107 protein-coding genes, 1 tRNA gene and 2 riboswitches (1 of these 110 cut by a window edge) are annotated in these 114,081 nt (G+C 60.7%); of the genes, 54 read left to right on the top strand and 54 right to left on the bottom strand.

Annotated features, from left to right (window positions below):
- The 12 genes from ACZ5FP_RS03630 to ACZ5FP_RS03575 form a co-directional block, all read right to left on the bottom strand.
- On the bottom strand, positions 1-1,285 hold the 5' portion of the coding sequence (locus tag ACZ5FP_RS03630; RefSeq protein WP_464662197.1) for a GMC family oxidoreductase. 371 nt of this gene lie to the left of the window's left edge; 1,285 of the gene's 1,656 nt are visible here — the first part of the coding sequence; the start codon lies at positions 1,283-1,285; its stop codon lies off the left edge, out of view.
- A gap of 18 nt (positions 1,286-1,303) precedes the next feature.
- Positions 1,304-2,080, bottom strand: coding sequence for a 3-ketoacyl-ACP reductase (locus tag ACZ5FP_RS03625; RefSeq protein ID WP_464663162.1), 777 nt, complete (start codon positions 2,078-2,080; stop codon positions 1,304-1,306).
- Positions 2,080-3,603, bottom strand: a complete 1,524-nt coding sequence (locus ACZ5FP_RS03620) for a GMC oxidoreductase (RefSeq protein ID WP_464662195.1) — start codon at positions 3,601-3,603, stop codon at positions 2,080-2,082. Before ACZ5FP_RS03620 ends, ACZ5FP_RS03625 begins: the two co-directional genes overlap by 1 nt.
- 13 nt (positions 3,604-3,616) lie before the next feature.
- On the bottom strand, positions 3,617-4,735 hold the full coding sequence (locus tag ACZ5FP_RS03615; protein ID WP_223612345.1) for an ABC transporter ATP-binding protein: 1,119 nt from the start codon (positions 4,733-4,735) through the stop codon (positions 3,617-3,619).
- Positions 4,736-4,739: 4 nt separating this feature from the next.
- Positions 4,740-5,621, bottom strand: a complete 882-nt coding sequence (locus ACZ5FP_RS03610; protein WP_464662193.1) for a carbohydrate ABC transporter permease — start codon at positions 5,619-5,621, stop codon at positions 4,740-4,742.
- Entirely contained in the window at positions 5,618-6,496 is an 879-nt protein-coding gene (locus tag ACZ5FP_RS03605) for a carbohydrate ABC transporter permease (protein WP_105733954.1), read from the bottom strand. The genes ACZ5FP_RS03610 and ACZ5FP_RS03605 overlap by 4 nt, the downstream gene beginning before the upstream one ends.
- 94 nt (positions 6,497-6,590) lie before the next feature.
- Positions 6,591-7,838 carry an ABC transporter substrate-binding protein gene (locus ACZ5FP_RS03600; protein WP_346304993.1) on the bottom strand — a complete coding sequence of 416 codons (1,248 nt, stop codon included), beginning with the start codon at positions 7,836-7,838 and terminating at the stop codon, positions 6,591-6,593.
- 107 nt (positions 7,839-7,945) lie between these two features.
- Positions 7,946-9,454 (bottom strand): aldehyde dehydrogenase family protein, encoded by a 1,509-nt coding sequence (locus ACZ5FP_RS03595; protein ID WP_464662190.1) that lies wholly within the window; start codon positions 9,452-9,454, stop codon positions 7,946-7,948.
- Entirely contained in the window at positions 9,454-10,233 is a 780-nt protein-coding gene (locus ACZ5FP_RS03590) for an enoyl-CoA hydratase/isomerase family protein (protein ID WP_223612349.1), read from the bottom strand. The genes ACZ5FP_RS03595 and ACZ5FP_RS03590 overlap by 1 nt, the downstream gene beginning before the upstream one ends.
- A complete protein-coding gene (locus tag ACZ5FP_RS03585) occupies positions 10,226-11,827 on the bottom strand; it encodes an acyl CoA:acetate/3-ketoacid CoA transferase (protein WP_464662188.1) in 1,602 nt (533 codons plus the stop codon). The genes ACZ5FP_RS03590 and ACZ5FP_RS03585 overlap by 8 nt, the downstream gene beginning before the upstream one ends.
- A 17-nt stretch (positions 11,828-11,844) precedes the next feature.
- Positions 11,845-12,846: a Gfo/Idh/MocA family protein gene (locus ACZ5FP_RS03580; protein ID WP_464662186.1), complete on the bottom strand. Its 1,002-nt coding sequence runs from the start codon at positions 12,844-12,846 to the stop codon at positions 11,845-11,847.
- On the bottom strand, positions 12,843-13,886 hold the full coding sequence (locus tag ACZ5FP_RS03575) for a LacI family DNA-binding transcriptional regulator (RefSeq protein ID WP_464662184.1): 1,044 nt from the start codon (positions 13,884-13,886) through the stop codon (positions 12,843-12,845). The genes ACZ5FP_RS03580 and ACZ5FP_RS03575 overlap by 4 nt, the downstream gene beginning before the upstream one ends.
- Positions 13,887-14,138: 252 nt before the next feature.
- Here ACZ5FP_RS03575 and ACZ5FP_RS03570 point away from each other — a divergent pair, with 252 nt between their 5' ends.
- The 4 genes from ACZ5FP_RS03570 to ACZ5FP_RS03555 all read left to right on the top strand — a co-directional run bounded on the left by ACZ5FP_RS03570 (position 14,139) and on the right by ACZ5FP_RS03555 (position 17,132).
- Positions 14,139-15,302 carry a dihydrodipicolinate synthase family protein gene (locus tag ACZ5FP_RS03570; protein ID WP_464663161.1) on the top strand — a complete coding sequence of 388 codons (1,164 nt, stop codon included), beginning with the start codon at positions 14,139-14,141 and terminating at the stop codon, positions 15,300-15,302.
- A gap of 86 nt (positions 15,303-15,388) precedes the next feature.
- Complete coding sequence (locus ACZ5FP_RS03565; protein WP_464662182.1) at positions 15,389-15,760, top strand: glutathione S-transferase N-terminal domain-containing protein; 372 nt, start codon at positions 15,389-15,391, stop codon at positions 15,758-15,760.
- A 6-nt stretch (positions 15,761-15,766) separates the two neighbouring features.
- A complete protein-coding gene (locus ACZ5FP_RS03560; RefSeq protein ID WP_464662180.1) occupies positions 15,767-16,006 on the top strand; it encodes a glutathione S-transferase C-terminal domain-containing protein in 240 nt (79 codons plus the stop codon).
- Positions 16,007-16,099: 93 nt separating this feature from the next.
- A riboswitch (SAM riboswitch) is annotated at positions 16,100-16,177 on the top strand.
- Between the two features lie 31 nt (positions 16,178-16,208).
- Positions 16,209-17,132 carry a homoserine O-succinyltransferase gene (locus ACZ5FP_RS03555; RefSeq protein ID WP_464662178.1) on the top strand — a complete coding sequence of 308 codons (924 nt, stop codon included), beginning with the start codon at positions 16,209-16,211 and terminating at the stop codon, positions 17,130-17,132.
- 59 nt (positions 17,133-17,191) lie between these two features.
- Here ACZ5FP_RS03555 and glpD read toward each other — a convergent pair whose 3' ends face one another.
- Both glpD and ACZ5FP_RS03545 read right to left on the bottom strand, forming a co-directional pair.
- The gene (gene glpD, locus ACZ5FP_RS03550; RefSeq protein ID WP_464662177.1) at positions 17,192-18,721 is read right to left on the bottom strand and encodes a glycerol-3-phosphate dehydrogenase; all 1,530 of its coding nucleotides are present in this window, start codon (positions 18,719-18,721) and stop codon (positions 17,192-17,194) included.
- 122 nt (positions 18,722-18,843) lie between these two features.
- Entirely contained in the window at positions 18,844-19,608 is a 765-nt protein-coding gene (locus tag ACZ5FP_RS03545) for a DeoR/GlpR family DNA-binding transcription regulator (protein ID WP_223614114.1), read from the bottom strand.
- A gap of 265 nt (positions 19,609-19,873) precedes the next feature.
- Between ACZ5FP_RS03545 and ACZ5FP_RS03540 the strand changes: the two genes are divergently transcribed.
- Positions 19,874-20,305 (top strand): DoxX family protein, encoded by a 432-nt coding sequence (locus ACZ5FP_RS03540; RefSeq protein WP_464662175.1) that lies wholly within the window; start codon positions 19,874-19,876, stop codon positions 20,303-20,305.
- A 56-nt stretch (positions 20,306-20,361) separates the two neighbouring features.
- Here ACZ5FP_RS03540 and ACZ5FP_RS03535 read toward each other — a convergent pair whose 3' ends face one another.
- Positions 20,362-20,877 carry a DUF992 domain-containing protein gene (locus tag ACZ5FP_RS03535; RefSeq protein WP_464663160.1) on the bottom strand — a complete coding sequence of 172 codons (516 nt, stop codon included), beginning with the start codon at positions 20,875-20,877 and terminating at the stop codon, positions 20,362-20,364.
- Positions 20,878-21,090: 213 nt separating this feature from the next.
- Here ACZ5FP_RS03535 and ACZ5FP_RS03530 point away from each other — a divergent pair, with 213 nt between their 5' ends.
- Positions 21,091-21,489 (top strand): GNAT family N-acetyltransferase, encoded by a 399-nt coding sequence (locus tag ACZ5FP_RS03530; RefSeq protein ID WP_223614112.1) that lies wholly within the window; start codon positions 21,091-21,093, stop codon positions 21,487-21,489.
- Positions 21,490-21,546: 57 nt separating this feature from the next.
- On the opposite strand, the gene ACZ5FP_RS03525 is transcribed toward ACZ5FP_RS03530, so the two are convergent.
- A complete protein-coding gene (locus ACZ5FP_RS03525) occupies positions 21,547-22,620 on the bottom strand; it encodes an NAD(P)/FAD-dependent oxidoreductase (protein ID WP_464662173.1) in 1,074 nt (357 codons plus the stop codon).
- A 125-nt stretch (positions 22,621-22,745) separates the two neighbouring features.
- Between ACZ5FP_RS03525 and ACZ5FP_RS03520 the strand changes: the two genes are divergently transcribed.
- Both ACZ5FP_RS03520 and ACZ5FP_RS03515 read left to right on the top strand, forming a co-directional pair.
- Positions 22,746-23,555 (top strand): AraC family ligand binding domain-containing protein, encoded by an 810-nt coding sequence (locus tag ACZ5FP_RS03520; protein ID WP_464662171.1) that lies wholly within the window; start codon positions 22,746-22,748, stop codon positions 23,553-23,555.
- 80 nt (positions 23,556-23,635) lie between these two features.
- Positions 23,636-24,526, top strand: coding sequence for a DMT family transporter (locus tag ACZ5FP_RS03515; RefSeq protein ID WP_464662169.1), 891 nt, complete (start codon positions 23,636-23,638; stop codon positions 24,524-24,526).
- A gap of 30 nt (positions 24,527-24,556) precedes the next feature.
- Here ACZ5FP_RS03515 and ACZ5FP_RS03510 read toward each other — a convergent pair whose 3' ends face one another.
- Positions 24,557-25,582, bottom strand: a complete 1,026-nt coding sequence (locus ACZ5FP_RS03510) for a LacI family DNA-binding transcriptional regulator (protein WP_223614108.1) — start codon at positions 25,580-25,582, stop codon at positions 24,557-24,559.
- A 309-nt stretch (positions 25,583-25,891) separates the two neighbouring features.
- Here ACZ5FP_RS03510 and denD point away from each other — a divergent pair, with 309 nt between their 5' ends.
- The 10 genes from denD to ACZ5FP_RS03460 all read left to right on the top strand — a co-directional run bounded on the left by denD (position 25,892) and on the right by ACZ5FP_RS03460 (position 37,201).
- Positions 25,892-26,875, top strand: a complete 984-nt coding sequence (gene denD, locus ACZ5FP_RS03505) for a D-erythronate dehydrogenase (RefSeq protein WP_464662167.1) — start codon at positions 25,892-25,894, stop codon at positions 26,873-26,875.
- A complete protein-coding gene (locus ACZ5FP_RS03500) occupies positions 26,872-27,648 on the top strand; it encodes an SDR family oxidoreductase (protein ID WP_464662165.1) in 777 nt (258 codons plus the stop codon). The genes denD and ACZ5FP_RS03500 overlap by 4 nt, the downstream gene beginning before the upstream one ends.
- Positions 27,649-27,707: 59 nt before the next feature.
- Complete coding sequence (locus ACZ5FP_RS03495; protein ID WP_464662163.1) at positions 27,708-28,772, top strand: ABC transporter ATP-binding protein; 1,065 nt, start codon at positions 27,708-27,710, stop codon at positions 28,770-28,772.
- A gap of 121 nt (positions 28,773-28,893) precedes the next feature.
- Positions 28,894-30,207, top strand: coding sequence for an ABC transporter substrate-binding protein (locus ACZ5FP_RS03490; RefSeq protein ID WP_223614104.1), 1,314 nt, complete (start codon positions 28,894-28,896; stop codon positions 30,205-30,207).
- 237 nt (positions 30,208-30,444) lie between these two features.
- Positions 30,445-31,371 (top strand): carbohydrate ABC transporter permease, encoded by a 927-nt coding sequence (locus ACZ5FP_RS03485; RefSeq protein WP_223614103.1) that lies wholly within the window; start codon positions 30,445-30,447, stop codon positions 31,369-31,371.
- Positions 31,372-31,386: 15 nt separating this feature from the next.
- The gene (locus tag ACZ5FP_RS03480; RefSeq protein ID WP_464662160.1) at positions 31,387-32,286 is read left to right on the top strand and encodes a carbohydrate ABC transporter permease; all 900 of its coding nucleotides are present in this window, start codon (positions 31,387-31,389) and stop codon (positions 32,284-32,286) included.
- A 32-nt stretch (positions 32,287-32,318) separates the two neighbouring features.
- The gene (locus ACZ5FP_RS03475; protein ID WP_464662158.1) at positions 32,319-34,121 is read left to right on the top strand and encodes an IlvD/Edd family dehydratase; all 1,803 of its coding nucleotides are present in this window, start codon (positions 32,319-32,321) and stop codon (positions 34,119-34,121) included.
- Between the two features lie 22 nt (positions 34,122-34,143).
- Positions 34,144-34,896 carry an SDR family NAD(P)-dependent oxidoreductase gene (locus ACZ5FP_RS03470; protein WP_464662156.1) on the top strand — a complete coding sequence of 251 codons (753 nt, stop codon included), beginning with the start codon at positions 34,144-34,146 and terminating at the stop codon, positions 34,894-34,896.
- Between the two features lie 27 nt (positions 34,897-34,923).
- Positions 34,924-35,763 (top strand): fumarylacetoacetate hydrolase family protein, encoded by an 840-nt coding sequence (locus tag ACZ5FP_RS03465; RefSeq protein ID WP_464662154.1) that lies wholly within the window; start codon positions 34,924-34,926, stop codon positions 35,761-35,763.
- 100 nt (positions 35,764-35,863) lie between these two features.
- A complete protein-coding gene (locus tag ACZ5FP_RS03460; protein WP_464662152.1) occupies positions 35,864-37,201 on the top strand; it encodes an MFS transporter in 1,338 nt (445 codons plus the stop codon).
- A gap of 39 nt (positions 37,202-37,240) precedes the next feature.
- On the opposite strand, the gene ACZ5FP_RS03455 is transcribed toward ACZ5FP_RS03460, so the two are convergent.
- The 3 genes from ACZ5FP_RS03455 to ACZ5FP_RS03445 form a co-directional block, all read right to left on the bottom strand.
- Positions 37,241-41,845: a translocation/assembly module TamB domain-containing protein gene (locus tag ACZ5FP_RS03455; RefSeq protein WP_464662150.1), complete on the bottom strand. Its 4,605-nt coding sequence runs from the start codon at positions 41,843-41,845 to the stop codon at positions 37,241-37,243.
- On the bottom strand, positions 41,842-43,770 hold the full coding sequence (locus ACZ5FP_RS03450; protein WP_464662148.1) for an autotransporter assembly complex protein TamA: 1,929 nt from the start codon (positions 43,768-43,770) through the stop codon (positions 41,842-41,844). Before ACZ5FP_RS03450 ends, ACZ5FP_RS03455 begins: the two co-directional genes overlap by 4 nt.
- A 315-nt stretch (positions 43,771-44,085) precedes the next feature.
- The gene (locus ACZ5FP_RS03445) at positions 44,086-45,360 is read right to left on the bottom strand and encodes a D-amino acid dehydrogenase (protein WP_464662147.1); all 1,275 of its coding nucleotides are present in this window, start codon (positions 45,358-45,360) and stop codon (positions 44,086-44,088) included.
- 215 nt (positions 45,361-45,575) lie between these two features.
- A riboswitch (glycine riboswitch) is annotated at positions 45,576-45,662 on the bottom strand.
- A gap of 104 nt (positions 45,663-45,766) precedes the next feature.
- Between ACZ5FP_RS03445 and ACZ5FP_RS03440 the strand changes: the two genes are divergently transcribed.
- On the top strand, positions 45,767-46,003 hold the full coding sequence (locus tag ACZ5FP_RS03440; RefSeq protein WP_105733984.1) for an Lrp/AsnC ligand binding domain-containing protein: 237 nt from the start codon (positions 45,767-45,769) through the stop codon (positions 46,001-46,003).
- Positions 46,004-46,178: 175 nt separating this feature from the next.
- A complete protein-coding gene (gene ilvD / locus ACZ5FP_RS03435; protein WP_223614092.1) occupies positions 46,179-48,032 on the top strand; it encodes a dihydroxy-acid dehydratase in 1,854 nt (617 codons plus the stop codon).
- Between the two features lie 18 nt (positions 48,033-48,050).
- On the opposite strand, the gene ACZ5FP_RS03430 is transcribed toward ilvD, so the two are convergent.
- On the bottom strand, positions 48,051-49,682 hold the full coding sequence (locus tag ACZ5FP_RS03430; protein WP_346305268.1) for a Na+/H+ antiporter: 1,632 nt from the start codon (positions 49,680-49,682) through the stop codon (positions 48,051-48,053).
- Positions 49,683-50,262: 580 nt separating this feature from the next.
- Here ACZ5FP_RS03430 and ACZ5FP_RS03425 point away from each other — a divergent pair.
- A complete protein-coding gene (locus tag ACZ5FP_RS03425; RefSeq protein ID WP_464663159.1) occupies positions 50,263-52,041 on the top strand; it encodes a long-chain-fatty-acid--CoA ligase in 1,779 nt (592 codons plus the stop codon).
- 34 nt (positions 52,042-52,075) lie between these two features.
- Here ACZ5FP_RS03425 and ACZ5FP_RS03420 read toward each other — a convergent pair whose 3' ends face one another.
- The 6 genes from ACZ5FP_RS03420 to ACZ5FP_RS03395 form a co-directional block, all read right to left on the bottom strand.
- Entirely contained in the window at positions 52,076-52,711 is a 636-nt protein-coding gene (locus tag ACZ5FP_RS03420; protein WP_464662144.1) for a LysE family translocator, read from the bottom strand.
- 120 nt (positions 52,712-52,831) lie between these two features.
- Positions 52,832-53,209, bottom strand: a complete 378-nt coding sequence (locus tag ACZ5FP_RS03415; protein ID WP_464662142.1) for a glyoxalase superfamily protein — start codon at positions 53,207-53,209, stop codon at positions 52,832-52,834.
- A 297-nt stretch (positions 53,210-53,506) separates the two neighbouring features.
- The gene (locus ACZ5FP_RS03410; protein ID WP_464662140.1) at positions 53,507-54,247 is read right to left on the bottom strand and encodes an HAD family hydrolase; all 741 of its coding nucleotides are present in this window, start codon (positions 54,245-54,247) and stop codon (positions 53,507-53,509) included.
- On the bottom strand, positions 54,244-55,302 hold the full coding sequence (locus ACZ5FP_RS03405) for a M14 family metallopeptidase (protein ID WP_464662138.1): 1,059 nt from the start codon (positions 55,300-55,302) through the stop codon (positions 54,244-54,246). The genes ACZ5FP_RS03410 and ACZ5FP_RS03405 overlap by 4 nt, the downstream gene beginning before the upstream one ends.
- 80 nt (positions 55,303-55,382) lie before the next feature.
- Positions 55,383-57,011: a glucose-6-phosphate isomerase gene (pgi, locus tag ACZ5FP_RS03400; protein WP_464663158.1), complete on the bottom strand. Its 1,629-nt coding sequence runs from the start codon at positions 57,009-57,011 to the stop codon at positions 55,383-55,385.
- A gap of 173 nt (positions 57,012-57,184) precedes the next feature.
- Positions 57,185-57,454, bottom strand: a complete 270-nt coding sequence (locus tag ACZ5FP_RS03395) for a hypothetical protein (protein ID WP_223614085.1) — start codon at positions 57,452-57,454, stop codon at positions 57,185-57,187.
- Between the two features lie 254 nt (positions 57,455-57,708).
- Between ACZ5FP_RS03395 and ACZ5FP_RS03390 the strand changes: the two genes are divergently transcribed.
- The 4 genes from ACZ5FP_RS03390 to preA all read left to right on the top strand — a co-directional run bounded on the left by ACZ5FP_RS03390 (position 57,709) and on the right by preA (position 62,896).
- On the top strand, positions 57,709-58,152 hold the full coding sequence (locus ACZ5FP_RS03390; protein WP_464662136.1) for an SRPBCC family protein: 444 nt from the start codon (positions 57,709-57,711) through the stop codon (positions 58,150-58,152).
- Positions 58,153-58,276: 124 nt separating this feature from the next.
- Positions 58,277-59,890 (top strand): GMC family oxidoreductase, encoded by a 1,614-nt coding sequence (locus ACZ5FP_RS03385; RefSeq protein ID WP_464662135.1) that lies wholly within the window; start codon positions 58,277-58,279, stop codon positions 59,888-59,890.
- Between the two features lie 226 nt (positions 59,891-60,116).
- Entirely contained in the window at positions 60,117-61,574 is a 1,458-nt protein-coding gene (locus ACZ5FP_RS03380; protein WP_464662133.1) for an NAD(P)-dependent oxidoreductase, read from the top strand.
- Positions 61,575-61,585: 11 nt separating this feature from the next.
- Positions 61,586-62,896: an NAD-dependent dihydropyrimidine dehydrogenase subunit PreA gene (gene preA / locus ACZ5FP_RS03375; RefSeq protein ID WP_346305259.1), complete on the top strand. Its 1,311-nt coding sequence runs from the start codon at positions 61,586-61,588 to the stop codon at positions 62,894-62,896.
- Positions 62,897-63,088: 192 nt separating this feature from the next.
- Here preA and ACZ5FP_RS03370 read toward each other — a convergent pair whose 3' ends face one another.
- Together ACZ5FP_RS03370 and rutR are read right to left on the bottom strand one after the other, a co-directional pair.
- A complete protein-coding gene (locus ACZ5FP_RS03370; RefSeq protein ID WP_105733997.1) occupies positions 63,089-63,826 on the bottom strand; it encodes an acetoacetate decarboxylase in 738 nt (245 codons plus the stop codon).
- 292 nt (positions 63,827-64,118) lie between these two features.
- A complete protein-coding gene (gene rutR / locus ACZ5FP_RS03365; RefSeq protein WP_223614079.1) occupies positions 64,119-64,772 on the bottom strand; it encodes an HTH-type transcriptional regulator RutR in 654 nt (217 codons plus the stop codon).
- Positions 64,773-64,982: 210 nt separating this feature from the next.
- Here rutR and aptA point away from each other — a divergent pair, with 210 nt between their 5' ends.
- The 8 genes from aptA to ACZ5FP_RS03325 all read left to right on the top strand — a co-directional run bounded on the left by aptA (position 64,983) and on the right by ACZ5FP_RS03325 (position 73,387).
- Complete coding sequence (aptA, locus tag ACZ5FP_RS03360) at positions 64,983-66,314, top strand: omega-aminotransferase AptA (RefSeq protein ID WP_464662131.1); 1,332 nt, start codon at positions 64,983-64,985, stop codon at positions 66,312-66,314.
- 15 nt (positions 66,315-66,329) lie between these two features.
- Positions 66,330-67,577 (top strand): Zn-dependent hydrolase, encoded by a 1,248-nt coding sequence (locus tag ACZ5FP_RS03355; protein WP_464662129.1) that lies wholly within the window; start codon positions 66,330-66,332, stop codon positions 67,575-67,577.
- 62 nt (positions 67,578-67,639) lie between these two features.
- The gene (hydA, locus tag ACZ5FP_RS03350; RefSeq protein ID WP_464662127.1) at positions 67,640-69,094 is read left to right on the top strand and encodes a dihydropyrimidinase; all 1,455 of its coding nucleotides are present in this window, start codon (positions 67,640-67,642) and stop codon (positions 69,092-69,094) included.
- A gap of 35 nt (positions 69,095-69,129) precedes the next feature.
- Entirely contained in the window at positions 69,130-69,924 is a 795-nt protein-coding gene (locus tag ACZ5FP_RS03345; protein WP_464663157.1) for an ABC transporter ATP-binding protein, read from the top strand.
- Positions 69,925-69,933: 9 nt separating this feature from the next.
- On the top strand, positions 69,934-70,395 hold the full coding sequence (locus ACZ5FP_RS03340; protein ID WP_464662126.1) for an N-acetyltransferase family protein: 462 nt from the start codon (positions 69,934-69,936) through the stop codon (positions 70,393-70,395).
- A complete protein-coding gene (locus tag ACZ5FP_RS03335; RefSeq protein WP_464662124.1) occupies positions 70,392-71,267 on the top strand; it encodes an ABC transporter permease in 876 nt (291 codons plus the stop codon). The genes ACZ5FP_RS03340 and ACZ5FP_RS03335 overlap by 4 nt, the downstream gene beginning before the upstream one ends.
- Positions 71,264-72,373 carry an ABC transporter permease gene (locus ACZ5FP_RS03330; RefSeq protein WP_464662122.1) on the top strand — a complete coding sequence of 370 codons (1,110 nt, stop codon included), beginning with the start codon at positions 71,264-71,266 and terminating at the stop codon, positions 72,371-72,373. The genes ACZ5FP_RS03335 and ACZ5FP_RS03330 overlap by 4 nt, the downstream gene beginning before the upstream one ends.
- Before the next feature lie 27 nt (positions 72,374-72,400).
- Positions 72,401-73,387: an ABC transporter substrate-binding protein gene (locus ACZ5FP_RS03325; RefSeq protein WP_223614071.1), complete on the top strand. Its 987-nt coding sequence runs from the start codon at positions 72,401-72,403 to the stop codon at positions 73,385-73,387.
- A gap of 66 nt (positions 73,388-73,453) precedes the next feature.
- Here the strand turns inward: ACZ5FP_RS03325 and ACZ5FP_RS03320 are convergent, their stop codons facing one another.
- Entirely contained in the window at positions 73,454-76,591 is a 3,138-nt protein-coding gene (locus ACZ5FP_RS03320; protein WP_464662120.1) for an efflux RND transporter permease subunit, read from the bottom strand.
- A gap of 8 nt (positions 76,592-76,599) precedes the next feature.
- Positions 76,600-77,769: an efflux RND transporter periplasmic adaptor subunit gene (locus tag ACZ5FP_RS03315; protein WP_464662118.1), complete on the bottom strand. Its 1,170-nt coding sequence runs from the start codon at positions 77,767-77,769 to the stop codon at positions 76,600-76,602.
- 279 nt (positions 77,770-78,048) lie between these two features.
- On the opposite strand from ACZ5FP_RS03315, the gene pncB reads away from it, so the two are divergent.
- Entirely contained in the window at positions 78,049-79,356 is a 1,308-nt protein-coding gene (gene pncB, locus ACZ5FP_RS03310; RefSeq protein WP_288193704.1) for a nicotinate phosphoribosyltransferase, read from the top strand.
- 195 nt (positions 79,357-79,551) lie between these two features.
- Here pncB and ACZ5FP_RS03305 read toward each other — a convergent pair whose 3' ends face one another.
- On the bottom strand, positions 79,552-79,821 hold the full coding sequence (locus ACZ5FP_RS03305) for a BQ00720 family protein (protein ID WP_105734008.1): 270 nt from the start codon (positions 79,819-79,821) through the stop codon (positions 79,552-79,554).
- A 44-nt stretch (positions 79,822-79,865) separates the two neighbouring features.
- Complete coding sequence (locus ACZ5FP_RS03300; RefSeq protein WP_223614066.1) at positions 79,866-80,288, bottom strand: Hsp20 family protein; 423 nt, start codon at positions 80,286-80,288, stop codon at positions 79,866-79,868.
- Positions 80,289-80,400: 112 nt separating this feature from the next.
- Between ACZ5FP_RS03300 and ACZ5FP_RS03295 the strand changes: the two genes are divergently transcribed.
- Entirely contained in the window at positions 80,401-81,339 is a 939-nt protein-coding gene (locus ACZ5FP_RS03295) for a nucleoside hydrolase (RefSeq protein ID WP_346306162.1), read from the top strand.
- A 156-nt stretch (positions 81,340-81,495) separates the two neighbouring features.
- Complete coding sequence (locus tag ACZ5FP_RS03290; protein WP_464662115.1) at positions 81,496-82,056, top strand: L,D-transpeptidase; 561 nt, start codon at positions 81,496-81,498, stop codon at positions 82,054-82,056.
- A gap of 4 nt (positions 82,057-82,060) precedes the next feature.
- Here the strand turns inward: ACZ5FP_RS03290 and ACZ5FP_RS03285 are convergent, their stop codons facing one another.
- The 7 genes from ACZ5FP_RS03285 to ACZ5FP_RS03255 all read right to left on the bottom strand — a co-directional run bounded on the left by ACZ5FP_RS03285 (position 82,061) and on the right by ACZ5FP_RS03255 (position 88,336).
- Positions 82,061-82,594, bottom strand: a complete 534-nt coding sequence (locus ACZ5FP_RS03285) for a DUF934 domain-containing protein (RefSeq protein WP_464663156.1) — start codon at positions 82,592-82,594, stop codon at positions 82,061-82,063.
- Positions 82,595-82,599: 5 nt separating this feature from the next.
- Positions 82,600-83,352 (bottom strand): phosphoadenylyl-sulfate reductase, encoded by a 753-nt coding sequence (locus ACZ5FP_RS03280; RefSeq protein ID WP_464663155.1) that lies wholly within the window; start codon positions 83,350-83,352, stop codon positions 82,600-82,602.
- On the bottom strand, positions 83,345-85,015 hold the full coding sequence (locus ACZ5FP_RS03275; protein WP_464662113.1) for a nitrite/sulfite reductase: 1,671 nt from the start codon (positions 85,013-85,015) through the stop codon (positions 83,345-83,347). The genes ACZ5FP_RS03280 and ACZ5FP_RS03275 overlap by 8 nt, the downstream gene beginning before the upstream one ends.
- A 22-nt stretch (positions 85,016-85,037) precedes the next feature.
- Positions 85,038-85,352, bottom strand: coding sequence for a DUF2849 domain-containing protein (locus tag ACZ5FP_RS03270; RefSeq protein WP_223614062.1), 315 nt, complete (start codon positions 85,350-85,352; stop codon positions 85,038-85,040).
- Positions 85,353-85,370: 18 nt separating this feature from the next.
- Entirely contained in the window at positions 85,371-86,825 is a 1,455-nt protein-coding gene (gene cysG / locus ACZ5FP_RS03265) for a siroheme synthase CysG (RefSeq protein ID WP_464662111.1), read from the bottom strand.
- A gap of 294 nt (positions 86,826-87,119) precedes the next feature.
- On the bottom strand, positions 87,120-87,815 hold the full coding sequence (locus ACZ5FP_RS03260) for a methyltransferase family protein (protein ID WP_464662109.1): 696 nt from the start codon (positions 87,813-87,815) through the stop codon (positions 87,120-87,122).
- A 122-nt stretch (positions 87,816-87,937) separates the two neighbouring features.
- The gene (locus ACZ5FP_RS03255) at positions 87,938-88,336 is read right to left on the bottom strand and encodes a chlorophyllide reductase (RefSeq protein WP_464662108.1); all 399 of its coding nucleotides are present in this window, start codon (positions 88,334-88,336) and stop codon (positions 87,938-87,940) included.
- Between the two features lie 105 nt (positions 88,337-88,441).
- Here ACZ5FP_RS03255 and ACZ5FP_RS03250 point away from each other — a divergent pair, with 105 nt between their 5' ends.
- The gene (locus ACZ5FP_RS03250; protein WP_464662106.1) at positions 88,442-89,023 is read left to right on the top strand and encodes a DUF2975 domain-containing protein; all 582 of its coding nucleotides are present in this window, start codon (positions 88,442-88,444) and stop codon (positions 89,021-89,023) included.
- A 10-nt stretch (positions 89,024-89,033) separates the two neighbouring features.
- On the top strand, positions 89,034-89,246 hold the full coding sequence (locus ACZ5FP_RS03245) for a helix-turn-helix domain-containing protein (RefSeq protein WP_464662105.1): 213 nt from the start codon (positions 89,034-89,036) through the stop codon (positions 89,244-89,246).
- Here ACZ5FP_RS03245 and ACZ5FP_RS03240 read toward each other — a convergent pair.
- Genes ACZ5FP_RS03240 through rph form a run of 6 tightly spaced genes read right to left on the bottom strand, consistent with a single transcriptional unit; the run spans position 89,243 to position 93,463 of the window.
- Positions 89,243-89,608, bottom strand: coding sequence for a YraN family protein (locus tag ACZ5FP_RS03240; protein WP_464662103.1), 366 nt, complete (start codon positions 89,606-89,608; stop codon positions 89,243-89,245). The genes ACZ5FP_RS03245 and ACZ5FP_RS03240 overlap by 4 nt on opposite strands.
- Positions 89,605-90,504 carry a 16S rRNA (cytidine(1402)-2'-O)-methyltransferase gene (rsmI, locus tag ACZ5FP_RS03235; protein WP_346306154.1) on the bottom strand — a complete coding sequence of 300 codons (900 nt, stop codon included), beginning with the start codon at positions 90,502-90,504 and terminating at the stop codon, positions 89,605-89,607. The genes ACZ5FP_RS03240 and rsmI overlap by 4 nt, the downstream gene beginning before the upstream one ends.
- Before the next feature lie 9 nt (positions 90,505-90,513).
- Positions 90,514-91,686: a radical SAM family heme chaperone HemW gene (hemW, locus tag ACZ5FP_RS03230; protein ID WP_464662101.1), complete on the bottom strand. Its 1,173-nt coding sequence runs from the start codon at positions 91,684-91,686 to the stop codon at positions 90,514-90,516.
- Positions 91,686-92,330: an RdgB/HAM1 family non-canonical purine NTP pyrophosphatase gene (rdgB, locus tag ACZ5FP_RS03225; protein WP_223614054.1), complete on the bottom strand. Its 645-nt coding sequence runs from the start codon at positions 92,328-92,330 to the stop codon at positions 91,686-91,688. The genes hemW and rdgB overlap by 1 nt, the downstream gene beginning before the upstream one ends.
- Positions 92,327-92,734 carry a VOC family protein gene (locus ACZ5FP_RS03220; RefSeq protein WP_223614053.1) on the bottom strand — a complete coding sequence of 136 codons (408 nt, stop codon included), beginning with the start codon at positions 92,732-92,734 and terminating at the stop codon, positions 92,327-92,329. Before ACZ5FP_RS03220 ends, rdgB begins: the two co-directional genes overlap by 4 nt.
- Positions 92,735-92,746: 12 nt before the next feature.
- Entirely contained in the window at positions 92,747-93,463 is a 717-nt protein-coding gene (gene rph, locus ACZ5FP_RS03215; protein ID WP_223614052.1) for a ribonuclease PH, read from the bottom strand.
- A gap of 137 nt (positions 93,464-93,600) precedes the next feature.
- Between rph and hrcA the strand changes: the two genes are divergently transcribed.
- The 3 genes from hrcA to ACZ5FP_RS03200 all read left to right on the top strand — a co-directional run bounded on the left by hrcA (position 93,601) and on the right by ACZ5FP_RS03200 (position 96,285).
- Positions 93,601-94,671: a heat-inducible transcriptional repressor HrcA gene (gene hrcA, locus ACZ5FP_RS03210; RefSeq protein ID WP_403179521.1), complete on the top strand. Its 1,071-nt coding sequence runs from the start codon at positions 93,601-93,603 to the stop codon at positions 94,669-94,671.
- Positions 94,672-94,798: 127 nt separating this feature from the next.
- Positions 94,799-95,512 carry a nucleotide exchange factor GrpE gene (gene grpE, locus ACZ5FP_RS03205; protein ID WP_223614050.1) on the top strand — a complete coding sequence of 238 codons (714 nt, stop codon included), beginning with the start codon at positions 94,799-94,801 and terminating at the stop codon, positions 95,510-95,512.
- 119 nt (positions 95,513-95,631) lie between these two features.
- Positions 95,632-96,285 (top strand): trimeric intracellular cation channel family protein, encoded by a 654-nt coding sequence (locus ACZ5FP_RS03200; protein WP_464662098.1) that lies wholly within the window; start codon positions 95,632-95,634, stop codon positions 96,283-96,285.
- On the opposite strand, the gene ACZ5FP_RS03195 is transcribed toward ACZ5FP_RS03200, so the two are convergent.
- A complete protein-coding gene (locus ACZ5FP_RS03195) occupies positions 96,277-97,269 on the bottom strand; it encodes an adenosine kinase (RefSeq protein WP_346306149.1) in 993 nt (330 codons plus the stop codon). The genes ACZ5FP_RS03200 and ACZ5FP_RS03195 overlap by 9 nt on opposite strands.
- Positions 97,270-97,435: 166 nt before the next feature.
- Between ACZ5FP_RS03195 and ACZ5FP_RS03190 the strand changes: the two genes are divergently transcribed.
- Positions 97,436-98,152 (top strand): sulfate transporter family protein, encoded by a 717-nt coding sequence (locus ACZ5FP_RS03190; RefSeq protein ID WP_464662096.1) that lies wholly within the window; start codon positions 97,436-97,438, stop codon positions 98,150-98,152.
- Here ACZ5FP_RS03190 and nth read toward each other — a convergent pair.
- Positions 98,149-98,916, bottom strand: a complete 768-nt coding sequence (gene nth / locus ACZ5FP_RS03185) for an endonuclease III (RefSeq protein WP_464662095.1) — start codon at positions 98,914-98,916, stop codon at positions 98,149-98,151. The two genes, ACZ5FP_RS03190 and nth, sit on opposite strands and share 4 nt — an antisense overlap.
- Before the next feature lie 34 nt (positions 98,917-98,950).
- On the opposite strand from nth, the gene ACZ5FP_RS03180 reads away from it, so the two are divergent.
- On the top strand, positions 98,951-99,445 hold the full coding sequence (locus tag ACZ5FP_RS03180) for a DUF2244 domain-containing protein (protein ID WP_464662094.1): 495 nt from the start codon (positions 98,951-98,953) through the stop codon (positions 99,443-99,445).
- 131 nt (positions 99,446-99,576) lie between these two features.
- Entirely contained in the window at positions 99,577-100,482 is a 906-nt protein-coding gene (locus ACZ5FP_RS03175) for a methylated-DNA--[protein]-cysteine S-methyltransferase (protein ID WP_403179532.1), read from the top strand.
- Positions 100,483-100,534: 52 nt separating this feature from the next.
- Here the strand turns inward: ACZ5FP_RS03175 and hisC are convergent, their stop codons facing one another.
- A complete protein-coding gene (gene hisC, locus ACZ5FP_RS03170) occupies positions 100,535-101,605 on the bottom strand; it encodes a histidinol-phosphate transaminase (protein WP_464662091.1) in 1,071 nt (356 codons plus the stop codon).
- A gap of 214 nt (positions 101,606-101,819) precedes the next feature.
- Between hisC and ACZ5FP_RS03165 the strand changes: the two genes are divergently transcribed.
- Both ACZ5FP_RS03165 and cueR read left to right on the top strand, forming a co-directional pair.
- Positions 101,820-104,330, top strand: a complete 2,511-nt coding sequence (locus ACZ5FP_RS03165) for a heavy metal translocating P-type ATPase (RefSeq protein WP_464662090.1) — start codon at positions 101,820-101,822, stop codon at positions 104,328-104,330.
- A gap of 7 nt (positions 104,331-104,337) precedes the next feature.
- Positions 104,338-104,733 (top strand): Cu(I)-responsive transcriptional regulator, encoded by a 396-nt coding sequence (cueR, locus tag ACZ5FP_RS03160; protein WP_223614041.1) that lies wholly within the window; start codon positions 104,338-104,340, stop codon positions 104,731-104,733.
- Here the strand turns inward: cueR and ACZ5FP_RS03155 are convergent.
- Positions 104,730-105,023 carry a Dabb family protein gene (locus ACZ5FP_RS03155; protein ID WP_223614040.1) on the bottom strand — a complete coding sequence of 98 codons (294 nt, stop codon included), beginning with the start codon at positions 105,021-105,023 and terminating at the stop codon, positions 104,730-104,732. The two genes, cueR and ACZ5FP_RS03155, sit on opposite strands and share 4 nt — an antisense overlap.
- A 236-nt stretch (positions 105,024-105,259) precedes the next feature.
- On the opposite strand from ACZ5FP_RS03155, the gene ACZ5FP_RS03150 reads away from it, so the two are divergent.
- The 6 genes from ACZ5FP_RS03150 (at position 105,260) to ACZ5FP_RS03125 (ending at position 110,233) form a co-directional block, all read left to right on the top strand.
- Positions 105,260-107,956 carry a DUF4118 domain-containing protein gene (locus ACZ5FP_RS03150; protein WP_464662088.1) on the top strand — a complete coding sequence of 899 codons (2,697 nt, stop codon included), beginning with the start codon at positions 105,260-105,262 and terminating at the stop codon, positions 107,954-107,956.
- Complete coding sequence (locus ACZ5FP_RS03145; protein ID WP_288195144.1) at positions 107,953-108,639, top strand: response regulator; 687 nt, start codon at positions 107,953-107,955, stop codon at positions 108,637-108,639. Before ACZ5FP_RS03150 ends, ACZ5FP_RS03145 begins: the two co-directional genes overlap by 4 nt.
- Positions 108,640-108,728: 89 nt before the next feature.
- On the top strand, positions 108,729-109,190 hold the full coding sequence (locus ACZ5FP_RS03140) for an OsmC family protein (protein WP_464662085.1): 462 nt from the start codon (positions 108,729-108,731) through the stop codon (positions 109,188-109,190).
- A gap of 12 nt (positions 109,191-109,202) precedes the next feature.
- Entirely contained in the window at positions 109,203-109,409 is a 207-nt protein-coding gene (locus ACZ5FP_RS03135; protein ID WP_346306138.1) for a glutathione S-transferase, read from the top strand.
- 4 nt (positions 109,410-109,413) lie between these two features.
- The gene (locus ACZ5FP_RS03130) at positions 109,414-109,746 is read left to right on the top strand and encodes an ArsR/SmtB family transcription factor (protein WP_464662083.1); all 333 of its coding nucleotides are present in this window, start codon (positions 109,414-109,416) and stop codon (positions 109,744-109,746) included.
- A gap of 13 nt (positions 109,747-109,759) precedes the next feature.
- A complete protein-coding gene (locus ACZ5FP_RS03125; RefSeq protein WP_223614034.1) occupies positions 109,760-110,233 on the top strand; it encodes an SRPBCC family protein in 474 nt (157 codons plus the stop codon).
- A 16-nt stretch (positions 110,234-110,249) separates the two neighbouring features.
- On the opposite strand, the gene ACZ5FP_RS03120 is transcribed toward ACZ5FP_RS03125, so the two are convergent.
- Positions 110,250-111,203, bottom strand: a complete 954-nt coding sequence (locus tag ACZ5FP_RS03120; RefSeq protein ID WP_464662080.1) for a DMT family transporter — start codon at positions 111,201-111,203, stop codon at positions 110,250-110,252.
- A 216-nt stretch (positions 111,204-111,419) separates the two neighbouring features.
- Between ACZ5FP_RS03120 and ACZ5FP_RS03115 the strand changes: the two genes are divergently transcribed.
- Positions 111,420-111,791, top strand: coding sequence for a hypothetical protein (locus tag ACZ5FP_RS03115; protein ID WP_464662078.1), 372 nt, complete (start codon positions 111,420-111,422; stop codon positions 111,789-111,791).
- Between the two features lie 22 nt (positions 111,792-111,813).
- Here ACZ5FP_RS03115 and ACZ5FP_RS03110 read toward each other — a convergent pair whose 3' ends face one another.
- Positions 111,814-112,419, bottom strand: a complete 606-nt coding sequence (locus ACZ5FP_RS03110; protein ID WP_464662077.1) for a TetR/AcrR family transcriptional regulator — start codon at positions 112,417-112,419, stop codon at positions 111,814-111,816.
- A 106-nt stretch (positions 112,420-112,525) separates the two neighbouring features.
- On the opposite strand from ACZ5FP_RS03110, the gene ACZ5FP_RS03105 reads away from it, so the two are divergent.
- Positions 112,526-113,299, top strand: a complete 774-nt coding sequence (locus ACZ5FP_RS03105) for an NIPSNAP family protein (protein WP_464662076.1) — start codon at positions 112,526-112,528, stop codon at positions 113,297-113,299.
- 47 nt (positions 113,300-113,346) lie between these two features.
- On the opposite strand, the gene ACZ5FP_RS03100 is transcribed toward ACZ5FP_RS03105, so the two are convergent.
- Both ACZ5FP_RS03100 and ACZ5FP_RS03095 read right to left on the bottom strand, forming a co-directional pair.
- Positions 113,347-113,422 (bottom strand) — tRNA-Ala (locus ACZ5FP_RS03100).
- A gap of 164 nt (positions 113,423-113,586) precedes the next feature.
- Positions 113,587-113,976, bottom strand: coding sequence for a TIGR02300 family protein (locus ACZ5FP_RS03095; protein WP_105734052.1), 390 nt, complete (start codon positions 113,974-113,976; stop codon positions 113,587-113,589).
- Positions 113,977-114,081 lie beyond the last annotated feature (105 nt).

The raw sequence follows: 114,081 nt of genomic DNA, 5'->3' as shown, positions 1-114,081 counted from the left end.
TCATGATTTCGCGGGCAAGTTTCAATCCTTCGATCGACATCTTGCGGTCGTGCGGATCGCTCCAGTAGTTGGGATCGATCAGCGGCGCGGCCATTGGATCGGCCGATTGCAGCCGCACCGTGCCGCGCGACCGCGGATGCAGATAGGCCGAATTCAGGGTGACACCGGCATTCTTCAGCCGTTCGACACCCGCCTCGATGCCCGACCCCAGCCCGAGATGGAACTGGATATCCGGCGAACGGGCGTCGGGATCGGCGTACCAGAAACCGCCTGTTTCAAACAGGCTGGACGCGACGGGACCGGAGCGGAACAGCACATATTGCAGCCCCGCCCACAGGGTGCGGTGCAGCTTGGCGACACCGTCATAGGTGTGATCGCCGGTGCATTCGGAAATCACGAACAGATCCAGATGATCCTGCATGTTCTCGCCGACACCGGGCAGGTTGTGCACGACGGGAACGCCGGTTTTCCGCAGGTGATCCGCCGCGCCGATGCCCGACTGCAGCAGCAGTTTCGGCGAACCGATGGCGCCGGAACTGACCAGCACTTCCCGCTCGGCGCGGATGATTTCGCGGGCATTGCCATTGGCGATTTCAACACCGACGGCCCGGCCGTTCTCCACCACGATTTTTGTCACCTGCGCGCCCATGCGGACCGTCAGGTTCCTGCGGTTCCTGATCGGCGCGAGATAGGCCATCGAGGCCGATGAGCGGCGGCGATCGCGCTGGGTCAGCTGGTAGAAACCGACACCGGCCTGCTGCCTGCCGTTGAAATCATGATTGTAGGGAATGCCGAGTTCCTGCCCGGCCCGGATATAGGCATCGCAGATCGGCAGTGTCGCCACCGGCATGGAAACACCCAGCGGCCCGCCATAGGAATGGTAGTCATCGGCAAAGCGCTGATTGTCTTCGGCACGCTTGAAGTAAGGCAGCACGTCGCGGTAGCTCCAACCGGCACAGCCATCTTCCGAGGACCACAGGTCGTAATCGGTTGCATTGCCGCGCGTATAAAGCTGTGCGTTGATGCTGGAGCCGCCACCGATGACCTTGGCCTGCGTGTAGCGCAGCACGCGGTTCTTCATGTGCTTCTGCGGCACGGTCGACCAGCCCCAGCTGGCGACACCCTTGGTCATCTTGGCAAAGCCGGCCGGCATATGGAACAGCGGATTCCAGTCGCCGCCGCCGGCCTCGAGCAGCAGGACCTTTACATCGGGGTCCTCGCTGAGGCGATTGGCAAGCACACACCCCGCAGGGCCGGCACCGGTGATGATGTAATCGTAAGTCATGTCAGTGTCCGTCTGTGACTAGAGCCGGTTGATTGATAAGGCGCCATCCGCGTTGATGATCGAGCCGGTGGCAAAGTTGAAATCGCCGCCGGCCAGCGCCGCAACGATGCGGCCGAGATCATCCGGCTCGCCCCAGCGCTTCATCGGCACGAGTCCTTCGGCGATGCGTTTGTCATACTTGGCTGCGGCAACGGCCGTCATGTCGGAGCGGATGATGCCGGGACGCACGTCGAAAACGCTGATCCCCTCTTCCGCAAGCCGCACGGCCAGCCCTTGCGTGAACGACGCCAGTGCCGCCTTGGTCATGCAGTAATCGAGACGTTCCGGCGAGGTCAACTCCGCGGAAACCGATGTGATGTTGACGATCGTACGGGCGGCCCGGCCATCGGTGCGGCCAAGCATGGCCCGCAGCACCGCCTGGGTGAAGAACACGGTTCCCCGCACATTGATATCAAAGATCACATTGTAGTTTGCCGGCTCAAGATCGAGGAAATCACCGCGCACTTTCGAGCCGATGCCGGCATTGTTCACGAGACAGTCAATCCGGCCGAATGCTGCCATGACGGCGCCGACGGTTTGCGCGTGATTGGAAAGATCAGCCAGATCCGCCTCGATAAACCGTACTTTTGCGCCGAGTGATTCCAGTGCTGAAACAGCGGCATCAGCCGCTTCATCCCGCACGAGGTCGGTGATCGCCAGATCAAATCCCCTGGCGGCGAGCGCCGTGGCAATACCAAGGCCGATGCCGCGCCGGGCGCCGGTAATCAGGGCGACGGGTTTGGGCTGGATACTCATCATGCAAGCTCCCCGGCAATGATGTGATCGGCGACGCGCAGCGCCTGTGCGGCGATGGTCAGCGCCGGGTTGACCGCCGCTGACGTCGGCAGGAAGGCGGCATCGACGACAAACAGGTTGGGATGGTCGAAGGCGCGGCAATGGACATCCAGCGGCGCCTGCGCCGGGTCGGTGCCCATCCGCACGGTGCCGCATTGATGCGACGGGGTCTTGCGGTCAAAAGCCTTGGACAGAACGAGGGGAAATCCGGCGGCCCGCAACACCGACTTGATCCTGGCGACCAGTTTCTGATGTGCCGGCCAGTTGCTGCGCACCCATTCGAGAATGATCCTGTCGCCATCGACGCGAACGCGGCTTTCCGGCTTCGGCACATCCTCACTCATGGCAAGGAAATCCACCGTATGATTGCAGAACCGGTCGAGCACCCATTCGGGCACGAGCTTCAAGTCCGACTTCAGCACGGGGCCGCTGATCCGTCCGAGCAATTGCACATTGCCGAGCGGTGCGCCGCCCTCGCCGTCGGACAGGTAGAAATCATTGAAGCCGAACGTCTTCTGATAGATGGAATCATTGCGGAAGCGCGGATCGAACCCGATGACCGCCGACAGGTTGTGATTCATGAAGTTGCGGCCGACCTGATCGGAGCGGTTGGCAAGACCGGCGGGATTGCGGCTGTCAGCCGACCGCAACAGAAGCACGGCGGATTGAACGGCGCCTGCGGAGAGGATCACCAGCTTTGGCCTGACAACCGAGACTGTTCCGTCTTTCACGTAGTGAACAGCGGCAATCGATTTTCCGTCTGCGGCTGTCTCAAGTCGTGTGACGCGCGAATTGGTCTGCAGGCGGATATTGCCGTGCTTCAATGCCTGGGCAAGGGCGGTGGTTTCCGCATCCATCTTGCCGTTGAAGCTGTTGGGGTGTGCATCCCAGGGCGTCCTGCCGTGGGACATCCATGTATCGATATCGATACCGAGCGGCAGGGAAAACGGATGGACACCGGCAACACGCAGCCGCCTGCGCAGGACACCGATGGGTTCCTCGTCGGGCACGGGGGGAAAGCCGTAGGGCGTCGAATGATGCGGTTCCGTCGGGTCTTCGCCTTGGCTTCCGCGCACCTGATAGAGCGCCTCCGCCTTGCCGTACCACGGCTCCAGCTCGTCATAGGCAAACGGCCAGGCGGGTGAGACCCCCTCGAGATGCTGCATCTCGGCAAAGTCCTCGGCGCGGTAACGCGTCAGCACCGCGCCATAGAACTTCGAATTGCCGCCGACATTGTAGTAATTGCCGGGATTGAACGCTTTGCCGTCCGCATCGTACCAGCTTTCATCCGGGCGGAAGAAACCCTTCTGGAAGATCGCGCGCGGGTCGCGGTTCTCCGGACGGTCGGGCAAATGATCGCCCGCCTCCAGGATCAGGATGTCTGCTCCTGATGTCGCCAGACCGGCGGCAATAGTCGACCCGCCAATCCCCGAACCGATGATGACGATATCGGGGGATTGGCTTCGTTGCGATGCGGCGTTCATGACATCGTGATCGTCAGGCGCCGATACGCAGCTGCGATTGCGGATCGAAGAACACGGCCTTGTCGAGATTGAACGCCAGCTGCGTCTTCTGCCCCGGCAGGATCTGGGCGTCGGCACGCAGGCGCGCCACCACTTCCTTGCTGCCAAGCCTGGTCACGGCGAAGGTATCGGACCCCGCCGGTTCGACCACGTCGATCAGACACTCGCCTTCCACCAGCGAACTGGCATTGCGATCTGCCCCATCCGGATCGGTCAGGGCTTCCGGACGGATGCCGAAAATCACATCCTTGCCGGAATGCCCCACCAGCGCACTGTTGGTCTTCTTGATCGGCAACCGCAACGGCGAGGAATCGGGCCGGTCGAGCACGACGCTCAAATCCGAAGCACCGCCCTCGATTTTCGCCTTGAGCAGGTTCATGGCAGGCGAGCCCATGAAGTCGGCGACGAAGAGGTTGGTCGGATTGTTGTAGATTTCCGCCGGGGTGCCGAATTGCTGCAGGATGCCGTCCTTGAGCACGGCGATCTTGGTGGCCAGCGTCATCGCCTCGATCTGGTCGTGCGTCACATAGACGATCGTGGTTTTCATCCGCTGATGCAGGCGCTTGATCTCGGTGCGCATGTCGACGCGCAGCTTGGCATCGAGATTGGACAGCGGCTCATCGAACAGGAACACCTGCGGATTGCGCACGAGCGCCCGGCCCATGGCAACACGCTGGCGCTGGCCGCCGGACAGCTGGCTCGGCTTGCGGTCGAGCAGATGGCCGATCTGCAGCATGTCGGCAACCTGCTTGATGGCCTTCTCACGCTCGTCTTTCGGCACGCCGCGGATTTCCATGCCGAAGGCGATGTTTCCGCCAACGGTCATGTTCGGATAAAGCGCATAGGACTGGAACACCATGGCGATATCGCGCTTGGACGGATGCAGGCCGCTGATCGACTTGCCCTTGATCGAAATGTCGCCGGAGCTGATCGGTTCGAGCCCAGCAATGGTGTTGAGCAGGGTGGACTTGCCGCAGCCGGAAGGGCCGACGAGGACGAGAAAGCCACCCTCGTCGATCTCGATATTGATGTCCTTCAAGATCGGGACATTGCCATAGGATTTATGCAGGTTCTTGATCTGGAGAAATGACATTGGGTTATCCCTTCACGGCGCCGGACATAAGTCCACGGACGAAGTAGCGCCCGGAAACGATGTAGACGATAAGAGTTGGCAGTGCGGCGAGGATCGCGCCGGCGAAATGCACGTTGTATTCCTTCACGCCCGTCGACGAGTTGACGAGATTGTTGAGCGCGACCGTCATCGGCGTGCTGCTGAACCCGGAGAACGAGGCGCCGAACAGGAAGTCGTTCCAGATATTGGTGAACTGCCAGATGACGGACACCACGATGATCGGACCCGACGACGGCAGCAGGATGCGCCAGAAAATCTGGAAGAAGCTGGCACCGTCGATCTGCGCAGCGCGGACCAGTTCCGTCGGGAATGCTTCGTAGTAGTTGCGGAAATACAGCGTGGTGAAACCGAGACCGTAGATCACGTGCACGAAAATCAGGCCTTGAATGGTGCCGGCCATTCCGAGGGCGCCGAGAACCCGCGCCATGGGTATGAGGACGATCTGGAACGGAATGAAGCAGCCGAGCAGCAGCATGCCGAACATGACGTTCGAGCCGCGGAACCGCCACTTTGTCAGCACATAGCCGTTCAGCGCGCCCAGCACCGTTGAAATCGCCACGGCCGGGATGACCATGATGATCGAGTTGATGAAGTAAGGCTTCAAACCTGTCGGCTGCACGCCGATCTGGGCCGTGGACCAGGCCGCAAGCCAGGGCTCGATGGTCCATTCATGCGGCGGCGACAGCATGCCACCCTGACGGATTTCATCGAGGGTTTTTAGCGAATTCACCACCATGACGTAGAGCGGCAAAAGGTAGTAAAAGGCGAAGACCAGCAGAGCGATATAGATAAGAATGCGGGTCAGCTTGCCGCTGGAGATGGCATTGTCCGGACTCGGAGCACTCATTTGCTGCCTCCCCTGACTTCAGAATAGAGATAGGGAATGATGATCGCGAAAATGGTGATCAGCATGATGATGGCCGAGGACGCGCCGATGCCCATGGAATTGCGTGTAAACGTATAGGAATACATGAAGGTCGCGGGCAGTTCGGTTGCCTGTCCGGGGCCGCCGCCGGTCAGCGCGATCACCAGGTCATACGCCTTGATGGCGAGATGGGCGAGCACGACAAAGGCCGACAGGAAAACCGGACGCATGAGCGGGATGATGATGCGGCGATAGATCATGGCGGTGGACGCGCCATCGATCTGTGCCGCCTTGATGATCTCGTTGTCGACGCCGCGCAGTCCGGCAAGGAACATGGCCATGACGAAGCCGGAGGATTGCCAGACGGCAGCGATCACCACCGTATAGATCGCCATCTTGGAATCCTTGATCCAGTTGAAGGCGAAACTGGTCCAGCCCCACTGGTGCATGGTGTTCTCAAGGCCGATGCCGGGATCGAGGAACCATTTCCAGGCAACACCTGTCACGATGAACGACAGCGCCATGGGATAGAGGTAGATCGGCCGCAAGAAACCTTCGATGCGGATCTTCTGATCCAGCAGGATGGCAAGGCCAAGCCCGATGACGGTGCAGATGATGATATAGAGCGAGGCAAAAATACCCAGATTGGTGATGGCCCGCCACCAATGCGGCAGAGCCCACAATTTGCGGTAATTCTCCAGTCCGACAAAACCAAAGGACGGCAGCATCTTGCTGTCGGTGAACGACAGGACGCCCGTATAGATGATAAAGCCATAGACGAAGATCAGGACAATCAGAAAACTCGGCCCCAACACCAGTTTGGGTATCAAGTCCTGTATGCGGCTGCGGGTATCCATAGCCTCACCCCTTCAACTCTTAAGTTCTTGTCATTGCCGTGCTTGTTCACGGGAACCTGTCCGGGGCTTTGCGCCCCGGACAGAAGGAGCGCGCTTACTTGGCAGCGTCCACGGCGGAAACGAGTTCCTTGACCGCTGCGTCTGATGTCAGGTCACCGTTGAATTCGCGGGTAACCACGTCATAGATCGCATTCTTGATGGCGGCCGGAACCGCATAGCCATGGGCCATGGAACCGTAGAGCGTGCCGGCCTTGTTGGCTTCAGCTAGGTCCTTGATCGCCTTCTTGCCGCAGGCATCGAAGGCTGCATCGGACACATCGGTACGCGCCGGAGCTGAACCCTTCACGACGTTGAAAGCGGACTGGAAGGTCGGGCTCTCGATCGACGACGCCATGACGAGCTGCGACTTGTGCTCAGCATCGCTCTTCTTGAAGAACAGGAACTGGTCGGAGTTGAATGTGACCGAACCCTGGGTGCCGGGGAAGCGCATGCAAACGAAATCCTTGCCTGGCTCCTTCTTGGCCTTGACGAACTCGCCCTTGGCCCAATCGCCCATGAACTGCACGCCGGCCTTGCCTTCGATAACCATGGTGGAGGCAAGGTTCCAGTCGCGACCGGAGAAGTTGTCATCCACATAGGAGCGCAGCTTGGTCATGCGGTCAAACGCTTCCTTCATCTTCGCGCCGCCCAAAGCCTTGGGATCGAGATCGATGAAAGCCGCCTTGTAGAAGTCATTGCCGAGCGACAGCACGACCGCGTCGAAAATCGTCGCGTCCTGCCATGGCTGACCGCCGTGGGCGATCGGCGTGATGCCCTGCTTCTTGAAGTTGTCGAGAAGGGCAATCAGTTCATCCCAGTTCTTGGGTTCCTTGCCGCCAGCCTTGTCGAGTGCAGCCTTGTTGATCCACATCCAGTTGGTGGAGTGGACGTTGACCGGTGCGGCGATCCAGTGACCGTCATATTTGGAGAAGTTCTGCAGCGCGCCGGGAATAACGTCGGCCCACTTTTCCTTCGATGCGACATCGTCAAGGTTGGCAAGAACGCCCTGCTTGGCCCAGTCGGTGATGTCGAAGCCCAAGGCCTGTACGGCTGTCGGAGGGTTGCCGCCGGTGACACGGGCGCGCAGAACGGTCATGGCTTCCGTACCGCCACCACCGGCAACAGGCATGTCGGACCAGGTGATGCCCTTCTTTTCCAGATCCTTCTTCAGGACTTCCAGCGCTGTCGCCTCACCGCCGGATGTCCACCAATGCAGGACTTCGACGTTTTCGGCAGCGCGGGCCATCGTGGCCGTGCCGAGCAGCATGGCTGCCGCAGCAACCGTATTCATCAACTTATTCATTTCATTCCTCCCAAGGAAAAAAAGATAAAATTCCCACTACCCTAGACCTCAGTTATCCCTCAGCCTGCCCCATTCATACAATAAGCCGAATGGCGAATACAATCGATTTAATTCGACGCCCAAAGTAATATCCTCCGCCCCATATGCATGTTCAGGGTCTTGGTCTCGGTGTAGTCCTCGACCGCATGACGGCCCAGTTCACGACCAAGGCCAGACTGGCGATAACCGCCGAACGGCAGCTCCGCTGCGCCATCCATGAACGTGTTCATCCAGATGGTTCCGGCACGTACCCGGCGGCCTACCGTCAGGCACGTATCGAAATCGCGGCTCCATACGCCTGCCGACAGGCCGTAGTCGATGGAATTGGCAATCCGGATGGCGTCTTCCATCGTTTCGAATGTTAGCACGGAAAGCACAGGACCAAACACTTCTTCACGCGCGACGGCCATATCCGGCTGCACCGCCGAAAGAATGGTCGGGTTCATATACTGCCCAAGGCCGAGATCCAGCGGCGTACCGCCATGGGAAACGGCAGCGCCCGCCGATGCGGCATTGCGCACATAGGTGTCGATCTTGGCCAGATGTTCCGGCGTGATGATCGCGCCGACCTTGGTCTGCGGATCAAGCGGATCGCCAACGCGGACCTTGGCCGACAGCGCGGCAACACGCTGCGTGACCTCATCGGCAATATCCCGATGAACGATCAGGCGTGAGCCGGCATTGCAGCATTCGCCCGCATTGAAATAGGCGCCGAATACCGCCGCATCGATGAAATCATCGAGATTGGCATCGGGGAAAACGATCTGCGGGTTTTTGCCGCCAAGCTCCAGCGAGACCTTTTTCAGCGTCTGGGCGGCATTGGCCATCGTCAGCTTGCCGACAAGGGTCGAGCCTGTGAACGAGACCATATCGACATCCGGATGGGTGGTCATCGGCGCGCCGACCTCGGCGCCCGTACCGGCAAGGATGTTGACGACGCCGGCGGGAACACCGGCTTCCATCAGGATTTCACCGAGAACGAGCGTCGACCCCGAGGTCAGTTCGGACGGCTTGACAACGGCCGTGCAGCCGGCAGCCAGGGCAAAGGGCAGTTTCTGGCTGACGATAAGGAAGGGGAAATTCCACGGCGTGATGATGGAGATGACACCGATCGCCTCACGCAGGACCACACCCAGCGTGCCGTCACCCAGCGTGTTGTAGCTTTCACCATGCAGATCGCGGCCGAGCGCGGCGGCATAGCGCCAGATGTCGACCGCGCCGCCCAGTTCGCCCTTGGCCTGCGAAATTGGTTTGCCGGATTCAATGCAGTCGAGATAGGCAAGTTCGTCGGAACGTGCCGCAATCAGATCTGCCGCCTTGAGCAGGATATTCGAGCGTTCGGCGCCGGTCATGCGCGACCATGGACCGTTATCGAAGGCATTGCGGGCGGCACGGATGGCGCGCTCCGCATCGGCTTTCGTGCCCGCCTGATAGCGCGAGACCACGACACCGTGGCCGGGGCTCTTGCGCTCGATCACGCCACCCTCTGCACCATCGGTCCATTTGCCGTCGATCAGCATCTGGAATTCGCGCACCTTGAAATTGTCGAGCGCTTGTGGCCGCATCAGAACCGTCATTACCATTCTCCCTTGAACACGGGCTCACGCTTTTCGGCAAAGGCCGAAACACCTTCTTTCAGGTCCGCTGTTTTGGCAACGAGGATCGAGCCGAGGGCTTCGACCGCCGTGCCATTGTCTTCGCCGTTAGCCGACGCAATCATCAGTTTCGCCACTTCCACCGCAGCCGGTCCGCGCCTCGCGATCCGCTCGGCATAGGCCTGCGCGGCGGTGACGGCGGCACCGGTTTCCACCACGTGGTCGACGATCCCGAGCGCGGCCGCTTCGGTCGCGCTGAAGATTTCGCCGCCCAAAGCCATGCGGCGGACAGCCTGTGCCCCAAACCGGCGGACAAGCCGCTGCGTTCCCGACCAGCCCGGCACCATGCCGAGGCCCGTCTCCGGCAGGCCGATGCGGATATGCGTTTCGGCAATGCGAATATCGGCAGCAGCGGCAAGCTCCAGCCCGCCGCCCAGCGCATGACCGTTGAGCGCGGCAATCAATGGCACGCGCAACGTCGCCAGACGCTCGAAGACGCGATGCCCGAAGCGAACCCAGGCGTGACCGAATTCATTCGGCGTCATCGCCGCCCAGGCCTTGATGTCGCCGCCTGCGGAAAAGGCCTTGCCGGCACCGGTCAGGATGGCGACGCGAATATCGGCATTGGCCTCCAATTCGTCGCACGCGGCTGAAAGCTCCTTCAGCATGGCAATATCGAAAGCGTTGAGTTTTTCCGGGCGCGACACGGTGATGGTTGCGACAGGACCGTTGAAGTCAACCGTGATGCGGGGCTCAGCCATGGAGCGTCCTTTCCGGTTTCTGCGGCAGCTTCAGCCCGAAAGGCCCTTCGGCGAAGAGCTCTGCCGCCATCAGTTTCAGATCGCCGGCAACGATGAGCGGGAATTCCGACTGATCGAGAATCTGGGTCTGGAGATCGACACCCGGCGCAATCTCGGTCAGCACGATGCCTTCCGGGCGCAAGACCATGACGCAGCGCTCGGTGACATAGGTGATGTCCTGCCCCTGCTCCACGGCACGGCGGCCGGAAAAGGTGACGTGCTCGACTTCGTTGACCAGTTTCTTCAGCTTGCCTTCCTTCTCGATGACCAGCCTGCCATCGGCCACATGCACCTTCGCGCCGGCATTGAACATGCCGGAGAAGACGATCTTGCGGGCCCGCGCGGTGATATCGACGAAACCACCGGCACCGGCCGTCACATGCGGGCGGAAGCTGAGCTTGGACACGTTGACCGAGCCGGATTTGTCGATCTCGAGGAAGGACAACAGCGAGGCATCAAAACCCGCACCCTGGAAATAGGTGAACTGGTGCGGAGACGGCACGAAGGCTTCGGCGTTGGAGGCGCAGCCAAAGGCAAAATCGAGAAGCGGGATACCGCCGACCGGCCCCTGCTCGATCACCCATGTCACCGCGCCATGCAGGCCCTCTTCGAGCAGGATGCGCGGGACATTGGCAGAGATGCCGAAACCGAGATTGACGGCGCTGCCTGCCTCAAGCTCCGTCGCGACACGACGGGCAATCACCTTCTGGATGTTGAAATCCGGCAGGGCGAAATCGTCGAGCGGATGGAAGATTTCACCTGAGATAGCCGGATCGTAGACGGTCTGTGTTGTCTGCTTCTGGTCGGGGTCGACGACGACATAATCAACGAGAATGCCGGGAACGCGCACGTCATGCGGTTTGAGCGAACCGCTCTTGGTGATGCGCTTGACCTGCGCAATGACGATGCCGCCATTGTTGCGCACGGCTAGAGCCTGATCGAAGCCGCCGAGATATGCGCCCTCATGCTCATAGGTCAGATTACCGCGCTCATCCGCCGTGGTGGCGCGGATGATGGCGACCTGCGGGATAACGGGTTTGAAGAACAGCCACTCTTCGCCCTCAAACTCGATCTTGCGGACCACCGGCTCGCGGGCGGCCGAAGCATTCATGGCGCAGCCCTGGCGGTCCGGGTCAACGAATGTATCGAGCCCGACCTTGGTCAGGACGCCCGGACGCTTGGCCGCCGCCTCGCGGTGCATGTCGAACAGGATGCCGGAAGGAATATTGTAGGCAGCCACCTCGTCATTGCCGATCATCTGCCAGATCAGCGGCGGTTCGGCGGTCGAAGGCCCGGAAGGGTAGGAGCCGCCGAGAATGCGCTTGAGCAGCCCCTTCCTGGCGATGTAATCGATGCCTTTGATGCCGCTCATGTCACCCGCCGCAATGGGATGCAGCGTGGTCAGATCGCGCGGATGGCCCGTCGCATCGAAACGCGCGCCGATGGCTTTCAGCATCAGATCGGGGCAGCCAAGGCCGCTCGACGACGAGACCGAAACGATCGCTGCGTCGGGGATGAGGTTTGCCGCCTCTTCAGGGGTTATGTGCTTGCTCATGCTTGACGTCGTTCTCTTCAAAGACCTGGATTGATTGTCTGCACGCTGCCGGTGCGGGCGGCCTCGGTGACCGCAAGACCGGCGGCAAGCGACCAGACACCGTCTTCACCCGTTGCCGGAGGCTGCCCCTTGCCGAGGATGGCGGCATGGAATTTGGCAATGCCCGTTTCGTAGAGGTTCCGGTGGTTGAGCTTGAGCTCGGTTTCACCCTCGGCATTGCGCAGGGTGACGGTGCCGACCGGCTTCTGCGTCATGACATTGCGGCCGACCAGCGAACCTTCGGAGCCATGCACCTCGAAGCCGGTTTCGGCATATTTGGTGGTGAAGCCATCATGGAACTGGGCAATCAGGCCCGACTTGAAGCGCAGCACGCCCATGACGCCATCGGCAAGGCCTGCGTTGCCAAGGCCGCCGATCTGGCTGGCGGCAACCGCCTCGACAGGATCGTCGCCCAGCACATAGCGCAGTGTATCCGTGTCATGCACGGTGATATCCAGAATGACGCCGCCGCCGGCTTCCGGCTTGTCGAGCCGCCAGCCCTGCAGGTGCGGCGGCAGATAGACCGCGTGAAAAACCCGGGCGGCAAGCGGCGTGCCGATCCGGCCGGCAGCAATGGCGTCGCGCATGGCGGTGTGGCTCGCGGCATTGCGCAGATGATGATTGGTGCCAAGCACCACACCGGCCGCGCGGCAGGCGTCAACCATGGCCCGCGCATCCGCAAGGCTCATGGCCAGCGGCTTTTCGCACAGCACATGCTTTCCCGCAGCCGCGGCCGCGAGCACCTGATCCCTGTGCAGCTCATTGGTCGTCGAGATGTAGACCGCATCGACATCCTGATCGCCGACCAGCGCATCGAGCGTGGTCACAGATTTGGCAATGCCGTGATCGGTAGCATATTTCCGGCCACGCTCGGCACTGGTGCTCATGACGGAAACGATCTCGCCGCCTTCGGCGCGGATCGCATCGATCACCCATTCGTGCGCAATCGTGCTTGCTCCGATCAATCCCCACCGCGTCATGCCATTTCCTCCAGATGATTGTTCCTGATCGGCGCACCGCAGCTTTGCCGCACCACAAGGCGCACGGACGTCACCAGCGATTCCTGTTCATTGCCGCCGGCATTGATCTGCTTGAGCAGGAGCTGGGCCGCACGCTGGCCCATGCCCTGCGGGTCGACCGAAACGGTTGTCAGCGCCGGGACGGCCGTCTTGGCCTCGATCACGTCGTCGAAACCGATCACGCCAAAACCCTTGCCGGGCTCGATGCCGACGGCCCGCAAACCATCGCAGACACCGAAGGCCACCGCATCGTTGAGGCACAGCGCCGCCGTTGCCCGATCGGGATGGAGCATCATGCGCTCGACAGCGGCAACACCACCGGCGCGGGACGGCGCGGAATGGATGATCAGCGCCTCATCGACGGCAATGCCCGCTTCCTGCAGGGCATCGCGATAACCGCGCAGCCGCTCGGCAAAAACCGCGGTATCGAGAAAGCCGCCCATGAAGCCGATGCGCGTGTGGCCAAGGGCAACCAGATGACGCACGGCGGCCTTCGCGCCGGTATAATTGTCGGAAAGCAGGGTGGAGACCTTGGCACCCGGCAGATTGCGCACCACGACCACCACCGGAATACCGCTGTCGATCAACGGCTTGATATCCGCCGCCTCGGTGCCGCGCGCCGGCGACAGGATCATCCCGGCGATGCCGTTTTCCCGCATGGACGCGATGACTTCGCGCTGGCGGTCGACGCTCTCGCCGCTATGGGCAAGGAATTGCACGTAGCCTGCCGACTGAACGACCATATCCATACCGACGGCGAGTTCGGCGAAGAAGCTGTTGGTGAGATCATTGACCACGATGCCGACGATTTTCGAGCGTGCCTGGCGCAGGTTGGCCGCACCGCGATTATAGACATAGCCGAGATCGGCGATGACGCTGTTGACCTTCTCACGGGTCTTTTCATTGACCAGGGGACTGCCCTGCAGAACCAGCGACACGGTGGATTTCGACACGCCCGCGGCATGCGCAATATCCACAACGGTTGTCCGGCTTCGGCTCACGGTCTTCCTCCCAGTCAGACGATGGATATAATTGGAACGTTCCAAATATGTCAAGCAGGAAAAATCAAGGACTATCACGATACATCGTCACGACAGCACAGAAAACCGTGATTTACGGTGATTTCCTGCTCATTTTAACTTTCTCAGCCGGCGACCTTTCATTTTTCGGCTGCACAAAGGTCCGGATTTTTTCCTCTTGTTTTTTGGAACGTTCCAAATTACAAAACCCCTCATACGACCGGGAGCGATATGATGAGCCTAGTTCTGAACCTGCCCGCCGCCGATGGCGCACTTTCAGCCTACCGCCTTTCCGGCGAGCCGACCGCGCGGCCGGATGCTCCGCCATCCTTCAGCCGTATCGCCTACGCGGCCGCCCATGTGGTGTCAGATCCGCTTCGGGACAGCGCGCCCTGGGGTTCGCCCGCCATCGACTGGGATGCCACCATGGCCTTTCGCCATCATCTCTGGTCACTCGGGTTCAAGATCGCCGAAGCCATGGACACGGCCCAGCGCGGCATGGGGCTGGATTGGGCAGGCGCGCAGGAACTGATCCGCCGCTCGCTCGCCGAGGCGCGCAGCGTGCCGGGCGCCGATCTTGCCTGCGGTGCCGGGACCGACCAGCTGGCGCCGGAAGACACCCGCAGCCTCGCAGATGTGATCGCCGCTTATGAAACGCAGATCGGCTTTGTCGAGGCTGAGGGCGGCCGGGCCGTGATGATGGCCAGCCGGGCGCTCGCCAAAGTGGCAAAATCCCCGGATGACTACCGGGCCGTCTACGGCGAAATCCTGCGCCAGACGCGCAACAAGGTCGTCCTGCACTGGCTCGGTGACATGTTCGATCCGCACCTTGCCGGCTACTGGGGCTCCCATGCCTTTGACGACGCATTGGAAACCGTGCTTGCCATCATCAACGACAACAGGGACAAGGTCGAAGGCATCAAGATTTCGCTGCTCGACAACACCAGGGAAATTGCCCTGCGCAACCGGCTGCCCGAGGGGGTCCTGTGCTTTACCGGCGATGATTTCAACTATGCCGAACTGATCGAAGGCGACGGTGCACGGTACAGCCATGCCCTGCTCGGCATTTTCGATGCGGTCGCGCCGCAGGCCTCGAAGGCACTGGCGCTGCTGGCAAAGGGCGAGACGACGGCCTTCCGCGCCGTGATCGAACCTACCGTGCCGTTGTCCCGCAAAATCTTCGAAGCCCCGACGCAGTATTACAAGGCGGGGGTGGTTTTCCTGGCCTGGCTCAATGGTCACCAGAGCCATTTCACCATGCCCGCCGGCATGCAGTCGGCACGCGGTATCGTTCATTATGCCGATATTTTCCGGCTGGCCGATCAGGCCAATGTTCTCGACAGGCCGGAACTTGCCACAAGCCGCATGAAGAGCCTGCTTCAGCTATACGGTCTCTGATATCCGGCATCTGCTGGAGCCCTCTTGATCCCGCGGGCTTGCCGGGCGATTGTCCGTGCCGACTCGCTCCATCATCCGGGATTCCCATGAAGCTGCTTTACCAGACACACTCGCCCTACGCCCGCAAGATACTGGTCGCCATTCACGAAATCGGTCTGGCGGACAGGGTCGAGGTCATCCACCACGAAACCAGTCCGACCCGGCGCAATGAGGCGGTCTATGCGCTCAACCCGCTGGGAAAGGTTCCGGTGCTGATCGGCGAGGACGGCTTTGCGCTGTTCGATTCGGTTGCCATAGCGGACTATCTCAGTACCCTCCCCGGTGGCTCCGCCCTCATCCCGCCAAGCGGGAATGCACGCTGGGAAACACTGCGTCTGCAGGCGGCGGCGCAGGGCATCGCCGATTCCGGCATCGTGGTGCGCTGGGAAACCGAGCGGCGGCCGGAGCCTCTGCGCTAGCCGACCATGCGCGATGCCCAGTTGCAGAAAATCATCGCGGCCTGCGATTTCGCCGAGAACGAAGCATCCCTCGAGGGCCTGCCGCGCATCGGCGAGATCGCCCTGGCGACAACGCTCGACTGGATCGCGTTTCGCAACGTCTATCCGTTTGCTGAAGGACGCCCGCGCCTTGCCGCGTGGTATGCCGGCTATTGCCGGCGGCCATCGATGCAGGCGACCGCTTTTTCCGGTGAAACGCACGATTGAGACGGCAGTGAAACACTGTCTCGTCTGGCCCATGCGGCGAGCGACAGCCCGCCGCATTTGAATCCGATAGCTATTTGCACAAGCATCCAGTATTGAAGAACCCGTGGTGATTTGGCCGGCCGGCTTGCAGCCACGTTAAAAAACTCGCTAAAGGGCCGCGTGCGGACCGGAAGCGATCTATCGGCTTTTTTTGGTGACCGTGATGCCTATCAAGATTCCTGACAAACTGCCCGCCTTCGATACTTTGGTAAGCGAGGGCGTACGCGTGATGACGGAAGCCGTGGCTATCCGTCAGGATATCCGCCCGCTCCAGATCGGGCTGCTGAACCTGATGCCCAACAAGATCAAGACAGAATTGCAGATCGCGCGCCTGCTTGGCGCTTCGCCGCTGCAGATCGAACTTTCGCTGGTGACCGTCGGCAGCTACAAGCCGAAGAATACGCCAGAAGACCATCTCAGCGCCTTTTATGAGACATGGGAAAAGGCGCAGCACCGCACGTTCGACGGTTTCATCATTACCGGAACCCCTGTCGAGACTATCCCGTTCGAGGATGTCAGCTACTGGCCGGAAATGCGCGATATCCTGGAGTGGACGCAAACCAACGTCCATTCGACGATGAATGTCTGCTGGGGGGCGATGGCGGCACTTCATCATTTCCACGGCGTGCCGAAGCATGCGCTTGGCGAAAAAGCATTCGGTGTCTACAGCCAGAGAATCCTGAAGACAGCGTCGCCCTATCTCAACGGCTTTTCCGACGATTTCGCCATTCCGATATCACGCTGGGCCGAAGTGCGGCCGGCGGACATTCTTGCGCGGCCGGAACTGACGCTGCTGGCACATTCGGAGGAGAAGGGAGCCTGCATTGTCGAAGATCCGCAGTATCGCCGCCTTTATGTGCTCGACCATCTCGAATATGATTCCAGTTCGCTGGCCGATGAGTATTTCCGCGATATTCAGGCCGGGGTACCGATCAACCTGCCGTTCAACTATTTCCCCGATGACGACACATCAAGGCCGCCGCCCAATCGCTGGCGCTCGCATGCGCATTTGCTCCTGTCCAACTGGATAAACGAGATTTATCAAACGACACCCTTTGATATCGGTTCAATCGGAAAATCCCGATAAACGAAGGCCGGGCCAGCACGGCTGCCCGCCCTTCACCGCTGGATAGGGCAGCGTGGAGCCTATTCCGGCGCGGTGTCCGCTCGCCGCAGGACGGTTTTGGCCATGAAGGTTTCGAGGGCCGCGGTTTCTGCGCCGGTGACATGCAGGCCGACCTTGGTGCGCCGCCACAGGACATCCTGGGCGGTCATCGCCCATTCCTGCGCGATGAGATAGCGCACCTCCGCCGCGTAGAGATCCCAGCCGAAATGCTCGCCGAGATCGGCTAGGGATGCCGCCGTGCCCAACAGCCCCCAGGCCCGCGTGCCGTAGAGCCGTACGAGCCGGTAGGCATGGCGCGGTTCGAGGAAGGGGTAATCGGCTTGCAGCCGCTGCAGCTGCGCCGCAAAGCCGTCCGCCGGGAAATCGCCGCCCGGCAGCGTGCCGGCCGCCGTCCATGGCTTGCCCCTGGCCCCGAGCTTCTCCTCGATCTTCTCCAGCATGTGCTCCGCCAGCCGCCGGTAGGTGGTGATCTTGCCGCCGAAAATGTTCATCAGCGGCGCCAGCCCCGCCGGCGCATCGCTTTTCAGCACATAGTCGCGCGTCGCCTCCTGCGCCTTCGAGGCCCCGTCATCATAGAGCGGGCGCACCCCCGAATAGCTCCACACCACATCGGCGCGCTGCACCGGCGCGGCAAAATATTCGCTGGCCGCCGCGCAGAGATAATCGGTCTCCGCAGCGGTGATCGTCACCTCGGCCGGATTGCCGTGATAATCCTGGTCCGTCGTGCCGATCAGCGTGAATTCCTGCTCATAGGGAATGGCGAAGATGATGCGCCCGTCGGTGTTCTGGAAGAAATAGGCGCGCGGATCGTCGAACTTTTTGCGCACCACGATGTGGCTGCCCTGCACCAGGCGCACATTGTGCGCCGCCTTCAGCCCGGCCACGCCGGTCAGGACCTCGTCCACCCAGGGACCGGCCGCATTGACCACGAGCCGCGCCCGCACCGTCTCCACCGCGCCCGACAGGGCGTCCTGCACGTCCAGCGTCCAGCCATCGGCCGCGCGCCGCGCTGCCGTCACCTTGCTGCGGGTGCGGATCACCGCGCCGCGGTCGGCCGCATCGCGCGCATTGAGCGCCACCAGCCGCGCATCATTGACCCAGCAGTCGGAATATTCGAACGCCCGCGTATAGAGCGACTTCAGCGGCCTGGCCGCCGCATCGCGCGTCATGTCGAGCGTGCGCGTCGCGGGCAGCTTCCTGCGCCCGCCAATGTGATCGTAGAGGAACAGGCCCAGCCGCAGCAGCCAGGCCGGGCGCAGCCCCGCATGGTGCGGCAGCACGAAGCGCAGCGGCCAGATGATGTGCGGCGCCGCCGCCCACAGCACCTCGCGCTCCATCAGCGCCTCGCGCACCAGGCGGAACTCGTAATATTCCAGATAGCGCAGCCCGCCATGGATCAGCTTGGTGGAGGCCGACGAGGTGCCGCTGGCCAGGTCGTTCATCTCGGCCAGACACACGCTGTAGCCGCGCCCCACCGCATCGCGGGCAATGCCGCAGCCATTGATGCCGCCGCCAATCACGAAAATGTCGTAGATCCCGTCCTGTGCCACCGCTCATCTCCCTGTTCGCAACCGTCCTGCCCGCCAGCGCCAGCCAATATAGCACCACTGCGAAACAAATACGAAACCAAAAGAAAATATAACGCGCATCAACTCACCCGGCAAGCCGGGATTCAACGGGATGTTTCGACCAGCCGCACATCCGCGTCCGCACAAATCGTGCGGATGATCTCGCTGTCGCAGCGGTCGGTGATGAATGTATTGACCTGTGACAGATGGCCGATGCGTACCGGAGCCGTCCGCTCGAACTTGGTGGAATCGGACACCAGGATCACGTGCCGGGCATTGGCCATGATGGCCTGCGCCACCTTGACCTCGCGGAAATCGAAGTCGAGCAACGCGCCGTCATGGTCGATTGCCGACGTGCCGATGACGGCAAAATCCACCTTGAACTGACGGATGAAGTCCACGGCGGCCTCGCCGACAATACCGCCATCGGAACCGCGTACCACCCCACCGGCAATGACCACCTCAATGTCGGGGTAAACCCGCAAATTGTTGGCGACATTGATATTATTTGTGATCACCATCAGGCCTTTCCGGCCCAGCAATGCCTGACCGACCGCTTCTGTGGTCGTGCCGATATTGACGAAGAGCGAGGCATTGTCGGGAATGAGCGCGGCGGCGGCCTGACCGATCGCCTCCTTTTCGGTTGCAGCGATCAAACGCCGCGCTTCATATTCCAGGTTCTGGATACCCGACGGGAACAGCGCTCCGCCATGGATCCGGTTCAGCAGCCGCTGATCGCACAGATCGTTCAAATCCTTGCGGATGGTCTGTGGCGTCACGCTGAAATGCGCAGCGAGATCATCCACAAGCACCCGGCCATGGAGTTTGGCCATTTCGAGAATTTCAGCGTGCCGGGGCGGCAGGAACATGAGGTATACTTTCGGTTTCGTTTTTCTGAATACTATACGAAAATGAAAATGAGCGCATGTCAATTAGCAATAAAGCGAAGTTGGCAGGCGACTGTGATTTCCAACGGGCCAAACCATGCGGCGGCCATCGTCGCGGTTTGAAGATGTCCGGAGCTGGCGTCAATCCTCCCGAAAATATTCCGGCCACGGTGTCGGAAATGTCTTTTTGCGTTCGTCCTTGCGATAATCTTTGGCACGCCGTGCCAAATCATAGGAGGACATGATTATGGAAAGAACCAGACCGACAACAATTTCAGCCAAGGCGCGCTGGGCAGGATGGATTCTCAGCGGCCTCGTCATCCTGTTTCTGGTGTTTGACTTCAGCATCAAACTGGTGCCGCTCGATATCGTGCTCAAGTCAATGGCCGAGCTGGGGTATCCGGAGAGTGCGACCATGGCGCGTGGACTGGGCGTTCTGCTTCTCATCTGCACGGTGCTTTACGCCGTCCCGCAGACATCGCTGCTCGGCGCCATCTTGCTGACCGGCTATCTCGGCGGTGCCATAGCGACCCAGCTCAGGGTCGGCAATCCCCTCTTCAGCCATTTGCTGTTCGGCGTCTATCTCGGGCTTATGGTCTGGGGCGGGCTTTATCTGCGCGATCCGCGCCTGCGCGCTTGCATTGCGCTCCGCCCCGCGGACGGGCCAACTGTGCGATAGCGCCGCAATGCCGGCATCCGGCCGCCGACGAACCGCGGCCGGATTTTGCCCCAGTTCTATCGTGTTGCGCGCAGTGTCAGTTGCGTTGCGCCTGCAGCGACATTCAGTCCCTGGGTGGCTTCCGCGCTGAACGGCTGCAGGCCGAAATTCTTCGATGTGCCGCCAACCAGCGCATTCGCACCGAGACCAAGGCCAACCGAGGCACCCGCCGTCACGCCGACATAATTGCCGGCAAGGGCGCCATCGCCCGCCCGGTTTCCGGCGGCAGTATAAACAACCCACTGCAGATAGGATTTCCTGGTCACCCCGATATCGACGCCAAGTTTGCCGATGCGTCCGGCATATCGTTCAACGGAACCATTGGTCCGCATGAACCTGCATTGAACAGCCTTGCTCGACCCGATCAGCATGCCAACGCCGCCATCGACAGCGCAGGACAGCGTGCCGAGACGGGTCTTGGGCCCGTTCGCCGCATGGGCCTGGTGCTTGGTCTTCTGATGAAGGGGAGCGGCACCTGCGCCCGAAGCCAGAGCCATGGAAACAGCGGCAGCCATTACGATCATTGTTTTCATCATCTATCCTTATTCCGTTGCGGCCCGGCGGTTTGAATGCGCCGTCGAAACCAGAAAACAAACGCGTGCGAGCCGGTTTGGTTCCGGGAAGTGGCTATTGCCGCCTGCAACCGGCCTTAGCGCAACCGGCACGGCGGCATGAGGCGCGAAAACCGGCATTGAAATTTCCGTGCAATCTGCAAGGTTTGCGCAACGGAAATGTCCGGGGAGGACATGGATTTGGCTATCACGTTCCGCATCGATCCTTTCCCGTCCAATGACGAGATGAACGCGCTTTGGGAATGGGCCTGGGATGACTTCGTCTGGAAGGATTTCTCCGTCATTCTGGCCCGTAGCCTTGCCCATGTGGGGGCCTATGACGGACAGCGGCTGATCGGCTTTGTCAACGTGGCATGGGATGGCGGTGTTCATGCTTTTCTTCTGGATACCTGTGTGCACCCGAAATTCCGCCGGCAGGGCATAGCCACGCAATTGGTCAAGGAGGCTGAAAACCTCGCGCGCGATCGCGGAGCTTTCTGGCTGCACGTGGATTTTGAAGCCCGGCTGACCGGGTTCTACCGGGGCTGCGGATTCAGGATGACGGGAGCCGGACTGATCAAGCTGCAACCTTGATCCGGCGCACCGGTGTTTTCCCGCACAGGAGGGTCGATGCCCTGGAGCTGCGTGCGCTCACTCGTCAAACCGCGAAAGCCGGAACGGCGACAATCGTTCCTCCGGCCTGTCCGATAAAATTTCCCGGCTCAGCAGCAGGCCGACGGCAGGCGCAAGCGTCACGCCGGAATGCATGACGGCGATGGAAAGGCCATCGAGATGTCCGGCCGGCCCGACAATCGGGAACCCGTCGGCGGGGGTCGGCCGGTAGCCGATGGTGAAAAAATCCAGCGCCAGAGCATCCACATCGTCGAGGTTTGCTTTCAGGCGGGAGAACAGCGCATCCGCGGTTGCCTGCTGATCCTCACCGGGATCGCTGCCGCCAAAATCCGCACCCGCGATGATCCGCCCTTCCGCCGTCTGGCGCATGTGCAGGTCAGGGGTGATCACGATGCCGTTGAGCCGCTTCTCCATCGGCTTTGAATGAACGATCAGACCCGGCGGCGTCTCCATGGGCAGGGTCACCCCCGCAGTCTGCGCCAGGGCAGCGGCCCCCGCGCCCGCCGCGAGCACCACATGGTCGGCCTTCACCTCGCCGAACGACGTAACGACGCCGGCAATGCGCCCGCCCTCCTGGACGAGCCGTGTAACGTTTGCACCAACCAGCAGCCGCGCGCCGCGCGCCTGCGCCCCGGCCAGCATGCGCTGCGCCGCGGCAACGGGCTCAACGGCGCCCTCTTCGGCAATATGCACCGCCGCATCCGGCAGTCGCGCCAGATAAGGCTCGCGCGCGGCCACGGCTTGCCGGTCGATGCGCCTGATTCCATAGCCCCAGTGCCCATGCTGCGCGACGTAGGCCGCAAGTTCATCCGGCGATAAATCCCAGCTGATGCCGCCGCACCAGTTCACCCTGATGCCGGGCAGCTCATCGTGCAGGCGCTGCCAGCCTTCCATGGCATAGCGGCGGAAGCGGAAATAGAACTCGGGATTGCCCCAGCTGGCATTGATCCATGCAAAAGACGCAGGCGTGGCGACCCCGCCGCTTTGTTCGGCAACCACCGTGACAACCGCCCCCTGCCGCGCCAGATGCCAGGCAATCGACGCACCGATAATTCCGGCACCGACCACGATCACATGTTTCTGTTTCGCCATGATTCATTCCTCTTGGAAAGGCCGGGACTCTCTGCGCAGGGGAATGACAGCATCATTTCCGGGCGAACGCCACCGCAAAGGCTGCTAATTTGTGATGGCGCACATCCGGTGATAGAAAGGCTGGCATGATGAAGGGCCAGTTCAGGATAATGCGCTGTACAACCGCGGGGGTGGAAGCCGTCGCGGCGGCAACGCGGCACAGCTTTTCCCGGCACACGCACGAACAGTACGGCATAGGCGTCATTCACCAGGGCGCGCAAAAATCCCTGAGCGGACGGGGAATGGTGGAGGCCGGCCCCGGCGACATGATCACCGTCAATCCCGGCGAAGTGCATGACGGCGCGCCCATAGGCGACGCAGGCCGCTCGTGGAAAATGCTCTATTTCGATCCGTCCCTCATTGGCGCGATGACGGCAGATCTGCAGGAGCATGGCGAAAGACGCGGCGAATTTCCCCGGCCAGTCATCCAGGACACGCGGCTGGCGCACCAGTTCGAGCGGCTCTTCGCCGCCATGACGACCACCGGCTTTCCCTCGGCCATCCGGCAGGAAGAATCGCTGCTGATGCTGCTTGCCGGCGTGTTTGACGAGCCGGGCGATCCGCAACGGCTTCCGGCAATACCCCGAGCCATCGGCCGTGCCCGCGACCTGATCGATGATCAGCCGGCGCGCGCGGTGACATTGGAGGACCTTTCACGGGAAAGCGGTTTGAGCCGCTTTCAGGTGGTCCGTGCCTTCGCCCGCGCCACCGGCATGACACCGCATGCCTATCTGGTGCAGCGGCGCATCGACCTCGCCCGCCGGATGATCGCCGGGGGATCATCTCTGGCGGAAGCTGCCATTGCCAGCGGCTTTGCCGACCAGAGCCACATGACGCGCACCTTCATCCGCAAATACGGCCTGTCGCCCGGCGCCTATGCCGACGCCATGAACTGAAGCCTTTCCTGCAATTTCGTTCAAGACGAACCCCGCCCGATCCGCTGTTGTGCGCCTTCCCGGGATGAAAAGGATTGCGCATGTCCAAGCAGGTTCAAGGTTATGTTTTTCTCGCACTCGCCATGGTGCTCGTCGGCAGCACCATCATTGCCAGCAAGGTGATTGCAGCGGGCTTGCCGCCCTTCACGGCAACAGCCCTGCGCTTTGCCGTCGCCTTCCCGATATTCCTGTTGCTGATGCGATTGACACGAACCAAGTGGCCGCGGCTTGACCGCTCTGCCTGGATCCTTCTCGTCCTGCAGGCGGGCGCCGGCAGCGTCGGTTACACGACCCTGCTGATATCCGGCCTCAAACTGACCTCGGCAACGGATGCCGGCGTCATCATCGGGACGCTGCCGGTGGTTGCCGCAGCCATCGCCATTCTCGTCCTCGGCGAACGGCCGCACCGCTTTACCCTCGTCGCCATTCTGCTGGCGACAGCAGGCGTTGTCAGCATCGCCTTCCGCCCCGGCGAAAGCGGCACACACTCCCTGCCGGGCAATGCGCTGATCTTTGCGGCTGTCATCTGCGAGGGCCTGTTCATCCTGATCAACAAGCGCCTGAGGACGCCCATTCCGCCGCTTGCCCTTTCAACGCTGATGACAGGCCTTGGACTGGCGGTGGCCATCGTGCCCGCGCTGTTCGAAATGCCATGGACGGGCGGCATGAGCATTGGATCGTTCTGGGCTGTCATCTACTACGCCATTGTTCCGACGGTTGGCGGCTTCCTGCTGTGGTATGCCGGTGCCGCGCGGGTCAGTGGCGCCGAAGCCTCGCTCTTTACCGCCGTGGCACCGGTCTCGGCGGTGATATTCGCCGTCATCTTCCTCGGGGAAACCGTCAGCCGGAACCAGATCATCGGCATCGCCTGCGTGCTCCTGGCCGTTGGCGGCCTCGGGCTGCAATCCCTGAAACCGGTCAAATCCGCCTGAGCGTGGCGGCGAGTTCGGACAGGACCGCCGTCATGCGGTTGCTCCTTCTATGATGTCGTAACCGGTGTTGATGATGGTCTTTTCAGCCGGGCGTTCGCGGCTTTCCAGGAGTTTTTCGGCGGCGGTCTTGCCGATCAGGAATCGCTTGGAAAGGATCGTCGACAGCGGCAACGGCAAGGCCTGCCCGATATCGAGGCCGTTGAAGCCGAAAATGCCCAACTGTTCCTTCGGCGTTATCCCCGCATGCATGCAATGGAAGATGCCGCCCATGGCCATGTCGTCATTGGGGAAGACGACCACATCAAGCCCCGGCGCTTTCCGGAGGATCGCCTCAAGCAGGTGGCGGCCAGCCATGGTGGAGCTGCCCCCCTGCACGCGCTCTTCGGCAACCAGCAGCAGACCGGCGTCTTTCAAGGCGGCCCGCAGGCCATCATAGCGGGCGCGGGCGCGATCATCGCTAGCGATGCTGTGACCGGCATAACCGAAACGGCGGTAGCCACGCTGCACCAGATGTTTGCCGGTGTCATAGCCGGCTTGCCAATGCGACATGCCCACGGCGATATCAACCGGATCCCCATCGATGTCCATGAGTTCGGCGACGCGAAAACGCCCATGCTCCAGATGCCGCCGTGCGGTGGCCGTATGATGCAACCCGGCCAGAATCACCGCTGCAGGCTGCCATGCGAGAAAAGACAGAAGAATGCGTTCTTCGATCACCGGATCGTAGTCGGTGACGCCGATGACCGGCTGAAACGCCGTCTCGGTCAGGGCCGTATGGATGCCGCGCAGCACATCGGGAAAGACGATGTTCGACAGAGAGGGCAACAGCACGCTCATCAGCGTGGAACCCGAGGAAGCAAGACTGCCCGCCGCCCGGTTGGGAATATAGCCAAGTTCGGCGATGGCGGCGAGGACCTTCGCCCGTGTCGCATCGGCGATCGGCCCCTTGTTGCGAACCACGCGAGAGGCGGTGATATCGCTCACACCGGCAAGCCGCGCCACGTCAGCCAAAGTCGGCGTGTCGGCATTCCGGTGCGCGTTGCGTTTGCGTGGCATGGCATGATCCCGGTGGGATTGAGCAGAATAATGATAGCGCTACCATAAATCGCTTGATGAATGCTAGTGAGTGTGCATAACTTTGTGTTAGCGCTGTCATAAGACCCGCCGGGGTTGGCAGAATAAGACGTTCTGGGAGGATCGGTTCTTGAGTTCAGCGGCAGGTATTGCAGGGATTGGCCGTGGCCCAATGGGGCCTGGCATGGCCTTTGCGCCACTGTGTCACTGCGAACCTCGCATCTTTCCCCTCGCGCATAGCGTTTGAACAAAACGGGCGACCTGCCCGCATGACAAAGAGGTTGATTGCATATGCACGTACTGGTCATTGGCGCCGCCGGGATGGTGGGCCGCAAATTGCTGGACAGGATCGCGGCTGAAGAGGGTATCCTCGGCGGCGGCATCGACACGCTGACGCTGGTCGATGTGATCGAGCCGGTGGCGCCCCGCACCCTTGCCGGCATTTCCACGACAAAAGCGGCCGACCTTTCCGATGCCGGTGTTGCTGAACGACTGATTGCCAGCCGCCCCGATCTGATCTTTCATCTTGCGGCTATTGTTTCAGGTGAAGCCGAAGCGGATTTCGAAAAGGGTTACAAGGTCAATCTGGACGGCACGCGGTTCCTGTTCGAGGCTATCCGGCAGGAAAGCGCCAAGGCACCTTATCGTCCGCGTGTGGTCTTCGCCTCCTCCATCGCGGTGTTCGGCACGCCCTTTCCCGACAAGATCGGCGACGAATTCTTCACCACGCCGCTCACCAGCTATGGCACACAGAAGGCCATCTCCGAGCTGCTTTTGTCCGACTACAGCCGCCGCGGGTTTTTCGACGGCATCGGCATTCGCCTGCCGACCATCTGCATTCGTCCCGGCAAGCCGAACAAGGCGGCTTCGGGCTTCTTCTCCAATATCCTGCGCGAGCCGCTGGCGGGGCAGGAAGCCATTCTGCCGGTGGACGAGAGTGTCCGGCACTGGTTCGCCAGCCCGCGCTCGGCAGTCGGCTTTTTCGTGCACGCGGCAACGCTCGACCTGGAACAGGTCGGACCGCGCCGCAACCTTTCAATGCCCGGCCTTTCCGCCCTCGTCGGCGAAGAGATTGCAGCCCTGAAGCGCGTGGCGGGTGAAAAGGCGGTCAAGCTGATCCGGCGCGAACCGGACGCGACCATCCAGAAAATCGTGGCAGGCTGGGCGACGGATTTCGACACGCGGCGCGCGGCCGCGCTCGGGTTCAAGGCGGAGACCGTCTTTGACGACATCATCAAGGCGCATATCGAAGACGAACTGGGCGGAACACTATGACCAATTATCAGGATTCAGGCAGAGGCAAGATCGCACTGGTGACCGGCGGCGGCACGGGCGTCGGCAAGGCGATTTCTGTGGCACTGCTCGGTGTCGGCTGGACCGTCGTCATCACCGGGCGGCGCAAGGACGTGCTCGATGAAGCAGCAAGGACACTGGCCGACGAGACCAAGGGAACGGTCAATCCCATTGTCTCCGATGTCAGCGATCCCAAATCCGTCGCCGCACTGTTCGAAGCCGTCAAGGCGGCCTATGGACGGCTGGACCTGCTGATCAACAATGCCGGGATCAATGTGCCGAATGTCGCCATGGAAGAGGTGACGTTCGAGCAGTGGAACGCCATTGTCGGCGCCAATCTGACCGGCGCATTCCTGTGCACGCAACAGGCGCTGAAACTGATGAAGGCACAGACGCCGCGCGGCGGGCGCATCATCAACAATGGCTCGATTTCCGCAACGACGCCGCGACCGAATTCAGCGCCCTATACAGCAACGAAACACGCCATCACGGGTCTGACCAAGTCGACCGCGCTGGATGGGCGGCCCTTCGACATTGCCTGCGGCCAGATCGATATCGGCAATGCCACCACCGAAATGACGTCGAAGATGGCGGGCGGCGTGCTGCAGGCCAATGGCGAGATGGCAAGCGAGCCAACCATACCGGCGCACTATATCGGCGATGCCGTTGTCTACATGGCCGGCTTGCCGCTGGAAGCCAATGTGCTGTCGCTGACTGTCATGGCGACGAAAATGCCGCTGGTCGGCCGGGGATAGTATTTTCGCGCGGTGTTTTGGGAGAAGCACCGTTAGGCACATTTCAGGGAGGAACGGGCATGGCATCAGTCGAATTCGCCAATGTCAGAAAATCATTCGGGACGCATCCGGTTATCAAGGGGGTTGATATCGAGATCGCCGATGGCGAGTTCGTCATTCTGGTCGGACCGTCCGGCTGCGGCAAGTCAACCCTGCTGCGCATGCTGGCGGGGCTGGAGAATATTTCCGCCGGCGAGATCCGCATCGGCGGACAGGTGGTCAATGGTCTCGCGCCGAAGGAGCGCGACATCGCCATGGTGTTCCAGAACTATGCGCTCTATCCGCACATGACCGTTGCCGACAACATGGCCTTTTCGCTGACGCTGAAAGGTGCCGCCAAGGCCGAGATCGACAAGCGCGTCAAACCGGCAGCGGAAATTCTGGGCCTCACCCACCTGCTCGACCGCTTTCCCCGGCAATTGTCCGGCGGCCAGCGCCAGCGCGTGGCCATGGGCCGCGCCATTGTCCGCGATCCGCAAGTGTTCCTGTTCGATGAGCCGCTCTCCAATCTCGATGCGAAGCTGCGCGTCGCCATGCGCGCGGAGATCAAGGAACTGCACCAGCGCCTGAAGACAACCACGGTCTATGTGACGCACGACCAGATCGAGGCCATGACCATGGCCGACAAGATCGTCGTCATGCATGACGGCATCGTCGAACAGATCGGGGCGCCGCTCGAACTCTATGACCAGCCGGCCAATCTGTTCGTCGCCAGCTTCATCGGCTCGCCCGCCATGAACATGATCAAGGGCAGGCTCGACCCGAATGATGCGCTGAAATTCGTGACGGAGATGGGTGTTGTCCTGCCGGTGGCCAAGGCACCCGAAAGCGCCAGGGGACGCGCCCTGATCTACGGACTGCGGCCCGAGCACATGACGATTGCCGATGGCGGCATTCCGGCAAACGTCGTGGTGATCGAGCCCACCGGATCGGAAACCCAGATGATCATGCGCATCGGCGGCGACGACATTACCGGCGTGTTCCACCAGCGCATCAATGCCCGTCCGGGCGAGACGGTCGGCCTGTCGATCCACGCCGAGGCGACGTATCTCTTCGACGCGGAGAGCGGCAAGCGCCTCGTCTGAAAACCACCAAGCGGCACCTGCCAGTCGGGGAGCGTGTGCCGGTCATATAAGCCCCCGGAAAGCATGGGCGGAAGCGGGAGACGTTCCGGACATGCTTGTGAAACCCCAAGGAGGAGCATCCATGACCATCAACAGACGACATCTTCTCGGCGCTTCTGCCGGACTTGTGGCCGCTGCCGGGTTGAACCGGCTGGGCCTTACCCCGGCCTTTGCCCAGGCCGCCCCCGCCTACAAGCCGGAAGCGGGCGCAAAACTGCGCCTGTTGCGCTGGGTGCCGTTCGTGCCGGCAGAAGAAGCCGCATGGCTTGCCAATACCAAGAAGTTCAGCGACGCCACCGGCGTTGAAGTGCGTATCGACAAGGAAAGCTGGGAAGACGTGCGCCCGAAGGCCGCCGTCGCCGCCAATGTCGGCTCGGGCCCGGACATGGTGATGAGCTGGTTCGACGACCCGCATCAATATCCCGACAAGCTGGTCGATGTCAGCGAGCTCGGCACCTATCTCGGCGGCGCCCATGGCGGCTGGTATCCGGGTCTCGAAGGCTATGCCAAACGTGACGGCAAGTTCATCGCCCTGCCGCTCTGCGCCATCGGCAACGCCATCGTCTACCGCGACAGCCACATGAAGGCCGCCGGCTTCAGCGAATTCCCCAAGGACACGGCAGGCTTTCTCGAGCTCTGCAAGGCGATGCACGCCAAGGGCACACCCGCGGGCTTCCCGCATGGCAAGGCCGTGGGCGACGGCAACAATTACGCGCACTGGCTGCTGTGGAGCCATGGCGGCAAGATGGTCGACGAAAGCGGCAAGGTTGTCATCAACAGCCCGGAAACGCTGGCATCGGTGAAATATGCGCAGGAACTCTACAAGACCTTCATTCCCGGCACGGAAAGCTGGCAGGACGTCAACAACAACCGCGCCTTCCTGGCCGGACAGATATCGCTGACCGCCAATGGCGTGTCCGTCTATTATGCGGCTAAGAAGGACCCGGCGATGGCAGCCATTGCCGACGACATGCGTTCGGTCAATCTGCCCATCGGCCCGGTCGGCCAGTCGGTCGAGCTGCACCAGGCGTCCACCGTCTCCATCTTCAAGCACACGAAATATCCGGAAGCCGCCAAGGCCTATCTGCAGTTCATGTATCAGGCCGACAACATGAATGCGTGGATCGAAGGCGCCAGTGCCTATTGCTGCCAGCCGCTGAAGGAATATGCCGCCAATCCCGTGTGGACATCCAACCCCATCCATGCGGCCTATGCCAAGGCATCGGGCAGCCTGCGGCCGAACGGCTATGCCGGACCGCTCGGAACGGCATCGGCCGGCGTGATGGCCGACTATGTGCTGGTCGACATGTATGCCACCGCCGTGACGGGACAGATGACGCCGGAAGACGCCATCGCCCAGGCGGAAAAACGCGCCAACCGTTACTACAACGTCTAGCCAAGGGGTGGAGACCGGCAGGATGACAAAGAGCGTGAATACAGGATGCTGTGAAGGGGGTGATGTTCTTTACCCCCCTCTGTCCTGCCGGACATCTCCCCCACAAGGGGGGAGATCACATCGGCATCTGCACTTTTGCTTACCTCGCAGTGGCTCAGAGCTGATTGAAACAGCGGTGAAGGCTGATCTCCCCCCTTGTGGGGGAGATGGGCGGCAGCCCAGAGGGGGGTATTCCTTATGACAGCAACAACAAAGCCACCTTCAGCCCTCGGCGCGCTGACCCGGAACAATACATTCCTGGGTTTCATGTTTCTGTTGCCGGCGGCGGTGTTCCTGCTGTGCTTCCTGACGTATCCGCTCGGCCTTGGTGTCTGGCTTGGCTTCACCGATGCCAAGATCGGCCGGGATGGGGTTTTCATCGGTCTCGACAATTACATAGCGCTTGCCAACGATTCCGTGTTCTGGATGACGGTCTATAATACGGTTCTCTACACCTTTATCGCATCGGTGCTGAAGTTCGCGCTCGGCCTGTGGCTGGCGCTGATCCTCAATGAAAACCTGCCGTTCAAGTCATTCTTCCGCGCCATCATCCTGTTGCCCTGGGTTGTCCCGACGGTGCTGTCGGCGCTGGCTTTCTGGTGGATTTACGATGCGCAATTCTCGATCATTTCCTGGTCGCTGATCAAGCTCGGCCTGATCGATACGCCCATCAACTTCCTCGGTGACCCCAACAATGCGCGGGCATCGGTCATCGCCGCCAATGTCTGGCGCGGCATTCCCTTCGTTGCCATTTCGCTGCTCGCGGGCCTGCAGACCATTCCGCAATCGCTGCACGAGGCGGCCTCGCTCGACGGCGCAACCGGCTGGCAGCGCTTCCGCTTCATCACCCTGCCTATGCTCACCCCCATCATCGCCGTGGTGATGACCTTCTCGGTGCTCTTCACCTTCACCGATTTCCAGCTGATCTATGTGCTGACCAAGGGCGGGCCGGTCAATGCCACCCACCTCATGGCCACGCTTTCATTCCAGCGGGGCATCCCGGGCGGGCAGCTCGGCGAAGGCGCGGCGATTGCCGTCGCCATGATCCCGTTCCTGCTTGCCTCGATCCTGTTCTCATTCTTCGGCCTGCAGCGCCGGAAATGGCAGCAGGGCGGACAGGATTAAGGGGGGAGAACGACCATGAGCATTTCCGAACAGACCGCCACGGTGCCACTCACCGACGACGCGCAGGGCATGAGCTATCTCAACCGGCTGCCGCGGCGCATCGTCGTGCTCTATCTGCCGCTGGCCGTTTTCATCATCGTTTTGCTGTTCCCGTTCTACTGGATGGCAATCACGGCGGTAAAACCCAACTCGCAGTTGACGGACTACAACAATTACAGCCCGTTCTGGGTGGTCGGGCCGACACTCGACCATATCAAATATCTCCTGTTCGAGACCTCCTATCCCGGCTGGCTGTGGAACACGCTCGTCGTCTCGGTCTGCGCGACCGTGCTGTCGCTTGCAGCCTCGGTCTTTGCCGCCTATGCCATCGAGCGCATCCGCTTCAAGGGCTCGCGTTCCGTCGGGCTCCTGATCTTCCTTGCCTACCTGGTGCCGCCTTCTATCCTGTTCATTCCGCTGGCGGTGATCGTCTTCAAGTTCGGCATCTATGACAGCAAGCTGGCGCTGATCTTCACCTACCCCACTTTCCTCATACCGTTCTGCACCTGGCTGCTCATGGGCTACTTCCGTTCGATCCCGTTCGAGCTCGAAGAAAGCGCGCTGGTGGACGGGGCATCGCGCTGGCAAATCCTCGTCAGGGTCATATTGCCGCTGGCGGTGCCAGGACTGATCTCCGCCGGCATTTTCGCCTTCACTTTGTCGTGGAATGAGTTCATCTATGCGCTGACCTTTATCCAATCCTCGGAGAACAAGACTGTCCCGGTCGGTGTCCTGACGGAGCTGGTGCGAGGGGATGTTTTCGAGTGGGGTTCGCTGATGGCAGGGGCGCTGTTTGGCTCGCTGCCCGTCGTCATCCTCTACTCATTCTTTGTCGATTATTACGTGTCCTCGATGACCGGCGCGGTCAAAGAGTAATTGGGGCGTGCCCCCATCCAGGAGTTGCTTTCATGACCACCAACAAAACCCCGAAAAAGCTTCGCTCGCAGGAATGGTTCGACAATCCTGACAACCCGGGGATGACGGCGCTCTATCTCGAGCGCTATCTCAACTACGGCCTGACGCGGGCGGAATTGCAGTCCGGCAAGCCGATCATCGGTATCGCCCAGACCGGCTCGGACCTTTCGCCCTGCAACCGCCATCACATCGAATTGGCCAAGCGGGTGCGCGACGGCATCATCGCGGCGGGCGGTATCCCGTTCGAGTTTCCGGTTCATCCGATTCAGGAAACCGGCAAGCGTCCCGGCGCGGCGCTCGACCGCAACCTTGCCTATCTCGGTCTGGTGGAAGTCCTCTTCGGTTATCCGCTCGACGGCGTCGTGCTGACCATCGGCTGCGACAAGACCACACCGGCCATGCTGATGGGCGCCGCCACGGTGAACATTCCCGCCATCGCCCTCTCCGTCGGGCCCATGCTGAACGGCTGGCACCGCGGCGAGCGCACCGGCTCCGGCACCATCGTCTGGAAATCGCGCGAAAAGCTGACTTCAGGCGAAATCAACTACGACGAGTTCATGGATATCGTGGCGTCGTCAGCACCGTCCGTCGGCTATTGCAACACCATGGGTACCGCCACCACGATGAATTCGCTGGCCGAAGCACTCGGCATGGAACTGCCCGGCGGCGCTGCCATCCCGGCACCGTACCGTGAACGCGGCCAGATCGCCTATGATACCGGCAAGCGCATTGTCGACATGGTGCGCGAAGACCTGAAGCCTTCCGATATCATGACGCGCGAAGCCTTCGAGAATGCGATCGTCATCAACTCGGCCATCGGCGGTTCGACCAATGCGCCCATCCATCTGAACGCGATTGCCCGCCATCTCGATATCGCGCTCGACAATGATGACTGGCAGACCATCGGTCATGACGTGCCGCTGCTGGTCAACCTGCAGCCTGCAGGGGAATATCTTGGCGAAGATTACCACCGCGCCGGGGGCGTGCCAGCCGTCGCGGCGGAACTGCTCAAGGCGAAGCGCCTGCCGCATCCATCGGCGCTTACGGTCAACGGCAAGAGCATCGGCACCAATTGCGAGGGCGTGGAAAATCTCAACACCGACGTCATTCGTCCCTATGAGACACCGCTGAAGAAGAAGGCCGGATTCATCAATCTCAAGGGCAATCTCTTCGACAGCGCCATCATGAAAACCAGCGTGATTTCTGACGAATTCCGCGAGCGCTATCTTTCCGATCCGGACGATCCGGAAGCGTTCGAAGGCATCGCGGAAGTGTTCGAGGGCCCGGAAGATTACCATGCGCGGATCGACGATCCGAAACTCGGCCTTGACGAGAACAGCATCCTGATCATGCGCGGTACCGGCCCCATCGGCTATCCCGGCGCGGCCGAAGTCGTCAACATGCAGCCCCCGGGCTATCTCTTGAAGAAAGGCATCCATGCGCTGCCATGCCTTGGCGACGGCCGCCAGTCCGGCACGTCCGGTTCGCCGTCCATCCTCAATGCTTCGCCCGAGGCGGCGGTCAATGGCGGCCTGGCACTGGTGCGCTCCGGCGACCACCTGCGCATCGACCTGCGCAAAGGCACCGCCAATATCCTCATCGATGAGGAGGAACTGCAAAAGCGCCGGGACGACCTTTTGGCGGCGGGCGGCTACAAATATCCGGCCAGCCAGACGCCATGGCAGGAAATCCAGCGCGGCATGGTCGATCAGCTGGCGCAGGGCATGGTCCTGAAACCGGCGGTCGATTTCCAGCGCATTGCCCAGACCAAGGGATTGCCGCGCGACAACCACTGAGGCCAACCGTTCGGGAGGGAACATGGCGAACACCATCAGGCGCTATGAGGGGCGGCATGCGGTCATTACCGGCGGCGCTTCCGGCATAGGCTACAGGACGGCGGAGCGGATCGTGTCGGAGGGCGGCACGGTCAGCCTCTGGGACGTCGATGCAGTACGGATCGCGGAAGCAAAGGCCAGGCTCGGTGAGGGCGCGCATGGGCTGGCGCTCGATGTTTCCGACCCGGCGCAGGTGGAAAAGGCGGCACAGGACACCGCCGCCAGCGCCGGCAGGATCGATATCCTCATCTGTTCGGCCGGGATCACCGGGCCGAACGCCAAGGTGGCGGATTATCCGATCGATCAGTGGAAGCGGGTGTTCGATATCAACATCAACGGCCTGTTCTACTGCAACCGCTTCGTCGTGCCGTTCATGCAGAAGAACGGCTATGGCCGCATCGTCAATGTTGCGTCCATTGCCGGCAAGGAAGGCAATCCGAACGCCTCGGCCTACAGCGCGTCGAAGGCGGCGGTGATCGGCCTGACGAAATCACTCGGCAAGGAGCTGGTGCATGACGGCATTACCGTCAATGCCATTACGCCAGCCACCGTCGATACGCCGATCCTCCAGCAGCTCAAACCCGAATTCATCGACTACATGCTGTCGAAAATACCCATGCAGCGGTTTGGCACCGTCGATGAACTGGCATCCCTGATCAGCTGGATCGCCAGCGAGGAATGCTCGTTCACGACGGGTGCCGTTTTCGACATTTCCGGTGGCCGCGCCACCTATTGATCCCCTCCCAATCAGAAAGGTTACTCCATGAAACTCGTGCGTTACGGTCCTGCCGGTCAGGAAAAGCCGGGGCTTGTCGACAAGGATGGCAAGGTCCGTGATCTCTCCGCACACGTCGGGGATATAGCCGGTGAAGCGATTTCGCCTGCGGGATTGAAAAAGCTCGCAGGCATTGATCCGACGTTGCTGCCCGAGGTCACTGTCGACCGTTATGGTCCCTGCGTCGCGGGAACCGGCAAGTTCATCTGCATCGGCCTCAACTATTCCGACCATGCGGCGGAAACGGGGGCAACCGTGCCGCCGGAACCGATCATCTTCATGAAGGCGACCTCGGCCATTGTAGGCCCGAATGACGATGTGGAAATTCCACGCGGCTCGCTGAAGACAGACTGGGAAGTCGAGCTCGGCGTGGTCATCGGCAAGCATGCGAAATATGTCAGCGAAGACGAGGCGCTCGACCACGTGGCGGGCTATTGCCTGATCAACGACGTGTCGGAGCGGGCCTTCCAGGCCGAACGCCAGGGGCAGTGGACCAAGGGCAAAAGCTGCGACACATTCGGTCCCACCGGCCCGTGGCTGGTGACGAAGGATGAAGTAGCTGATCCGCAGAAGCTGAAAATGTGGCTGGAGGTCAATGGTCACCGCTATCAGAACGGCTCGACCGAAACGATGGTCTATGGCGTCAAATACCTCGTTTCCTACCTGTCGCAATTCATGAGCCTGCATCCCGGCGACATCATCTCGACCGGTACGCCGCCCGGTGTCGGCCTTGGCCAGAAACCCAATATCTTCCTGAAGGCCGGAGATGTCATGACACTGGGCATCGACGGGCTGGGCGAGCAGAAGCAGACCGTCATTCAGGGCTGACAAGGAGCCGGTTTTCCTTACTATGAGAATCATCGCGCCGGATGACGGCGCGGTTCCATGGGCGTTGCGCAGCGTCCGAACGGTACTGGGAGGTCCATTCATGAGCATCGCAACGTCATCCGCCCACCCGCCGCAAAAGGCGCCGGCGGGCGCCAGCAAGGTCCGCTACATCATTCTTGCCATGTGCTTTCTTGGCATAACGATGAATTACCTCGACCGGGCCAATCTGAGCGTGGCACTGCCCTATATCGATGCCGAACTCAATCTTCAGCTGACCAATGCGGAAAAGGGACTGATCTTCGGCGCCTTCTTCTGGGCCTATGACGGGATGATGCTCATTGCCGGCTGGTTCACCGACAAGGTCGGTTCACGCCGGTCATTCACCATCGCCGCGGTCTGGTGGTCGGCCTTTACCGCGCTGACGCCGCTGGCCACCAGCTTCTGGGGATTTTTTGCCGTGCGCTTTGCCCTGGGCGCCGGGGAAGCCCCGGCCTATCCCAGCGCGACCAAGGCAGCCTCCCGCTGGTTCCCGAAGAGCGAACGGGCCTTCGCCACGGCAGTGATCGATTCCGGTTCGCGTGTCGGGACCGTGCTTGCCTTGCCGATCGTTACGGGCATTATTGCCCTGACCACATGGCATTATTCCTTTGCCATCCTCGGCGCGCTCGGCCTTGTCTGGGCCTTCTTCTGGTATGTGATGTACCGCGATCCGGCCGAACACACCGGCGCCAATGATCTTGAGCGTCAGTACATCACCGACAATGGCGGACGCACCGATGCAACCGATGATGCGGAAGCGGTCAAGATTCGCTGGATCGACCTTTTCCGTTACCGCACCATCTGGGGCATGATGATCGGATTTTTCTGCCTGAACTTCGTCATCTATTTCTTCCTTACCTGGTTTCCGGACTATCTGAAGAATGCACGCGGCCTCAACCTGGCGGAGCTTGGTACATTCGGCATGATTCCGGGCCTGACCGCGGTGGTCGCCGCATGGAGCGCAGGCGCCTGGGCAGACCGGGCGATCCGCGGCGGTGCCGACGTCACGGCCATTCGCAAGCTCATCATGGTTGGAGGCCTGCTGGGCGGCGCGGCCATTCTGCCGGCAGCCTTGGTATCATCGCTTTACATGGCACTCATCTTCCTGGCGATTTCCTACAGCAGCCTCGCCGTAGCCGCCACGGCCATCTGGTCCCTGCCCGCCGATGTGGCGCCCAGTTCCCATCACGTCGCATCCATCGGCGGTATCCAGAATTTTGCCTCGAACATTGCCGGTATCATCAGCCCGTTCCTGTTCGGTGCACTGCTTGACCGTTTCCACGGCAACTATACGCCGTCCTTCGCCATGGCAGCCTTCATGGCGCTGGTCGGCGCTTTCACCTATGCCTTTGTGGTCGGCCGTGCAGAACCGTTGCCGGTGCTTCCGCCAAGGACCTGAGACGGAGGAGGATATTCCCCTCCGTCCCCGCAGCACCGCTCAATAATCTCGTTCGAAGAACACACCGGCGCCGGAGTCACCATCGCTGCCGACGGAGCCCTTGGCCTTCAGCTGCGGCGTCACGTCGAGATTGATCGTGCCCTTGGTCTTGCCGGCAGCGCCCGCCTCCACGCCAAGATAGACATTGTCGCGGATATAGCGCCCGGCCTTGACGCCCGCATTGCCTTCGCTGTCGGTTGTCACATCGAGATCGTCGAGGCCGGTGCCCTTGCGCAGGCTGTCGAGCAGGGATGAATTCGATCCGCCGGCCAGTTCGGCCGCGGCGGCAGCCAGCCGCGCAATCTGCAATGGCGACAACTCACTGATGGAGCGGTTGAAGATCAGGCGGGCAAGGACTTCGTCCTGCGGCAACTCCGGCTGCGACGAGAACGCGATCTGCAGATCGGATACCCGCCCCTTGACCGTGACATTGACGGTAATGTCGCTGCTCTGGGTGCTCGCGACGAAATTGAGTTCCGGGTTGAGGTCCCCGACCAGCGTGACCTGCCCTTCGGTGAAGGTGATACGCTGCCCGAGAATTTCCAAGCGCCCGCGCACCAGGTCGAACGCACCGACCGGCTGGATATCGGTTGCGGGGCCAGTCAGCCGCACCGAGCCGCCGATTTCCGTATCCAGCCCCCGGCCGCGCACGAAGATCTTGTTGGGCGCTGTCACATTGATATCGAGCCGCACCACACTGGGCCGTGCGGTGGGTGTTGCCGTGGCGGGCTGGTCGGCCTTGGCGCGCTTCAGCGTCGTGGCGACGGCCTTCGGCGTCTTCTTGTGCTTGACGTCGATGACCGCCGACGAACCGCCAAAGCTTTCGGGAACGCTGATTTCCGCGCGGTCGACATTGATGTTGCCGGCAATCACGGGATCGCGCGTCAAGGGGCCGTTGACGCCGAGCGCACCGGTCAGCGTGGCAACGACAAGATTGCCGTCGGCATAGCGGGCCTTGTCGAGCTTGATCTGGATGTTGGCGGGGAAATTCGCCGCTGCATCGGTGGAGATCGTACCGGTGGCGCTGACCGTGCCGCCGGTGGAAAGCCCGGCATTGAGCGTGCGGATGGTGACGGTCTGTCCTTCCATGCTGCCGAGCAGGGTAATGCGCTGCAGCCGCAGATTGGTTTCCGGATCGACCACTTCGGCACCGTTGGCCGAGAACATGCCGCGGATGAGCGGCTGCTGGAAACTGCCGGAGACGGATGCGGTGACGTCAATATTGCCCTTCGCCTGCGTGCCGCGATCGGCAAGGAAACGGTTGGCGAGGGACAAAGGGATATTGCCCGTCACATTGATGCCAAGCCCGTTTCCGGAAACCGGCACATTGCCATTGGCCGACACGGTGAAACCCTGCGGTCCGTCAGCCTTGGCCGACGTCAGGGTCAGCACATCATTGGCAAAGCGGCCCGCGGCGGTCAGCTGCAACGGCGACAGACCGGCGTCCTGCAAAGGCTTGGCGGAGAGGCCAGACCCCTTCAGGTCAAATTCGGCATTGGGCTTCTGCAGTGTGCCGGTGATGCGGCCCCTGCCGGTGACGTTGCCCGCCAGGTTCTGATCCTTGACGACGCCATTCAGCGCGCGCAGCGGCAGGTTGCCGAGCGTCAGATCGACGGCAAGCTGTCCCGGCGTCAGCGGAACCGAGCCTTTGGCCGATGCATCGAGCCCGTTTGCACCAGTCAGGTGCGCATCGACATTGAGCTGATCGGTGGTCGATGTGCCCTTGGCGTCCAGATTGAGGCCGTCCAGTCCGGCTTTTTTCAGTACGGCAGCGGTGATCGCACGGGCCTGCATATTGAAGTTCACGTCGGGCTTGTCGCGGGTGCCGCCGATCCTGGCGGTGCCGTTGATTTCGCCGCCCAGTCCCAGATCGGGCTTGACCGCATTGGCGACATCGAGCGGAAGCTTCTCGATGGCAACGGCGAGGTCCAGTTTTTCGGCGACATCGCCGCGGATCGTCACCTTGCCCTTGCCGATATCCAGAATGATATCGCCGAAGGAAACATTGCTGCCGGCGACATTGATGGCGGCCGGCTGGACCAGCCGGGCGGCAAGCGCACCACGGGTCAGGTCCGCATTGGCGAGCGACAGGAGAAAGCCCTTTTCCGTCGGTTCGAGTGAACCGCCAATAGCGGTTTTCGCTCCATTTTTCAGCGCGGCGTTCAGCTTGAAATCGGTGGTCTTGCCCTGCTGCGCCGCCTGGGCATCGAGGGTTGAAATATCGACACCACCGGCCGAAACCGCAGTGGCCGTGATCGTGCCGTTGGCGGACGGAACCTTGAAGATGTTCTGGGCGGCCAGCGCAATCGCCGCCTTGCCGACGATGACATTGTTGGCCTTCAGCCCGTCAATATCGCCTTTGACATCGATGTTCTGGCTCTCGTCATCATGGCTCAGCGCAATGGCGGCATTCGCCTTGCCGGTCGCCTCCACGAGGAACAGGGCTGCGGCCGTCGACACGTCGCTGGAAGCGAGGGTCAGGTTACCCTGAAGCAGCCCCTTCTTGTCCTGGGTGACATCACCGCGCAGCCGTGTGCCACCGGCAATGAACTGGATATTGCTCAGGCGTTTTTCGTCCTTGTGCAAGGCAAGTTCCGTGGCAAGATCGGCACGAATGCCGTCAAGGAACGCCAGACCGGATACCTTGCCGTCCAGCGCATCCTTCAGCAGAAGCCCGTTGAAGGAGAACGCGCCTTCGCTGAGCTTGCGCCCGGAAAGTTTTCCATCCGGAACCCCGGCATTGAAGGCAAGAGCGATGATGCCGTCGCTGCCGCGCGCGCTGCCCTTGACCTTGAGTGCGCCGCTGGTCTTTTCCGACAGGAGCGCGAGGTTGGTGAGATCGAGACCGAAGTCGAAATTGGCGGCGCCTGTGGCAAAGGTGCCGTTGGCCGTGACCAGCGTCTGCGGGTTCTCGACCCGGAAGTTCCTGGCGCTGAGGCCCGCTTCGCCGCGCGCAAGACCGCCGGTGATGCGGGTTTCGCCCTCAAGCACGCGATCCGCCGCATCAATGCCAAGCGTCATGCCGGTTGCATGGCCATCCAGCATCAGATTGAAGCCACCCGTCAGCGCTTCGACAGCACCATTGGCCTTCAGATCGAGCGCGCCGGCGAGATCGCGTCCGGCAAGTTCGGAAAACGGTGCGATGCTCGATGCCTTGACCAGGATGTCGCCGTTATAGATGAACTTGTCGATGGTCCCGGCCAGCGCCGTGCTGAAGCCGTTGGCGGCAACCAGCGCCTGTTTGAGATTGACCGGCGTACCGGCCTTCCAGTCGCCATTGATCTTCAGCTGGATCAGGTCGCCCAGTGCCTTGGCGATATCGGCGCGCTTGGCCGTGATGCCCGACACATCGCCGTTCACATCGTAGCTCAGGGAACGGGCGGCCGGGTTGTCGAGATTTTCCGCCAGGCCTTTGGCAACGAGATTGACCGTTTTGGCGGCAAAATTGTTGGTGGTGAGGTTGGTGACGTCGAGCGTGCTCGACCAGTCATTGCCGGCACTTGCCCCGAACGCAACCGCCAGCACAGCCTTGTCGACGGTTGTCTGGCCGCCCGCAACCGGCAAAATGACCTTCTTGCCGCTGGGATCGGCAATCGAGGCATCCACCTTCAGGCGGCGCAAAAATCCATCGTTGGTTGTATCGGCTGTCGCATCGACCGCAAGAGCAGCGCTCTTGATGGTCAACCGATCAAGCGAAACACCGCCGGCATCGCGCACCACGCCATTGACCGCGAGCGCGGTATCGTTGCCGAAGAAATCCCGGAAGAGCGGCGGAACCAGCATGGCGATCGCGCCATCGACGGTTGTCTTGAACGCAAGTCCCTCGCCCTGACGGTTGATCTGCGTGCTGCCAGTGAGAACGCGCTTGCCCGCCGCATCGAGCGTTAGCTGCAAGGCAATATCGCCGAGCGGGCCCGATCCCTTCAGCGAAAGCGCAACCGGCGGCCTGCCTTCAATATTGAGAAGATTGGCGGCAATACCGTTCTGCGGTTCATTGAGCGACAGATCCAGATCGAGCTTCTGGCTTTCCTTGGCATAGGCCGCCTTGATCGCAAAGGTGCCGCCCGGGCCGTCAAGGCGCTGCACCTTGAGGTTGGAATCCAGGGAGCCGCTATCGAGCGTCAGGCTGCCGGCCAGAGAGATTTCCGACTTCAGCCCGAAAATACTGTCGCCGAAGGCAATGCGTCCCACCTGCAAATCCTGCAGGATGACTGCAAGCGGCAGCTCCGGCAGACTGAAACCCTTGGCTTCGGGTGAAGGCAGGCTGCTGGTGTCCGGCAGCGGCTTGCGGATGACATCGATGCGCTCCGCGCCGAGGCTGTTGATATCCAGACGCCCGCGCAGCAACGCCAGACGGCTCCAGACAATTTTCGCATTGGTAATGCGCAGCCAGATTCCTTCACGGTCGGCAATGGTGATGCTGCCGATATTGGCTTCCGACGACAGGACGCCCTGAATGTCGGAAATGGAAATCTGGCGATTGGGCGTCGACAGCTGTTCTTCGACGAAGCTGAGGAAATAGGACTTTTCCGCCTCGGCGCTATCCTGCGCCAAAGCCGGTGCTGCAAAAAGCAGAAGGAATATGACTGCGAAAATCCGGGTCAAAACGCCTGTCCTATACCAACGTAGAATGCAAAACTCGGGTCGTTTGTCCGCCGGTCGAGCGGCATGGCCACATCGAGGCGGATCGGGCCAAGGCCCGTATTGTAACGAATGCCGGCGCCAACGCCCACACGCAACTGCTGGGCAAAATCGGGGAAAGACTCTTCGCCCACATAGCCCGCATCGACAAAGCCGACGGCACCGATGGTGTTCGTGATCTTGGCGCGCGCCTCCACGGACCCCTCGACCAGCGACCGCCCGCCGATCACATAGCTTGTGCCGTTGCGCTCGACATTGACGCCGATGTTGCGATAGGCGTAACCGCGCACCGAACCGCCGCCACCGGCAAAGAACAGCTGGTCCGAAGGCAGTTCGGCAATTTCTGCGCCGACTATCGTGCCAAGTTTCAGGCGGCTGGCGAGCACGAACCGGTCGTCCTTACCGAAACCGAAATAGGTGCGGCCCTCCGCCGTGAACTTGGTGGCGAAGTTGCCATGCTCGATCTCGTAGAACGGCGACAGCAACCCTTCCAGAAAATAGCCGCGCGCCGGATCGACCTTGCTGTTGCGGCTGTCATAGGTGAGGCCGCCCAGCAGACCGACGGTGAGAAAATCGCGCGTGCCGAAGAAATCGTCCTTGAACTGCGATTTGGAAACATTGGCAGTAAGCCTGCCCGAGAGTTCATCGGAGAAAATCTGGGTGAAACCGGCATCGGCCGTAATCGATGTCTGCGTGTAGGCGTCGAGCACCTTGCGCTCACCAATCAGCGAGGCGATGAAATCGGTATCAGGCGTATAGACGCCGGGCTTGGTGAAACTTGCACCCAGCAGATAGCTGTATTCCGAGGGGTCGTAGGACTGACTGCCGATGCCGCCGATCTTGGCGTCAATGCGCAGCCGTTCCGCCCGGCCGAAGAGGTTGCGGTGCAGCCAGTATGTCTCGAGACCGAGACCGTCCAGCGTCGAATAGCTCCCGCCAACGCCGAAGCGGCGCAGCTTCTGTTCCTGCACCGCCACGGTGATCGGCAGCAGGCCGTCGCTGCCGATGGCATCGCCTTCCTCGATCCGCGCCGAGCGGAAGACTTCGAGGCGCGACAGCCGTTTCTTGGCTCTCTCGATTTCGTCGGGATCGTATTCCTGTCCCGGCTGCAGGCCGGTGATGAACGCCACGAATTCCGGGTCCATGCGCTCGGTGCCCTTGACCTGCACCGGTCCAAAACCGGCCTTGGCGCCGGGATCGGCATCGATGGTCGCGTCAACCCGGTTGGTCTCGTGGTCGGCGATGACTTCACGGCTGACAATCCTGGCTTTTGGATGCCCCTGCTGGCGCCAGGCATCGACCACCAGCCGCTCGGCTTTGACAATGGCTGTCGAGCGGGCAATCTCGCCAGCGATGTAGCCTTGTTTCTCCGGGCTTTCGACAAAGTCTTTCGGGTCGAGCGTCGGCGGCGCCATGTTCTTGACCCGGGCCGATGCAAACAAGAATTGCGATCCAGGATCGACTGAAATAACCACCTTGGCCGGCTTGGACAGCACGGCATCCGGCGGAATATCGCTCGCCTCCTTGCCGTCGACCTGAATGCTGATGGTGCCGCCATAGCGGCCGTCCGCATAGAGCGCACCAAGTATGCGGCGATAATCTCCACGCGCCTTGGCGAGCAGCCCTGCCGCACCGGACGCAGGCTTGTCCTTGTCGGCAAACAGGCTTGATGCGCCCTCCACGAGCGCCTTGGTTTCATCGCTTGTCGAAGCAGCGGTTTCAACCGTGTATCTCTGCGGGTCGGCGATGACCGAATCAGCATCGTCCTCCTTCTTGGCACCCCAGAGATGAACGCCGAAAAGATCAAAGGCCTGGGCAGGCGAGACAAGGGCCGTAAGGGCCAGCAATGCGGCGCCGAAACAACTGGCCTGTGGGCGCTTCAAGTCCATCAACCAGCAAATTCCCTACACATCAATAAACACAAGGATACACTGCAGGGACAGTGCGCGCGCTGCCTGCAATTGATAAAATTCGCCCTTCGAGCTTAAGAAAACGATAACATGCCGGGAAAAGCTGGCCAACCCGCAATGGCACCTGATCGGCCATGCAACCCGGCATTAGTGGCCATATCGCCACAAAACCGCGATACAAGCGCATTTAAACGCCAATCACTTTTTATGTGCCGCGCGCAATAGTTTGCCATGTCGGCCCAGCACGACAAGGGCGCCTGAGGCAACAGGCGCTCCTTTGCGTGCAAGCCGGTTTTATTCGGCGGCGGCGAGCCAGCCGCCCTGCGGGCTGGCATCGACGGGCATGGCGGCGCCGATATGCCCGGCGACGATTTCAGCCGTGGCGGCAGACAGTGTCCAGCCGAGATGACCATGGCCGGTGTTGTAGAACACACCGGGCCGCCTGCCAGCACCAACGCGCGGCAGCATGTTCGGCATCATCGGGCGCAGGCCGGCCCACGGCACCACATTGGACGTGTCCATGCCCGGGAACAGGTCGCGGCTCCAGTCGACCAGCGGCTTGACCCGGTCGTGGCGGATGTCGCGGTTCTCGCCATTGTATTCGGCCGTACCGGCCACGCGCAGGCGCCCCGCCCCAAGACGGCTTGTAACGATCTTTGCATCATCGTCGAGTAGGCTCACCCATGGGGCCGACTGCTGGCTCCCGGCGTCATCCAGATTGACGGTGATCGAGTATCCCTTGACCGGATAGATGTTGACGCGGTCGCCGAGCTGGGCGGCAAATTTGCGGCTGGCAATGCCGGCGCAGATGACGATGGCGTCAAAACGCTCCGTCTCCGTCCCCGCATCGGCAACGGATGCCCTGTTCCATTCCACCACCACGCCGTCGGCGCCATGCTTCAGTTCGGCAACGTCGGCATCGCCAATGAAGCGCACGCCGTGGCGGATGGCGGCAGCGGCAAGGCCGCGGGTGAACTTGTGGATATCGCCGGTCGAATCGGATGGCGTGAAGAACCCGCCATAGAAGGAGCCGTTCAGGGCCGGTTCGATGCTGCGGATTTCTTCATTGGTGACGGCCCGCCGGTCAAGACCACCGGCTTCCAGCAGCCTGTTGACCTTGACCGCGTGGTCATAGCCGTATTTCGAGCGGTAAATATGCAGGATCCCGCGCTTTTCCAGGTCGAAATCGATCTTTTCATCCGCAGCGATTTCGAACATGCGCTTGCGCGCTTCAATGGCGAGCCTGGTGGTGGCGATGGTATTTTCTTCGTAGCGCGGGATGTTCATGACGAATTCCGCCATCCAGGAATATTTGTGCCAGGAGGGTTTCGGGTTCATCAGCAGCGGCGCATCCTTGCGCAGCATCCACTTCATGCCTTTGAGCACCGTGGACCAGCTATTCCACACCTCCGCATTGGACGCGGAGAGCTGACCGCCATTGGCGAAGGATGTTTCCATGGCCGCATAGCGGTTGCGGTCGAACACGGTGACGGAATAGCCCTGGCGGGCAAGCGCATAGGCAGTCGTCACGCCGGTGATACCGGCGCCGATAATGGCGATATGGGTCATGATAAAACGGTCCTCAGGCAACACATGGTTTCAGTTTCGCCGTTGACAACGGCACGAAACCCCATCTGTCACGGAACCTGAGAGCTTGGCCCTTTGAGCGCCCGCCGGATGTTTGTCATCCATGTCGTCGGCGCCTTTTTCCGGTCATGCAACCGGGCAGGGCTTTCTCCTTCGGTGGGTACGGCTTTTCAAACCATACCTCTCTCCAGATGTTCTAGACTATTCTGGTCCTTTTGCCTGAGAGTTTCCGGGGCGGTTGCTCCATCGGCGCCGGTTTTACCGGTCTCTCCCAGATAGCCTGTGCGAACGCGGGATATATATCGCAGTTGCGAGACGAGAACAACTGGCTAAGAAGCGTCGCAGCAATTATGCTGACTGAAAATCGCCCAGCCTTCCGGAGGAATTTATGAAGCCTGTCTTTCTGCAACTGCAATGCGCACCCGGCAAGACATACGAAGTTGCAAAAACCCTGTTCGAGCGTGAAATCGTCTCGGAGCTCTATTCGACTAGCGGCGAGTTCGACCTTCTGGCCAAGATCTACATTCCGGAAGATCAGGATATCGGCAAATTCATCAACACCAACGTGCTCGATATATCAGGCATTGCGCGATCGCTGACAACGCTGACCTTCACCGCGTTCTGACAGGCGCTCGGCGGGGCGAGACATTACGTCCCGTTTCATGCGCCCGGCATCTGCCTTATGTAATCAATGCAATGAAACACGCCCCTTCAAGGCAATAAAATTCCATTCTTTTGCCATGGGAACTCTTTTTCTGTAAGAGATGCTCCCTCGCCCGTCATCAGCAGGATTTTCGACAATGCCTCCTTATCGTTCACGCACCACCACACATGGCCGCAACATGGCAGGAGCCCGCGGGCTCTGGCGCGCGACCGGCATGAAAGACGAGGATTTCGGCAAGCCGATCATCGCCGTGGTGAACTCGTTCACCCAGTTCGTGCCCGGCCACGTCCACCTGAAGGATCTCGGCCAGCTCGTGGCGCGCGAGATCGAAAGCGCCGGCGGCGTCGCCAAGGAATTCAACACGATTGCCGTGGATGATGGCATCGCCATGGGGCACGACGGCATGCTTTATTCCCTGCCGTCGCGTGAAATCATCGCCGACAGCGTCGAATACATGGTCAACGCCCACTGTGCGGATGCCATGGTCTGTATTTCCAACTGCGACAAGATCACACCCGGCATGCTGATGGCAGCGCTGCGCCTCAACATCCCCGTCGTTTTTGTCTCCGGCGGACCGATGGAAGCGGGCAAAGTCGTCTGGGAAGACAAGGAAAAGAAGCTCGACCTGGTCGATGCCATGGTTGCGGCCGCCGACGACCGCATTTCCGACGAGGAAGTGAAGGCCATCGAACGCTCGGCCTGCCCGACCTGCGGTTCCTGCTCCGGCATGTTCACCGCCAATTCCATGAACTGCCTGACCGAGGCCCTCGGCCTTTCCCTGCCGGGCAACGGTTCGACGCTCGCCACCCATGCGGACCGCCGCCGCCTCTTTGTCGAGGCCGGTCATCTCGTGGTCGATCTCGCCCGCCGCTATTACGAACAGGACGATGAAACGGTTCTGCCGCGCTCCATCGCTTCGTTTGCCGCCTTCGAAAATGCCATGACCCTCGATATCGCCATGGGCGGCTCGACAAACACCGTGCTGCACCTGCTGGCCGCTGCGCATGAAGGCGAAGTCGACTTCACCATGAGCGATATCGACCGCCTGTCCCGCCGCGTTCCGGTCCTGTGCAAGGTGGCGCCTGCGGTTGCCAATGTGCACATGGAAGACGTGCACCACGCCGGCGGTGTCATGGGTATTCTCGGCGAACTCGACCGTGCCGGTTTGCTTGATACATCCGTCTATTCCGTGCATGCCGCCAATCTCGGCGCTGCTCTTGACCGCTGGGATGTGGTGCGCAGCAAAAACCCGTCCGTGCATGATTTCTTCAAGGCGGCACCGGGCGGCGTCCCCACACAGGTCGCCTTCAGCCAGGAACGCCGCTTTGCCGATGTCGATCTCGACCGCGAAAAGGGTGTCATCCGCAATCTTGAACACGCCTATTCCAGGGATGGCGGCCTGGCCGTGCTCTACGGCAATCTGGCGGAAGACGGCTGCATCGTCAAAACCGCCGGTGTTGACGACTCGATCCTGAAGTTCTCCGGTCCCGCCCGCATTTTCGAAAGCCAGGACAGTGCCGTTCTCGGCATTCTCAATGGCGGCATCAAACCGGGCGACATCGTGCTGATCCGCTACGAAGGCCCGCGCGGCGGACCGGGCATGCAGGAAATGCTCTATCCGACCAGCTACCTGAAATCGAAGGGTCTCGGCAAGGCCTGCGCGCTGATCACCGATGGCCGGTTCTCCGGCGGTTCATCCGGCCTTTCCATCGGCCACGTTTCACCGGAAGCGGCGGAAGGCGGCCTGATCGGTCTGGTTGAGGACGGCGATATCATCGATATCGACATTCCGAACCGCGGGATTCATCTGGCCGTCGACGATGCCGTCCTGGCCGAACGCCGCGCGAAAATGGAAGCCAAGGGCACCGCTGCGTGGAAGCCGGAGGAAAAGCGCAAGCGCAAGATCACCACGGCGCTGCGCGCCTATGGCGCCATGGCAACCAGTGCTGCCCGGGGTGCCGTGCGCCAGATTCCCGACGACTGGAACTGATCAGGGTTCAATGGATACCTACTGGAAGCGGGCTTCCAGTAGGTCGATATCCCGCACCATTTTCGTGGCAATGCTGCTTTCAAGCCGCCTTGCCCGCACCAGGCGGTGAATTTCCTGCCGTTCCGCCCGAAGCGCGGTGATGCGCAGCAGCTTCTCGATCTCCTCGCTTCGCGCCACCTCTTCGCGCTCTTCCCCGAGCTGCATGCGCCCGTCAATACGCTTGCGGTAGAGCTCCATGATGTGGTTGGCGACATCCGTATAGATATCGGCGTCGGCACGGCCCGATGCCAGACTGTGCTGGGCCCGCTCGATCGCCATGATTGCGGCTTCCGCGGCAGCGATACGGGCGTAATCCTCTTCGCGCTGGTTTGAATCCTCGATGGGCAGGTCGATGTTGCGCAGCAGACGCGGCAGGCTGACACTGGCCATGACCAGCGACAGGATGATCACACCGGTGGCGAGGAAAATGACGAGATCGCGGGCCGGAAACAGCGAGCCGTCGTAAAGGAACAGCGGCAGTGTCAGGATACCCGCAAGCGTGATGGCACCGCGAACGCCGGCAAACGACATGGCGGCGATCAGCTGCCAGCTTGGCTTGACCACGGCCTCACCCTGCCTGCGGCGCTGCGCCATGGTCACCCGCCACGACACCCAGACCCAGAGAAAGCGCAGGGCAGCCAGAGCGGCATAAATGACCACGACATAGACCAGCAGCCACCAGGGGCTGGTCTCGCCGTGCCGCACATTCTCGACGGCGCCGGAGAAAATGCCGGGCAGCTGTTCGCCGAGCAGAACGAAGATGGCGCCATTGGCGGCGAACTGCGCCGTATCCCACACCGCGGTGCGACGCACGCGGGTCAGCGCCATGGACTGGGCCGTGTTCTCGGCATAGCTCATGGTGATACCGGCGGCAACGGCGGCAAGGATGCCCGAGGCGTGCACGTGTTCGGCCAGCAGGTATGCGCCGAAGGGGATGAGCAGGCTGATGAGAATCTGCGAGCCGCTCTCCTCGCCGAGCTTGCGGGCGAGGAATGCCTTGCCGCGCGTGACGCCAATGGTCACGCCGATACCGATGGCAATGCCGGCAAAAGCGAGCCAGAGGAACGTAAAGAACGCCTCGGTGATCGAGAAGCTGCCGGTCAGCATCGCGGCCACCGCAAAACGCATGCAGACGAGGCCAGATGCATCGTTGAGCAGGGATTCCCCTTCAAGAATATGCATCATGCGCGAGGGAATCGGCACGCGCGCCGCAATGGCGGAAACGGCGATCGGATCGGTCGGCGAGACGATGGCGGCCAAGGCGAAGGCCACCGGCAGGGGGACGGAAGGGATCATCCAGTGCACGAAGAAGCCGACACCGATCACCGTGAAGATGACAAGGCCGAGCGCCATCTCCAGAATGATGCCCTTGTCCCGGAAGAGACCCTCCTTGGGGATGCGCCAACCATCGAGAAACAACAGCGGCGGCAGAAACAGCAGGAAGAAAATGTTGGGATCGAGCTGCACACGGATGCTGGTGACCGAGGCAATCGCTGCGCCAAGCCCGATCTGCACCAGCGGCAGCGGTACGGCCAGAGGCAGCACGCGCACGATGGAGTCACTGACCACAACGGCCAGAAGCATCAGCAAGACGATGGTGATTGTTTCCACGGCGAATCCATTTTGATTGTCGGTGCAGGATGAAGGAAAGGCCGGTGCTTTGTCGAGGCGAACCTTGGCAACTTTGCGCCCAGATCGTGCCGATTGGGTGAATTGGCGGCAAAGCACGACAATTCCGCGACAATCAATTTTACGTTTACGTCAATGTAATACTTGCAAGCGCACCGCCTATCGCCATAGATAGAATTGTTGAGTAGCATGTTTAGGGTTGGAGGACCGTGGGCCAGCTACAAGGAAACCATCAGGGGAGGTTAATGTGGCAAAACAGACAACGCCGGTAAAAACATCCGTGACAGCCAAGCGCGCCACTGCAAAGGCAGCGCCAGCCAAAACGGCGAAACCCGCCGCCACGACTGCCAAAGCCGCCGCGAACAAACCAGCCGGTGAGGTCAAGACAACGAAAACCGCCAGTGCAGTGAAACCCGCTGCGGTAAGGACGGCTGCCAAGGCTGCAAGGACGGCAACAAAACCTGCCGCGAAAACCGCAGCGCCGGTTGCGAGCGAAGCCAAGATTGCGGCAAAACCCAAAGCCGCTGCCAAAGTAAACAGTGCAGCACCGGAAAAAACGGCGGTGAAAGCGCCCGCCAAGACACCCGCGGCAAGGAAGCCCGCAGCCAAAGCCAAAACTGCGGCGCCAGCCGCCGAGGCAGCAACGGCAAAGGCGGCGTCCCTCGCCCAAATGCCCGAACCGAAACTGTGGGTCAAATCCTATCCGGAAGGCGTTCCCGCCGAGATCGGACCGCTGCCCTACGAGAATATCAACGCGCTTTTTGCCACCGCCTACAAGAAATATGCCAACCGGCCGGCCTTTACCTGCATGGGCAAGGTGATGACCTATGCGGAAATGGATCGCAAGTCACAGGCATTCGCGGCATGGCTCCAGTCACGCGGGCTGGTCAAGGGCGACCGGGTCGCTGTGATGATGCCGAACATCCTGCAATATCCGGTAGCCATCGCTGCGATTCTGCGAGCGGGCCTGACGGTGGTCAACATCAATCCGCTCTACACGCCGCGCGAGCTTGAACATCAGCTCAAGGACAGCGGCGCGAAAGCGATCATCATTCTCGAAAACTTCGCCACGACGCTGCAAAAAGTGCTGACGGCGACGCCGGTCAAACATGTCGTCGTTGCGACCATGGGCGACATGCTGGGTCTCAAGGGCCATATCGTCAATCTGGTCGTGCGGCGCGTCAAGAAAATGGTGCCGGCCTGGTCCCTGCCCGGTCATACACCGTTCAAGACCGCGCTGGCGCAAGGGGCCGCGCTCACGCTGAAGCCGGTCGAGGTCAAGCGGGACGATATCGCCTTCCTGCAATATACCGGCGGTACGACAGGCGTTTCCAAGGGCGCCGTGCTGATGCACAGCAACATCGTGGCCAATGTCACGCAGATGCGCCTGTGGGTGGAGGTCGGCTTTCGCAAGAAGGGCCGTCCGGACAATCTGACGTTCATCTGCGCCTTGCCGCTCTATCATATTTTCGGCCTCACCGTGAATGCGATGATCAGCATGGAACTCGGCGGCAACAATGTGCTGATCCCCAATCCGCGCGACATTCCTGCCTTCGTCAAGGAATTGCAGAAAGTGCCGATCCACGTTTTCCCGGGTCTCAACACGCTCTTCAACGGGCTGCTCAACAACGAGGATTTCCGCAAGCTCGACTTCCGTAACCTGATCCTGACACTGGGTGGTGGCATGGCCGTGCAAAGACCGGTCGCCGATCGCTGGTTCGAGGTGACGCGCGGCCTGATTACCGAAGGGTTCGGCCTCTCCGAGACGTCGCCGGTCGCTTCGGCCAACCGCCTGGATGCCACGGAATTCTCCGGCACGATCGGCACGCCGCTGCCATCGACCGACTTCTCCATCCGCGATGATGACGGCAAGGAGCTGCCATTGCTGGAAGTCGGCGAAATCTGCATTCGCGGGCCGCAGGTCATGGCCGGATACTGGAACCGTCCGGACGAGACAGCCAAGGTTATGACAGCGGACGGCTTCTTCCGCTCCGGCGACATGGGCTACATGGACGAGCGCGGCTATACCAAGATCGTCGACCGCAAGAAGGACATGATCCTGGTGTCCGGCTTCAATGTCTATCCCAACGAGATTGAAGAAGTCGCCATGGAGCATCCCGGTGTGCGCGAGGCGGCGGCAATCGGCGTTCCCAACGAGCACTCCGGCGAAGTGGTCAAGCTCTTCATCGTGCGCAAGGATCCCCTGCTCACCGAAGAGGCGGTCAAGGCATTCTGTGCCGAGCGGCTGACCAACTACAAGCGTCCCCGGACGGTTGAATTCCGCGACGAGCTGCCGAAAAGCAATGTCGGCAAAATCCTGCGGCGCGAATTGCGCGGCTGATATCGAGAAAGCCGCCCCGGCGGCTTTCTTCTTTTCAGGCGTTTGCGCGCCTATAGAGCGCAAGCGAACCGGCAAGCGCCAGCAATGCGCCGCCGCAGATGCGATCGAGCCACAGCGCGCCTGATTTCTTCAGGACGCGAACCGCCTGCGAACCGAGCAGGGCATAACCGAACATGATTGCAAAATCGAGCGTGGCGAAAATCACCGCCAGCACCGCATATTGCGGGATTTGCGGCATATCGGGCGCGATGAATTGCGGCAGGAAGGCCGAAAAGAACAGGTAGCCCTTGGGGTTGGTCACCGCAACAAGGAAGCTCTTGAGAAAGATGGCACGGGTGGTTGCCGGCGGTTCGTGCGTGGCGGTGCGCAGCGACAGGTCAAGCGTTCCCTTCGAGCGCAGAAGCATGAGGCCGAGAAAGGCGAGATAACCGGCACCGAGCCATTTGACCACCGAGAACCAGAACTCCGAGGCCGCAAGCAAGGCGCCAAGGCCAAGGGCAACGGAGCCGATCAGGACGAAATCGGAAATGACCGCACCCGCCATCCCCGCCAGGGCACGGCAGACACCGAAGCGCGAGCCATTGGTCAAAGCCAGAAGAACCGTCGGCCCGGGCGTGGCTATGCCGACGAAAGCAACGAGAGCAAAAGCAAGAAGCGTTGTTGCGGTCATGATCATCCCCCTTGGCGCCAGATTGCGGACATCCCTGCCGCTGACATTACCCATGGCACGAAGCCGGTCAAGCGGGCGCGCATCCCTGTCCTTCACGGGGAAGGACAGGGCAGCCGGAGATTAAAGCGGCTGGCCGACATCAATGCGGTTGCCGTCGAAATCCTCGAAGACGAAGGCCCTGAGGCCATACTCCTTGTCCTTCAACCCCTTGATGATGCGCAGACCTTGTGCCCGGCAGATCGTGTGCAGGACATCGACATTGTCCACCATCATATGGATGACGTTGAAGGGCGCTGCCTTGTGGCCCTTCTGCAATGTCAGGTGCAGTTCGGCATTGTCGCGTTTCAAAATCATGAACCCGACGGGATCACCATTCTGGAAGGTTCTGGAAAAGCCGAGAACGCCCGTGTAGAAATCATGGGCGCGCTGCATATCCGCAACCGGCAGCATGGCTGCGATTCGTCCAAAATGGATGGAGCGGGCGGGACTATCGTTCATGTCATAACCTCATGGCTTGAAAGCTCAGGCAGGCTTTCCCGGACGGTGCCGGTTGGAGCTGCTGCTTTTGTCGATCAGATCATGAGACGGTGCCCACCGGATTTCTATACAGCGCCTCTCTGCTCTCCTCAATATGATTCCACTGCAAATCGGTAGTGCGTGGTTCGACAGGCTCACCATGAAGGAGATGGAGGGTTGCAGGGAGCTATATCCTGCAACGTTCGTAGTTGGCCTTGCAGGCAAACCAAATCCCTCATGGTGAGCCTGTCGAACCACGCACAATCTTTATGCCAGCGTTCAAATACGCGGTGGCTCGCGTCCCGCCAGGAAATCTGGCAGATCGGCGATCGAGCCCAGAATGGCGTCGCTCAGCGATGCCAGATCATCCAGCGTGCTGTTGCCCGAGAGAACGCCGACAGCCAATCCGGCGCCGGCCGCATGGGCCATTTCCAGATCGTGGCCGTTATCGCCGACCATGGCGATGGCGCTGGCCGGAATGCCGGTCTTGGCCGCAAACAGCTCCAGCTGGTCGGCGTGGGGTTTTGCCCGTGCGACGGAATCATAACCGATGATCACTGAAAACAATGCGGTCAATCCCAAAGCCTCGGCGGTTGCCCGCGCACCGGCTTCCGAATCATTGGTGGCGATGCCAAGGATGAACCCCTGCGCCGCAAGCCGCTCCAGCGTTTCGCGCAATCCGTCGATGCCGACGGCCCGGCGCGACCCCTCGCGCACCGTATAATCATCGTAGCTGCGGATGCGCTCGCGCTTTTCCTCCAGCGTCAGTTCCGGATGCCAGAGATCGACAATGTCATTGATCGTTCCGGCGGCGACAACCGAGCCGCCGCGGAACCGTTCCATCTCCCAGTCATAGCCACCCGCTTCGACAAGCGCGCGGGCGCGATCCACATCGCCATCCGCCGCCTTGTGCGCCAGTTCCATGGTGATGCCGAACCACGTCCGGTTGAAATCCACCAGCGTGCCATCCTTGTCAAACAGGATAGCACGGATTTCCGAAGGATGCGTGCGGGGCATCATGCTTCCAGCGAGCCCGGCCGCGCCTGTTCGGAGCGCTTGGAACCCAGGAGCTTGAGAAGGTCATCGCCCCGCCGGGTGTAACGATGGCTGCGCCGCGTGAGAATACGGCCCGCCTGCGGCGCCGTCAGCGTGATATCGCCGGAGGGATCGCCGGGAACGGTCACCACCGTAACGAGTTTTGCGCCCGCCGCGACCTCGTCGCCAATGTTCACATGGAACAGGATCATGCCGCCCTGCGGCGCACGCACCATTTCGACATTTTCGAGTGGTGTAACCGGGCCCTTGAAATCAACCGTCAGCGTGACGGCGGGATCGGTGACCACACCGCGATGCACCAGGAACCGGTACAGGCCTTCCGCATCCGCCTTGCCTGTTGCAATATCGACATCGTTCAATCCGCGGAACTCGACTGTCGTAACAGCGCGCCGCTTCACGTCACGCTTGGCTTCCGGCAGCTGCAATACCGGATGGGCACAGGCTTCCTCAAAGGCCGCATCGGCAGTGCTGTTCCAAGACAGGATCGCCGTTGACCCGAGCGCCGCGGCCAGATCGTACATCTCTGGCAGGAATGCCTGATGGATGTAGAGGTAGTTTTCGCTCTCGTCATCGCAGTGCAGATCGAGCACGATGTCGTGCGGCAAAGCGAGGCGAAGCAATTGCGCTTTCAGCCGTTCAGCCAGCGATTTCGGACCATCGATCGGAACCAGGCCCGATGTATCAAACGTATCGAGCAAAGGGAAGGAGCGGTTGAAATTGCCGCTGGAGAAGAATTCGAAACGGCCGAGATGCTGGTGCGACAACCACTGGGCGGAGCCGACCGGATTGGCCTGCGGGACAACGGTAATGTTACCGGCGATGCGGCCTTCCCTGCCGGCTTTTTCCAGCATGGGGATGAGGAAATGCAGCGCCGCCTGTCCGGGCAGTTCCGAACCATGGAGCGACGATTGCAGATAGGCGCTGACCGCTTTTTCATCCTTGCCGGCAAAACGCAGCACACGCAGTTCGATATGATTGCCCGGCACATCGCCGGCCAGCTGGATCGTTTCCGTCTTCATCAATGCTTTTCCAGTTCCTCACTTCCGGCCCTGGAGCAGAGGCCGGATACCCATTCTGTTCGTTATCGGGCCACTATAGCCTATTTGCCGCGACGCTTCCTCAAGTGCGCGACAAGACCTTGCGTGGATGCGTCCTTGTCCGTTGGTTTTGCCTCTCCGGAGACGATCGGCAGAAGCTCGGTCGCCAGTTCCTTGCCGAGCTCGACACCCCATTGATCGAAGGCATTGATGCCGAAAAGCTGGGCCTCGACGAAAACGCGATGCTCGTAAAGCGCGATCAGGCGACCCAGAGAGAAGGGATCGAGTTTGTCATAGACGATGGTGATCGATGGCCGGTTGCCTTTGAAAACACGGTGCGGCGCAATGCGGTTCACCTCGGATTTCGCCAGCTTCTTTGCCGCGAGCTGCGCCTTGGCTTCTTCCAGCGTGCGGCCCTTCATCAGGGCTTCCGACTGGGCCAGACAATTGGCCAGCAGCATCTCATGCTGGTTGTCGAGATGCGGCTCGTGGCCCTTCGCCGCGACGATGAATTCAAGCGGGATCGTATCGGTTCCCTGATGCAAGAGCTGGAAGAAGGCATGCTGACCGTTGGTGCCGGGTTCACCCCAGACCACCGGGCCGGTCGGACCGGAAACCGGCTTGCCGTCGACGGTGACGCCCTTGCCGTTCGATTCCATGTCGAGCTGTTGCAGGTAGGCCGGCAGGCGGGCGAGCCGCTGATCATATGGAATCACGGCGCGGCTGGTGTAACCGGAGATGGCACGATGCCAGTAGCCGACCAGACCAAGCATCATCGGCAGGTTCTTGGAAAGCGCCGCCTTGCGGAAATGTTCGTCCATCGCATGGGCGCCATCGAGAAACCGGCCAAAGTTCTCGGGCCCGATCGCAATCATCAATGGCAGACCGATGGCCGACCAGATGGAATAGCGGCCGCCTACCCAGTCCCAGAAGCCGAAGATACGATCTTCCGGGATGCCGAAGGCGTCGACCTTGTCGAGCGCCGTGGAAACGGCGGCAAAGTGCTTGCCGACAGCCTTTTCACCCAGCGCATCGGCGATCCATTTGCGCGCGGCGCGGGCATTGGTCATGGTCTCGATGGTGGTGAAGGTTTTCGACGCGATGATGATCAGCGTCGTCGCCGGATCGAGGTCTTTCAAGGTATCGGCGATATGTGCCCCATCGACATTGGAGACGAAGTGGGTCTTCGGCCCGTCATGATAGGGTGACAGGGCGAGCGTTGCCATGGCCGGTCCGAGATCGGAGCCGCCAATGCCGATATTGACCACATCGGTAATCGGCTTGTTCTTCGACCCCTTGATCGCGCCGGAGCGCAGGCCATCCGCATAGGCGCCCATGCGCTTCAGCACATCGTTGACGCCGGGCATGACGTCGGCGCCATCAACCTTGATCGGCTTGTTGGAACGATTGCGCAGCGCCACGTGGAGCACGGCGCGGCCTTCAGTATTATTGATTGGTTCGCCGGCAAACATCGCATCGCGCCGGGCTTCGACATGGGCTACTTTTGCCAGATCAGCAAGGAGGGAAAGCGTCTCGTCATTGACCAGGCACTTCGACCAATCGAGGAGAAGATCGTCGAGACTGAGGGAATAACGGGAGAAGCGTTTGGCATCTTCCATGAAGGTCGCGCGCATGTTTTTCGGCGCGCCGCTTTTGAAGTGTGCTTTCAATGCCTGAACGGAGCCACGCAGGTCGTTCGCTTTCACTGTCGCCATTTCTCTCTCCTGAAGTCACGCCTTGATCCTGACAGAGTGGAACCTGCCACCGGAATCATTTTGTTTCAATCGATTTAAAGCAGAATCTCTTCCGATTTAACATCAGGTAATCTGCGCCGCAAATCCGGGCGGAACTGCGGCGCGAAAGTTTACGAGCCCTTGATGGCTGTCAGAACGTCGTCATACGCCTTGCAAGCGTCTTTCAGATCGGTCTGGCCCTGATATTTTGTGGCCAGTTCCTGCATCTTGGCAACGATTCCCTGAGCCTTGGACGGGTCCTTGGTAATGACCTGCTGAACGGCAGCGGTGATTTCACCGGCCTTTTTGGTCAGCTCTTCCTGGGTGCAGGTGGGGGCTTTGGAACAGCCGACGAGAGCGACAGCCAGCAGCGAAATGCCGGCGACCATTTTCAATTTCATGTGCAGTCTCCCTTGATGAGATGAATGAAGTAGAAGAATAGTTGGGTCAGTACTTTGTGGCCGTCATCCCTGCGGAATCACAAAGTCTTAATCCTGTTATTACACCGCTCCTGTCCGGTCCAGCATCTTCATCGCCAGTATCATGATGTTTTGTGACAGGATTTAATACAGTGGCAGGAAGAACGAATTTTTATAAATCATGGACAGATGAAGTCGTCTATCTTAGCTTTCTTCTTCCAGGGAGGCATTGAAACATGGATATGACCGGCGAAGAACGCATTGCAGCGCCCCGCGAAGCAGTCTGGAAGGCATTGAACGACACGGACGTGTTGAAAGCCTGCATCCCGGGCTGCGAAAGCCTCGAGCGGATTTCCGATACGGAACTGGAAGCCACGGTCGGCGTCAAACTCGGCCCCGTCAAGGCGCGCTTCAACGGCAAGGTCGAATTGAGCAATCTCAATCCTCCGCTGTCCTACACGATCACGGGCGAGGGCAAGGGTGGTATTGCCGGTTTTGCTAGGGGTGGCGCCGATGTCACCCTGATCGAGGAAGGCGGCGAGACCGTGCTCACCTATACGGTCAATGCCGATGTCGGCGGCAAGATCGCCCAACTCGGCAGCCGCCTTATATCGTCCTCCGCCAAGAAACTCGCCACCCAGTTTTTCGAGAATCTCAATCAGGCCGCTGCCGGCACCTGACACGCCGGACAATTCGACAGGCCTGTCGCATTTTCCATAAGCCATGGCGGAATGACGTTTGGGTTTGCTACGATGAAGCCGGATATCCTGCCTGGATAAATAGATTGTGTTCGGGCTGGAATTCATGCGCGCGTTTGATTTCATCATTGTCGGATCAGGCTCTGCCGGATCGGTTGTCGCCGAGCGCTTGTCCGCCAGCGGACGCCACACGGTTCTAGTCCTAGAAGCGGGCGGGACGGACCGGCGGTTCTTCGTGCAGATGCCGCTCGGTTACGGCAAGACCTTCTACGACAAATCCGTCAACTGGATGTACAAGGCCGAAGCCGATCCGGGGCTTGGCGGCAATGCGGATTACTGGCCGCGCGGCAAGGTGCTGGGCGGGTCGAGTTCGATCAATGCCATGGTCTATATCCGCGGCGCGAAGGAGGATTTCGACGAATGGCGCGCACGCGGCAATCCCGGCTGGGGCTATGACGATGTACTGCCGGTGTTTCAGGCATTGGAAGACCATGACGGCCCCGCGAAAAGCCTTGGCCGCGGCGGACCACTGCATGTCACCGATTGTTCGCACCTGTTTCATCCGCTGGCCAATCAGATTCTGAAGGGCGCGCAGGAGGCCGGCCTGCACTACAATCCCGATTTCAATGGCGCCACGCAGGAAGGTACGGGGCCATTTCAGCTGACCACGAAAGGCGGGCGGCGCATGTCCGCCGCCAGGGCTTTTCTGCGCCCGGCGATGAAACGCCCCAATGTCACGGTTCTGACCGGCGCGATGGTGCAGCGGATTGTTTTTGAGGGCAAACGGGCTACCGGTGTTGCGTTCACCCGCAACGGCCGGACCGAGACGGTCAGTGCCGGGCGCGAAGTGATCCTGTGCGGCGGCTCGGTCAATACACCGCAACTGCTTGAACTTTCGGGCATTGGTGACGCGGCGCGCCTGGCGCAATTCGGCATTCCGCTTGTGCACGCCAACAGCCAGGTGGGGGAAAACCTGCAGGACCATCTCGGCATCAATTATACCTACCGGGCCAACGTGGCCTCGCTCAACCAGGTGCTGCGTCCGTGGTGGGGAAAACTGCGCGTCGGCATCGAATATCTGCTGCTGCGCACGGGGCCCCTGTCGATCAGCATGAATCAGGGCGGAGGCTTCTTTCGTACCGATCCGTCGCGGCAGCGCCCGAACATGCAGCTGTATTTCCAGGCCTTCTCGACCGTGCGGCCGAGGGAAGGCGAGCGCCCGATCCTGACCCCCGATCCCTGGCCGGGCTTTTCCATCGGCCTGTCCAATTGCCGTCCGACCAGCGTCGGGTCCATCCATATCCGCTCCGGCAATCCGCTCGACGCACCGACCATCGCGCCGAACGCTTTTTCGACCGGGCATGATGTTGCCGAGATGCTGGATGCGGTGAAATTCCTGCGGAAAATCGCAGCGACGCCAACCCTGTCGAAGCTGATCGTCGAGGAATTGCTGCCCGGTCCGCAGTGCCGGAGCGACGAGGATCTCATTGCCGATTTCCGCCGGCGCAGCGGCACGGTCTATCACCCGGTTTCGACCTGCCGCATGGGCCCGGACCCGGCGGTATCGGTGGTCGACCCGCATTTGCGGGTGCACGGCGTCGAAGGGCTGCGTGTGATCGACTGCTCGATCTTTCCCAATATCATTTCCGGCAATACCAATGCCGCCGCCATGATGGTCGGGGCAAAAGGCGCAAGCCTTGTTCTCAATGATCTGATTTAGCTTTTCCCCGCTGCCCTTGCCAGATTTGCGTGGATATCCAGCCGTGCAAACGAAACGAATATGATTCAATTTCATATTTCTTGACCGTTTGATAAAAAATTTGACCTTTTGTGAAAATCTGGCATTCTTTCCATCAACAGGCGCCGGACAAACCGGCCCATCAACAAATTGCGGCACGCCCAAAGGGAACGGGATGCTGCAGTTTCAGAAATGGAGAGGCGATTTCATGGGATCGATCGATTCTGGAATCCGTGATGTGAGGGCCGGGCGGCTAGAGTCCGATGCTTACACCGATGTTTTTTCCGATCTGCACCCGGCATTGACGCGGCATGAAGCCTTTGTCGAATCCGACCGCTGCTACTTCTGCTACGATGCGCCCTGCATGAATGCCTGCCCGACGGGCATCGATATTCCGCTGTTCATCCGCCAGATCGCCGCCGACAATCCCACCGGTTCTGCCAAGACGATTCTGGCGGAAAACATTCTCGGCGGCATGTGTGCCCGCGTCTGCCCGACCGAAACCCTGTGCGAACAGGCCTGCGTGCGTGAGACCGCCGAGGGCAAGCCGGTGAAAATCGGCCTTCTGCAGCGCTACGCCACTGACCATCTGATGGAAAAGGGCCAGCACCCCTTCAAGCGCGCCGAGCCGACAGGCAAGAGCGTTGCTGTGGTCGGCGCGGGTCCGGCCGGCTTGTCCGCCGCGCACCGTCTGGCCAAGCACGGCCACAACGTGACGATTTTCGAAGCCAGACCGAAAGCCGGCGGCCTCAATGAATATGGCATTGCCGCCTATAAGAGTGTCGACAATTTTGCCCAGAAGGAACTCGATTTCATTCTGGAAATCGGCGGGATCACCATCGAGAACGACAAGGCGCTTGGCCGGGACATCAGCATCGATGCGCTGAAAGCCGGTTTGGATGCGGTTTTCCTCGGCATGGGATTGCCGGGTGTGAACGAGCTTGGCCTCGAAGGCGAGGATGCCGCCGGTTGCATCGATGCCGTCGACTACATCTCCGTATTGCGCCAGAGCGAAGACCTGTCGCAGATCGCCGTGGGGCGCGACGTTGTCGTCATCGGCGGCGGCATGACGGCCATCGACGTGGCCGTGCAGACCAAGCTGCTGGGCGCCGAGAACGTCATCATCGCCTATCGGCGCGGGCCGGAAAGCATGAATGCCAGCCCCTATGAGCAGGAACTGGCGCTGAAAACCGGGGTGATCATCCGCCATTGGTTGCAGCCGCGGGCGCTTACCCGCAACGCATCCGGTGAAGTCTGCGGCATCACGCTGGATTATACCGCTATGGCCGACGGCAGGCTCGCCATCACCGGCGAAAGCATCACCCTTGCCAGCGACCAGATTTTCAAGGCCATCGGCCAGACGCCGGCAGAGAGCATCCTCACCGAAGCCGGGCTTGCCCTATCGAAGGGACGTATCAGCGTCGACGACGACCGCCGTACTTCGATTCCCGGCATATGGGCTGGCGGCGATTGCATTGCCGGTGGTCAGGACCTGACCGTGGCCGCGGTGCAGGACGGCAAGCTTGCCGCTGAATCCATCCACCGGGCGCTGACGCAGCAGCCGGAGAAAGTCAGCGGCTTTGTCGAAGCCGTCATGGCGGAAAATCCGGACGGCGCGTCGGCACCGGCGCAGCACCCCACCCATCCAAGCCACATCGCTGGCTGAAGGAGATCGACATGGCTGATCTTTCATCGAATTTCCTCGGCATCAAATCCCCCAACCCCTTCTGGCTGGCCTCCGCACCGCCGACTGACAAGGCCTACAATGTCGAGCGCGCCTTCAAGGCGGGCTGGGGCGGCGTTGTGTGGAAGACACTGGGCGAAGAGGGCCCGCCTGTCGTCAACGTCAACGGTCCGCGCTACGGCGCGATCCACGGCCCCGACCGGCGCTTGCTCGGCCTGAACAATATCGAGCTCATCACCGACCGTCCGCTGGAAGTGAACCTGCGTGAAATGACCGAGGTGAAGAAGAAGTGGCCGGACCGGGCGCTGATCGCCTCGATCATGGTGCCCTGCGAGGAGAACGCCTGGAAAGCCATCCTGCCGCTGGTCGAGGCTACCGGTGCGGACGGCATCGAGCTCAACTTCGGCTGCCCGCACGGCATGTCGGAACGCGGCATGGGCGCGGCGGTCGGCCAGGTGCCGGAATATATCGAGATGGTGGTGCGCTGGTGCAAGCAATATACGCGCATGCCCGTCATCACCAAGCTGACGCCGAATATCACCGATATCCGCAAACCGGCACGGGCGGCAAAATCCGGCGGTACCGATGCCGTGTCGCTGATCAACACGATCAATTCCATTGTCTCGGTCGATCTCGATACCTTTGCGCCCAATCCCTCGATTGACGGGCGCGGATCGCACGGCGGTTATTGCGGCCCGGCCGTCAAGCCCATTGCGCTCAACATGGTGGCGGAAATTGCTCGCGATGCGGAGACGCGTGGCCTGCCGATCTCCGGCATCGGCGGCATCACGACATGGCGCGATGCGGCGGAATTCATCGCGCTCGGTTGCGGCAACGTGCAGGTGTGCACGGCGGCCATGACCTATGGCTTCAAGGTCGTGCAGGAAATGATCGACGGGCTCTCCGACTGGATGGACTCCCGCGGCTTCGCTTCCATCGAGGACTTCCGCGGCATGGCCGTGCCGAACGTCTCCGACTGGCAGTACCTCAATCTCAACTACATCACCAAGGCGCAGATCGACCAGGACCTGTGCATCAAATGCGGCCGCTGCCACATTGCCTGCGAGGACACGTCGCACCAGGCCATCACGGCGATGGTGGACGGCGCCCGGCATTTCGAGGTGATCGACGAGGAATGCGTCGGCTGCAACCTCTGCGTCAATGTCTGCCCTGTCGACAACTGCATCACCATGGTGCCGATGACCTCGGGGGTCGACCCGCGCACCAAGCTGCCGATCCAGCCGGACTACGCCAACTGGACCACCCATCCCAACAATCCGATGGCCAAAGCCGCTGCCGAATAACATTCAAAAACCCGCCGTTAAGGCGGGTTTTTTCTTTGTCAGACTATTGTGCGTGGTTCGACAAGCTCACCATGAGGGATGTGGGTTGGCTGCAAGCCAATCGTCAGCATTGCAGCATATGACTCCCTGCAAGCTTCACTCTCCCTCATGGTGAGCTTGTCGAGCCACGCACAACCACCCTGCAACGGACCATTATCCCTTCATATAATCGTACACGACCTCCCCGAGCCCGAGGGTCAGATCGGCGATGAAATGCGTTCCCGACAAGACTTCCAGAACGGGCAGGCCCGCAACATTGGCCATGACATGCGCATGAAGTTCGAGCGCCGCCGGTGCCGTCCACGCGCCTTTCAGATCGATATCCTGCAGGTGATATTCGACCAGCTCGCAGATGCGCGCGGTACCGTCCACATGCGGAATGATCTTGATGAGATAATTCGGCAGCAGCATCGATTTCAGAACGGCGGCATGATCGGCCGGCTTGTGCTTGTAGCCCATGGTGCCCGTCGCACAGAGCACACTGCCGTAGTGCAGCGTGCCGAGGATGGTTTCACCCTCATGGGAGATTTTCGGCTTGGCGAGTTTCTTGGGAAAGCCCCAGATCTCGCGCCCGCCGGCGATCGGCGCATCATCGTCGAGATACATGGAATGAACGTAGACGCCCTCCTTGCCGTTGAAGCGGACCGGGATGACCTGGCCGGATTCGGTGTAATCGCCAAAGCCGGTTGAATCCGGCATGCGGATGAACTCGAATTTGACAATGGGCTCGGCGATCTCAAGCGGTTCGGGCACCACCGCCCGCAGTGCTTCCGGATCGGTGCGATAGGTGATGACCACGAATTCGCGGTTGATGAAGCGGTAGGGACCCGGCGGATAGGAGGGGTTGGTGAGCGGCATGGCATAGGCGGAACGAACATCGGATATTTTCACGGGGGCATCTCCGGATGTCAGGGGAACCGGCTTTGACGCAAGCCAGGCGCGGCAACGGATATTGCGACGCAGCGGAACAATAGTGCAATGCACAATCCGCGTCTGTCAATTTCGCGTGAGGCAGGCGTTTTGCATCAACATCGTGCGTGGTTCGACAAGCTCACCATGAGGAATGGAGGCGGACGGCAGGGAGCTATATCCACTGCATTTCCGATTGGCCTTGCAGTCAACAACCTCCCTCATGGTGAGCTTGTCGAACCACGCACAATCTACCTGTGATGGACCAATCCCCTCACCCGCGCGGGCGGATGCCGTTGAGAATGATGCTCAACACCGCCTGCGCCGTCTGCTCGCGGAACCCGGGGCGGCCAACCTGATTGCCCATGATGGCACGGACCTGCACATCGAAATCCGCATAGTGCTGCGTGGTCGCCCAGATCATGAAAATCAGGTGATAGGGATCGACCGGCGCGAGCTTGCCCTCGCCGACCCAGCGGCGGATCACCGCCGCCTTGTCGTCGACCAGCGGCTTCAGGTGCTTGCTCAGAAATTCACTGATCGCCGGTGCGCCATGCAATACTTCGTTGGCAAACAGCCGCGACGCTTCCGGGTGGCTCTCCGACATCCGGATTTTCAGGGTTATGTATTTGCGCAACTGCTCGATCGGGTCGCCCTCGGGATCGATTTCCGCCAGCGGCGCCAGCCACTCCGCCAGCGTCTCTTCCAGCAGCGTCACATAGATGTTCTGCTTGCGCGGGAAATAATACAGCAGGTTCGGCTTCGACATCCCCGCCTTGTCGGCAATCTGGTCGATGGTGGTGCCGCGAAAGCCATAGGCGGAGAAAACATCGAGAGCGGCATCGAGAATGAGACGGCGATTGATTTCCTGGATGCGCGTCGTCTTTTCCGGCACATCGCTCGTCTTTTTCTTCGCTGCCCTCGCCATGCCACTCATCCCTTTTTGTTATCCGGCGCGACGGGCCGTTTCGTCGCATCCCGGAACCGCTTTTATTCCCCATAAAGCGCTTGACCGGCTTCCTATGCTCTTCTAGCCTGCATTTTGACCAACTAGTCAAGTTTTTGATTGCACCACAGGTTCAATCATTCGGGAACACAAAACAAGCGGCAATGTCCGCAAACAGGAGGCGTACGTCACATGTCGAAATCGGCATTGGGATTGGGCACCAATAATCTCGACGCGTTCTGGATGCCGTTTTCGGCAAACAGGCAGTTCAAGCAAAATCCCCGTCTTCTGGTCAGCGCCAAGGACATGCATTTCAAGTCCGCCGACGGCCGCGAAATTCTCGACGGAACCGCCGGTCTGTGGTGCTGCAACGCCGGTCATTCGCGCCCGAAAATCGTCGAGGCGGTACAGAAACAGGTTGCCGAACTCGACTACGCGCCCGCCTTCCAGATGGGCCATCCCAAGGTCTTCGAACTGGCCGCGCGGCTTGCGGCCATGCTGCCGTCCCCCATCGATCACGTCTTCTTCACCAATTCCGGCTCGGAATCGGTCGACACGGCGCTCAAGATCGCCCTCGCCTATCACCGCGCCAAGGGCAACGGCACCAAGACCAAGCTGATCGGCCGCGAGCGCGGCTACCACGGCGTCGGTTTCGGCGGCATTTCAGTCGGCGGCATTTCCGGCAACCGCAAGACATTCGGCAACGCGCTCGGCGGTGTCGACCACATCCGCCATACCCACGATCTCGCGCGCAATGCCTTCACGCGCGGCGAGCCCGAATATGGCGTCGAATTTGCCGATGACCTGGAAAAGGTGATCGCCCTGCACGATGCTTCCAACATCGCCGCCGTGATCGTCGAACCGGTGGCCGGATCGACCGGCGTGCTCATCCCGCCGAAGGGGTACCTGCAGCGCCTGCGCGAGATTTGCACGAAGAACGATATCCTGCTGATCTTCGATGAAGTCATCACCGGCTTCGGCCGTCTCGGCACCCCCTTCGCCGTAGATTATTTCGGCGTGGTTCCCGATCTCATCACGACCGCCAAGGGCATCACCAGCGGCGTGATCCCGATGGGCGCGGTGTTTGCGTCGAAGCAGATCTACGATGCGTTCATGACCGGCCCGGAAAACATGATCGAACTCTTCCATGGCTATACCTATTCCGGCCACCCCATTGCCTGCGCGGCAGCGCTTGCGACGCTGGATACTTACGAGGAAGAGGGCCTGCTTACCCGTGCGGCGGAGCTTTCCGATTACTGGGCCGATGCATTGCATGCCCTGAAGGGGCTGCCGCATGTCGTCGACATCCGCAACCTCGGCCTGATCGGTGCCATCGAGCTGGAACCCATACCAGGCGCACCGACCAAGCGCGCCTTCCAGGCATTCCTCGATGCCTATGAAAAGGGTGTCCTTATCCGCACCACGGGCGATATCATTGCGCTGTCGCCACCCCTGATCATCACCAAGGGCCAGATCGAGCATCTCTTCGATACGCTGGCCGACGTCCTGAAAAACCTGGCATAGTTGAAAGGCTCTCACATGGCGCTCACTGGAAATCTCAGGATCAACGGCGACCGTCTCTGGGACAGCCTGATGGACATGGCAAAGATCGGACCGGGACTGCGCGGCGGCAACAACCGCCAGACCCTGACCGACGAGGACGCCGAAGGCAGGCGCCTGTTCCAGAGCTGGTGCGAAAAGGCCGGGCTGACCATGGGCGTCGATACCATGGGCAACATGTTCTTCCGCCGCGAAGGCACCGACCCGGATGCGCTGCCCGTCTATGTCGGGAGCCATCTCGACACCCAGCCGACCGGCGGCAAATATGACGGCGTGCTCGGTGTCCTCGGCGGGCTCGAACTTGTCCGCACCCTCAACGACCTCAATATCAAGACCAAGCACCCGATTGTCGTGGTCAACTGGACCAATGAGGAAGGCACGCGTTTTGCTCCCGCCATGCTGGCATCGGGCGTCTTTGCCGGTATCCACACGCAGGACTGGGCCTATGCGCGCGAAGACGCCAAGGGCAAAACGTTCGGCGGCGAGCTGGAGCGCATCGGCTGGAAGGGTGACGAGGAGGTGGGCGCGCGCAAGATGCACGCGCTGTTCGAACTGCATATCGAGCAGGGCCCGATCCTCGAAATCGAAGGCAAGGATATCGGCGTCGTCACCCATGGCCAGGGCCTGTGGTGGCTGCAGATCACGCTGACCGGCAAGGACAGCCATACGGGTTCCACACCGATGCCCATGCGCCGGAATGCCGGGCTGGGCATGGCCCGCATCACCGAACTCGTCCACACCATCGCCATGGCGCACCAGCCCAGTGCCGTCGGCGCGATCGGCCATTGCGATGTCTATCCGAACTCGCGCAATGTCATTCCAGGCAAGGTGGTCTTCACCGTCGACTTCCGCTCGCCCGACCTTGCGACACTCAATGCGATGAAGGCGGAGCTCGAGGAGAAGGCGCCGAAGATTGCCAAAGAGCTCGGGCTGGAAATCGAGATCGAGGAAGCCGGACATTTCGATCCCGTCACATTCGACGAAGGCTGCGTGACCGCCGTGCGCAATGCGGCCGAGCGGCTGGGTTACAGCCACCGCAACATCATTTCCGGCGCGGGGCACGATGCCTGCTGGGTCAACCGGGTTGCACCAACAGCCATGGTCATGTGTCCCTGCGTCGACGGGCTCAGCCACAATGAAGATGAAGAGATTTCCAAGGAATGGGCGGCCGCCGGCGCGGACGTCCTCCTGCATGCTGTTCTGGAAACGGCCGTGATCCAGACCTGACCGGATACCATTTCCATACAGAGCAACATGTTCGACAAAAGACCAATAAGGGGAACGGACACATGGCTACGAAAGTGATCAAAGGCGGGACCATCATTGCCGCCGACCGCACCTACAAGGCGGATGTGCTGATCGAGGGCGACATCATTGCCCAGATCGGCACTGATCTTTCCGGCGATGAGATTATCGATGCGACGGGTTGCTACCTGATGCCGGGCGGCATCGATCCGCATACCCATCTCGAAATGCCCTTCATGGGCACCCACTCTTCCGATGATTTCGACACAGGCACCGCCGCGGCGCTGGCGGGCGGCACCACCATGGTGGTCGATTTCGTCCTGCCCGGCGCCGACGGCTTGCTGGCAGCCTTGCAGGACTGGTTCCAGAAGGCAGGCAAGGCACGTACCGACTATTCCTTCCACATGGCCATCACCGGCTGGAACAAGCAGATCTTTGACGAGATGCCGAAGGTGGTGGAACGCGGCATCAACACGTTCAAGCACTTCATGGCCTACAAGGGCGCGCTGATGGTGGACGATGACGAGATGTTCGCCTCGTTCACGCGCTGTGCCGAGATCGGCGCCATGCCGCTGGTCCACGCCGAGAATGGCGACGTGGTCGCCCATCTCCAGCAGAAACTCCTGGCAGAAGGCAACAATGGACCGGAAGCCCATGGCTATTCCCGGCCGCCGGAGGTCGAGGGGGAAGCGGCCAACCGCGCCATCATGATCGCCGACCAGGCCGGCGTGCCGCTCTACATCGTCCACGTGTCCTGCGAGCAGGCGCATGAAGCCATCCGCCGCGCCCGCCAGAAGGGCATGCGCGTCTATGGCGAGCCACTGGTGCAGCATCTGACGCTCGACGAGAGCGAGTACAAGAACAAGGACTGGGACTATGCGGCGCGCCGGGTGATGTCGCCGCCCTTCCGCGACAAGAGCCATCAGGACGGCCTATGGGCCGGTCTCGCCTCCGGAAGCCTGCAGGTGGTGGCGACCGATCACTGCGCCTTCACCACGGAGCAGAAGCGTTTTGGCGTCGGCGATTTCACCAAGATTCCCAACGGCACCGGCGGGCTTGAGGACCGCATGCCCGTGCTGTGGACCAGGGGCGTTCGCACCGGCCGCCTGACGCCGAACGAATTCGTGGCCGTGACCTCCACCAACATCGCCCGCATCCTCAACATCTATCCGCGCAAGGGCGCCATCCTGCCGGGCTCCGACGCGGATATCGTCATCTGGGACCCCGAGGCATCGAAGGTGATTTCCGCCAAGACACAGAAATCCGCCATCGACTACAACGTGTTTGAAGGGATCGAGGTTACCGGACTGCCGCGCATCACCCTGTCGCGCGGACAGATCGCCTACAAGGACGGCGAAGTGCTGGCGCAGACCGGCAGCGGCCGCTTTGTCGAACGCGAGGCCAATGCGCCGGCCAATCGTGCACTTTCCACGTGGAAGGAACTCACGGCACCGCGTAAGGTGGAGCGCGATCCGAAAAACATACCGGCGGGCGTCTGATGACAGTCGTCGCGCTCCGACCCAAGGCCCAGTCAATGCCAAACGCGACGCCAAAGAATGTGATCGACGTCAAGGACCTGTCCCTGGTCTTTCAGACCAATGACGGGCCGGTCAATGCCCTGTCGAACATCAACCTTGCGGTCAATGGCGGCGAGTTCGTTTCCTTCATCGGGCCCTCGGGCTGCGGCAAGACCACCCTCCTGCGGGTGATCGCCGATCTGGAGCAGCCGACATCCGGGACCATTTCCGTCAATGGCATGACGCCATCCGAAGCGCGGCAGAATCGCGCCTATGGCTATGTGTTCCAGGCGGCGGCGCTTTATCCATGGCGCACCATCGGCGGCAATATTTCCCTGCCGCTGGAAGTGATGGGCGTGCCAAAAGCCGAACGGGCGAGCCGCATCGCCAAAAACCTTGATCTGGTCAACCTTGCCGGTTTCGAGAAAAAGTTTCCGTGGCAGCTGTCGGGCGGCATGCAGCAGCGCGCCTCCATAGCGCGGGCGCTGTCCTTCGATCCCGACATGCTGCTGATGGACGAACCGTTCGGTGCGCTGGACGAGATCGTCCGCGACCACCTCAACGAAGAGCTGCTGAAGCTGTGGGCGAAGACACAGAAAACGGTGATCTTCGTCACGCACTCCATTCCGGAAGCAGTGTTCCTGTCGACAAAGATCGTGGTGATGAGCCCGCGTCCCGGCCGTATCCATGAGATCATCGACTGCAATCTCGGCACGGAACGCACGCTCGATATCCGCGAAACGCCGGAATTTCTCGAGATTGCCCACCGGGTGCGCGAGGGCCTGCGCCATGGCCATTCCTATGATGAGTAGCCGGTGCGCATGATGACCACGATCCGCGCCGCCAAACTGCGTGACATGTCCGACTGCGCGGCCATCGTCAATGCGTGGATCGACGCGACGGAATGGATGCCGCGCATTCATTCGGCGGACGACGTCACGGACTATTATTGCGATACCGTCTTTTCCAGATACGAAGTCTTTGTCGCCGATGACCATGACATGGTGGCCGGGATGGTTGCGCTCGCGCCTGACAACATGGTCAATGCACTCTACGTGCATGCCGACCGGCGCGGCAGAGGCATCGGCAAGGCACTGCTGGATCACGCCAAGCGGCAGGCCACGGGACCGGTGGAGCTTTGGACCTTTGTGGCGAATACCGGTGCTCAGTCCTTCTACAGGCGCGAAGGCTTCACCGAAGTGCGCCGCACCGATGGCGACAATGAGGAACATTTGCCGGATATTCTGTACCGCTGGCAGCCTGAAGCGGGGATGCATTCATGAACTTCATCCGCAACAGCGTCATCCCCGTTGGAACCGTTCTCCTCGCCATTCTGGCGCTGTGGTATGCCTTCGCCATTGTCCTCAATGCACCGTTCGAGCGGGATCAGGCGGCACGCGCCAACACAACGATCGCGACCGGCCAACTGATCGCCAACACGATGGCGCAGGAGCGCCCGGTCCTGCCCGCACCGCATCAGGTGGCCGAGGAAATCCGCAAGACCGTGTTCGATATCAGCCCAACATCGAAACGCAGTCTTGTTTATCACGGCGGTGTCACCCTGTCCTCGACCTTGCTGGGTTTCGGGCTTGGCACGCTGCTCGGCATCCTGCTGGCCATTGCCATTGTCCATTCGCGCACGCTCGATAAAAGCCTGATGCCGTGGATCATCACGTCGCAGACCGTGCCGATCCTTGCCATCGCCCCGATGATCATCGTGGTGCTCAATGCGGTCAATATCACCGGGCTCCTGCCCAAGGCGATGATCTCCACCTATCTGTCGTTCTTTCCTGTTGCCGTCGGCATGGTCAAGGGCCTGCGCTCACCCGAGATCATGCATCTCGACCTGATGCACACCTATAACGCCTCGAAGGCGCAGGTGTTCTGGAAGCTGCGCTGGCCGGCGTCCATGCCCTACCTCTTCACCTCGATGAAGATTGCCGTCGCCATCAGCCTGGTTGGCGCCATTGTCGGTGAACTGCCGACCGGTGCGGTCGCGGGCATCGGTGCGCGGCTGCTGGCCGGTTCCTATTACGGCCAGACGGTGCAGATCTGGGCCGCATTGATCGCGGCGGCGCTGATGGCGGCCATTCTGGTCAGCCTGATCGGGCTGGTGGCCACACTCGTCAACCGGCGCATGGGAGTACGGCCATGAGACTATCCCGCTCCCCGCTGGCCATTGCCGCCTTCCTGCTCGCCGTTCCCGGATTGCTGATCTCGTCCGGCGGCGATGTTCTCGACACCCTCAGCTATTCGACCCCGGTCATCCTGTTCGTTGCCGCTGCCGTTGCCATGTTCACGAGCGTATCGATACCATCGCTGATCGTCGTTCTCGCGCTTGTCCATGTGGTCGCCTTCTGCCTCATCGGACTGCTCCACGCCATGCCGCAGCCGCCGGGACCGTCGATCGGCTACTGGTGCATGGTGACCTCATCCTGGCTGCTCGCGTGGTTCAGCGTGCAGAATCTGGCCGGCCTGAAACTCACTTCGCCGCAGGCCCAGCGGCTGGTCAATCTCGCCCTGCCGGTGCTGTTCGGTGCGTGGCTGCTGATCCTGTGGGAAATCATTGTTCGCGGCTTTGGCGTACCGAGCATTCTGCTGCCGCCGCCATCCATGATCGCCGAGCGTATTTCCAGTTCCGTGCCGACGCTCTGGGCGGATTTTCAGCAGACTTATCTGAAGGCCGCCATTGCCGGTTACGTCATCGGTTGCGGCTCCGGCTTCCTTGCCGCCATCATTGTCGACCGGGTGCCTTTCCTGCGCCGGGGACTGCTGCCCATCGGCAATCTTGTGGCCGCCCTTCCCGTTGTCGGCATCGCGCCGATTATGGTCATGTGGTTCGGTTCCTACTGGGAATCGAAGGCCGCCGTGGTCGTCATCATGACCTTCTTTCCCATGCTGGTGAATACCGTGGCTGGACTTGCCGCATCCGGCGCGATGGAACGCGACCTGATGCAGACCTATGGCTCCAGCTACGGACAGACTCTTGTGAAGCTGCGCCTGCCCGCCGCCATGCCCTTCATCTTCAACGCGCTGAAGATCAATTCGACGCTGGCCCTCATCGGCGCCATCGTTGCCGAATTCTTCGGCTCGCCCATTGTCGGCATGGGCTTCCGCATCTCGGCGGAAGTCGGCCGCATGAATGTCGATATGGTGTGGGCGGAAATTTTTGTCGCGGCGCTTGCGGGCTCGCTGTCTTACGGGCTTATTACCCTCATCGAACGGGCGGTTACTTTCTGGCACCCTTCCTACAGAACTTAAAAAACAAGAATAGAGGAGAACTGAAACATGAAGAAGACGATAGCATTGACGATGGGTCTGGCGATGACGCTGATGGCGGGCTCGGCGCTGGCGGCCGACAAGCTGACCCTGCAGCTCAAATGGGTCACGCAAGGCCAATTCGCCGGCTATTATGTCGCCAAGGACAAGGGTTTCTACAAGGAGGCCAATCTCGACGTGGAAATCAAGCCGGGCGGGCCTGACGTTGCCCCGCCGCAGGTGATCGCCGGTGGCGGCGCCGACGTGGTTGTCGACTGGATGCCGTCTGCCCTCGCCACGCGCGAAAAGGGCCTGCCGCTCGTCAATATCGCCCAGCCGTTCAAGCGCTCCGGCATGATGCTGACCTGCCGCAAGGAGACTGGCATCACCAAGCCGCAGGATTTCAAGGGCAAGACCCTCGGCGTCTGGTTCGGCGGCAATGAATATCCGTTCCTGTCGTGGATGAATCACCTCGGCCTCAAGACCGATGGCGGTCCCAATGGCGTCACCGTCCTCAAGCAGGGCTTCAATGTGGATCCGCTGATCCAGAAGCAGGCGGACTGCATCTCGACCATGACCTACAATGAATATTGGCAGGTGATCGATGCCGGTATTCCCGCCGATCAGCTGGTCACGTTCAAGTATGAGGACGAGAAGGTCGCCACGCTCGAAGACGGTCTTTACGTGCTGCAGAAGAGCCTCGATGACCCGAAGATGGTGGAAAAGCTTGCCCGCTTCGTCAAGGCCTCGATGAAGGGCTGGGACTATGCCCGCCAGCATCCGGACGAAGCGGCCAACATCGTGCTTGAAAACGATGCCAGCGGCGCGCAGACCGAAAAGCACCAGAAGCGCATGGTGGCGGAAATCAACAAGCTGACTGAGGGCTCCACCGGCGTTCTCGATGTGGCAGCGGCCGAGCGCACCGTGGAGACACTCCTCGGCGGCGGCTCCGATCCCGTCATCACCAAGAAGCCGGAAGGCGCTTGGACAACGAAGGTCACGGACGCCGCGAAATAACGATTCGCAGCCGGAATGAACAAGGCGGGGAGCAATCCCCGCCTTTTGTTTGCATGAATACGGATCCTATTCAGCGGGCAAGGGCGGTTGGGATACCACTTCCAGAAGTTCCCTCTCGAGCCGTGCTTCCTCTTCCGCTTTCGGCTTGGAGAAACCGGCGAGCAGGAGATAGGCAACCGGCGTTAGGAACAATGTCGAGGCCGTGGCAAGGCCGAGACCGCCGACGATGACCCAGCCGAGGGCAATGCGGGCCTCGGCACCGGCACCGCTGGCCAGAACCAGCGGAACACCGCCGAGAATGGCGCAGAGCATCGTCATGACCACCGGGCGCAGACGGATATTGGAGGCTTCCTCGATGGCCTGCCGCACGCTCCGGCCCTGATCGCGCAAATGGTTGGCGAATTCAACAATCAGGATGCCGTTCTTGGCCATGATGCCGACAAGCAGCACCAGCCCGATCTGGCTGTAGACATTCATGCTGGTGCCGGTGAGCACCATGGCAAAGACCGCGCAGGCCAGGCCGAGCGGAACGGTCGCCATCACGATAACCGCGCTGATGAAGCTTTCAAACTGTGCCGCGAGCACGAGCAGGATGATCAGGATGGCGAAACCGAAGGTGACGAACATGCTGGCGGAATTCTCGCCGAGCGTTGCCGCCTCGGCAAGCGGAATGAGGCGGTAGCCCGGCGGAAGCAGTGGTGCAGCCACCTCCTGCGCCACCTTATAGGCATCACCCAGGGCAAAGTCAGGACTGAGGGCGGCCGTTATGGCGACAGACCGCATCTGCTGCTCGCGGGTCAATGCCGGCGGCACTGCCACTTCCGTCAGCTTGGCGATGGTCGCCATCGGCACGAAGCGGCCATCGCTGGTGCGCATGAAGACGTTCTCAAGATCCGTCGGATCATTGATCGGATTGGTGGTCGAGACCAGCTTCACATCGAAACTGCGGTCCTCGATGTAGACCGAACCGATCTTGTAGCCATCCAGCACCGATTGCAGCGCCTCGGCGAGGCCGGTGATGTCGATGCCGAGATCGGATGCACGCTCGCGATCAATGGACACGGAGAGCTGCGGCTGGGTCGGTTCATTGGTCAGACGAGGCCGGTCAAAGCGTTTGTCCTTTTCCAGCGCCGACACGATCTTGGCGGCGGCCGTTCCGAGATCGGCGTAATTGGTCCCGACAATGGCGAACTGCAGGCCGTTGCCCGCGCCGCGAATGCCGAGCGAATTGGGCTGCGCGGCAAAGACCTGGATGCCGGGAATATTGCGCACGCGCTTGGACACGTCGGCGAGAATTTCCTGCTGGCTCCGGTGACGTTCCTTCCATGTGGCAAGGCTGAGCACCATGAAACCGCGATTGGTGTTGCCGTTCTGTCCGGCGATGGAAAACGTGTTCTGGATTTCACCGGAATCGCGCATCGGCTGGATCAGCGTCTCGATCTGGCGCATCTGGTCGTTGAGATATTCCAGGCTGACGCCCTGCGGCGCCGTGATGCGCAGGAAGGCCGAAGCGCGGTCCTCGGTCGGCGTCAATTCCTGTTTAAGCAGCGAAAAGGCGCCAAAGGCTGCCCCGGCAAACAGCAGCGATGCCAGGATTACAAGCCACGGCGCGGCCAGACATCCGTGCAGCATGCGGCGATAGGCTTCGAGGAACCAGCCGCCCACCCGCCGGACAAGGCCCGGCGAATGGTTGATATCCTCGTGCTTGGCTTCGCTTGCCGAGAGCAGGCGCGAGGCCAGCATCGGACAGAGTGTGAGCGCGACGACGGCCGAGAGCAGCACGCAGATTGCCAGCACGAAGCCGAACTCGCGGAAGAGACCACCGGTCTGTCCGGGCAGGAACGAGAGCGGCACGAACACTGCCGCCAGCGTCACCGTCGTTGCGATGACCGCGAAAAACACCTCCTGCGTGCCTAGCACGGCAGCGGCGCGCGGCCCCATGCCCTGGTTGCGGCGCCGGACGATATTTTCGAGCACGACAATGGCATCGTCCACCACCAGACCCGTCGCCAGCACCAGCGCCAGCAGCGTCAGGATGTTGATCGAGAATCCGGCGAGATAGATCGCCGAGATGGTTCCGATCAGGGCGACCGGCATCGACACCGCGGGGATCAGCGTCGCGCGCAGATCCCACAGGAAGAGATAGATGATCAGGATGATGATGAAGACGGAGGCGCCCAGCGCGATTTCAACCTCGTGCACGGCACCGTTGATGAAATCGGCATCGTCACTGGTTACGCGGATATCGACGCCTTCCGGCAAGGTTTTTTGCAATTGACCGATAGCCGTCCGGACGCCTTTGGAGATATCGAGCGTGTTGGACTGCGCCTGGCGGATGATGCCAAGACCAATGCCGGTCTTGCCATTGGCGCGCAGCGTCGATGTGCCGATATCGGGACCGAGCGTGACGGTTGCGACATCCCGGATCTTGGTGCGATCCTTGATGATGATGTTTTCGAAATCCTCAGGCGTCGACACCGGCGCGGTGGCGCGGACGACAATGCTCTGGGCGCTGCTGTTGATCTGACCGGCGGGCGTATCGAACGCCATCGTGTTGAGGGCCGTGCGGACATTGGCAACCGTCAACCCAAGACTTGCCAGTTTGCCCTGATCGATATCGATACGGAAAATCTTGCTACGGTTGCCGTTGATTTGCACGTCCGCGACACCGGGCACCGATGCAAGCACGTCCTTGATCTGGTCTTCGACCAGAACGGTCATGTCTTCGACGGCCATCGTGGTCGAGGTGACGGCAAGGCGCATCACCGCATCGGCATTGGCATCCGCCTTGACGATCTGCGGCGGGTCGGCCTGCTCCGGCAGGGTGTTGGTGATGCGGCTGATGGCATCGCGCATATCGGCGGCGGCAACGTTGAGATCGACACCGTCATTGAATTCCACGGTGACGCGGCTGGTCCCGAAGGACGAGCTGGAGGAAATGGATTTGACCCCGGAAACGCGGGACACCGCGCCTTCAATCGCAGCGGTCAGCTCGCGGTCAACCGTCTCGGCGGCGGCGGCCTGGAACGTCGTCGTTACCGTCACCACGGGCCTGTCGACATCCGGCAGTTCGCGCACGTCGACGCCATAGAAGGCGGCAAGCCCGGCGACGACGATCAGGGCATTGAGCACCAGCGCCAGCACCGGACGGCGGATGAAAAGAGCGGTGAAAGTGGAGTTGGACTGTCCGTGTGAATTGCTCACGCCGCACCTCAGCCCTTTTCGCCGACGGATGCCAGCGGTCGTGTGCCGGAATCCGTCTGGTTGGCAGGCTGGCCCTTGATCTGGACGGCGCCACCCTGGCGAACGGCCTGCACCCCTTCCGCGACGATAAGGTCACCCGGTTTGATCTCGGCATTGACGAGAACATAGGCGGCATTGCGCTGCATGATGCGGACGGGCACACGCTGCGCCTTGTTGTCCGCAATCTTCCAGATATAGGCGCCGTCCGTGCCCCACTGGATCGCCAGCGGATCGACCGTCGGATAGGTCTCTCCGGCAAATCCCATGTTCACCTGAAAGGCCATGCCTTCGCGCAGGGCATCATTCGGATTGGTGATCCTGGCCTGCACCTGCAGGGTGCGGCTGTCGGGATCGATGCGATTGTCGACGGCGTTGATCGCGCCCTTGAACGTCTCACCCGGCCGGGCAACGGAGGTGGCGGTGACGGCTGCGCCGACCTTGATGGCTGGAGCAAAGCGTTCCGGCACCCAGAAATCCACCAGCACCTCGCTGCGGTCGGCGATCGTTGCAATCTGCGTCGTCGTGGTGATGTAGTTGCCGGCACTCACGGGAAGAATGCCGACGATGCCGCCAATCGGCGCCTTGACGGCGCGGCGGTCCAGCGCGAGTTCGGCTTCGCGTACATCGAGACCGGCATTGTCCACGGCCAGTCCGGCATCGGACACCTGCACGGCGGAAACGGTGTTGGTCGCGCTGAGGTTTTCCGCACGCTTCAACTTGGTCTGGGCATCCTTCAGCATCGTGCGCGCCTTGTCGGCGGCGATGCTTTCCGCCTCGGAATCAAGCCGGGCAATCACGTCGCCGGCTTCAACCCTGGTGCCTGAGGTGACCAGGATTTCAGTCATGCGTCCGGCGGCGAACGGTGTGACGGAAACGGAGCTCTTTGCCTTGCCGGTGCCGATGGCCGACAGCTTGTCATTGATCTTGGCCGCATCGGCGGCCCGCACAACCACGATCGGAACGGCCTGTCCGCTCCGTCCCTGGCCGTTGGACGCCGCTGGTTCCTTTGCTGTGGTCAGAACCTTGTCGACACCGGCTTTTTTCAGGAGATTGGACGCGCCCGGAAAGAAATACAGCCATCCCGCGCCGGCAACGGCGAGGATAACGACAACCAGTACAAGTTGTTTCCAGACTTTCATACGTCACTCCAAAAAGGCCGGTTCCGCTATCCGCGGAGCCAGCACCACCGTATTTTTGATTGTATCCCAATGCGCATCCCGGCGCGAAAGGTTGTTTACCGACAAGAATAAAGCGCTTTGATGTCGCCGTTAATGACAAAACGGTGAGGTTACAAAGATTTAATGCAAATGCCCGCGACCGTTTGACTGCAGAATTTAGCCGGTTATGCCCGGTTCTGCTTGATGGGCGGTTGCTGCCGTGCAACATGGCGGGCGGAAATTCCGGAAGGAGAGCATTCAATGGCGACGAAGACCGACATTGCACGCCGCGTGTTCAATCACACGTGGAAACTCGACCCCATTGTCCGCAGCCTGCTGGATACGGATTTTTATAAATTACTGATGCTGCAGATGATCTGGGGGGTCTATCCCAAGGTCGACGCAACCTTCACGCTGATCAACCGTACCACGCGTGTGCGGCTGGGCGACGAGATCGACGAGGAAGAGCTGCGTGCACAATTGGACCATGCCCGCACCATCCGTTTTTCCAAGAAGGAAATGATCTGGCTTGGCGGTAACACCTTCTACGGCAAGAAGCAGATCTTCGAACCGGATTTCCTCGAATGGCTGACGCATTTCCAGCTGCCGGAATATGAGCTGACCAAGCGCGACGGCCAGTATGAGCTGAATTTCCATGGCCCGTGGATGTACACGACCATGTGGGAAATCCCGGCGCTCGCCATCATCAATGAACTGCGTTCGCGGGCGGCGATGAAGAAAATGGGGCGTTTCGAACTCGACGTGCTCTATGCCCGTGCCAAGGCCAAGATGTGGACGAAGGTGGAGCGGCTGCGCTCCCTGCCCGATATCCGGATTTCCGATTTCGGCACGCGCCGCCGCCATTCGTTCCTGTGGCAGCGCTGGTGCGTGGAAGCCCTGAAGGAAGGCATCGGCGAAGCCTTTACCGGCACGAGCAATGTGCTGCTCGCCATGGACAATGATCTGGAAGCACTCGGCACCAATGCGCATGAGCTGCCGATGGTTCTGGCCGCTCTCAGCCGCACGGATGATGAACTGTTGAAATCACCCTACAAGGTGCTGCAGGACTGGAACCGCTACTATGGCGGCAATCTTCTCATCGTGCTGCCGGACGCTTTCGGGACCGCCGCCTTTCTGCGCGACGCACCCGACTGGGTTGCCGACTGGACGGGTTTTCGCCCGGACAGTGCACCGCCGATCGAGGGCGGGGAAAAGATCCTGTCCTGGTGGCGCTCCAGGGGCAAGGACCCGCGCGGCAAACTCCTGGTGTTTTCCGACGGACTTGACGTCGAGACGATCGAAGAGGCCTATCATCACTTCAAGGGCAAGGTGCGCATGAGCTTTGGCTGGGGGACAAACCTGACCAATGATTTCGAGGATTGCGCGCCGCGTTTCAACGATCAGCTCAATGCCATTTCGCTGGTCTGCAAGGTCAGCGAAGCCAATGGCCGCCCGGCGGTCAAGCTTTCGGACAACCCGAAGAAGGCAACCGGCGACAAGGCCGAAATCAAACGCTATCTGGACTTGTTCGGCGCGGAAGACCGGGTGGAACAGGCCGTGAAGGTTTAAGCAGAAGAAGCTGCATTGCCATCCTGCGTGGTTCGACAAGCTCACCATGAGGGGAGTGGTCTGGCTGCAATCCTCAACTTCCCTCATGGTGAGCTTGTCGAACCACGCACATTGCTGCTGCGATCTGTTTGAAATGAACAAAACCCCGCCGGCAAGCCGGCGGGGTTTTGGAAATTCAACGCGACCGAATGGCTGTTACTGCAGCATGACTGTCTGCAGCTCGTGCTCCTGCGCGCCGACAAGGATATTGTCGCGTTCATCGGAAAGCACGATGGGATCGCCATTGGCGGCAAAGAGCGCCCAGAGTTCGACACCCGGCGTCATCGGCGGCAATGCTGGGAAACTGGTGGCGAGATCGTCGGTCTTCACCTTGCGCATATAGGCGACCTGTCCGGCGCCAAGACGCGAGAATTCCAGTTCACTCAGGAAATTCTTCGAAACAGTGTTTTGCATATCAGCCTCCATATTCGGACAGTCCTTCCAAAGGCCCTGTCCTGTTAGAGCCACGATCAGTCCTGAACTGCAATGTTGATGCGTTTGACCAATCGTTCGGGTTCCGGACGGTCGAGATCGATCGACAGAAGCCCATTCTTCAATGTGGCAGCACTCACGCGCATTCCATCGGCAAGAACGAAAATGCGCTGGAACTGGCGCGCGGCAATGCCACGATGCAGATATTCCCGTTCGCTTTCATCGGCCTGCCTGCCGCGGATGACCAACTGATTGTCTTCAGTCGTCACTTCCAGATCGTCATTGGAAAAGCCGGCGACCGCGAGGGTGATACGAAGCTGTTCCCGGCCGTTATCGCCATGGATGCGTTCGATATTGTAGGGCGGGTAGCCGTCACCGGATTTGGCGATACGCTCCAGCGTCTTTTCCATCGTGTCGAAACCAAGCAGCAAAGGGCTTGAAAACGGTGTCATTCGTGTCATCTGTGCAGTCCTCAGAAAAGCGACCGAAAAGAGAAACCCGGAGATGGCATTTCCCTTCTGTCCTTTGATATGGTCGATCCCGATGCAGACTTCAAGAGAATGAAAGCAAGAGATGACGCGGAAAATCATAATTGACACGGATCCGGGCCAGGACGATGCGCTGGCGATCCTTCTGGCACTGGCAAGCCCGGAACTGGATGTTCTGGGAATCACGGCGGTTGCCGGCAATGTCCCCCTCGACCTGACCAAAACCAATGCCCGAAAGATCTGCGAACTGGCTGGACGACCGGATGTGAAGGTCTTTGCCGGCGCAGACCGGCCCCTGATGCGGGCGCTCGTTACCGCTGAAAACGTCCACGGCAAGACCGGCCTCGATGGTCCAGATCTGCCTGAACCTGCCATGCCCCTGCAGGAGCAGCATGCGGTCGATTTCATCATCGAAACCTTGCTGACGCAGGAAAGCGGCACTGTGACGCTGTGCCCGCTCGGCCCCCTAACCAATATTGCGCAGGCCCTGATTCGTGCCCCGCAGATCGCCACACGCATCCGCGAAATCGTACTGATGGGCGGCGGCTTTTTCGAAGGCGGCAATATCACCCCGACCGCCGAATTCAACATCTATGTCGATCCGCAGGCGGCACACATCGTGCTGACATCGGGTGTGCCGATTGTGATGCTGCCGCTCGATGTGACGCATAAGGCGCTGACGAGTGCCCGGCGGATCGAACGCTTCCGGGCCATGGGAACCCGGTCCGGCGCTGCGTCCGCAGAGCTGCTCGAATTCTTCGAGCGGTTCGACGAAGAGAAATATGGCAGCGATGGCGGCCCGCTGCATGATCCGAACGTCATTGCCTATCTCCTGAAGCCGGACCTTTACAAGGGGCGGCATTGCAATGTCGTCGTGGAAACGGCGTCGGACCTTACCCTCGGCATGACCGTCGTCGACTGGTGGGGCGTGACCGACAGGCCGAAAAACGCCTTTTATATACGCGATGTGAACGATGAGGGTTTCTTCGACCTGCTGATCGAACGCATCGCCCGCCTTCCCTGAGCCGAAACAGGTCCGGCAGCCCCCCTGCCGGACCTATCTCCTTGTTTCATCACAAAAAGGTGAGTCGACGTAAACCTTCAGTCAGCAATTTCCGCGCATAATCGTCCCGTGACCGGAAGGCCCGCAAGGGCTGCGCTCAAGCCTATTGGGATCGATATGCTGACACGACGGACGTTCTTCTGCGGATTGATGGTGACCGTTGCCGCGCCTCAGGCAGCTTCGGCAAAACCCAGGAAACCCTTTATCCTCAATCCCGAATACATGCCGCAGATCGTTGACTATCCGAGCTATGAAGAGGCCGGAACCGTCATCATCGATCCGCGCAACCGCTTTCTCTACCTCGTCGAGGATGAATATTCAGCCATCCGTTACGGCATCGGTGTCGGGCGGGCCGGACGGGCCTTCTCGGGAACGGCGGAAGTCGGCCGCAAAGCCAAATGGCCGCGCTGGCAGCCAACAGACAACATGATCAAACGCCAACCGAAAAAATATGCCCGCTATGCAGACGGGGTTGCCGGCGGCGGCGGCAATCCGCTGGGGGCTCGCGCCCTCTACCTCTACCGCAATGGCCGCGACACCTATTACCGCATCCACGGCACCACCGAACCCTCGTCGATCGGCAAGGCCGTCTCCAACGGTTGCATCCGCATGATCAATGACCATGTGGTCGACCTGTACGACCGCGTTCCCCTGGGAACGCCCGTGGTCGTCCTCTGATCGCTCAGGAGTGCGTGTCGGGCACGCGGCGCCAGCTGTAGGTGCCCGCCTTGGTGTGGGAGCCGCGGCCAGGCTGATAATAAACCGGCGTATCGTGCAGGTTGTGGCCGGCGAGGCGTGTCAGCGTCACCGCGTGGGTGACCTTCAGCGTATCGAAGCCGGTGCGCAGCATGTAGGCAACCTGATCGATAAGCACATCGCCGACCGCACGCAGCTCGCCCTGAAACTGATGGCGATCCTTCAGAACCTCGGCCTTCGAATAGGAACGGCCATCATTGAAGGCCGGAAACTGCAGCGCAATCACCGGGATTGAACCGAGCAGCGGCAGGAGCGGATCGATGCTTTCGCCGGGCGCGACGGAAACACCGATCCGCCGGTTGGTCGCATTGCGCACCCCCTCGTCGAGCCCGAGCCAGACGGCCAGCGGCAGGATGACCGCCGGGGCATCGCCTGCCTCCTCCAGCGTTTCAGCCGTGATATAGGGGTCCTCGCGGAAACCTTCGCGGCCCCACAGCTGGCTCTCGGGCTTTTCAGACATGTCAGTCATAGGTTCGAATCCGTCAGGGAAATATTGCTCAGCTGGTCGGTGAGGCCAGTCAGGTGGATACCGCATTCGGTTTTGTCGGTGCCTGCCCAGCGACCGGCACGGTCATCTTCGCCTTCCTTCACCGGCGACGTGCAGGGCATGCAGCCGATGGACCGGTAGCCTTCAGCGATGAGCGGGTGCGGCGGCAATTGGTTGGCGGCCATATAGGCCTTCAGGTCGGCAGACGTCCAGCGCGCCAGCGGATTGATGCGTACGCGCGCGCCGACGGACTCGAACACCGGCAATGCCGTGCGCGTCGAGGCCTGGAACTGCTTGCGTCCGGTCATCCAGGCGCGATACGGCGCGACAGCGCGGGCCATCGGCTCGACCTTGCGGATATAGCAGCAGCGGTCCTTGTTGGTCATGGACAGCGCCCCGAAAGGATCCTCGTCTTTCAGGCTCTGCTTGAGCGGATGAATGTCCTGCACGTCGGTCAGGCCGAGCTCGTGCACGAGCTGGTCGCGGTAGCGCAGCGTTGCCGGAAAATGCTTGCCGGTCTCGAGAAACAGCACCGGCAGGGCGCGATCCACCTGCGCGATCAGGTGCAGAAGCACCGAGGATTCCGCCCCGAACGAGGAAACCACGGCGATGTCCTGTTTGAAGAGCTGGCCGATCGCCAGTTCGATGATCTGCGCCGGGTCGAGATTGCCATAGCGGGCTTCAAGCGCCCGCGCTTCGTCCGCCACGGTGATCTCGTTGGTTTCAAGCAGCATTGGCAGCCTCGCTATAGAGCGCCTCCTTGAAGGGAGCAGCGCCCAGACGCCGGTAAGCCGCAAGGAAGGTTTCTTCCTTGTCCGTCCGGACTTCAAGATAGCGGTCGACGATGGTCTCGATCGCGTCGACGATTTCTTCGGAGGAGAAGCCGCGCCCAGTGATATCGCCGATGGTGCAAACCTCGTCGCCGGAGCCGCCGAGGGAAATCTGGTAGAGTTCCTCGCCCTTCTTCTCGACGCCGAGAATGCCGATATGACCGACATGGTGATGCCCGCAGGCATTGATGCAGCCCGATATCTTCAGCTTGAGTTCACCGATATCGGCCTGACGCGCCGGATCGGCAAAGCGTTCCGATATGCGCTGGGCAACCGGGATCGAGCGGGCTGTCGCCAGCGCGCAATAATCCAGACCCGGGCAGGAGATGATGTCGGTGATCAGCCCGGCATTGGCCGTGGCGAGACTGTCGGTCAGCAGCAGATCGTAAACGATGCGCAGATCGGCAATCGCCACATGCGGCAGAATGAGATTCTGCTCATGGCTGACGCGGATTTCGTCCTGGGAGAACTGTTCGGCAATATCGGCAACCAAATCCATCTGGGCATCGGTGGCATCGCCCGGAATGCCGCCGATCGGCTTCAGGGAAATGGTCACGACGCCGTAATCCGGGTTCTTGTGCGGTGTCACGTTCTGGTCAACCCAGGCGGCAAAGGCATGATCCGCCTTGCGGGCACCGGCCAGTGCCGACCAGCCTTCCGGCCGCTGCGGCAGATGCGGCGGACGGAAGTAACTGTCGATGGCATCGACATCCGTCTGCGGCAGCTTCAGGTCGCTGTTCTTCAGCGCCAGCCATTCGGTTTCCACCTGGCGGGTCAGCTCTTCCGTCCCGGTTTCATGCACGAGAATCTTGATGCGCGCCTTGTATTTGTTGTCACGGCGGCCGTTGAGATTGTAAACGCGCATGATCGCGGTCGTATAGGTCAGCAGATCCTCAACGGGCAGGAAGTCGCGGATCTTCTTGGCAACCATCGGCGTGCGGCCCTGACCGCCGCCGACATAGACGGCAAAACCGATCTCGCCCGCTTCGTTCTTTTTCAGGTGCAGGCCGATATCATGCACCTGGATCGCAGCGCGGTCCCGGTCGGCGCCGGTAACGGCGATCTTGAACTTGCGCGGCAGGTAGGAGAATTCCGGATGCATCGACGACCACTGGCGCAGGATTTCCGCGTAGGGGCGCGGGTCTGCAACCTCGTCGGCGGCAGCGCCGGCAAAGTGATCGGCGGTCACGTTGCGGATGCAGTTGCCCGACGTCTGCAGCGCATGCATCTCGACTTCCGCAAGTTCGTCGAGAACCTTCGGCATGTCCTTGAGCGCGGGCCAATTGTACTGGAGGTTCTGGCGCGTGGTGAAGTGGCCGTAGCCGCGGTCATAGGTGCGGGCGATGTGGGCAAGCTTGCGCATCTGGCGCGACGACAATGTGCCGTAGGGGATGGCAACGCGCAGCATATAGGCATGCAGTTGCAGATAGACGCCGTTCATCAGCCGCAGCGGGCGGAACTGGTCCTCGGTCAGTTCGCCAGCCAAACGGCGCTCGACCTGATCCTTGAACTGTTCAACGCGGGCGGAAACAAACGCGTGATCAAACTCATCGTAACGATACATTCTGCGGGCCTTCGATTATCAGTTAAGCAGCGTTTGCCGCAGGCTTTTCCGCCTGCTTGCCAAGGTCGAGACGGACGGTGGGGCCGAGCTGGCGAATGCGCTCGCGCAGGCGGACCGGATAAAGATGCTCGCCGCGCTCTTCCACATCGATGACATTGACGTCGATGACAAGATTGGACTTAATCGCCGCCTTGCCCGCTTCCTCCAGCGCCGCCGCCGCTTCCGCGTGGCGGGCCACGAGGGCACCGTCAATGTGATCGAGCCATTCGCCATTGGCGCCAAGCCATACGGCTTCGCCATCGGTCAGACGGTTTGCAGTGAGAACTTTAACACTCATGATCATCATCCTTCGCAATCAAGCGGCATTGGATTGGAGGTGGCGCGCAGCCACCGGAGAGGTTGGGCTGCGGATAGCCAGCGGCTCGGCCTTGTCGATCGCAGCACCGGCCACGGCATCGCCGATGACCACCATGACGGGACCGTCAAGGTCCGGGCGCTGTTCCAACGCCGGCAAATCCTGCAGCGTGCCATGGAACATGCGGCGATCCGCACGTCCGGCATTTTCGATCACGGCCACACCGGTATCGGCATGCAGGCCGGCGCTCATCAGCCGCTCGGCGACGGAGGCTGCCACGCTGCGGCCCATATAAACCGCGATGGTTGCGCCCGAGATGGCGAGGCGCGCCCAATCGGGCAGCACTTCGCCTGCCATGTCATGACCCGTGGTGAACACAAGGGAGGATGCGACACCACGCAGGGTCAGAGGCAATTGCATATCGGCCGCCGCGGCAAAGGCGGATGTGATGCCGGGAACGATCTCAAAAGGGATACCGGCGGACCGCAGCGCCGCCATTTCCTCGCCGGCGCGGCCATAGACCAGCGGATCGCCGGATTTGAGGCGCACGACGCGCTTGCCTTCACGGCCGAGCGAAACCAGCAGTTCGTTGATTTCGCTCTGGCTTTTCGAATGGCATCCCTTGCGCTTGCCGACGGAAAGCCGGGCTGCATCGCGGCGGCCCATGGAGACGACAGCCTCAGGCACCAGTGCGTCATAGACGATGACATCGGCTTCCATGAGAACGCGGTGCGCGCGCAGGGTCAGCAGATCCTCGGCGCCGGGGCCTGCGCCGACCAGCCAGACATAACCTTTCGGCTCGTCCTGATTGTCGAGGAGCAGCCCGGCGGCCTGGCGGGCACCGTCGAGATCATTGTTGTAGACCTTGCCGGCCACATCGCCCGAGAAGAACGAGCGCCAGAACAGACGGCGCGGCAGGCCTTTCTTCACCAGCTTTTCGACAGCCGGACGATAGGCATTGGCGAGACGGGCAAGATCGCCCAGGCGCGGCGAGAACGCCGCATCGATACGGGCGCGAATGATCTGGCTGAGCACGGGCCCTGTGCCTTCCGAACCAATGGCAATGGCAATCGGCGCACGGTTGACGATGGCGGGGGTGAAGAAATCGCAGAGTTCCGGACGGTCGACCACATTGACCGGGACATGCTGGCGGCGCGCTTCGGCGGCAATGGCATTGTCCTGCGCTTCATCGCCCGTGGCAACAAAGGCCAGTTTTGCGCCCGAAAGGTGCTTTGGGGAAAAATCTTCCGCGACATGCTGGTGACGGCCCGCGCGGATGAACGCGGCCAGCTCGTGTTCCGGATGGGCCGCAACAATGCGGATCAACGCATTCGTCTGCGCCAGAAGCCGGGCCTTGTTCAGTGCTTCTTCACCTTCGCCAACAACCACAACCACTTCATTCCGCACGCGGAAGAAGGCAGGAAAGACAGAAAGCTGATTGGCATGGATAGACATGAGCAAGACAATCCCGGTGAATGCTGGGATTATCGTTGATCGGACCGCTCTTTATAAGGAACAGAAGTGCGCCGAATCGAACAGCGGAGCATAGAATTTCTGAAAATCCCGGAACAAGCGGATTCCCTTTCCATGCATTGCAAGAAAATGCTGCCCAGCCTTTGCCGGGAACGGCAAGACGGGACAGGCAACAGCAAACGGCGCCGGTTCAAGGAATACCGGCCCAATACACGACTACTTTTATCGTGTTAACGTGGAAATGCAAGCCCTTTCTGCATGTCGTGCAAAGGGCCATCACCACAGCGTCGGAATGAGACGGTAACGCACCTGCTGGCAATAGGCGGTGTAACCCGGCAAATTCGCCTTGAGATATTTTTCCTCATCGAGCAGACGGGCAACGATCACCAGGCTGAGCGCGATGGCAAAGGGCAGAGACCACAGCGACCCGAGCGCGAGGGATGACGCAATGAAGGCCAGCACGCAGCCGGAATACATGGGATGCCGTACAACGCCATAGGGTCCGGTTGCGATGACCCGCTGCCCCGATTTGACCTCGATAATGCTGGAAGCATGGCTGTTTTCCCGGAATGCAAGAAAGACAATCCAGGCCCCGGCGAGAAAAGCGGCATTGCCAAGCATGACCACCCAGACGGGCAAGGGCAGCCCGGTAAAATGACGCTCGATCCCCGGCATGACGTAGGTCAGGAGGCCGACCATGGCCGCTACGGTCTGGATGCGCTTCTGCGCCGGTTCGTGCTCGGCGCCCGCCCCGGCCCTCAACCGGCTTGCGACAAGGGCGGGATCGTGTTTGAGAAAGTAATAGGAAATGAAACTCGTGCTGGCGCTGAAAACCAGCCAGAAAAGCCAGCCCTGCCAGAACGACAATGACCAGGCGGGCAGCATGAGCAGCAACAGAAGGATGACGATGCCCTTCGCCTGCCCCTCCCACGCCTTCCTGTGCAGGTCATGCGGCGAGAGATGCATGGACATGATCAACTCTCCTTCGGTTGGGGCGCGAGACCGGGGATATCGGACACCCCGTCTGCTTCGGCCTTATCCGGTAGAATAGAGCCGAAACCCGATTGCCGGCAACCATCGTGGTGCCTGCCGCTTCAGTCGGCGAGCGCGCACCCCGCACGCTTGATCATATCACGCACGATCAGCGGTGTGGCTGCCATCTGCTGCCACCGGCCCTTTGGCTGCGCCTCCAGCGTGCGCCGCACCGCCTTGTCATCGAGAGCGATGCGGGTTCCGCACGCTGCAAGCGGCGAGCCATCCGTTTTTGCCGCAAAGTCAATGATGATAGCCGCGGTCTCTCCCACACCGGCGAGATAGGCGGTCAGAACCTGGCTCGCAGTGGGATTGGACGATGCCTGGTCGAGCATCGCCATGACCTGCGTGACCGAAATCTGCCCCTTGGCGGTGGACGCTGCCGCCATTGAGGCGGTTGCCAATCCAAGGGTGAAAGCTATGGACATGAAAAATGCGCTGGCCGTTCCAAGAAGGGCCATACCAAAATCTCCTGTGTTGGTTCGAAATTCGTATCTCGAAAATTTATTATTGTAAAACGATAATTTCTTGCTATTATTCTGGAAGAAAACTCACAGAGGTGCCCCATGAGCAATCTTTCTTCGCTTGATATGCCTACGACTGGACACATGCCGGCTCACCGCGCGGAGCGCATCCGGCGTCTCAGTAAAATCATGTCGGGTCTGTATCTCGCCACATCGGTAATCTTGACCGCAGGAACGCTCTACTACTGGTTTGCGACGCCGCCGGCCGATATCCTGACAGCGGCCAAGCTACCGGTTACCGGGGTGGAAAATCTTGGTTTCCCGACCCGTCTTCTTGCTTTTCTCGTCTCGATGCTGCCACTGGCCGCGTTGATCTGGGGATTAAGGCAGGCCCAACGGTGCTTCAACGGCTTTGCCAAACAGCAGTTTTTCACGGCTGAAACCGTCGGCAGCCTGCGCACTTTCGCAATGGCGGTCTTTGTATCGACACTCCTCCAGCCCTTCGCCTATGCAGCCCTCTCGCTCATCCTGAGCTGGACCAACCCGGTCGGACTACGCACACTGTCCATCGGTATCAGTTCGGACATGTGGCTCGGATTGCTGTTTGCCGGAACCATCATCGTCATTGCCTGGGTGATGCGGGAAGCCATCGCGATCGCCGATGAAAATGCCCAATTCATCTGAGGATAAGCCCATGCCCATCAAAGTCAGGCTCAATGTCATGCTGGCCGAGCGCAACGTGAAATCCAAGGATCTGGCGGAACATGTCGGGATAACGGAAGCCAACCTGTCCCTGCTGAAACAGGGCAAGGTGAAAGGTATCCGTTTCGAGACCCTGGAGCGCATCTGCTACTATCTCGACTGCCAGCCTGGCGATCTCATGCGGTATGACAAGGAGGAGAGCTAGACCGTGAAGAGAGCCGGGACATGAACCGGCCAGCGCCATGGCACAATCGCCACGAGATCATACCGCAATGACAGGTTCGCGTAGTCGGGTTGACGGGCGAGCCACAGATCGGCCGCCGATTCGATGCGCTTCATGGCTGTCCAGGTCACCGCATCCATCGCCTGTTCAAGTGTCCGGCGGGCTTTCACTTCAACGATGAGGACAAGATCGCCGCGCCGCGCAATGAGGTCGATCTCGCCAAGTCTGGTCCGGTAGCGCCGCTCGACAATGCGAAAACCTTTCAGCATCAGGGCAACAGCAGCGAAATACTCGGCGAAGTGACCGCGCCTGTAGGCCGTGTGTCGCTTGCCCGCGCCTGTCATTTCATTGCAAGCAACCGCTGGTAGAGTTCCCCCTTCGGCCGGCCCGTCATACGCGATGCTTCGCCCGCCGCTTTGGCCGGCGACATTTCAAGGACAAGCGCACGCAGCAATGCATCGACATCATCGTCGGTACGGGCAATGTTCTGATCGCCCTCGGGCGGCCCGACAACAAGAACGACCTCGCCGCGGATGCGGTCCTCGCCATCGAATTCCGCCGCCAGTTCCGCCAGCGGCAGGGTAACCACGGTCTCGTAGGTCTTGGTCAGTTCGCGGCACAGCGATGCCTGCCGTTTCGGGCCGAACACCTCGACCATGTCCATTAGCGTGGCGGCGGCACGATTGGGCGATTCAAAAAACACCAGCGCGGCATCCAGCGTCTTCAGCGATTCAAGTTTTGACCGGCGCTGCCCCTGTTTCGACGACAGAAATCCGGCGAAGTAAAAGCTGTCGGTAAACAGACCCGAGGCCGTCAGCGCCGCCAGAACAGAGGATGCACCGGGAATCGGCACCACACGGATACCGGCTGCCTTGGCTTCCGGCACGAGGCGCCCGCCCGGGTCGGAGACCAGCGGGGTTCCTGCGTCGGAGACCAGTGCCACACTTTTCCCGGCAAGCAGGGCTTCGATCAGTTTGGGACCGGCTTCCCCGGCATTGTGTTCATGATAGGCATAGGGGCGGCGGGAAATGCCGTATCTGTCCAGAAGAACACGGCTGACTCGGGTATCCTCGCAGGCGATCACATCGGCTGCCGCGAGCGTTTCGATGCCGCGCAGCGTCATATCGCCAAGATTGCCGATGGGTGTGGCGACGATGTAAAGCGCCGGCTCAAGCGGCCGGGCACGAAACGCCGTGTTGCCGATCTGGTAGTCCCGTTCCCTGGCTTCCCCGTCAGACACGTCGCACCCTCACGCTGCCAGATCGGCAATGACCGCATTCAGAACGATGGCGCCTTCGGGCGTCGTGCGGATGCGGCTGTTGCCGATATATTCGATCAGCCCCTGTTCGGCCAAGGAAATCACGCGCTTTTCCTTGACGCCGTGGCCGGTCAGACGTTCGTAACGAGCGAGATCGATGCCTTCGACGAGCCGCAGGCCCATCAGCAGGAATTCATCGCCCTCCTGTTCCCCGCTCAGCAACTCTTCCTCGACAACGCCATGGCCATCGTTCTCGACCTTGCTGACCCAGGTTTCCGGGTGACGTTCGGTGATCGTCACCGCACGCTTGCCGTTCTCGATAAAGCGGCCATGGGCGCCGGGTCCGACGCCAACATACTCGCCGTAACGCCAGTAGACGAGATTGTGCTGGGATTCGGCACCGGGTGCCGCGTGGTTGGAAATCTCATAGGCCGGCAAGCCGCGCCGTGCTGTCACATCCTGCGTTTCCGCATAAAGCGCCGCCGCGTGATCGCCATCGGGCGTTATCAGTTTGCCGGCTTTCCACAACTGGTAGAAGGCCGTGCCTTCCTCAATCGTCAATTGATAGAGCGACAGGTGATCGGCGGCGTAAGAGATGGCGCGGTTGAGCTCTTCCCGCCATGCTTCGATGGTCTGGTCGGGCCGGGCATAGATCAGATCGAAGGACAGGCGCGGAAAAATATCGCGCGCCAGACCGATTGCCACCAGGGCTTCATCGACATTGTGCATGCGCCCGAGCCGCCGCAGGTCAGGATCGTTCAATGCCTGCACACCCAGCGAGACTCGATTGACGCCTGCCGCCCGGTAGCCGCGGAAGCGATTGGCCTCGACACTGGTCGGATTGGCTTCCAGCGTGATCTCGATGGTGTCAGGCACGGACCAGTTCCTGGCGATCTCATTGAGCACCGACCCGACAGTTTCCGGCTCCATCAGGGATGGCGTGCCGCCGCCGAGAAAGATACTGGAAATCGTGCGCGGACCGGTGCGCTCGCGCATGGTCGCCATTTCGCGGGCGAAGGCCGCGGTAAACCGCGGCTGGTCCACCGGCTGGTGACGGACATGCGAATTGAAATCACAATAGGGGCACTTGGCCATGCAGAAGGGCCAGTGGACGTAAACGCCAAAGCCCCCTTCATTCTCCTGGCCACGCAGCAATGGGGTCATCAGGCCCCCAGACAATCGCGGGCAAAATGCTGGAAAGCCCGTGCACGATGCGACAGGGCATCGGCTTCGCCGGGCTTCCAGCCATGTTTCTGCTCGGCGGTCATTTCCCCGAAGGTCGCATCATGGCCTTGCGGCTTGAACACCGGATCAAAACCGAAACCGGCAGTGCCGCGCGGCGGCCAGACGATCTCGCCTTCCACTTCGCCACGATAGTAATTGGCTTCACCGTCGGGCCAGGCGAGGCAGATCACGGAAACGAAGCGGCCACCGCGATCCCTGGCGTCAGTGATGCCCCGTTCCTGCAGCGCGGTTTCAACCTTTTGCATCCCATGGGCGAAATCCCGCTTGCCATCCGGCAGTTCCGCCCAGTTGGCGGTGTAAACGCCTGGGTCGCCATCCAGCGCATCGACACAAAGGCCGGAATCATCGGACAGCGCGACAAGGCCGGTCGCCTTGGCCGCCGCGAAAGCCTTGATGTAGGCGTTCTCTTCGAATGTGGTGCCGGTTTCATCCGGTTCCGGCAGACCGAGGTCGCCCGCCGACACCACTTCGAAACCGAAGGGGCCGAGCAGATCGATCATTTCCTGGATCTTGCCCTTATTGTGACTGGCAACGAGCAGTTTGCCTTTTTCGAGTGTTCTCATGTCAGGTTCCATAAAGCCGGTTCGGCAAATTCAATCGAGTTTCCGGACGGATCGCGGAAATACAGGGAGCGGGCGCCATTGGGCCAATCAAATTCACTTTCGATGGCAATGCCATTGGCCTCAAGATGGGACTTCCAGCCGGAAATTTCATCCCGTGTTGCGCGAAAACAGACATGGCCCGGCCCCTTGGCACCATGGGCCGGGATGGGAAGACCGCCCTTGGGCCTTTCCCTCAGCTTTTCCGCATCGAACAGGATCAGGACACCGGCGCCGCAGCGGAAAAACACCGATTCATTGCCCGCCCGCAGGATGACGTCCAGTCCGAGTATATCGGCATAGAACCGTGCAGCCACGTCGATATCGGTCACATAGAGTGCTGTTTCCAGAATACCCGATGGCTGCATGGTGTTTTCCGTTTACGAGACCGCCATTTTCTGCAGGGAAACCAGCCGGGTGATGCCGTTGCGGGCAAGCCCCATCAAGGCCAGCAGCTCGTCCTGCGAGAAAGGCTCGCCTTCCGCCGTTCCCTGCACTTCCACGATACCACCTTTGCCGGTCATGACGAAGTTGGCATCGGTCTGTGCCGTTGAATCCTCGGCATAATCGAGATCAATCACGGGCGTGCCATCGGAGATGCCGCAGGAAATCGCCGCAACATGGTCCTTCAATACCTTTTCGACCTTGAGCATCTGGCGTGTTTCCATCCAGCGCAGGCATTCGTGCAAGGCAACCCAGCCGCCGGTGATGGCTGCCGTCCGGGTGCCGCCATCCGCCTGAATGACATCGCAGTCCACGGTGATCTGCACTTCGCCCAGCGCCTGCAGGTCCACGACGGCACGCAGCGAGCGGGCAATGAGCCGCTGGATTTCCAGGGTGCGGCCGCCCTGCTTGCCGGATGAAGCCTCGCGGCGCATGCGATCGCCGGTCGAACGCGGCAGCATGCCGTATTCCGCCGTTACCCAGCCCTTGCCGGTATTGCGCATCCAGCCCGGCACCTTTTCCTCAAGGCTGGCGGTGCACAGCACGTGTGTATCGCCAAACTTGACCAGGCACGAGCCTTCAGCATGTTTGGAAACGCCGCGCTCGAAGGAAATGGCGCGCATTTCGTCTGGGGCTCGTTTGGAAGGACGCATGGAATGACCTCTTGAAAAATATGGTTGTCCGGCCTTTTAGAGCAACGGACGCTTAAATGGAACCATGAAGCAAAAGCTTTGATGATTGGACCGACAACGCCTATATTCCCTGGCAGAGAACAAGGGCGTCGCACAGAATGAACAAGGCAGTTACTCCCGAACCATTGCAATCCCTCGACCAGCGGTCACGGGATATTTTCCGGCGCATCGTCGAGAGCTATCTCGGCGACGGCGAACCGGTGGGATCGCGCAACCTGTCGCGTATCCTGCCCGTGACGCTTTCCCCGGCGACCATCCGCAATGTCATGAGCGATCTTGAGCATCTCGGCCTTGTCTATGCGCCGCACGTGTCGGCGGGACGGCTGCCGACACAATTGGGCCTGCGGTTCTTTGTTGATGCCTTCATGGAGGTGGGCGACCTTTCCTCCGACGAGCGCAATTCCATCGAGGCGCAGGTGCGGGCGGGCGGCGACGCCCAGTCGAGCGAGAACATGCTGACGCAGGCCAGCCAGATCCTGTCGGGCATGTCGCGCGGCGCCGGACTTGTGCTTGCAACCAAAGCGGAAGGCGCACTCAAGCACATCGAGTTTGTACGGCTGGAACCCACCAAGGCGCTGGCGGTGCTGGTAACCCAGAGCGGCGACATTGAAAACCGGGTGATCGACCTGCCGCCCGGCGTGACGCCATCGCAATTGATCGAAGCATCGAATTTCCTCAATGCGCATATTCAGGGCCGCACCATCACCGAAGCGCGCGTGGAAATTGCCCGCTTGAAGGACGAAACCCAGCAGGCGCTCGATGTCCTGTCGCAACACCTGGTCGAGCAGGGACTTGCAGTCTGGGGCGGTACGGGTGGCGGCCAACCGCCGCGGCTCATCGTGCGTGGGCGCGGGAACCTTCTGGATTCCATCAACGCCGAGGCGGATCTCGACCGGCTGCGCCATCTGTTCGATGATCTCGAGACCAAGGAAGGCACGATTCAACTGCTCGATCTGGCCGAAGCGGGATCGGGCGTGCGCATTTTCATCGGCTCCGAGAACAAGCTGTTTTCACTTTCCGGCTCATCTCTGGTCATCGCGCCCTATCGCGACTCGGAACAGCGGGTCATCGGCGCTCTCGGCGTTATCGGCCCCACCCGGCTGAACTATGCGCGCATTGTTCCGATGGTGGACTATACGGCGCAGCTGGTCTCACGACTGTTGCGATAGAGCGAAGGATACTGCACTGGCGCTGTGCCGCCACGCGAACTTCCTCCGCTTCGGGCATTTGCACTTGATTTTCATGGCCTAAACCTCGATATCCAGCGCACATTCGATTTATGAACGGACAGGATAGATGACTGAAGAAAAGAAACATCATGACGCACCCGATCTCGATCAGCGCGATCTGAAGAATCCGCGCGACCGTGATGCGCTGAAGCGCGCCGCCGATGATTTTCTGAAATCGCGCAAGGCAGAGGAATATGCCATGGCGCAGGAAGAGGAAGAGCAGGCGGAAGCAGCCAACAGCGTCGAACTGGATGCATTGCGCGGCGAAAACGGCGATCTGCGCGATCAGCTGCTGCGTCTGGCCGCCGATATGGAAAACCTGCGCAAGCGCACCGCCCGTGATGTTCACGATGCGCGTTCCTATTCGGTCGCCAATTTCGCCCGCGACATGCTTTCAGTTTCCGACAATCTGAAGCGCGCGCTCGAAGCCATTCCGGCCGATGCCCTCGCCAATGGCGACGCAGGTTTCAAGGCACTGGCCGAAGGTGTGGAAATGACCGAGCGCTCGATGATGTCGGCGCTGGAACGCCACGGCGTCAAGAAGATCGAACCGCAGGGCCAGCGTTTCGACCCGAATTTCCATCAGGCCATGTACGAAATTCCCAACGCCGACGTGCCGCACAACACGGTGCTGCAGGTGGCGCAGGCCGGTTTCGTCATCGGCGACCGCATGCTGCGCCCGGCACTCGTCGGCGTTTCCAAGGGCGGCCCGAAGCAGGCTGCGGGCGAAGGCCAGGCAGAGCCGGGTCCGATCAACCCGCAGGCGGAAAAAGACGCATAACCATAGCGTCATCTCAACGACAAAGGCCAGATTCCGGCGACGGGGTCTGGCCTTTTCAATTTAGCTGTTTACGCTCCGTATTGGTCATGTTCTACCTTTTGCATGGAGGGGAACAGCCGATGACATCGATCCAGATATTCAACTATGCGGGCGTTTTCGTTTTCGCCGCGACAGGCGGCCTCGCCGCCTCGCGCCGCCAGCTCGATATCATCGCTTTCGTGTTTCTGGCTGCGGTAACGGGCATCGGCGGCGGCACCCTGCGCGACCTCATCCTCGGTGTCCCCGTCTTCTGGGTCCGGGAGCCTGGCTATATCCTCGTCTGTGCCGCGGCGGCAATCATCGTCTATTTCTCCGCCAATCTCCTGGAATCACGCTACCGGCTTCTGCTGTGGCTCGATGCGCTGGGGCTTTCGGCCTACAGCGTCATGGGCGCGGCGAAGGCGCTGGCGCTCGGCTTCAGCCCGACCATTGCCGTTGTGACAGGCATTTTGACGGCCACATTCGGCGGCGTGCTGCGCGATATCGTTTCCGCGGAACCGTCGGTGCTGATGCGGCGCGAAATCTACGTCACCGCGGCGCTTGCCGGCTCGGTCGCCTACACGCTGCTGCTGGGGCTTTCGGCGGCGCCGGAGGTTTCCGCCCTGTTCGCCGCGCTGACCGCCTTTGCGGTTCGCGGCGGCGCGCTTTACTTCGGCTGGACCCTGCCGAACTACCACAAGGTGGGCCGCACGCCTGAAGAGCTCAAGCGTGACGGCATCGTTCGATCAGAGTAACCCGGCCTGCTGGGCAGCCACTTTCAGATTTTGCGCCGGACGCGGGCCGATCTGCTGGATCACGAGCCCGGCGGTCAACGAGCCGAGCCGCGCACAATCGGTCAACGAGCGGCCATTGGTGTAGCCGAACAGGAAGCCCGACGCATAGAGATCACCCGCACCCGTCGTATCGACAAGCTCGGCGATCTCGATCGCCGGAACGGCAACGGTTTCGTCTTTCGAGACAACCACCGAGCCCTTTTCCGAGCGGGTGATGGCGGCAAGCTTGCAATCCTTGCGGATGGCATCAAGCCCCTTCTCGAAATCGTCGGTCTGGTACAGCGACTTCAGTTCCGCCTCGTTGGCGAAAACAATATCAACCGTGCCGGAACGCATCAGCTCAAGGAATTCCTCGCGATAGCGATCCACACAAAACGGATCCGACAGGGTCATCGACACTTCGCGCTTGTGCTCATGCGCAATTTTCGCCGACAGGCGGATGGCTTCCTTGGCGCGGGGCGGGTCCCAGAGATAACCTTCGAAATAGGTGACCTTGGCTTCCGATACCTTGGAGCTTTCCACGTCTTCCGGTCCAAGCTCGACGCAGGCGCCGAGATAGGTGTTCATCGAGCGCTCGCCATCGGGCGTAACGAAAATCATCGAGCGGGCCGTGGGCGGCGGCGCTTTCAACACGCGCGTATCGAAGGCGACGCCCTGCGCGCGGATATCATGGGTAAAGATGTGACCGAGCGGATCATCGGCAACCTTGCCGAAATAGGCGGCGCGGCCGCCAAGGCTGGCAACGCCGGCCGCGGTATTGCCGGCACTTCCGCCAGAAGCTTCGATGGCCGGTCCCATGCGCTCATACAGAAATTCCGCGCGGTCGGCATCGATCAGGTTCATCGCATTCTTGATGATACCGTTCTTGACGATGAAATCGTCATCCGTGCGGGCGATGATATCGACAATGGCATTGCCGATGCAAAGCACGTCATAACTCGACATGAAAACTCCAGGATTGATTCAATTGCAGTTCTTGGCCTCTGGTTCGCCAAGTCCTAGCCGGAACAGCGGGCCTTGACTACCCCTAATGCGCGGAGGCGCCTTGTCTCTGCCGGACGAGCTCCTTATGTCCCAAACATTGGAAAGACCGGAAAGGAAGAACGGCACCATGATTTTTGACAGCGCCCAGGCCGCCGCAAGTCATCTGTTCCGGCCGGAATTCCGTTCTGTCCTGTGGAAGTCTCTCGGAATGACCGTGCTTTTGCTGATCGGTGCCTGGTTCGGGCTGCGGGAGCTCTTTGCCTTGCTGGCATTGCCCTTTTTCGATCAATGGATGCCGGATCTGCCATCCTGGGCCGGCTGGCTCGGCTTTATCGCCGGTATATTCGCCAGTATCGCCCTGGCGCTGGGGCTGGCACTGCTGATCGCGCCGGTTTCGGCCATCGTCGCCGGATTGTTTCTCGACGATGTGGCTGAAGTTGTGGAAAAGTCGGATTATCCGCTCGATCCGAAAGGCCGCCCGCTGCCGGTCCTGCGCTCCTTCGTGCTTTCGCTGAAATTCCTCGGCGTCATTATCCTCGGCAATATCATTGCACTGCTGATGCTTCTCATTCCCGGCGTCAACATCATCGCGTTCTTCGTGGTCAATGGTTATCTGCTCGGCCGGGAATTCTTCGAATTCGCCGCCATGCGGTTCCGCCCGGAAATGGAAGCCAAGGCGCTGCGGTCGAAACATGCAACGACGGTTTTTCTGGCCGGTCTCGTCATTGCGGCCTTCATGGCCATTCCGATCCTCAACCTTTTGACCCCGCTGTTTGCCGCCGCCATGATGGTGCATCTGCACAAGGCTGTGGCTCGATCGGAACCACCCGCAGGGCTGCGCTAGAAAACCTGTGGGGGCAGCGGTACCAAAGGCGCCGGCAGCTCCGATGTCTTTTCCGCTGCCTTGCAGATATCGGCAATGACGCAGGCCGTGCATTCGGGCTTGCGGGCCTTGCAGACATAGCGGCCATGCAGGATCAGCCAGTGATGGCCGTGATAGAGATATTCCGCCGGAATGATCTTCATCAATTTGGCTTCCACCTGATCGGGTGTCTTGCCCGGCGCGAGGCCAAGCCGGTTGCCGATGCGGAATATATGCGTGTCGACGGCCATCGTCGCCTGCCCGAAAGCCATGCTGAGCACCACATTGGCGGTCTTGCGGCCGACACCGGGAAGCTTGACCAGCTCGTCGCGGTTGTCCGGCACCTCGCTGCCATAGTCGCGGATCAGGGCGTCCGACAGGGCAATGACGTTCTTCGCCTTGTTGCGCCAGAGCCCGATGGTGCGGATGTATTCGCCGACAGTTGCCTCGCCGAGATCGCGCATCTTTTCCGGTGTATCGGCAACCTTGAACAGGGCGCGGGTTGCCTTGTTGACGCCGACATCCGTCGCCTGGGCCGAAAGCGCAACCGCAACCAAAAGGGTAAAAGCATTGACATGCTCGAGCTCGCCCTTGGGTTCCGGCCGCTGGATCGAGAACCGGCGAAAAATCTCGTGGATCTCATCGGCGGTATAGCGTGTACCGGCGACAAGGCGCGGCCGCTTCGCCGGCTTTTCGGCGACCGCACTCACGTCAATCTGATCAAGTTTGCTCTTGGGATTTTCCATGACCCTTCTATACTCAAGCGTCATGAGCCAAACAATGAACCCAATTGACGCTGTCGCGCGCAATGAAGAGGAAATTTTCCGCGCCCTTCTGGTGCCGCACCGGTCGCTTGGCCGCAAAGGCTTTCTCATTGTCATGGCCGCGATCGGCGGATGCAGTTTTCTGACCGGTCTTTTCTTCCTGTCGCTTGGAGCATGGCCGGTTTTCGGCTTTTTCGGCCTTGATGTCCTCCTGATCTATCTTGCCTTCCGGATGAACTACACCGCAGCAAAAGCGCATGAAGAGGTCAGCGTTTCAAGAATCGCGCTGCAGATCAGGCAGGTGGCGCCGTCGGGCCGGACCAACCTGCACGAATTCAACCCGTTCTGGACCCGGTTCAATGTCGCGCGGCACGCGGAAATCGGCATCACCTCCATGCGGGTGGAGGGACAGGGCAAGGCGGTGACAATCGGCTCGTTTCTCAATCCCGATGACCGGGAAAGCTTTGCCCTGGCATTCACCCGGGCCCTGGCTGCGGCCAAGGGCCGGTAGTTTGCACGGCGTGCAAGAATCGGGTGGCAGATCAGGCCCCTGCATGGTCATATGACACTCGACATGAATTGAAAGCCTGATCTGTCTTTGCGGTGCAACGCATCGGATCATGCCGGAATGAGGTAACGACCATGAAACCGCATGCCATCCTTCAGAACGATATTACGCCTTCGGGCAATGACTATGCCATTGTCAGCCATATCATCGAGCGGATCAGCGAGGATTATCGCGACCAGCCATCGCTCGAGGTCCTGGCCAAGGAGGCAGGGCTTTCACCCACTGCCCTGCAGAAGCTTTTCACCCGCTGGGCCGGCCTGTCGCCCAAGGGCTTTCTGCAGGCCGTGACCATCGACCATGCCCGCCGCCTGCTCGACGAGGGCATGCCGCTGCTGGAGACGGCCCTGGAAACCGGCCTGTCCGGGCCAAGCCGCCTGCACGACCTGTTCGTCACCCATGAAGGCATGTCGCCGGGCGATTACAAGACCCGCGGCGCAGGCCTCGTCATCCGTTACGGCTTCCATATCTCGCCCTTCGGGCGGGCCCTGGTGATGGTGACGGATCGCGGGCTGGCGGGTCTTGCCTTTGCCGATCAGGGGCATGAACGCGAAACCATGGAAGACATGACATCCCGCTGGCCCAATGCCACCTATGTCGAAGACCTTGGCGCCACGTCACCCTATGCGGCACGGGTGTTCAACCCGGCTGAATGGCGCTCCGACCGGCCGCTGAAAGTGGTGATGATCGGCACGGACTTCCAGCTGCGTGTCTGGGAAGCCCTGTTGAAGGTGCCGATGGGCAAGGCCTGCGCCTATTCGGACATCGCCCAGGAAATCGGCTCGCCCAAAGCCTCCCGCGCCGTCGGTGCTGCGGTGGGCGCCAACCCGATTTCCTTCGTGGTTCCGTGTCATCGTGCCGTCGGCAAATCCGGCGCCCTCACCGGCTATCACTGGGGCCTGACCCGCAAGCGCGCCATTCTCGGCTGGGAAGCCGGGCAGATGGGCGACGGCACGCAACTCGACATGGCCCGTTCCGGCTGATCGCCGGCTCCTCCCGAGACACCGATCAAGGCCCGGCAGCAATGCCGGGCTTTTATCCTTTCAACGATGCGATCACATCGGCCAAGCCGGACAGAAGCGTCTCGCACTCTTCGTCCGTGCCGATGCTGATGCGCAGATAGTCGTGTATGCGCGGTTTCGGGAAATGCCTGACCAGAATGGCCCTGCTTCTAAGCTCTGCAGCGATCTGCGCGCCGGGCAGCACGGCATGGCGTGCAAACAGAAAATTGGCCGCCGAGGGAAGAACCTCAAACTGCATCGCGCGCAAGGCGACGGACAATCTTTCCCGGGTGGCCACGATCCGGTCGCGTTTTTCCTCGAACCATTTCGTATCTTCCCACGCGGCAACCGCTCCCGCGATGGCGAGACGGTCGAGGGGATAGGAGTTGAAACTGTCCTTCACCCGTTGCAGCGCTTCAATCAGCAGGGGCTGCCCGACGGCAAAGCCGACGCGCAGACCGGCCAGCCCGCGCGACTTTGAAAAGGTCTGGGTCACGAGCAGATTGGGGAAGCGTGCGACCAGGGGGATCGCACTCTGTGCACCAAAGTCCACATAGGCTTCATCGATCACCACGACCTGGTCGGGATGATCGGCAAGCAATGCCTCGATTTCCGCCAGGGGCAAGGCCGTGCCGGTGGGGGCATTCGGATTGGGCAGGATGATTGCGCCGCATGCCTGCCGGTAGTCGGCAATGCGGACCGCCATCGTGTCATCGAGTGGAACAGCCCGAAAGTCTATTGCGTAGAGACGGCAATAGGTTGGAAAGAAACTGTAGGTGACATCCGGAAACAGCAAGGGCTTGTCGTGTTTCAGCAGTGCCTGGAACACGTGCGCCAGCACTTCGTCAGATCCGTTGCCGACAAAAACGTGATTGGCGTCAAGCCCATGGCTTTTGGCGATGGCTTCTCTCAGCCTGTGCGCCGTTGGATCGGGATAAAGCCGCAGCGCTTCCGTGGTCTCGGCTGCTATGGCCGCCAGTGCGCGCGGTGACGGACCATATGGATTTTCATTGGTGTTCAACTTGATCAGATCGGGCAGCACCGGTTGCTCTCCCGCGACATACGGGGTCAATGTGTGCACGAGAGAACTCCAAAAACGGCTCATCTAAATGTCCAGTACTGCGTTGGCCGGGTGATCGCGATTCAAGCGAACAGTGCGCGTCGATTCCCGTACCATGGCAAAAACAGACTTTTGCAACAATCGAAATCCCCAGCCATTGCGCTGCGTTGAAGAAACTTTCGGGCAGGCCTTGACCTTCCAGTTACTGGAAGAATTACCTTTGCATCACTATCTTCCCGTCCATGTCGAAAGTTCCATCATGAAACATGACCATCACGACCACGATCACGCTCATAGCACCCATGGCCACAGCTGTTGCAGTACGCACGCGGCGCAGGCGGAGGTCGTGCGCGATCCGGTCTGCGGCATGCTGGTTGACCCTACGGCCGGCAAGCCGACGGCGGAGCATGCGGGCCGGGTGTTTCACTTCTGCTCGGCGGGCTGCCACAAGAAATTCACGGCCAACCCGGAGCCCTATCTGACGGCGATCGATCCGGTCTGCGGCATGACCGTCGACCGGGCAACGGCAAAACACTTCCTGCGGCACGACAACGAGAAATATTATTTCTGCTCGGCCAGCTGCATGGCGAAATTCGAAAAGGCGCCGCAGGACTATCTCGGCGACAGGCCGGCGCCGAAGCCGATGCCAGCGGGAACCCAATATACCTGCCCGATGCATCCGGAAATCGTCAAGGACGGCCCGGGGTCATGCCCGCTGTGCGGCATGGCGCTCGAACCCATGGGCATTCCCACCGGGGATGAGGGCCCGAACCCTGAACTCGTCGATTTCACCCGCCGGTTCTGGATCAGCGCGCTCTGTTCCATACCGCTGCTCTTCATCACCATGGGCCCCATGCTTGGCCTGCCTTTCCGCGACTGGATCGGGGAAAGCCGCGCGATCTGGCTGGAATTGGTCCTCGCCACCCCGGTTGTCCTCTGGGCGGCCATCCCCTTTTTCGAACGCGCCTGGGCATCCCTCGTCAACCGCAGCCCGAACATGTGGACGCTCATCGCCATCGGCGTCGGCGCGGCCTATGCGTTCAGTGTCGTGGCAACACTCGTCCCCGACATTTTCCCGCATGCCTTCCGCATGCATGGCGGCAGTGTGCCGGTTTATTTCGAGGCGGCGGCCGTTATCATTACGCTTGTCTTCCTCGGACAGATCCTGGAGCTGAAAGCGCGCGAGCGCACCGGGTCCGCCATTCGCGCCCTGCTTGACCTTGCGCCCAAAACCGCGCGCCGCGTGGCAGCAGACGGGACGGAAAACGATATCCCGCTGGACGAGGTCGTGGCCGGTGACCGGCTGCGGGTCCGTCCGGGTGACAGTGTGCCTGTGGATGGCATTGTGCTGGAAGGCCGCTCGTCCATCGACGAATCCATGCTGACGGGCGAACCGCTGCCGGTTGAAAAGACGCAGAACGATCCGGTGACCGGCGGCACGCTCAACCGCAACGGCACGCTGCTGATCAAGGCGGAGAAAGTGGGCGCCGATACGGTCCTGTCGCAGATTGTCGGCATGGTCGCCACCGCCCAACGCTCGCGCGCGCCCATTCAGGGTCTGGCGGACCGCGTCGCCAGCTATTTCGTGCCTGCGGTGGTTCTCGTTGCCATCGTCTCATTCATCGCCTGGGCCTGGTTCGGACCGGAACCCGGCATGATCTACGGCCTTGTCGCGGCCGTCTCGGTGCTGATTATCGCCTGTCCCTGCGCGCTCGGTCTCGCAACGCCCATGTCGATCATGACGGCCACAGGGCGCGGCGCGCAGGCCGGTGTGCTGATCAAGGATGCGGAAGCGCTGGAACGTTTTGCCGGTGTCGATACACTGATCGTGGACAAGACCGGCACCCTCACCGAAGGCAGGCCGAAACTCACCGACGTCATTGCAGACGGACAATTTGCCGAGGACCAGTTGCTGATTCTTGCAGCCAGCCTCGAAAAGGGCTCGGAGCATCCGCTTGCCGAAGCCATTGTTGAAGGTGCGAAAGCCCGCACTCTCACCCTGCTCAAGGCCGAAACGTTCGAAGCGGTCACCGGCAAGGGCGTTTCTGGCAGCATCGGCGGGCAGTCCGTTGCGCTCGGCAACAAGGCCATGATGCAGGACGCTGGTGCCGACATATCCGCCCTGAGCGGGAAGGCCGATGCGCTGCGGACCGGCGGCAAGAGCGTTCTGTTCATGGCGGTCGACGGCAAGGCCGCAGGCATCATCGGCGTGGCCGACCCGATCAAGGCCACGACGGCCGAGGCAATCCGCCTGCTGCACAAGGCTGGCCTCACCATCATCATGGCGACCGGCGACAACAAGATCACCGCCCAGGCGGTCGCCGCCCAGCTCGGCATCGATGAAGTGCGCGCCGACATGATGCCCGAGAGCAAGAAGCGGCTGGTCGATGAGCTCCGGGCCAAGGGCGCAAAGATCGCCATGGCCGGTGACGGCGTCAACGATGCCCCGGCGCTTGCCGCGGCCGACGTCGGCATTGCCATGGGTACCGGCGCCGATGTCGCGATGGAAAGCGCGGGCATTACCCTGGTGAAGGGCGACCTCAACGGCATTGTCCGTGCCCGTCATCTCGCTGATGCAACCATCCGCAACATCAAGCAGAACCTGTTCTTCGCTTTTGTCTATAATGTGCTGGGTGTGCCGGTTGCGGCGGGCGTGCTCTATCCCGTCTTCGGCGCCATGCTTTCGCCCATGCTGGCGGCAGCGGCAATGAGCCTTTCCTCCGTATCGGTCATTGCCAATGCATTGCGTCTGCGGACACTGAAACTGTGAGGTTCCCATGAATATCGGCCATGCATCGGAAAAATCGGGCCTCCCGGCCAAGACCATCCGCTACTACGAGGATATCGGGCTGCTGAAGCCCGACCGGTCCGACAACGGCTACCGGGATTATTCGATGTCGGATGTGCACAAGCTGCGTTTCCTGCAACGCTCGCGCGGGCTTGGATTTTCCGTGGAGGAATGCCGCCAGCTTCTGGCGCTCTACGAAGACAAGGAGCGCGCGAGCTCCGATGTCAAAAGCATCGCCAGGACGAAGCTGAAGGAAATCGAGCGCAAGATCACCGAACTGCGCGAACTGCAGCACACCTTGCAGCACCTGGTCGCCCATTGCCATGGCGACCAGCGGCCGGACTGCCCGATTCTGGAAAGTATTTCCGGTACGGCTGACGCTTAAGCCAGCGTGGAAACCACATCGGCCGAAATGCGCAATTCGCGCAAGGGGCGAACCACCGCTGTGGTTTCACTGTAGATCGGGTGCGCCTTGTAGGCGGCCAGCGCCTCGGCGCTTGCGAACTCGCCATAAACGACAATATCGATTTCACCCGAGATCGGATCGGTCTTGGTGTTCTTCATGACCTCGAACACGAGGGAGTGCGGTATTTCTCCAAGCCGCTTGAGACGCGTATGGATCGTGTCGACATCATCCGGATTGCGGGCGCTGAAGAATACAATATGGCGGATCACGGTCTTGTTCCTGCTTGATCGAACTGGCGCGGACTTTTAAAGCACCCGCCTTCGACGTCAATAGGTGTGCTGTCGCAGGCGGCCTCCATGACCGGCATTTTGCCGGTCCGGCACACAGTCTGCCCTGGTGGCTGCGAACACGCGGCATCCTGCCCTTGGCATTTCCACCAAGGGTGGGGTAAAGGTTCTGGCGCTCAACCGGCGCAAGCGACCTGAAAAAGCAAACTGAGGCGTATATGGCCGACCACGGTCAACAGACACGACCCGATCCTGACAAGCTGCTGGAGCTGGCCACGCGCGAATCGCGCGGCAAGCTGACCGTTTTCCTTGGCGCTGCCCCCGGCGTGGGTAAAACCTATGCCATGCTGGTGCGGGCGCAACGTCTGAAGGAAGACGGCACCGACATCGTCATCGGCCTTGCCGAGACGCATGGGCGCGCGGAAACCGCCGAACTTCTTGACGGACTGGACGTGCTGCCGCGCAAGCAGATCGGCTACAGGGGCCGCACGCTGGAAGAATTCGACCTTGACGCGGCCCTGGCGCGCAAGCCGAAAGTGCTGGTCCTTGACGAACTCGCCCACACCAACGCGCCGGGCAGCCGGCATCCGAAACGTCATCAGGACATTGAAGAGCTGATCTGGCAGGGCATCGATGTCTGGACCGCGATGAATGTCCAGCATCTGGAAAGCCTGTCCGACCTGGTGACGAAGATCACGGGAGTGACCGTTCGCGAGACCGTGCCGGATGTGGTCCTCAAGCGCGCCGACGAGGTGCTGCTGGTCGATCTGCCGCCGGCGGAACTGATTGCACGGCTGAAGGAGGGCAAGGTCTACCTGCCCGGCAACGCCGAACGGGCAGCGCGGGGTTTCTTCAAACCGGCCAACCTCACCGCCTTGCGCGAGCTTGCCCTGCGCCGCACCGCCGATCGCGTCGACGACCAGATGATCGATCTGTTGCGGCAAAACGCGATCGAGGGCCCGTGGGCCACCGGCGAGCGGCTTCTGGTCTGCGTCGGACCGGACAGCCTGTCCGAAAAGGTTGTCCGCACCGCGAGCCGCCTTGCCTCCGGCCTCAACGCCCGGTGGCTGGTGGTTTCACTGACCAAGACCAGCGATGCGGGCATGGACACGGCGGCAAACCAGCGGCTTGATGAAATCCTTGACCTGGCGGAAAGGCTCGGCGCGGAAACGCGGCGCGTGATCGCCCGGGACTTTGTCGACGAGATTTTCCGCATTGCGCGGCGCGAGAATGTGACGCAGGTCGTGCTCGGCCGCCCGAAAGGCAAGCGTTTCTCCAATCCGTTCCGGCGGTCGCTTCCCGACGAGATCGTCAAACGCTTCACCGATGTCGGCGTGCACATTGTTACCGGCGACGAGCAGGACAAGCCCTATGTGCCGCCGGCGCCGCAAAAGCGCTCGGCACGCGAGCTGGCCACATCCATCGCCATTCCGATAGCGGCAACAGCCGTGACGACGCTTCTGGGGCTTGGCGCCAGCGAGATCGTCCACCCGCAGAACCTTTCCATGCTCTATCTCGTTGCCGTCATCCTGTCGGCGATGTCGAGCGGGCGTTTTGCCGCCATCATTGCCGCCGGCCTGTCGTTTGTTCTCTACAACTACTTTTTCATCGAGCCGATCCACAACTTAAGCATAGCCAAGCCGCATCAGCTGTTTTCGCTGATCATCTTTCTCGGCGTGGCCCTGATGATCGGCGATCTCGCCGGGCGTTTGCGCGACCAGGTGGCACGATCGCGCAATCAGGCAAAAAACACGCAGGCGCTCTACGAATTTTCGCGCAAGCTATCGGGCACCGCCCGGCTGGATGATGTGCTTGTGGCTGCTGCCATGCACCTGCATTCAACGCTTGGAACGGGGGTGGTAATCCTGCTGCCGGAAGACGGCGACCTGTCGCTGCAGACCGCATGGCCGCCTGACATGACGCTCGACAATACGGACATGACCGCCGTGCGCTGGGCATTCGAAAAGAATGAACGGTCCGGGCATGACACGGGCACGCTGCCGCAGATCAGCTGGCAGTTCCTGCCGATCATGACATCGCATGGCGTTGCCGGCGTGCTCGGCCTTTCCATGACCGAGCATCCCGCCTCCCTGACGGAAAGCGAAGACCGCATGCTGGTCGCCATTCTCGATCAGACGGCGATCGCCATCGACCGTGCCCAGCTGGTGCGGGAAAATGCCAAGACGGCAGCATTGCAGGAAAGCGAAAAACTGCATGCCGCGCTGTTCTCCTCCCTGTCCCACGACCTGAAGACGCCGCTGGCCTCGATCACGGGCGCCGTCACCACGCTGCGCGAGCTTGGCAGCCGCATCAAGCCGGAAAGTCATGACGATCTGCTGCTTTCCATCGAGGAGGAATCGGGGCGCCTGACCCGTTTTGTCTCCAATCTTTTCGACATGACTCGGATCGAAGCCGGTACACTGAAGGTCAAGCACAGCCCTGTCGATGCGGCGGATATCATCATTTCATCGGTCGAGCGCATGAAGCGGCTCAAACCGGGCGTCGCCATCGAGATCAGTATCGCTCCGGACCTTGCCACCGTCAGCGGGGATTCGTCGCTGCTCGGACAGGTGCTGTTCAATCTGCTCGACAATGCAGCGAAATATGGCGGCGACAGCCCGATCACCATCTACGCAAAGCAGGATGCGACGGAGGTGGCAATCAGCGTCACCGATCAGGGCAAGGGCATTCCGGCAAAGGACATCGACCGCATCTTCGAAAAGTTCTACCGGCGCGTCAAAGGCGATGGCCGGGCGGCGGGGACCGGTCTCGGCCTGTCGATCTGCCGTGGCTTCGTTGAAGCGATGGGCGGCACAATCAAGGCGGAAAGCCCGGCCATCCGCAAGCGCGGCACGCGGTTTATTATCCGGCTTCCTATTTTCGATGCAAGCGAGAGCGGAGATGCGACACCATGAACGAGAACCGCATTCTGGTTGTCGACGACGAGCCGCAGATTCAGCGTTTCCTGCATCCGGCATTGACGGCGTCGGGCTATGACGTCATCTCCGCCGCCACGGGTGCGGATGCGGAACGGCTGATCGCCACCAGCGCGCCCGACCTTGTCATTCTCGACCTTGGCCTTCCCGACAAGGACGGCAAGGAGGTCATCAAGACCGTGCGCGCCTTTTCCGAAGTGCCCATCATCGTCCTGTCGGCACGCGACCGGGAAGTCGAAAAGATCGCCGCGCTTGATCTCGGCGCCAATGACTACGTGGAAAAGCCCTTTGGCATCGGAGAGCTGCTGGCGCGCGTGCGCACGGCGCTGCGTCAGAAAGTGGCGGGAACCAGCGTTCCCTCGCGCTTTGAAAGCAACGGCCTCGTTGTTGACATGGTCAAGCGGGTGGTGACGCTAAAGGGCGAAGCCGTGCATCTGACCCGCAAGGAATACCAGCTGCTGGTCCACCTTGTCCTGCATCCCGGACTTGTCGTCACCCATCGCCATCTCCTGGCATCGATCTGGGGAGCGGCCCACGTGGAAGACCTGCATTATCTCAGGGTTTTTGTCGGACAGCTACGCGCCAAGATCGAGGAAGATCCCAACCATCCGCACTTCATCCGCACCGAGCCGGGGGTCGGTTACCGGTTCATCGCGGAATAGGGTTCGGCCGCAGCCTGAAGTTTCTGTCGACAATGGTGCCAAGCTTTGACAAGCTTCGGTCAATTCAACAACAGATTCGGGAAACGCCCATGACCTCCTTCAGCGCGACGGTTCTATGGAACCGTGCTCCAGATGCCGCATTTACCGACAACAAATACAGCCGCGCCCATGTCTGGCAGTTCGACGGCGGCGCTGAGGTGCCGGCGTCCTCATCGCCGCACATTGTCCGGCTGCCCTATTCCGCCGCGGAGAATGTCGACCCCGAAGAGGCCTTCGTCGCCTCGCTTTCTAGCTGCCACATGCTGTTCTTCCTGGCGGGCGCGGCCAAGGGCGGCTTTGTCGTCGATGAATACCGCGACGCGGCAAGCGGAGAACTCGGCAAGAACGAACAGGGCAAGCTGTTTGTCAGCAAGGTCGTGCTGAAGCCGCATGTCCGCTATGCCGGTGCGGCACCGGACCGGGCAACGGAAGAACACCTGCACCACGAGGCGCATGAACAATGCTTTATCGCCAATTCCGTGCGCACCGATATCAGGGTCGATCTGGGTTAAGGGGAAAACATCATGTCAGACCTGAAAATCAGCGACGCGGTCAACACCACCTGCCCCTGGTCGGGCGATCCGATCAGCGAAGACAGCCTCACGCTCTACAAGGGCGCGGTTGTCGGCTTCTGCAACCCGGGCTGCCGTGACAAGTTCGAGAAAGCCGTCAATCACTTCGAGGAAGCGCTGGCGCGCACGTTGACAAATCCGGCCATCGGTATTACTTAAGCATATGCTTAACCAACAAGCCTCACTCGATCTTATGTTTCAGGCGCTGGCGGACCCGTCCCGGCGCATCATGGTGGAACGGCTGAGCCGCGGCCCGGCCTCGGTCAGTGAATTGGCGAAGCCGCTGACCATGTCCCTGCCCGCCGTGGTGCAGCATCTGCAGGTTCTCGAGAACAGCGGCCTGATCCGCACGGAAAAGGTCGGCCGGGTGCGCACATGCCACATCGAATGGACCGCCATGCGAACGGCCGAGCAATGGATGGATGAACGGCGCAAATCATGGGAGCGCCGGCTCGACCGGCTGGGCGAGTTTCTCGCCGAAGACGGCAATCAATAACCGGAGCGAAAGCATGACGAAGAGATCTGTCAAACACGATACATTCACCATCGAGCGCAGCTATGCGGCCGCCCCGGCGCGCGTCTTCTTTGCGCTCAGCGACAAGACCGCCAAGAGCAAATGGTTTGCCGGCCCTGATGACTGGGGCGTCGCCCGGTTCGAGATGGATTTCCGGATCGGCGGCCGCGAGACCAACAGCGGCGGACCGAAAGGCGGGCCGGTGCATAGGTTCGAGGCCATCTATCAGGACATCGTCCCGGACCAGCGCATCATCTACAGCTATGACATGTATCTCGATGACAAGCGGATTTCCGTCTCGCTGGCGACGATGGAACTCAAGCCGGAAGGCACCGGCACAAAGCTCGTCTTCACCGAGCAGGGCGCCTTTCTCGACGGATATGACGAGCCGGGACAACGCCAGCGTGGCACGGAAGAGCTGCTCGACGCTCTCGGCGCATCGCTGAAAGGCGCGCCTGTCAACGCCTGACGGGGCGTTTTCTGCCTCAGACCGGATCACCGGAACCGGTAACGATGGCTTCGGCTGGTTCCGCCTTCATCCGCCCCTGCCGCTTCAGCTGCTGTTCGCGGAAGAAGATGAACAGGCCCGACGCCACGATAAAGCCTGAACCGATCAGCATGGGCAGGCGCGGCACGTCGCCAAACACCAGCCAGCCGAACACGATGGCCCAGAACAGAAGCGTGTATTGCAGCGGCGCAACGGTTGCCGCATCGGCCATCTTGAGCGCACGGTTGACGAGCATGTGCGCCAGCATGGCGACAACGCCGAGTACGGCGAGCAGAACCAGATCCCTTGGGCTGACCGGTTTCCAGTCGAAATAGAGCGAGGCGGCGCCCGCAAGGCCGGCACCGACGATCTGCCAGAACACCAGCGTCGTATCGGGCGTGCCGCGCAACGAACGGCCGAGCAGCAGCAGCAGGGCGAAGGTCATGCTGCCCAGAATGGAAATGATGGCCTGTGGCGTGAGGGCCTGCGACGACGGCTCCAGGGCAATGACGACGCCGATGAAACCGACGATGATGGCGCTCCAGCGGCGCCAGCCGACGGGTTCCTTCAGCACGAGCGGCGAGATCGCGGCGACATAGATCGGGGCCGCCAGCCAATAGGTCATGACATCGGCCAGCGGCAGATAGACGACGGCAAAGTAGAAGGCGAAAATCTCCGCCGTCGACGCGGCAACGCGGGCAAGCTGCAGGACCGGGCGGTCAACCTGCAGGACTTTCTTCGGTCCCGAATACCAGAGGAATGGCGCGAGAATGATCAGGGCGGCGACACTGCGGACAAAGACGACCTGACCGACGGAATAAGTCGACACCAGCCATTTGCCCATCACATCGTTCAGGGCGAACATCAGCATGCCCAGCAGCATCAACAGGACGCCGGTGCGCGCCAGGGATGATTCGGGCGTTCCGGGAAGGGCAACCGGGCGGGCAGACATGGGAGCTTCCTCGATTCTGATCTTTTCCGACTGGTTTGATCGATTTTCTCGCGCTAATCCAGTCGAAAACAGCAAGCGCCGCGCGGGCCAGTGAAATAGTCTCCGGCGAGGACAACCTAACTATTTTTTGCTAGCGGCGGTGCTCTGGCACAAATCCGAATTCGAGACTATAGATTCGCACGGACTGTCATGTCTGTTCAGAGAAAGAATGCGCTCATGCCACAGGTTTCGCAGCTGTTCTTCAAATCCGCGACGATCTTGTTTCTACTGGGTATCATCATGGGGCTGCAAATGGGGTTATCGGGCGATCACAGCGCCTTTCCCGCCCACGCCCATCTCAATCTTCTCGGTTGGGTCAGCAGCGCGATATTCGGCACCTACTACGCGCTCAACCCGGCAAAGGCCGCCGGACGCCTGCCAATGCTTCAGTTCATCGTCTACACCGTGGGTGTCGTTGTGATGATACCGCCGCTGTATTTCCTGTCGCTTGGCAATGCCGCGATGGAACCGCTGGTCGGCATCGGCTCGATGATCGTGTTCGCCGGCGTGCTCTTGTTCACGGCGGTGGTTTTCTCGCGGCAGGCCTGACCAGCAGCCCAGGGTCTGGACCCTAGGGCAAAAGCTTTTCCAGCTGCACCGCGCAATCGCGCAGCGGCAGCGCGCTCTGGCTGGCCTTGGCCATCGCCATGGCGCCGGAATAGGCGGCGATCACCAGTGTGGCCAGCGCCCCGGCCTGCCGGGGTGCGAGTGCCGGATCGTCATCCTGGAATCTCTGTGCAAGCACCCCGATCCAACGCTCAAAGATGGCGTTGGACGCATGGCGGAAATCAGGATCAGCCAGCGAAAGCTCCATGGCGAGATTGTTGAGCGGGCATCCCGTCACCGCCTGATTGCGCTCCAGTTCGCCGGCCACCGCGGAAAAAAACGCCAGGACGCCGGTCTTCGGCCGGTCTGCCCGCAGCACCGGCTCGATCGCGGTTGCGTTGACCTCGCGCGCCACCCGTTCTTCTATGACGGCAAGCCCCAGGGCCTTCTTGGTGGGGAAATGATGATGCAGGGCGCCGCCCGTCGCCCCGGCCGCCTGAACGACATCCTGAACGCTGGTCGAATGATAGCCGCGCCTTTGGAAAAGGTCCGCCGCCACATCGAGGATGCGTGAACGCATTCCCTGCGGATCATTGACCCTCTTCGGCTTTCCGATCGAATCCTGTGCCATGTCAGCCCCTTCATGCCGCCGCAGACTAACAAGTTGACAAAAACAGGACAACCGGTTTTATTAAAAACAGGATGACCGGTCTGTTTTATGGGAAGGATTGAACGAGATGCCCGAATTGATGCAATCAAAGGCTGTTCAGCGGACCGCGGCGGCGGGGAGGCATTTCAGTTCCATCGTCGAACTCAGGCGCTATACGCTTCATCCCGGCCGCCGTGACGACCTCATCGACCTGTTCGACACCCATTTTCTGGAAAGCCAGGAAGCCTGCGGCATGACCGTCATCGGCCAGTTCCGCGATCCGGATGATCCCGACGCCTTTGTCTGGCTGCGTGGTTTTGAAGATATGGCAACCCGGCAGGGGGCGTTGACCGCGTTCTATGACGGCCCGGTCTGGCGCGCGCATCGCGACAGGGCAAACGGCACCATGATCGATTCCGACAATGTACTGTTGCTTCACCCCGCCGAATCATCCAGCGGGTTTGCCCTTCCCGCCGCCCGGCCGGCGTCCCCGACGGAAGCCGCGTCACCGGCGGTGTTTCAAGTGGTCACCTATCAACTCAAGCGGCCTGCGGACCAGGGCTTCCAAAGCTATTACAGCACGTCCGTCGCGCCGCTCCTGCAAGGACGGGGCGACAATCCGGTTGCCGTCTTCACATCCGAGCACGGCGAGAACACGTTCACCCGGCTCCCCGTGCGGCAAAATGAAAATGTGCTGGCGGTCTTTTCCCGGTTTGACGATGAGTCCGCACACAAAACCTATAGGGCAGCTCTGGAGAACGACGCGGCATGGCTGTCGGAGCAGACACGGCTCGCAGCCTATCTCACCGGCAAGCCACTGGTGACACGCCTGCAGCCGACTGCGCGCTCGCGGCTGCGCTGAAGCGGCAACCATGTGCCGCGGACAAAATTCTGAAATCACTGAAGATTTGGTGGAGCCAAGCGGGATCGAACCGCTGACCTCTTGCATGCCATGCAAGCGCTCTCCCAGCTGAGCTATGGCCCCATTCCATTAGCCGGTTTCGGCTAAGCCGGATAAATCCGGCTGGACAGTCGAACGGTTGGGAACCGTTCCGAGGCGGGTACATATCGCCCGCCGCAGAGAAGATCAAGGTCTATTCGCCGGATATTTCCGTTATTTTTCGGAAGAGCGAAAGACCTTGTTCAAAATCAGTTTTCGTCGTCTTCGCCGATGCCGCCGCCGAGGATATCGGTAACGTCGTCATCTTCGTCTTCCTCGTCTTCGGCAAGGAACGTGTCGTCATCATCGGCATCGTCGACATCCACATCGACGTCATCGCCCAGATCCGGCACGTCGCCATCGACATCGCCATCGGCTTCTTCAAGCGAAACGAATTCCGGCTTTTCCAGAACGACATCGAGTTCTTCGGTCTCGACCTCTTCCTCTTCCTCACGCGCGGAAGGAACAGTCGAATCAAAATAGCTGAGCGGATAGCTCTTGCCCGTATAAGGGGAGACGATCGGATCGCGGTTCAGATCGTAGAATTTCTGACCTGTTTCAGGGTCGACTCGCTTGGTACCAAGTTTTGGATTTACCACGTTATGCCTCGTCTTCTGGCTGCGCCTGCATCCGGTATGCCATCGTCCAACCGTTTATGCCAGCGCTCATCAAATGGATTTCTGGTCCCATAAACGCAATTCAGC

The organism is Phyllobacterium sp. T2-21 (assembly GCF_055378485.1).
Note: the sequence above shows the minus strand (reverse complement) of the source record. Positions and strands in the feature narration are given on the sequence as shown.

Coding starts and splice junctions, on each gene's coding strand:
- ACZ5FP_RS03625 (WP_464663162.1), bottom strand. CDS start 2,080: ATGAGTATCCAGCCCAAACCCGTCGCCCTGATTACCGGCGCCCGGCGC.
- ACZ5FP_RS03620 (WP_464662195.1), bottom strand. CDS start 3,603: ATGAACGCCGCATCGCAACGAAGCCAATCCCCCGATATCGTCATCATC.
- ACZ5FP_RS03615 (WP_223612345.1), bottom strand. CDS start 4,735: ATGTCATTTCTCCAGATCAAGAACCTGCATAAATCCTATGGCAATGTC.
- ACZ5FP_RS03610 (WP_464662193.1), bottom strand. CDS start 5,621: ATGAGTGCTCCGAGTCCGGACAATGCCATCTCCAGCGGCAAGCTGACC.
- ACZ5FP_RS03605 (WP_105733954.1), bottom strand. CDS start 6,496: ATGGATACCCGCAGCCGCATACAGGACTTGATACCCAAACTGGTGTTG.
- ACZ5FP_RS03600 (WP_346304993.1), bottom strand. CDS start 7,838: ATGAATAAGTTGATGAATACGGTTGCTGCGGCAGCCATGCTGCTCGGC.
- ACZ5FP_RS03595 (WP_464662190.1), bottom strand. CDS start 9,454: ATGACGGTTCTGATGCGGCCACAAGCGCTCGACAATTTCAAGGTGCGC.
- ACZ5FP_RS03590 (WP_223612349.1), bottom strand. CDS start 10,233: ATGGCTGAGCCCCGCATCACGGTTGACTTCAACGGTCCTGTCGCAACC.
- ACZ5FP_RS03585 (WP_464662188.1), bottom strand. CDS start 11,827: ATGAGCAAGCACATAACCCCTGAAGAGGCGGCAAACCTCATCCCCGAC.
- ACZ5FP_RS03580 (WP_464662186.1), bottom strand. CDS start 12,846: ATGACGCGGTGGGGATTGATCGGAGCAAGCACGATTGCGCACGAATGG.
- ACZ5FP_RS03570 (WP_464663161.1), top strand. CDS start 14,139: ATGAGCCTAGTTCTGAACCTGCCCGCCGCCGATGGCGCACTTTCAGCC.
- ACZ5FP_RS03565 (WP_464662182.1), top strand. CDS start 15,389: ATGAAGCTGCTTTACCAGACACACTCGCCCTACGCCCGCAAGATACTG.
- ACZ5FP_RS03560 (WP_464662180.1), top strand. CDS start 15,767: ATGCGCGATGCCCAGTTGCAGAAAATCATCGCGGCCTGCGATTTCGCC.
- ACZ5FP_RS03555 (WP_464662178.1), top strand. CDS start 16,209: ATGCCTATCAAGATTCCTGACAAACTGCCCGCCTTCGATACTTTGGTA.
- ACZ5FP_RS03545 (WP_223614114.1), bottom strand. CDS start 19,608: ATGTTCCTGCCGCCCCGGCACGCTGAAATTCTCGAAATGGCCAAACTC.
- ACZ5FP_RS03540 (WP_464662175.1), top strand. CDS start 19,874: ATGGAAAGAACCAGACCGACAACAATTTCAGCCAAGGCGCGCTGGGCA.
- ACZ5FP_RS03535 (WP_464663160.1), bottom strand. CDS start 20,877: ATGAAAACAATGATCGTAATGGCTGCCGCTGTTTCCATGGCTCTGGCT.
- ACZ5FP_RS03530 (WP_223614112.1), top strand. CDS start 21,091: ATGGATTTGGCTATCACGTTCCGCATCGATCCTTTCCCGTCCAATGAC.
- ACZ5FP_RS03525 (WP_464662173.1), bottom strand. CDS start 22,620: ATGGCGAAACAGAAACATGTGATCGTGGTCGGTGCCGGAATTATCGGT.
- ACZ5FP_RS03520 (WP_464662171.1), top strand. CDS start 22,746: ATGATGAAGGGCCAGTTCAGGATAATGCGCTGTACAACCGCGGGGGTG.
- ACZ5FP_RS03515 (WP_464662169.1), top strand. CDS start 23,636: ATGTCCAAGCAGGTTCAAGGTTATGTTTTTCTCGCACTCGCCATGGTG.
- ACZ5FP_RS03510 (WP_223614108.1), bottom strand. CDS start 25,582: ATGCCACGCAAACGCAACGCGCACCGGAATGCCGACACGCCGACTTTG.
- denD (WP_464662167.1), top strand. CDS start 25,892: ATGCACGTACTGGTCATTGGCGCCGCCGGGATGGTGGGCCGCAAATTG.
- ACZ5FP_RS03500 (WP_464662165.1), top strand. CDS start 26,872: ATGACCAATTATCAGGATTCAGGCAGAGGCAAGATCGCACTGGTGACC.
- ACZ5FP_RS03495 (WP_464662163.1), top strand. CDS start 27,708: ATGGCATCAGTCGAATTCGCCAATGTCAGAAAATCATTCGGGACGCAT.
- ACZ5FP_RS03490 (WP_223614104.1), top strand. CDS start 28,894: ATGACCATCAACAGACGACATCTTCTCGGCGCTTCTGCCGGACTTGTG.
- ACZ5FP_RS03485 (WP_223614103.1), top strand. CDS start 30,445: ATGACAGCAACAACAAAGCCACCTTCAGCCCTCGGCGCGCTGACCCGG.
- ACZ5FP_RS03480 (WP_464662160.1), top strand. CDS start 31,387: ATGAGCATTTCCGAACAGACCGCCACGGTGCCACTCACCGACGACGCG.
- ACZ5FP_RS03475 (WP_464662158.1), top strand. CDS start 32,319: ATGACCACCAACAAAACCCCGAAAAAGCTTCGCTCGCAGGAATGGTTC.
- ACZ5FP_RS03470 (WP_464662156.1), top strand. CDS start 34,144: ATGGCGAACACCATCAGGCGCTATGAGGGGCGGCATGCGGTCATTACC.
- ACZ5FP_RS03465 (WP_464662154.1), top strand. CDS start 34,924: ATGAAACTCGTGCGTTACGGTCCTGCCGGTCAGGAAAAGCCGGGGCTT.
- ACZ5FP_RS03460 (WP_464662152.1), top strand. CDS start 35,864: ATGAGCATCGCAACGTCATCCGCCCACCCGCCGCAAAAGGCGCCGGCG.
- ACZ5FP_RS03450 (WP_464662148.1), bottom strand. CDS start 43,770: ATGGACTTGAAGCGCCCACAGGCCAGTTGTTTCGGCGCCGCATTGCTG.
- ACZ5FP_RS03445 (WP_464662147.1), bottom strand. CDS start 45,360: ATGACCCATATCGCCATTATCGGCGCCGGTATCACCGGCGTGACGACT.
- ACZ5FP_RS03440 (WP_105733984.1), top strand. CDS start 45,767: ATGAAGCCTGTCTTTCTGCAACTGCAATGCGCACCCGGCAAGACATAC.
- ilvD (WP_223614092.1), top strand. CDS start 46,179: ATGCCTCCTTATCGTTCACGCACCACCACACATGGCCGCAACATGGCA.
- ACZ5FP_RS03420 (WP_464662144.1), bottom strand. CDS start 52,711: ATGACCGCAACAACGCTTCTTGCTTTTGCTCTCGTTGCTTTCGTCGGC.
- ACZ5FP_RS03415 (WP_464662142.1), bottom strand. CDS start 53,209: ATGAACGATAGTCCCGCCCGCTCCATCCATTTTGGACGAATCGCAGCC.
- ACZ5FP_RS03410 (WP_464662140.1), bottom strand. CDS start 54,247: ATGATGCCCCGCACGCATCCTTCGGAAATCCGTGCTATCCTGTTTGAC.
- ACZ5FP_RS03405 (WP_464662138.1), bottom strand. CDS start 55,302: ATGAAGACGGAAACGATCCAGCTGGCCGGCGATGTGCCGGGCAATCAT.
- ACZ5FP_RS03395 (WP_223614085.1), bottom strand. CDS start 57,454: ATGAAATTGAAAATGGTCGCCGGCATTTCGCTGCTGGCTGTCGCTCTC.
- ACZ5FP_RS03390 (WP_464662136.1), top strand. CDS start 57,709: ATGGATATGACCGGCGAAGAACGCATTGCAGCGCCCCGCGAAGCAGTC.
- ACZ5FP_RS03385 (WP_464662135.1), top strand. CDS start 58,277: ATGCGCGCGTTTGATTTCATCATTGTCGGATCAGGCTCTGCCGGATCG.
- ACZ5FP_RS03380 (WP_464662133.1), top strand. CDS start 60,117: ATGGGATCGATCGATTCTGGAATCCGTGATGTGAGGGCCGGGCGGCTA.
- preA (WP_346305259.1), top strand. CDS start 61,586: ATGGCTGATCTTTCATCGAATTTCCTCGGCATCAAATCCCCCAACCCC.
- rutR (WP_223614079.1), bottom strand. CDS start 64,772: ATGGCGAGGGCAGCGAAGAAAAAGACGAGCGATGTGCCGGAAAAGACG.
- aptA (WP_464662131.1), top strand. CDS start 64,983: ATGTCGAAATCGGCATTGGGATTGGGCACCAATAATCTCGACGCGTTC.
- ACZ5FP_RS03355 (WP_464662129.1), top strand. CDS start 66,330: ATGGCGCTCACTGGAAATCTCAGGATCAACGGCGACCGTCTCTGGGAC.
- hydA (WP_464662127.1), top strand. CDS start 67,640: ATGGCTACGAAAGTGATCAAAGGCGGGACCATCATTGCCGCCGACCGC.
- ACZ5FP_RS03345 (WP_464663157.1), top strand. CDS start 69,130: ATGCCAAACGCGACGCCAAAGAATGTGATCGACGTCAAGGACCTGTCC.
- ACZ5FP_RS03340 (WP_464662126.1), top strand. CDS start 69,934: ATGATGACCACGATCCGCGCCGCCAAACTGCGTGACATGTCCGACTGC.
- ACZ5FP_RS03335 (WP_464662124.1), top strand. CDS start 70,392: ATGAACTTCATCCGCAACAGCGTCATCCCCGTTGGAACCGTTCTCCTC.
- ACZ5FP_RS03330 (WP_464662122.1), top strand. CDS start 71,264: ATGAGACTATCCCGCTCCCCGCTGGCCATTGCCGCCTTCCTGCTCGCC.
- ACZ5FP_RS03325 (WP_223614071.1), top strand. CDS start 72,401: ATGAAGAAGACGATAGCATTGACGATGGGTCTGGCGATGACGCTGATG.
- ACZ5FP_RS03315 (WP_464662118.1), bottom strand. CDS start 77,769: ATGAAAGTCTGGAAACAACTTGTACTGGTTGTCGTTATCCTCGCCGTT.
- pncB (WP_288193704.1), top strand. CDS start 78,049: ATGGCGACGAAGACCGACATTGCACGCCGCGTGTTCAATCACACGTGG.
- ACZ5FP_RS03305 (WP_105734008.1), bottom strand. CDS start 79,821: ATGGAGGCTGATATGCAAAACACTGTTTCGAAGAATTTCCTGAGTGAA.
- ACZ5FP_RS03300 (WP_223614066.1), bottom strand. CDS start 80,288: ATGACACGAATGACACCGTTTTCAAGCCCTTTGCTGCTTGGTTTCGAC.
- ACZ5FP_RS03295 (WP_346306162.1), top strand. CDS start 80,401: ATGACGCGGAAAATCATAATTGACACGGATCCGGGCCAGGACGATGCG.
- ACZ5FP_RS03290 (WP_464662115.1), top strand. CDS start 81,496: ATGCTGACACGACGGACGTTCTTCTGCGGATTGATGGTGACCGTTGCC.
- ACZ5FP_RS03285 (WP_464663156.1), bottom strand. CDS start 82,594: ATGTCTGAAAAGCCCGAGAGCCAGCTGTGGGGCCGCGAAGGTTTCCGC.
- ACZ5FP_RS03275 (WP_464662113.1), bottom strand. CDS start 85,015: ATGTATCGTTACGATGAGTTTGATCACGCGTTTGTTTCCGCCCGCGTT.
- ACZ5FP_RS03270 (WP_223614062.1), bottom strand. CDS start 85,352: ATGAGTGTTAAAGTTCTCACTGCAAACCGTCTGACCGATGGCGAAGCC.
- cysG (WP_464662111.1), bottom strand. CDS start 86,825: ATGTCTATCCATGCCAATCAGCTTTCTGTCTTTCCTGCCTTCTTCCGC.
- ACZ5FP_RS03260 (WP_464662109.1), bottom strand. CDS start 87,815: ATGTCCATGCATCTCTCGCCGCATGACCTGCACAGGAAGGCGTGGGAG.
- ACZ5FP_RS03255 (WP_464662108.1), bottom strand. CDS start 88,336: ATGGCCCTTCTTGGAACGGCCAGCGCATTTTTCATGTCCATAGCTTTC.
- ACZ5FP_RS03250 (WP_464662106.1), top strand. CDS start 88,442: ATGAGCAATCTTTCTTCGCTTGATATGCCTACGACTGGACACATGCCG.
- ACZ5FP_RS03245 (WP_464662105.1), top strand. CDS start 89,034: ATGCCCATCAAAGTCAGGCTCAATGTCATGCTGGCCGAGCGCAACGTG.
- ACZ5FP_RS03240 (WP_464662103.1), bottom strand. CDS start 89,608: ATGACAGGCGCGGGCAAGCGACACACGGCCTACAGGCGCGGTCACTTC.
- hemW (WP_464662101.1), bottom strand. CDS start 91,686: ATGACCCCATTGCTGCGTGGCCAGGAGAATGAAGGGGGCTTTGGCGTT.
- rdgB (WP_223614054.1), bottom strand. CDS start 92,330: ATGAGAACACTCGAAAAAGGCAAACTGCTCGTTGCCAGTCACAATAAG.
- ACZ5FP_RS03220 (WP_223614053.1), bottom strand. CDS start 92,734: ATGCAGCCATCGGGTATTCTGGAAACAGCACTCTATGTGACCGATATC.
- rph (WP_223614052.1), bottom strand. CDS start 93,463: ATGCGTCCTTCCAAACGAGCCCCAGACGAAATGCGCGCCATTTCCTTC.
- hrcA (WP_403179521.1), top strand. CDS start 93,601: ATGAACAAGGCAGTTACTCCCGAACCATTGCAATCCCTCGACCAGCGG.
- grpE (WP_223614050.1), top strand. CDS start 94,799: ATGACTGAAGAAAAGAAACATCATGACGCACCCGATCTCGATCAGCGC.
- ACZ5FP_RS03200 (WP_464662098.1), top strand. CDS start 95,632: ATGACATCGATCCAGATATTCAACTATGCGGGCGTTTTCGTTTTCGCC.
- ACZ5FP_RS03195 (WP_346306149.1), bottom strand. CDS start 97,269: ATGTCGAGTTATGACGTGCTTTGCATCGGCAATGCCATTGTCGATATC.
- ACZ5FP_RS03190 (WP_464662096.1), top strand. CDS start 97,436: ATGATTTTTGACAGCGCCCAGGCCGCCGCAAGTCATCTGTTCCGGCCG.
- nth (WP_464662095.1), bottom strand. CDS start 98,916: ATGGAAAATCCCAAGAGCAAACTTGATCAGATTGACGTGAGTGCGGTC.
- ACZ5FP_RS03180 (WP_464662094.1), top strand. CDS start 98,951: ATGAACCCAATTGACGCTGTCGCGCGCAATGAAGAGGAAATTTTCCGC.
- ACZ5FP_RS03175 (WP_403179532.1), top strand. CDS start 99,577: ATGAAACCGCATGCCATCCTTCAGAACGATATTACGCCTTCGGGCAAT.
- hisC (WP_464662091.1), bottom strand. CDS start 101,605: ATGAGCCGTTTTTGGAGTTCTCTCGTGCACACATTGACCCCGTATGTC.
- ACZ5FP_RS03165 (WP_464662090.1), top strand. CDS start 101,820: ATGAAACATGACCATCACGACCACGATCACGCTCATAGCACCCATGGC.
- cueR (WP_223614041.1), top strand. CDS start 104,338: ATGAATATCGGCCATGCATCGGAAAAATCGGGCCTCCCGGCCAAGACC.
- ACZ5FP_RS03150 (WP_464662088.1), top strand. CDS start 105,260: ATGGCCGACCACGGTCAACAGACACGACCCGATCCTGACAAGCTGCTG.
- ACZ5FP_RS03145 (WP_288195144.1), top strand. CDS start 107,953: ATGAACGAGAACCGCATTCTGGTTGTCGACGACGAGCCGCAGATTCAG.
- ACZ5FP_RS03140 (WP_464662085.1), top strand. CDS start 108,729: ATGACCTCCTTCAGCGCGACGGTTCTATGGAACCGTGCTCCAGATGCC.
- ACZ5FP_RS03135 (WP_346306138.1), top strand. CDS start 109,203: ATGTCAGACCTGAAAATCAGCGACGCGGTCAACACCACCTGCCCCTGG.
- ACZ5FP_RS03130 (WP_464662083.1), top strand. CDS start 109,414: ATGCTTAACCAACAAGCCTCACTCGATCTTATGTTTCAGGCGCTGGCG.
- ACZ5FP_RS03125 (WP_223614034.1), top strand. CDS start 109,760: ATGACGAAGAGATCTGTCAAACACGATACATTCACCATCGAGCGCAGC.
- ACZ5FP_RS03120 (WP_464662080.1), bottom strand. CDS start 111,203: ATGTCTGCCCGCCCGGTTGCCCTTCCCGGAACGCCCGAATCATCCCTG.
- ACZ5FP_RS03115 (WP_464662078.1), top strand. CDS start 111,420: ATGCCACAGGTTTCGCAGCTGTTCTTCAAATCCGCGACGATCTTGTTT.
- ACZ5FP_RS03110 (WP_464662077.1), bottom strand. CDS start 112,419: ATGGCACAGGATTCGATCGGAAAGCCGAAGAGGGTCAATGATCCGCAG.
- ACZ5FP_RS03105 (WP_464662076.1), top strand. CDS start 112,526: ATGCCCGAATTGATGCAATCAAAGGCTGTTCAGCGGACCGCGGCGGCG.